This window comes from Thioclava sp. 'Guangxiensis' (genome assembly GCF_045348365.1).
Taxonomy (GTDB): domain Bacteria; phylum Pseudomonadota; class Alphaproteobacteria; order Rhodobacterales; family Rhodobacteraceae; genus Thioclava; species Thioclava kandeliae.
On the sequence record NZ_CP155822.1, the window covers coordinates 1,011,696 to 1,126,253 of the forward strand.

The following is a 114,558-nucleotide window of genomic DNA, read 5'->3' on the forward strand; positions in this document are numbered from 1 at the left end:
ACCAAGGCGAGAGCCTGCTGCACTCGACCCGCAAATCGCTCGAGGATCACGGCGACAAGGTCGATGGTTCGACCGTCGAGGTGATCGAATTGGCGGCCAACGCGCTGGAAGAAGCTCTCAAGTCGGATGATGGTGCCAAGATCAAGGGCGCGATCGCCAACCTGCAGGACGCTGCGATGAAACTCGGTGAGGCCATCTACAAGGCCGAGCAGGAGAAGGCTTCGGCGGAAGAGGACGCGGAAGAAGCAGACGACAATCGCTCGCCGAGCGATGACGACATCGTCGACGCTGATTTCGAGGATCTCGGCGAAGATCGTAAGCGCAACTGATCGGCTTGGAACAATGTGGACGGGCCCGCTGCTAGGGCGGGCCCGTTTTCATGTTCTCCGAAGGGAGCTATAGAATGGCAAAAAAGGATTTCTACGAGGTTCTGGGCATCCAGAAAGGTGCCTCGGCCGAAGAGATCAAGAAGGCCTATCGCACGAAAGCGAAAGAGCTTCACCCCGACCGGAATTCGGATAATCCGAACGCCGAAGCCATGTTCAAGGAAGTGAACGAGGCGCATGACGTTCTGAAAGACCCCGAGAAGAAAGCGGCCTATGACCGTTATGGCCATGCGGCCTTCGATGGTGGCATGGGTGGCGGTCGTCCCGGTGCGGGCTACGGCCAGCAGGGCGATTTCGCCTCCGCTTTCTCGGATGTGTTCGAGGATCTCTTTGGCGATTTCATGGGTGGCGGCGGTGGTCGTGCCGGTGGTGGCGGGCGTTCGCGCGCAACCCGCGGCTCGGATCTGCGCTATAACCTGCGTGTGACGCTGGAAGAGGCGTTCAAGGGCGCCCAGAAACAGATCAATGTTCCGGGTTCCGAGAGCTGCGACAGCTGCCATGGCACGGGTGCCGAGGGCGGCGCCGAGCCGCAAACTTGCCCCACCTGCGGTGGCATGGGTAAGGTCCGGGCACAAAACGGTTTCTTCACCGTGGAACGCACCTGCCCCACCTGTGGCGGCCAAGGTCAGGTGGTGAAAAACCCCTGCCGCAAATGCCATGGCGCGGGCCGGATCGAGAAAGACCGCACGCTTTCGGTCAATATCCCTGCGGGGGTCGAGACCGGCACACGGATCCGTCTGGCCGGTGAGGGCGAGGCAGGTCTACGCGGCGGGCCGTCCGGAGATCTTTATATCTTCATCGAGGTCAAGGAACACGAGCTGTTCCAGCGCGACGGATCGACACTCTTCTGTCAGATCCCCGTTTCCATGGCCAGCGCGGCTTTGGGCGGCGAAGTCGAAGTGCCGACAATCGACGGCGGTCGCTCGCGGGTGAAAATTCCCGCAGGCAGCCAATCGGGTCGGCAAATGCGGCTGCGCGCCAAGGGGATGCCCGCACTGCGCGGTGGCGCGGTCGGTGATATGCTGATCGAACTGGCGGTTGAAACGCCGGTCAACCTGACCACGCGCCAGAAGGAAATTCTGCGTGAGTTCGAGAAGATCGAGGCAGAGAATAACCCGCAAGGGGCGTCCTTCTTCCGGAAGGTGAAAAGCTTCTGGGACGGGATGACCGGATAAGAAAAGCCGCCCCTCGGGGCGGCTTTTTCAATAGCTGCGGGAATAGCTTCCTGACAAGCCGGACGAGAGCGCGAAGGCAGAGACGGTCTGGTAATGCTCTTTGGTGTAGACCATCGAGGTCTGGTTCTTGCTCTCGACCTTCTCGACACCCACCGCCTCATGCGACCAAGCGGTTTCGGTTGTCACCGATACATTCAGCTCGCCATTGGCGATCTGGTCCTTCATGTCGGCCACAAGCGCGGCTTTCTGACCCGCCCGCGCCATTTCCTTGCCCTTCTCGAGGAAGGCCATAGCGGCTTCGGTATCCTGCCCCGTCATGGCGAACAGGCGTAGAAGCGCGCGCTGGCGCCCCCATTCGGCCTTGCTCTGGCTGGCATCGATCATCTGGTCCGCGCGGTCGCCCAAAGCCTGATCGATCAGGCTCTGTGTCTCGGCCTCGGTTTCGGCTTCCAGCATCGCGGTGCGGAAATCCTGCTGGCTCCCGAGAATGGTATCAGCCTGCTGCAGCGTCCCGACATAGGCGGACAGCGCTTCGGCTCCACCCTTGTCCCAGACTTTCTGTGCCTCCTTGGTCAGCACGGCCTCGCTATCGCCCTCCAGCATCGCCTGCGCCGAGGAGATCTCGGATTGCAGCTGGCTACGGATATTCGTCATCAGGTCCAGTTCCATCTCGGAGGCCGAAACAGGGCGAGCGAGCTTAGACTCCTCCACCGTTATCTCGGGCGTGCGCACCGACGATTCGGAGATCGTGACAACAGCCACGTCCTGCACACGGCCAGATTGTGTCTGATAGCCGCGAATATGGGTTCCTAACCCCGAATAGAGACCGATCATCACACCGCTCCTTACACCCCGCTGCCATGATCGCGTTTTGTGGTGAAGAATGTGTAAGGAATGGCAAGCTGAGTTCGAAGATGGTGAACGGGTTAAGGATTTATTCACCATACGCACGGCATTCTGGGGATATGAAACAGTCGCCCCGCCACTTCAACGAAGCTCCGATGCCGCTTTTCGGCCATCCAGACGAGGCCATCGCCCCGCATCCCGTGGGGCGGGCTCCGGACGGGCGCCAATCGGTGCGCCTGCCCTCCTATATCAAGGATCACCGCAAACGGCTGCGCACACGTTTCATGGACGGCGGGGCGCAGGCCCTGCCCGATTACGAAATGCTGGAACTGGTGCTATTCCGCGCGATCCTGCGGCAGGATGTGAAACCTCTGGCGCATCGGCTGATGCAGGCGTTCGGCGATTTCGGGCGGGTGCTGGCAGCCCCACCCTCGCGGCTTGCAGAGATCGAGGGCGTTGGCGAGGCGGTCATTATCGAACTGAAGGTGGTCGAGGCCGCAGCCCACCGGCTGGCCCGCGCCAAGGTGATGCACCAGCCGGTGCTCTCCTCATGGGATGCGCTGCTGGATTACTGCCACACCGCGATGGCCCATCGCGAGACCGAACAGTTCCGCGTGCTCTATCTGGACCGCAAGAATACGCTGGTCGCCGATGAGGAGCAGTCGCGCGGAACGGTCGATCATGTCCCCGTCTACCCGCGCGAGGTCGTGAAGCGCGCGCTGGAGCTGAACGCCTCGGCGCTCATTCTGGTGCATAACCACCCTTCGGGCGACCCGACGCCCTCGGAGGCCGATATCTCGATGACCGAGCAGATCAATCGTGCGGCAGGCGTTCTGGGGATCGTGCTGCATGACCATCTGATCATCGGCAAAAGCCGCGAACTGAGCTTCCGCGCCGAGGGTTTCCTGTAAGCGGAATGCCCCTTGCCGACCTATCTTATTGGCCGGCCTTGCTCAGATCCGGAAGATCCATGACCACCGAACCGCCCTGCTGGTCGCATTCGGGCATCATGAGATTGACGGCTGTGACCGGATGTAGCTTGCTCCGGTCCGCCCATGCGATACCGCCTTCGAGTGTCTGGCCGCAGCTCTCGCCGGTGACCGGCGCATCCACACTCAGGCGGGTCTCGCCAAGCGCAAGACGGGTCGAATAGACCTCCGCCTGCTGGCCATCCCCGACCGCGGAAAACCGCGTGACATACCCATCCGGAGTGCCCTCCGTATCGCCCTTCCTGGCAGAAAGATGCATGGCAACGGGACGCGCCCATGACAGGACCACACGGTTCCAGTCATCCGCCTCGGGCTGTACGATCCCCGCCGAGGCCACGCCCCCCGCGCTGGCCACCGTCAGACGGGCCTGGGCCAGCATGGCAGGCACGAGCCCGCTCCACTGGCCCTGCGCGTCCAGTTTTACGTCGAATTGCAGGCCTGGCTGGGTCAGGCTGGCCACGACACCCCCATTGCAGGCGTCGGTATACTCCACCGAAATCATACCGTTTTCCGAGGGCTCGAGCTTGAGAACAGGCGCCGCGCAGCTGGTTGCCTGCGCAAGCTGCAGACGCGCTTGGGCGGGTTGGTCAAGACCGCCCTCCCCCGAGAAACTGGCCGAGTAGATCCGATCCTCCGGCATCTCCGGCAGAGGGAGATCGGAGACCGGCGTCCGCGTCGGTGCCATCGTCAGAACGGGCCGCGTGCCCAGAGCGCTGGCCAGATGCCCGTCACTGACGGGACGCGCGATATGGGGCACGGCTGCATCGGCGGTGGAAACGCCCAGCTGGGCAAAGATCTGGTCGGCATGCTGCATGAACTGGCTGCAAGCCACGGCTGTTATACCGGTGCCCAGAATCAACGAAATTTCGCGCATCTTCTGTTTCATCTCGCTCTGCCTGCTCGCTCTTTGGCCATCCGCTCTTTGGCGCTTAATGCTTACTTAACAAGATATAACCAAAACGCGTTCTCTGAAAGGCACGGATATGGCGGGAGCATGGCGCAAATGAAAAGAGGGCGGCAAAATTGCCACCCTCTCTCCGCTTGTATCCACTGAATTCAGAGCTTGCCGTGGCAATGCTTGAATTTCAGACCCGACCCGCAGGGGCACGGATCGTTGCGGCCCGGCTCGCCCCAGGTCGAGGGATCGTTCTCGTCGAAGCCTTCTTTCGCGATGCCACCGATCTCGACCCGCGGAAGCTCTTCGGACACCGTTTGCGGCTCGGGCTCTTCGGGCTCGTCATTGCGGGCGTTATACATCTGGGCCTGAAGCGCCTCGCGCTCCTCTTCCGTCAGCGGACGGATCTGGCTCAGACGCTGGGTCACATCGAGGCGCAGACCTTCGAGAAGGGCCTCGAACAGCTGGAAGCTCTCGGTCTTGTATTCCGACAGCGGATCGCGCTGCGCATAGCCACGGAAACCGATCACCGAACGCAGATGCTCGAGTTTCACCAGATGCTCGCGCCATTTGGCATCAACGGTCTGCAGCAGGACCTGCTTCTCGATGGTGCGCATGACGTCGGGGCCGAAGGCGGCTTCCTTTTCGGCCATATAGGCGTCCGAGGCTTCCTCGATCCGCTCCAGCATAACTTCCTGATCCACGCCCTCTTCCTGCGCCCAGTCTGCCAGCGGCAGGGTCAGGTTGAGATGCTCGAGGATCGCGGCCGAGAAGCCCTCGATATCCCACTGATCAGCATAGGATTTCGGCGGCAGATATTGGTCGACCAGGTCATCGAGGACCTGATGGCGCATATCGGCCGCGATCTCTCCCACCTCGTCGCTATCCATGATCTCGCGGCGCTGATTGAAGATCGCCTTCCGCTGATCGTTCATCACATCGTCGAACTTCAAAAGCTGTTTGCGGATGTCGAAGTTGCGGCCCTCGACCTTCGCCTGCGCACGCTCGAGCGATTTGTTCACCCACGGGTGGATGATCGCCTCGCCCTCTTTCATGCCGAGCTTGGACAGAACGTTCTCCAGCTTGTCCGAGCCGAAGATGCGCATCAGGTCATCTTCCAGCGACAGGAAGAACAGAGAGCGGCCCGGATCACCCTGACGGCCCGAACGGCCACGCAACTGGTTGTCGATCCGGCGCGACTCGTGGCGTTCAGTGGCCAGAACGAAGAGACCACCGGCCTCGAGCACTTTCTGTTTCTCCTCCGCGGTCGCGGCCTCGATACGGGCGCGGACCTCTTCGGGATCGGCCTCGGGATCCTGGCTCAGCGCCTCCTGCACGCGCATTTCGACGTTGCCGCCGAGCTGGATATCGGTCCCGCGACCGGCCATGTTGGTGGCGATGGTCACTGCACCCAGACGGCCAGCGTCACCCACGATCTGGGCTTCCTGCTCGTGCTGGCGAGCGTTGAGAACGTTGTGCTGGATGCCGGCCTGCGTCAGCAGCTGCGAGAGCATCTCGGATTTCTCGATGGAGGTGGTGCCCACGAGGATCGGCTGGCCCTTGGCATTTGCCTCGCGGATCGCCTCGATCACCGCCTGATATTTCTCGATAGCAGTGCGGTAGACACGGTCATGCTCGTCGATCCGCTGCACGGGACGGTTGGTCGGAACCTCGACCACGCCCAGCTTGTAGATCTCGGCGAATTCCTCGGCCTCGGTGGAGGCCGTACCGGTCATACCACCCAGTTTCTCGTAAAGACGGAAGTAGTTCTGGAACGTCACCGAAGCCAGCGTCACGTTCTCGGGCTGGACCGTCACGCCCTCTTTCGCCTCGATCGCCTGATGCAGACCGTCCGACAGGCGGCGGCCCTTCATGGCGCGGCCGGTATGTTCGTCGATCAACACGATCTCGCCATTGGCCACTACGTAATTATCGTCTTTGTTGAACAGCTTATGCGCGCGCATCGCCTGCGTGGCATGGTGAACGATAGTGGTCGACTCGGGGTCGTAGAGCGACTGGCCCTCGGGCAGGATACCGTCTTCCTGCAGACGACGCTCGAGGAATTCGTTCCCCTCCTCGGTGAAGGTCGCGTTGCGAGCCTTCTCGTCAATCGAGTAATGCTCTTCGGTCAGCTCGGGGATATAGGCGTTGAGCTTGATATAGAGGTCCGAACGGTCTTCGGAAGGACCCGAAATGATCAGCGGCGTGCGGGCCTCGTCGATCAGGATCGAGTCGACCTCGTCCACGATGGCGAAGAAATGACCGCGCTGCGCCATTTCCTCGACCGAGTTCTTCATGTTGTCACGAAGATAGTCGAAGCCCAGCTCGTTATTGGTCGCATAGGTGATATCGGCCTGATAGGCGGCCTTTTTCTCGGCATCGGGCTGGAAAGGCACGACGACGCCGGTGGTCAGACCCAGCGCGCCATAGACCTTCGACATCCACTCCGCGTCACGACGCGCGAGATAATCGTTCACCGTCACCACATGCACGCCCTTACCGGCCAGCGCATTGAGATAGACGGGGAAAGTCGCCATGAGCGTCTTGCCCTCACCGGTCTTCATTTCGGCGATCTGGCCCTGATGCAGGAAGATCCCCGCCATCAGCTGGACATCGAAAGCACGCAGGCCGAGTGCACGGCGCGCACCCTCGCGGCAGTTGGCAAAAGCTTCGGGCAGCAGGTCGTCAAGGCTCTCGCCCTGCTCCTGCACCCGCTTCTGGAATTCGCGCGTCTTCCCGATGAGACCCTCATCGGTCAGAGCCGCGAACTCTTCCTCGAGCGCGTTGATTTTCGCCACAAGCGGACGAACGGATTTTACCTTGCGGTCATTCGGCGTGCCGAAAACCTTTTTCGCGAGTGTTCCGAGCCCGAGCATGACTTCTCCGCAATTGGACTGACCAAATCGTGTGTGGAGCTACCCTTGCCGCGCTTTCTGGCGCCCCCTAAGAAGCATGTGAGAAAGGGCTCGGATAGCCTTTTTGACCCTTGGCGATGTAAGGGTCGACTGTCAGAGTGTCAACGCCGCGGACAAACGCGGCAATGAAGGAGTGGCCAAGATGCCGAAACTGACGAAACTTTTGGGAACCGCTGCAGTGGTCGCGATGATGGCTGCCGGTGCGTATGCGCAAGACAGCACGCCCTCAGCGCCGGCGGCCGATACAGCAGCCTCCACGCCTGCCAAGAAAGATTACCGCAAGGATGTGAACGCCGATACGGTGGTCGCCACCGTGAATGGCAAGGACATTACCGTGGGCCAGATGCAGATCGTCCGCGACAGCCTGCCCGCGCAATATCTGCAGATGGATGATGCGACGCTGTTCAAGGGGATCCTTGATCAACTGGTGCAGCAGACCGCGCTTTCCGAGCTGGGCGAAGGCCGCAAGACCAAGCGTGATGATGTGGCACTGGAAGTGCAGCGCCGCGCCTATCTGGCGGGTTCCATGCTGGAATATAGTGCAAATCGTGCCGTTTCCGACGATGCCGTGCAAAAGGCCTATGATGCCAAATACAAGGCCGCCGATCCGGTGACGGAATATCACGCGGCCCATATCATCGTGCCGACCAAGGAAAAGGCCGAAGAGCTGAAGAAGCAGCTCGATGACGGTGCCGACTTCGCCGAACTCGCCAAAGCCAATAGCCAAGATGGTGCGGCGGCCAATGGCGGCGATCTGGGATGGTTCTCTCTCGACCAGATGGTCGAACCCTTCGGCGCGGCCGTGGCCGATATGAAGGATGGACAGATCTCCGATCCCGTCCAGACGCAATATGGCTGGCACATCATCAAACGTGAGGGATCGCGTATCGCCGATGCGCCGAAACTTGCAGATGTCCGCGACGAACTTGAAGGCGATCTGCGCCAGAAAGCTGTCGAGAGCCGCGTGAAAGACACGGTTGATGCCGCAGATGTGAAGCGGATGGACGACGATATTGATCCTGCTATCCTGAAGAACGATAAGTTGTTCGGTCAATAAGGCCGAAACCTGGAAGGGGATGGCATATGCCTGGTAAGAAAAAGACGATCAAGCGCTACGCAAAGCGCGTGGACAAGCTTGAAAGCAAGGTCACGAAGCTCAAGAAGAAGCTGAAGGCCAGCGCGGTCGAGGCCGAAATCGCTCCGGCGAAGGTCTCGCTGATTTCGCCCTTTGCACCGGCATCCTTCCCCGACCTGCCCGAAATCGAGGGCGTCCGCTTCGCATCTGCCGCAGCGGGCGTCAAATATGCAGGCCGCACCGATGTGATGCTGGCCGAGATTTGCCCGGGTTCCGCGATTGCGGGTGTGTTCACCAAATCCTCGACCCGTGCGGCCTGTGTGCTGGACAATCAGGCCAAGCTTGCGGGCACTCCGGCTTCCGATCAGGGTGCGGCCATTCTGGTGAACTCGGGCAATGCCAACGCCTTTACCGGCGCCAATGGTCAGGCCTCGGTCGATGCGATCTCGGGCAAAGTGGCCGAGACGCTGGATCTTCCCGCCTCGCGCGTGTTCACCTCCTCGACGGGTGTGATCGGCGAGCCGCTGCCGCATGACCGGATCACCAATGTTCTGGGCGAGCTGAAGGCCAAACTCAGCCCCGCCTCGATCTCCGACGCGGCCCGCGCCATCATGACCACCGACACCTTCCCCAAAGGCGCATGCGCGACCATCGCGGGCGAAGGCGGCGAGATCAAGATCGCCGGTATCGCCAAGGGCTCGGGGATGATCGCGCCGAATATGGCGACGATGCTGGTCTATATCTTCACCGATGCGACCATCGCCCCCGCGCTGCTGCAAAAACTGCTGTCGTGGCAGGTGGATGATACGTTCAACGCGATCACTGTCGATAGCGACACCTCGACCTCGGATGCGCTGATCCTTGCCGCGACCGGCAAATCGCCTGCAGCCGAACTGATCGAGGGCACCGACGCCTCGATCGCCTTCGAGAAAGCTCTGCGCGCCGTGATGACCGATCTGGCCAAACAGGTTGTGATGGATGGCGAGGGCGCCACCAAATTCGTCGAAGTGCAGGTAACCGGCGCACAGACCCCCGCCGATGCCCATACCATCGCCATGTCCATCGCCAACTCGCCGCTGGTGAAAACCGCGATTGCGGGCGAGGATGCCAACTGGGGCCGGATCGTGGCGGCTGTCGGTAAATCCGGCGCCTATGCCGAGCGCGACCTGCTGACCATCCGCTTCGGCGATATCGTGGTGGCCGAAAAGGGCTGGCGCAATCCCGAATATTCCGAAGAGGAAACATCGGCCTATATGAAACAGTCAGAGCTGGTGATCGGCGTAGATCTGGGTCTGGGCGAGGCGTCGAAGACCGTCTGGACCTGTGATCTGACCCACCGTTATATCGACATCAACGCGGATTACCGTTCGTGACGAAGAAGATCATCCTCGTCTCGGCCGTCGCCCTGATCGATGCCGACGGGCGCGTGCTTCTGGCACAGCGCCCCGAAGGCAAGTCGATGGCGGGTCTGTGGGAGTTTCCGGGGGGCAAGGTCGAGCCGGGCGAGACGCCCGAAGCCTGCCTGATCCGCGAGCTGAAGGAAGAGCTTGGCATCGATACGTGGGCGAGCTGCCTTGCACCACTGACATTCGCCAGCCACAGCTATGACGACTTCCATCTGCTGATGCCGCTCTTTGCCTGCCGCAAATGGGAGGGCATCCCCTCCCCGCGCGAGGGACAGACGCTGGAATGGGCACAGGCCAAGGATCTGACCACCTATCCGATGCCGCCCGCCGACATTCCGCTGATCCCGATGCTGCGGGACTGGCTGTAGGAAAAACTTCTTGATTCGTGTTTTGGGCGCCCTAATTGGGCGCCTTTCACATTCAATGGCGGCAATATAGGCAGTTTCGCCGCGCGATTGTCGACAAAGTTTCAAAACTGCCCACGATTAAGAAATAATTCACCCATCCGCGCCTTTTTTCTTTGCAATTTTATGACAATCCTGTTTTATAAAGATATCGGATTAATCAGGATCCGTAGCACCTTGTAAGGGAGGTCCCTATGCTTCGCACTATCACCGTTGGCAGCTCGGTTTCGATCCAGGGCATCTACCACAGCAAACTTGCAGACGGCAAAATCACCGTCCGCGTTGGTGAGGAACTCTATACCGGACGTCCGGTTACCCGCTGATCGCCAGAGGCGTCCCACGGCGCGCAGGGGAGGGCGTGCCGGTCCGGTCGATGCCTTGAAAGGTCAGAAGGTAAGAAAAAGAGGCCCCACGGGGCCTCTTTTTTTATGCGTAAGGGACGGGAGGCTCACTCCCCTTCGGTGAATTGCAGACGCGCGAGCTCGGCATAGAGCCCGCCTTCGGCCACGAGGCTCTCATGGGTGCCCTGTGCCACGATCCGGCCCTGATCGAAGACCACAATCCGGTCGGCCTTCTTCACCGTCGCCAGGCGGTGCGCGATAATAATGGTGGTGCGGTCCTGCGAGAGCTTCTCGACCGCGGACTGCACCGCACACTCGGAGGAAGCATCAAGCGCCGAGGTCGCCTCGTCGAGCAGCAGGATCGGCGCATCACGCAACATGGCACGCGCAATGGCCACCCGCTGTTTCTGTCCGCCCGACAGCATCACACCGCGTTCGCCCACATAGGTATCGAGCCCCTCGGGCAAAGCCTGCAGGAAATCGAGCGCGTGGGCCGCCTCGGCGGCGGCCTCCACCTCAGCATCGGAGGCATCAGGGCGACCGAAGCGGATATTCTCGCGGGCAGAGGCGGCAAAGATCACCGGATCCTGAGGGACCAGCGCAATCGCCTGACGGAAATCGGGCCGGGCCATCTGGCGCAGATCGATCCCGTCGATGCTGACGCGCCCCGTCTCCGGGTCCCAGAATCGCTGGATCAGCTGGATGATCGTGGTCTTGCCTGCGCCCGAAGGCCCGACAAGCGCCACGGTTTCACCGGCGGCGATATCGAGTGTCACATGATCCAATGCCGAAGTGTCGGGGCGCGAGGGGTAATGGAAGCTGACATCGGTGAAGCTGATCGCCCCCTTCGCCGGACGCGGCAGAGCCATCGGCTGGGCCGGATCCTCGAGCGTGTCCTTGGTCTGCAACAGCTCGATCAGACGCTCGGTCGCCCCTGCCGCACGCTGCAGCTCGCTCCAGATCTCCGACAGAGCGCCGACAGAGCCCGCGACCATCACCGCATAGATAACGAACTGCACCAGCTCGCCCACCGACATCAGCTCATTGCGCACATCCCGCGCGCCGATCCACAGCACACCCACCACACCAGAAAAGATCAGGAAGATGACAATCATCGTCATCAGCGAGCGCGTGCGGATCCGGCGATTGGCGGCGCTGTAGCTCTTTTCCGTCACATCGCGGAAGCGCAGGCGGGTGCGGACCTCATGGGTAAAGGCCTGGATGGTCTGCGCCGACAGGAGCGCCTCGGAGGCCGAACCGGAGGAACTGGCGATCCAGTCCTGATTCTCGCGCGAGAGGCCGCGCAGACGGCGCCCCAGAACCACGATCGGCACGATCACCGCCGGCACGATCAGCAGCACCAGCCCCGTGAGCTTGGCCGAGGTCACCAGCAGCATCACCATCCCGCCTGCAAAGATCATGAAATTGCGCAGTGCCACCGAGACGGAGGATCCGATCACCGACAGGATCAGCGTGGTATCGGTCGTGATACGCGAGATGATCTCGCCAGTGAGGATTCGCTCGTAGAAGGCGGGCGACATGGAAATCACACGATCGAACACCGCCATGCGGATATCGGCCACGACCCGTTCACCGAAGCGCGTTACAAGATAATAGCGCGCGCCCGTCCCTATCGCGAGAAGCGCCGTGATTACCAGCGCCGCACCGAAATACTGGTCAAGAAGCGCCGCACCGCTATTGAACCCGTCCACCACGCGGCGGACCGCAATCGGCAGGATCAGCGAAACGGAGGCGGTCAGCACCAGCGCGAGGAGCGCACACAGCGCAAGGCCGCGATAGGGTCGCAGGAATGGCCAGAGGCCTTTCAGCGCACCGATCTTCTTGGTGGTCGGGCGATCTTCGGTACTCGTCTTGGATCTTCGCACTAAAAGGCCTCCTGCGGTTTACCCGCGGTTTAGGCAGGGAACCCCTTGCAGACAAGGCTCGAATAACAATTCGGGGGGAAGGTTGCGGGACTGTGAAGCCGAAGGGGAACGTTCGGGCGGCCCAAAAGTCAAAAGCCGCAGATCTTGCGATCCGCGGCTTTTTGAAATTGGTGCCCAGAAGAGGACTCGAACCTCCACGCCTTGCGGCACACGGACCTGAACCGTGCGCGTCTACCAATTCCGCCATCTGGGCGTTCCGACCTTGCTGCGAGGCAGCTCAGCTGGTGTGAGGGCCTTCTACGGGGAGCGCCCGAAACCGTCAATAGGAAATTTTCATTTTTGTCGTAGAAAATTTGCATTGCCGCTGGCCTCTTGTCCGGAGGGGTGTAAATCGGTAATCAGGAAGGGAAAATCTGCAAGGGGGAGGCCCAGCCGATGTCGAAACTTGTCACGATCTATGGTGGTTCCGGTTTTGTGGGGCGTTATATCGCCCGCCGGCTTGCGAAGGATGGCTGGCGCATCCGGATCGCCGTTCGCCGCCCGAACGAGGCGCTTTTCACCAAACCCTATGGCGCGGTCGGTCAGGTCGAGCCCGTGTTCTGCAATATCCGTGATGACGCCTCTGTGCGCATGGCCATGATGGGGGCGGATGCGGTTGTGAACTGCGTGGGTATCCTGAATGTCGCCGGCAAGAACGGTTTCGACGCCGTGCAGGCCGATGGCGCGGAGCGAATCGCCCGCATCGCCGCCGAGCTGGGCGTGAAGACCATGGTCCATCTATCGGCCATCGGTGCCGATGCCAATTCGGCCAGCGCCTATGCGCGCTCCAAGGCCAAGGGTGAGGCGGGAGTACTGCAGCACTTCCCCGATGCGATGATCCTGCGCCCCTCGGTCCTGTTTGGCACCGAAGACGGGTTCTTCAACAAATTTGCCGCGATGAGCCGCTTCACTCCGGTCCTGCCGATCACCGGTGGGGGCTCGAAATTCCAGCCGGTCTGGGTGGATGATGTGGCCGCCGCCGCTGTCATGGGCGTCGAGGGCAAGGCCAAGGGCACGTTCGAGCTGGGCGGCCCCGATCAGGCAAGCCTCACCGAGCTGATGAAAACCATGCTGGGCGTCATCAACCGTAAGCGCGCGATCTTCAATATGCCCTTCGGTCTAGCCTCGCTGATGGCCAGCGTCTTCGATGGGTTGCAGGGCGCGACCGGCGGGCTCTTCAACAACACGCTCCTGACCCGAGATCAGGTGAAAAACCTCAAGAAAGACAACATCGTTTCGGCAGATGCGCGGGGCTTTGCTCAACTCGGCATCACACCTATGGCAATGGGAGCGATCATGCCGGGTTACCTCTGGCGCTTCCGCCCGCATGGGCAGTATGAAGATATCCAAGCTTCTGCCAAAAATCTAAAACGGTCCTGATCTGATGAATGATACCCTCTCCGCCGCGATACTTGGATTTGTAGAGGGTCTCACAGAGTTCCTTCCCGTCTCGTCCACCGGCCATGTGCTGATCGTGGGCGAGATGCTCGGCTTCCACTCCACCGGCCATGCCTTTGAAGTGGTGATCCAGCTGGGCGCAATCCTCGCGATTCTGGGCGTCTATGCCAAGAAGCTCTACGAGGTGTTCTCCTCCGCCCCGCATGATCCGCAGGCAAGACGGTTTATCTTCTCGGTGCTGCTGGCCTTCCTGCCCGCTGTATTTATCGGGATCGCGGCACATGATTTCATCAAGCGCGTGCTCTTCGATTCGCCGCTTATCATCGCCACCACACTCGTTCTGGGCGGGATTATCCTGATCGTTATCGACAAGATGGATCTGCATCCCAAACATGATGACGCCATGAAGATCCCGCTGGGTAAGGCCCTTGCGATTGGTTTCATCCAGTGTCTGGCAATGATCCCGGGCACATCGCGGTCGGGTTCGACCATCGTCGGCGCCATGTTGATGGGTGTCTCGAAACGCGCGGCGGCCGAATTCAGCTTTTTCCTGTCCATGCCCACCATGGCAGGTGCCTTCGCCTATGACCTTTACAAGAACTACGATGTGCTGAACGCTGACGACATGATGCTGATCGTGATCGGCTTCGTTATGGCCTTTATCTCGGCAGTGATCGTCGTGCGCCACCTGCTCGACTTCATTTCCCGTCACGGCTACGCGGTTTTCGGCTATTGGCGCATCCTTGTCGGCCTTGCGATCTTTGGCTATTTCGGGCTTCTCCGCTAGGTAGGTATTAATAGCTGACCTATTTTGGAGCAATTTTTCTCACGAAACTGCGTAAATCCGAAAAAAAGCTATATTTAGGTCAGCACCTCTTACTTTTAATGCCTTTCCCGAGCGTGTAGCAAAGTCCCAAAGAAACGCTAGGGAGGCGCTAGCCATGGCCAAGCAACGCATGCTGAAGTTCGTCTCGACGGCAAAGGAAATGCCGGCGAAGCGCGATGCAAAGCAACGCGCCCAGGACTTCAACGAAATCTACGCGGAATATGCCGAACAGAAAGCTGCCGAGCAGGCAGGGCGCTGTTCGCAATGTGGTGTGCCTTATTGCCATACACATTGCCCGCTGCATAACAACATTCCCGACTGGCTGCGCCTGACGGCGGAGGGCCGTCTGGAGGAAGCCTACCAGATTTCTCAGGCGACCAATACCTTCCCCGAAATCTGCGGCCGCATTTGCCCGCAGGACCGTCTGTGCGAAGGCAATTGCGTCATCGAGCAATCGGGCCACGGCACCGTGACCATCGGCTCGGTCGAGAAATACATCACCGATACCGCCTTCGAAAACGGTTGGGTCCCCTCGATCAAACCGAAGAAAGAGCGCGAAGAGAGCATTGGCATCATCGGCGCGGGCCCCGGTGGCCTGGCGGCGGCGGATGTGCTGCGCCGTGCGGGCTGCAAGGTCACTGTCTATGACCGTCACGACCGCGCAGGCGGGCTGCTGACCTACGGTATCCCCGGCTTCAAGCTGGAGAAGGATATCGTCATGCGCCGCGTGACCCAGCTCGAGGAAGCGGGCGTCGAGTTCGTGCTGAACTGCAACGTCGGCACCGACATCACCTTTGACGCGATCCGCGGCAAGCATGATGCGGTCCTGATCGCAACCGGCGTCTACAAGACCCGCGATCTGCGTGATCCGGGTTCGGATGCCTCCGGTATCGTGCGCGCCATCGACTATCTGACCTGCTCGAACAAGCTCTCCTTCGGCGATGAGGTTGCCGAGTTCGAGGATGGCACGCTGAACGCTGCCGGTAAGAATGTCGTGGTCATCGGTGGTGGCGACACCGCGATGGACTGCGTGCGCACCGCCATCCGTCAGGGCGCGACCTCGGTCAAATGTCTCTACCGCCGCGACCGCGCGAATATGCCCGGCTCGCAGCGCGAGGTGCAGAACGCCGAGGAAGAAGGCGCGGAATTCGTCTGGCTGGCCGCCCCCAAGGGCTTCAGCGGTAATCCGGTTTCCTCGATCACCATCCAGAAGATGAAGCTGGGCCAGCCCGATGCGTCGGGCCGTCAGTCGCCCGAGCCGATCGAGGGCGGGATCTACGAGGAGAAAGCCGATCTGGTCATCAAGGCCCTCGGTTTCGAGCCGGAAGATCTGCAGGACCAATGGGACACCAAAGAGCTGGAAGTCACCCGTTGGGGGACCGTCAAGGCCGAGTTCGGCACCCATGCGACCAATATCCCCGGCGTTTACGCAGTAGGCGATATCGTGCGCGGGGCCTCGCTGGTGGTCTGGGCGATCCGTGACGGCCGCGAGGCTGGTGCCGAGATCATCCGCTACCTCGATGGCGTGACGGCCGTCGCCGCCGAGTAACCCTATCCACGCAGGCCGGTTCCTTAAAGCAAACCAGAGGGACCGGCGCGAAGAGACGGAAAGGACCGGACCCATGAAATGGGTGGCAGTTTTTGCACTTCTGATGAGCGGCGCCAGCGCTCAGGCCCAATCGGCGGACGATACGTTCGCCGTGCCTGAGAACTGCACGCTGGATCTGACGGTTCAGATGCATAGCTGTCAGGTCGCCAATCTCTATCACTGCGCGGGGGACGCCGAGGGCGATCGCTGGATCTCCTATGCCGATGGCGAGGGCGAATATTTCCTGTCGCTGATCGATCACGAGACCCGCTGGCTCCGCTCGATCAGCCTCGAAAGCGGGGAAATCGCCGAGCTGGATGAAGCTGCATCGAAAGACAACGCTTCTTTCAGCGCGCTTCTGGAAACGGGCGAGGATGATTACGACTTCGTCACGCGGAACAATTTCGGCGAGACCCGCCGCCAGATCGGCCGCGACTGGCTGACCGGCGAGACGGTGACGATCGACGGCAAGAGTATGGAACGCGCCGATTTCACGCTGGAGACGCAGGACGGCGAGGGCAATGTGATCGCCCGCCGCTCCGGCATCCAGTATATCGACCGCGATCTGCGCGTCTTCTTCTCGGGGCGCGAGAGCTTCCAGAACCCGCAAGGCGACAACATAGAGACCAATGATGCGCCGGTCACCTTTTCCCGCAAGGGCGATGAGGACTTCGGCGCGGCTAAGCCGCTCTTTGACTGCGACATGATGATGACGGCGCTGCGCCCCGAAGATTTGTACTGACCGGCGCAGCCCCAAACGAACCCCGTGGCGCAAGCCATCCCTGAATTCGCCGCGCTTTACCGCCGGTGCACTACGTTCTCCCAAGGAGGCAGACATGACCAAATATGATGAAGCCTGGGTCGCCCACGAGGAAGCCAAGCGTAAATGGATGTCGGAAAACTCGCTCTACAAGGCGGATGACGAGAAATCGTCCTGCGGTGTGGGGCTTGTTGTCTCGATCGACGGGAAAGCCTCGCGTCGCGTCGTGGAAAACGGCATCGACGCGCTAAAAGCCATCTGGCACCGCGGTGCCGTGGATGCGGACGGCAAGACCGGTGACGGCGCGGGTATCCATGTGCAGATCCCTGCCCCCTTCTTCCACGACCAGATCCGCCGCACCGGCCACGAGCCGGATATGGACAAGCGTATCGCCGTTGGTCAGGTCTTCCTGCCGCGCACCGACTTTGGCGCACAGGAACACTGCCGGACCATCGTCGAATCCGAAGTTCTGCGCATGGGCCATTATATCTATGGCTGGCGCCACGTTCCGGTGGACACTTCCTGCCTGGGCGACAAGGCCAACGCCACCCGCCCCGAGATCGAGCAGATCCTGATCCGCAACGAGAAGGATATCGACGAGGAGCAGTTCGAGCGCGAGCTGTACATCATCCGCCGCCGGATCGAGAAAGCGGCCATCGCGGCCCAGCTGAAGGGCCTCTATATCTGCTCGCTCTCGACGCGTTCGATCATCTACAAGGGCATGATGCTGGCCGAGCAGGTTGCGGAATTCTATCCCGACCTCAAGGATGACCGCTTTGAGTCGTCCTTTGCGATTTACCACCAGCGCTATTCCACCAACACCTTCCCCGAATGGTGGCTGGCACAGCCCTTCCGTATGCTGGCGCATAACGGCGAGATCAACACGATCAAGGGCAACATCAACTGGATGAAATCGCACGAGATCCGCATGGCCTCGGCGACCTTTGGCGATATGGCCGAAGACATCAAGCCGGTGATCCCCGCCGCGTCGTCCGACTCGGGTGCGCTGGATTCGGTGTTCGAGCTGATGGTTCGTTCGGGCCGTATCGCGCCCATGGTGAAAACCATGCTGGTGCCCGAAGCCTGGTCGAAAGCGACCGACGAGATGCCCAAGGCATGGCAGGACATGTATGGCTATTGCAACGCCGTGATGGAGCCGTGGGACGGCCCTGCCGCGCTGGCGATGACCGATGGCCGCTGGGTCTGCGGTGGTCTGGACCGGAACGGACTGCGCCCGCTGCGCTATGTGGTGACCGGCGATGGCATGCTGATTGCCGGTTCGGAAGTCGGCATGGTGCCGACCGACGAGGCCACTGTTGTGGAAAAAGGCGCACTTGGTCCGGGGCAGATGATTGCCGTCGATATGACCGAGGGCAAGCTTTACCACGATACCGACCTGAAAGACAAACTGGCCGCCTCGCGCCCCTTCGGTGACTGGATCCAGAAGGTCACCGACCTGTCCGAGCTGATGCGCGACCTGCCCGAGGCTGCAAAATATACCGGCGCCGAGCTGCGTAAGCGCCAGATGGCGGCAGGCTACACGGTCGAAGATATCGAGCAGGTCCTGAGCCCGATGGCCGAGGATGGCAAAGAAGCCATCGCCTCGATGGGCGATGACACGCCGCCTGCCGTTCTGTCCAAGAAATACCGCCCCCTGAGCCATTTCTTCCGCCAGAACTTCAGCCAGGTGACCAACCCGCCGATCGACTCGCTGCGCGAGAACCGCGTGATGTCGCTCAAGACGCGATTCGGTAACCTCAAGAACGTGCTGGACGAAGATAGCGCCCAGACCGAGATCCTCATTCTTGATACGCCCTTCATCGCGAATGAAGAGTTCAACAAGATGGCGGAGATCTTCGGCGAGCATATCTCGATCATCGACTGCACCTTCCCTGCCGGTGCGGATCAGGAAGCGCTGCGTGACGGTCTGGCCCGTATCCGCAACGAGGCGGAAGATGCCGTGCGCTCGGGTGCCGGCCACATCGTTCTGACCGACGAGAACCAGTCCGAAGACAAGATCGCGATGCCGATGATCCTCGCGACTTCGGCCGTGCATAGCTGGCTGACCCGCAAGGGCCTGCGCACGTTCTGCTCGATCAATGTCCGTTCGGCAGAATGCATGGACCCGCATTACTTCGCGGTTCTGGTGGGCTCGGGGGCAACCACGGTCAACGCCTATCTGGCCGAGGATACGCTGGCCGACCGTATTGACCGTGGCCTGATCGAAGGCACCCTGCTCGACGCCGTGCGCAAGTTCCGCGATGCGGTGGATGCGGGCCTGCTGAAGATCATGGCGAAGATGGGGATTTCGGTGATTTCCTCCTATCGCGGTGGTCTGAACTTCGAGGCCGTGGGTCTGTCGCGCGCCATGGTGGCCGAGTATTTCCCCGGCATGCATTCGCGCATCTCGGGCATCGGTCTGCACGGCATCCAGCACAAGCTGGAAGAGGTCCACAAGTTGGGCTGGCTGGGTGGTCAGGACGTTCTGCCGATCGGCGGCTTCTACAAATCGCGCCGTTCGGGCGAGACCCACGCATGGGGTGCGCAGGGTATGCATATGCTGCAAGCCGCCTGTGACCGCGCCAGCTATGACCTGTGGAAGCAGTATAGCACCATGATGCGGGCCAACCCGCCGATCCATATCCGCGACCTTCTGGACGTGAAGCCGCTGGGCAAGCCCGTCCCGATCGAGGAAGTGGAATCGATCACCTCGATTCGTAAGCGGTTCGTGACGCCGGGCATGTCGCTGGGGGCGCTCTCGCCCGAGGCGCACAAACTCCTGAACGTCGCGATGAACCGTATCGGTGCGAAATCCGATAGCGGTGAGGGCGGCGAGGATCCGGCCCACTTCGTGCCGGAGCCGAATGGCGACAATCCGTCCGCCAAGATCAAGCAGGTGGCCTCGGGCCGTTTCGGTGTGACCGCCGAATATCTCAACCACTGCGAAGAGCTGGAGATCAAGGTCGCCCAAGGTGCGAAACCGGGTGAAGGTGGCCAGCTTCCGGGCATGAAGGTCACCGACCTGATCGCGCGTCTGCGTCACTCGACCAAGGGTGTCACGCTGATATCGCCGCCGCCGCACCACGATATCTACTCGATCGAGGATCTGGCGCAGCTGATCTACGATCTCAAGCAGATCAACCCGCGCTGCAAGGTGACGGTGAAGCTGGTGGCGTCTTCGGGCGTTGGCACGATTGCCGCTGGCGTGGCCAAGGCCAAGGCCGATGTTATCCTCGTGTCCGGTCATAATGGCGGCACCGGCGCGTCTCCGGCGACCTCGATCAAATTCGCGGGTCTGCCGTGGGAGATGGGTCTGACCGAAGCGCATCAGGTTCTGGCGATGAACAACCTGCGTGGCCGCGTCACGCTGCGGACCGATGGCGGTCTGCGCACGGGGCGTGACATCGTCATGGCCGCCATGATGGGCGCCGAGGAATACGGTATCGGCACCGCCGCCCTGATCGCGATGGGCTGTATCATGGTGCGTCAGTGCCAGTCGAACACCTGCCCTGTCGGCGTCTGCACCCAAGACCCCGAGATGCGCAAGAAGTTCACCGGCACGGCGGATAAGGTCGTCAACCTGATCACCTTCTACGCACAGGAAGTCCGCGAGATCCTCGCCTCCATCGGCGCACGGTCGCTCGATGAGGTGATCGGTCGTGCCGACCTTCTGACGCAGGTCTCGCGTGGGTCGGCGCATCTGGATGATCTCGATCTCAACCCGCTTCTGCTGACCGTGGATGGCTGGGAAAAGATCGTCTATGACCGCTCGAAGCCGCGCAACTATGTGCCCGATACGCTGGATGCCGAAATCATCCGCGACGGTGCGCGCTTCTTCGACGAAGGCGAGAAGATGCAGCTCTCCTATGCGGTGCGCAACACGCACCGCACCATCGGGACGCGCGCCTCGAGCCACATCGTGCAGAACTTCGGGATGCGCAACGCGCTCCAGCCCGACCATCTGACGGTGAAGCTCACGGGGTCTGCCGGCCAGTCGCTGGGCGCCTTCGCGGCTCCGGGCCTCAAGATCGAGGTGTCGGGCGACGCGAACGACTATGTCGGCAAGGGTCTGTCGGGCGGTATCATCGTGGTGCGTCCGCCGATGATCTCGCCGCTGAAAGCCTCCGAGAACACCATCATCGGCAATACCGTGCTTTACGGTGCAACCGATGGCTACCTGTTCGCGGCAGGCCGTGCGGGCGAGCGTTTCGCCGTGCGTAACTCCGGTGCGCGGGTCGTGATCGAGGGCTGTGGCACCAATGGTTGTGAATACATGACTGGCGGTGTTGCGGTGATCCTTGGCTCGATCGGTGCGAACTTCGGCGCGGGGATGACGGGCGGTATGGCCTATCTCTACGATCCGGATGGTCTGGCCGAAAACCTGATCAATCCGGAATCGCTTGTGACCTGCGGTATCGGCCATAGCCATTGGGAAGCCCAGCTGAAGGGCCTTATCGAGCGTCATTACGAGGAGACCCGCTCGGTCAAGGCCGCGGACATCCTGCAGAACTGGGAGACCGAGCGTCTCAACTTCCTGCAGGTCTGCCCGAAAGAGATGCTGCAGACCCTGCCCTATCCGCTCTCGGATGAACCCGAGGCGGTTCCGGCAGAGTAATATAATGGAACGGGGCCCCAGCGGCCCCGTTTTTCCATGAAAATTTCATGTGGGTAACTGCGGCCTTGGGGCTGCATCTGGCCGCGTTTCGTGGCAGAAGGCTTGACCTGTCCGCAGGCTCAGGGACTTATGGCGACATGGCGAAACCGAAAAGCTCCAAACCCAAGACCGCCAAAGCGGTGAAGAAGAAACCGGCCCCGAAGAAGGCATCGGTGCCGCTCTCGCGCGCGACCGCCGTGGCATGGCTGCGCGCCCATGTCCTGCGCGGCGTCCTGATCCTGCTGGCCGCCGTGCTGGCGGTGGTGGTGCTTTACAAGTTTATCAACCCGCCGACGACCATCACCATGCTCAGCGAAGCGCGTCGTCTGGGTGGCATCGATCATGAATGGGCCGCGATGGACGATATCGCGCCGGTCATGGCCCGCTCTGCCGTAGCGGCCGAAGATGCGAATTTCTGCCGTCACTGGGGGTTCGACATGCGCGCGATCCGCAAGGTGATCGATGAGGGCTCCTCGCGCGGCGCCTCCACAATCAGTCAGCAAACCGCCAAGAACGTCTTCCTCTGGCAAGGGCGTTCGTGGCTGCGAAAGGCGATGGAGGCGGCCCTGACCCCTGCTATCGAGTTCATCTGGAACAAGCGCCGCATCCTCGAGGTCTATCTGAACGTGGCCGAGTTCGATGAAGGCGTCTTCGGGATCGATGCCGCGGCTTTCCGCTATTTCCGCACCACGCCCGACAAGCTGACAGCCCGTCAGGCGGCGTTGCTGGCGGCTGTGCTGCCAAACCCCAAGGAGCGCGATGCAGCCCATCCTTCGGCCTTCCTGTCGCGTCGTGCGAATGCGATCATGGACGGGGCCGCCACGATCGAGCGTGACGGCCGCGCGGAGTGTTTCGAGCGTTAGACGCGCACCATCTGCACCTGCACCACATCGCATTGCTGGGTGCGGAAGGCTGCGGCGCAGGCCTCGAGGTAATAATGCCAGCCGCGCAGGAATTCCTGCCCGTAACCCAACTCAGTGGCCTTGGCCGCACGCTCCCGCAGCCGCTCGGACCACATCCGGCAGGTCTGGGCGTAATCCTCACCGAAAGCAAAGACCTCCTGCACCCTCATGCCTGCCTTGGCCGCCTGTTCGCGGATCTTGCCATCCGACAAAAGCATGCCGCCCGGAAACGCGTATTGGCGGATATAGTCGGAGCTGGCCTGATATTTCGGGAAATAGGCATCCGACACGGTGATCGCCTGAATCATCGCGCGGCCCCCTTCGTTCAGCCGGTCGCGGATCGTGCCGAAATAGGTCGGCCAGTATTTTTCGCCCACAGCCTCGATCATCTCGATGGAAACGATATTATCGAAACGTCCCTCGGTCTTGCGGTAATCCTGCAGCTTGATATCGGCGCGGCCATCCAGACGCGCATCGGCATAGCCCTTCTGCGACGGCGAGATGGTGATGCCGGTCACATGGCGCCCGCTTTCGGCAGCACGCTCGGCAAAATGGCCCCAGCCACAGCCGATCTCCAGCACCCGCTCGCCATTACCCAAACCACCGAGGATTCGGTCCAGCTTGCGGTTTTGCGCACGGGCCAGATCATTATCCTCGGGCGTGAATAACGCCGAGGAATAACTCATGCCCTCGTCGAGCCAGAGCTGGTAGAACTCGTTGCCCACATCGTAATGCGCCCGGATATTGCGCGCGGCCCCCTTCACCGAATTGGCCCGCACGATCCGGTCGATCAGGCGGAATTTCAGGTTCTGCCACGGGCTGGCAAAGGCGTAATTCTCGAGCGCCGAGAAATTCAGGAGCGCCACGGTGAGCAGGTTCTCGATGGAAGCCGTATCCCACAGCCCCGCCACATAGGTCTCGCCCAGACCGATATCACCGCGCGAGGCGATGGCCGCCACCACCGACCAGTCATGGAGCACCAGATCGGCCTCGGGCCCACCCTGACCGAAGCGATGGATGTCGCCCTCGGGCGTACGCAGAGTGAGGCTGCCTTGGGTAATGGCCTGACAGGTATCCAGAAACTCGCGACGCAGGCGGTTACTCAGGAAAGGCATCATCGGGTCAGTTCTTCCTTTGGTGGGGCGGGTCTATCGCGATAGCGCGCGCCTTTGAGTTTCAACCGGAGCGCCTCCCACAGGATCAGCGCCATAATCCGCACAGGTGCCCAAGGGCGACGCAGCACGGCGCCGACGATCCGGCGATTGGTCAGCTCGACCCTCGGCGCGCGATAGGTCGCAATGAGCCCCTCCTCGCCGTTACGGAAATCGATCCGGATCACCACATGGGTGGCCGTAATTGCATATTGGAAATGATAGCCCCCGCCGATGTCCTGAAAAGGGGAAACATGAAAGATCTTGCGCGCCTCCAACACATCGGCGGGCCGGATGGGCGAAAAACCGGCATTTGCACACAGATAGCTATGCCGGTCGCCGAAGGTGTTGTTGACCTCGGCAATCACGGCGATCAGGTCATCCCCACGGAAGGCCATCCAGAAACAGACGGGGTTGAAGACACGGCCCAGAATGCGCGGCTGGGCCAGTAGGCGCAGCCGGTAGGGGCCGCTCAGCCCCTCCTGCGCAAAGGCGTGTCGTGCCCACGCCGCTCCTTGGCCTGCGCCACGCTTCCCGCCATGATCGCGGTCATGGAAGGCAAAGAGGTTGAAGCGGTTATACGAGAAAAAACGCGGCCCAGCAGGGGCCTCGGGATCGAGAAACAGATACTCGACCGGATAGCGGAAACGGTGACCGATGGCGCCGCGACGCACATGCACCGTTTCACCTGGCAAATAGTCGGTCATGCAACTGCCCCGATTTCCGGTCGCCCCATCCCTGCGGGTAGGAGTGGAGATTGCTGCGCCAGCGGCAGAAGCCCGCGGGCCACCCTCATGGCAGAGGCGATCCCGTCCTCATGGAAGCCATGACGCAGCCATGCGCCTGCAAACCATGTATTGCGCAGACCCTGACGCGCGGCAATGCCCGCTTGCGCCGCCACCGCCTCGCGGTCGAACACCGGATGATAGAATGTCTTGCTATCGTAAATCTTGCGCTCGTCGATCGCGAATTGCGGATTGAGGCTGACAAAAAGCGGATCGCTCTCGGGGATCTGCTGCAACCGGTTCATCCAGTAGCTGACGCCGAGCTTTGCTTCCTCATGACGGTGATCGGCCTGATAGACCCAGGATGACCAACAGGCGCGCCGCTTGGGCATCGCCGCCTCGTCACAATGCAGGACCATATCATTGGGCCGGTATCGGATCGCCGAAAGGAGCCGCTGTTCGACAGGATCCATATCAGCCAGAAGCCGCATCGCCTGATCCGAATGGCAAGCCATGACCACCTGATCGAAATCTTCGGGAAGCATGCCCGCACTGCTGACCGTCACGCCCTCGCTATGCCGTTTGACGGACGTGACTGGCGTCTTGGGTCGCAGATCCACGCCCCGCAAATGCAGAGCCCGCAACAGGCGCTCTACATATTGTGTAGAACCACCCTTCACAGTCCACCACTGGTGCTGTCCCGTAGCCGAAAGCAGCGCGTGGTTTTCAAAGAACCGGACCAGAGAGCGGGCAGGAAAGGCACCGATCTCCTGCGAGGGGGTGGACCAGATCGCTCCGGAGATCGGCAGGAGATAATAGTCGCGGAACCATTGCCCGAGCCCCATCTGCCCGATGAGTTCGTCCACCGTCAGATCATCGCGGGCCGCGACTTCGGGCGCGCGTGCATTGAAGGCCAGAATATCGCGTACCATGCGCAGAAAGCCGGGACGCAGGAGGTTGCGCCGCTGGGCGGTAAGTCCGCGCAGATCCTTCAAGGCATATTCGATGCGCCCTTCGTCGATCGAGGCTCCGAAGCTCATATCCGACCGGATCACCGGCACATCAAGCGTATCGAAGAGCCGCGTCAGATGCGGGTAATTGGCATAATTGAACACGATAAAACCGGTATCAACGGGTTGCTGCCCCGATCGGCCCGCCATCACCGTGCGCGCATGGCCACCAAGCCGCGTCTCGGCCTCGAAGAGTGTTACGTCATAGCTCCCGCTCAGCGCCCAAGCGGCCGAAAGCCCCGAAATCCCGCCTCCGATAACGGCGACTCGCGGCCTCAGGAGAGGATTCGCAGATACATCTAGGGACATTGTTTCTCCGGTGATTTACGCCTCATGCTACAAGATACGTCATGCAATGGGCACAAGTTTCACGCAGATGGCATTTAATTACGGAAAACTTTGGAACGTAAGAACGCCCCGCTCCCAGTGCCTTGCAAAGTTTATCTATCCTAACTCAACCTAAGCTTGCCTCATAAGTATTTCATAAACCCATAACGCGCATCCTGACGCTACGGAATTTATTCAGGGAGTGAAGGATGGAAAGCACTGTTATTAGTCCGGGGATGACGGGGCATGCTGCTTCCGCATCGCCCAATCTGGGTGGCCTGATCGGCCTTTTCCAAGCAGAACTCGGCAATACGGCCCAAGCGGCCTTCAGCCTCGGCGCGTTCGTGTCGGTTCCGACAACTGTCAGTATCGACTATCCCGAGACGATTCAGGTCGAACAGCCGATCATCATCGATGATGTCGAAGAAGCGCCCATTACAACGGCTGAAATACTCATGATGATGGAAGCCGGAGACGATTTCTACACGGCAGATATCAGTGTCCTGCTCGACGATAACCATGCTTTTACAGCAGATCCCAGCACAACCGGCGCCACCGCACTCGCAGACGCTGCGGATTTTGACTGGATGCCGAGCGCCGGTGCTGGAGCAACTGCCGCCGAAGATTACGACTACAATCTGGTCGCAGAGGGTGCGCTTGACAACATGGCAGAACTGGATCCGCTCGATCAGTATGATGACGCGGCCCTCAGCTTCGAAAGCGCTGACAGCTTCATCTTCTTCGAGCAGGAGTCCTAAGGGGCTGGTTTACAGCCCCTTACGCAACCGGTCAAAGGCGGAAAGTTCACCGATAAGATCAGCCATCTGGGTAATCGGGATCATATTCGGTCCGTCGGAGGGGGCGTTGTCGGGATCCTGATGGGTCTCGATAAACAGTGCCGAAACGCCAACCGCACAGGCTGCGCGCGCCAGAACCGGCGCAAATTCCCGCTGGCCACCCGAAGTGGTGCCCTGCCCGCCCGGCTGCTGCACGGAATGGGTCGCATCGAAGACGACCGGATAGCCCGTGCGCGACATGATCGGCAGACCGCGGAAATCGGTCACCAGCGTGTTATATCCGAAGGACGTGCCGCGATCGCAAAGCATGATCCGCTCGTTGCCGGTCGACGCGATCTTCTTGGCGACGTTTTCCATATCCCAAGGCGCCAGAAACTGGCCCTTCTTCACGTTGATGGCCCGACCGGTCTCGCCTGCTGCGAGTAGAAGATCCGTCTGACGGCAGAGGAATGCGGGGATCTGCAACACGTCAACGGCCTCGCCCACGGGTGCACATTGGTGTGCGTCATGCACATCCGTAATCACCGGACAGCCAAATTCCTCACGGATCTTCGACAGGATCCCGAGACCCTCATCGATGCCAATCCCGCGCTGGGTGCTGATCGACGACCGGTTCGCCTTGTCGTAGCTGCCTTTGAAGATGAATTTCGTGCCGGTCGCAGCGCAGGCCTCGGCAATCTTTTCGGCCATCATACGGCTATGGTCGAGGCTCTCGAGCTGGCAAGGCCCCGCGATGAGGGCAAAGGGATTAGTCCCGCCGATTTCGATATCACCGATGGTGACGATTTTATCTACGCTCATCATTCGTCCCTTCCGACCAATGGCCTACATCACGCCGCCGCGCAGGAAATCATGCACATGCAGCAGACCTACCGGCTTTTCATTCTCGACGACCAGAAGCACCGAGATCTTTTTCTGATTTAGAATTGCCAGCCCCTCGGCTGCAAGAGTATCCGGCGCAATTGTGACCGGTGTCTTGTTTGCGACCTTCGCGGCATCGGCCTGCATCAGCCCGTCCATATTGCGCCGCAAATCCCCATCGGAGATCACACCGAAGAGCTTGCCGTCCTTCATGACGATGGCAACGCCGAAGCCCTTCGCACTCATTTCCAGAAGCACATCGGACATCGGCGCTGTGTAATCTACAAAGGGAAGCGCGGCATCGGCATGCATCATCTCGGAGACGCGACGCATCTGCGCCCCCAGTTTGCCACCCGGGTGGAAGACGCCAAAATCGGTATCTTTGAACCCGCGCAGCTCCATCAGCGCCACCGCCAGCGCGTCGCCCAGCGCCAGTGTCAGCGTGGTCGAGGTGGTCGGCGCCATGCCCATCGGACAGGCCTCGGGCAGTTTGGGCAGCGTCAGCCTGTAATCGGCCGCTTTCATCAGCGTGCTCTCGGGGTTCGACGAGATCGCGATCAGCGGGATCGAGAACCGCTGGGTATGGTAGATCATATCGCGCAGCTCGGAAGTCTCGCCCGAGTTGGAGATCAGCAAACAGATATCGGCCTCGGTCACCATGCCCAGATCACCATGGCTGGCCTCTGCCGCATGTACGAAGAACGAGGGGGTGCCGGTGGAGGCCAGCGTTGCCGCAATCTTGCGCCCGACATGGCCCGACTTACCGATCCCGCAGACGATGACACGCCCATTGATCTTCATGATCCTCTCGAGCGCCGGCACAAAATCGGCAGGCATTTCGGAAGCAAGATCGCGCAGGGCGTCAGCTTCGATGGTCAGAACCTCTCGCGCGACCCGCAGGCTCTCGGATGCGTTGATGGATTGGGCCATAAGGGCACTCCGCAGTCAAATTCGCGCAGGTGGTAACACGTTGCGCCTGCGATAGCCACAGAGCACAAGCGCAATGCCCAGCGCAACACCCTGCGCACGGAGGACTAAAGAACGGGTCACATTTTGCCACCTAAGCTTCGGATAACGCATTCCGGCATGTGAGGAACCCGATGTCCGATATTTCCGCAAACCTGTCCCTGCCCTTCATCCAGGCGTCCCAAGCCCAGAAACATGTCACCCATAACGAGGCGATCGATATTCTGGATGCGCTCGTCCAACTCTCTGTGACGAGCCGTAGCATAATAACCCCGCCCGCCACCCCCGAGACAGGCGCACGCTATATCCTCCCCGTTGGCGCGACCGGCGCATGGGCAGGCAATGAGGGGGCGGTGGCGCAATGGGGTGGTGAGGCCTGGCGCTTTTACCCGCCCCGCACGGGATGGCAGGCCTATATCGCGGATGAGGCGCAATCGCTGATCTGGACGGGCACGCAATGGACTGGGCTGTTTTCCGGCACGCTGGAGGTCGAGCGCCTTGGTATAAACACGGCAGCCGATGACACAAACCGGCTGGCGGTGGCGTCGGAGGCCACGCTGCTGACGCATGCCGGCACCAGCCACCAACTGAAGATCAACAAAGCGCTGGCGGAAAACACCGGCAGCTTGCTGTTCCAGACCGGATGGTCGGGTCGTGCCGAGATGGGCTGCGCGGGCAGCGATGATTTCGCCATCAAGGTCAGCGCGGATGGTTCAAGCTGGGCCACAGCGCTGTCACTCGAGGCCACAAGCGGACAGGCCCGCCTGCCACAAGGGGCCGTCATCGATACAGCCCTGAGCGGTTCGGCCATTCTTGGCACGGTCTCCCAGACGGCGGGCGCACTGTTCGAGCGCGGTGAGACCACGGATGGCAGCTATTACAAACTGGCGAGCAGATTGATGCTCTGCCTCTCGCCCGAGATCACGATCGGCGCAATCTCTACCGCTGCGGGCAGCCTCTTCCAGTCCGCCGCCCTGCCTTGGACCTATCCGGCAGCCTTCAGCACGGCCCCTGTCATCACTGGCAGTATCGCCACCTCCGGCACATGGATGGGGCATGGTCCCGCCGCGGTGACAGGCTGCAGCGTTACGGCCATGTCATACCAGTCCCTTACCGATGGAGGCATAATCAGGCTAACGGCCATAGGCCGGTGGTTTTAAGCACCTAATCCTTTGGCACTGCCGCTCCGGTCCTTTCGGGGCGGCTTTTTCTTGTGATGGACAGGGCCCCTGCGTCGCGCGAGCCCAAAATTTCAGCAGCCCCCCTGATGGTTGAACGGGTGAAGCGCGCTCTCTGCTGGACCTCTCCGGCCAGACTGCCCTAGGATCGGGAAAACAACGGTTTTTCCAGTCATTTCCCGGAGCAACACCCGCGTATGTCCAAGACCAACGGTTCCCTGAGCGCCCGCATTGCCGACCTTCTCGAAGATGTCTATCCCGATTTCGATCCCGATATTATGGCAAGTCAGGTCATTGACGCGTTCTGGCCCGAAGGCACGCACCGGCGCAAACGGCCCCGTGTTCCGGGCAACAACCTGTGGTCCCAATCGGATGCGGTGCTCATCACCTATGGCGACTCGATCACCGATGGTGCCCATAAACCGCTGGATCTCCTCAATGACTTCCTTCTGAGCTATATGAAGGGCGTGGTGAATGGCGTCCATATCCTGCCCTTCTTCCCCTATACCTCCGATGACGGCTTCGCGGTCACCGATTATCGCAAGGTGAATTCGGCTTTGGGAGACTGGCCTGATATCAGCCGGATCGGGTCCGAGTTCCACCTGATGTCCGATCTGGTGCTCAACCATGTGTCCAGTCAGGGTGTGTGGTTCAATGCCTACCGGCAAGGGCAGGCCCCGTTCGACAAGTTCTTCTACGAGGCGCGGCCTTCGGATGACCTGAGCCAGGTGACCCGCCCGCGCACCACGCCGCTGCTGCAGGCCGTGGATACGCCCAATGGCAAACGTCATGTCTGGTGCACCTTCAGCCATGATCAGGTCGATCTCGATTTCCGCAACCCCGAGGTGCTGCTCGAGATCCTGCGCATCATCCGCCTTCATGTGGATGCGGGCGTGCAGATCCTGCGGCTCGATGCGGTGGCCTTCCTGTGGAAGGAGGTTGGGACCAACTGTATCCACCTGCCCCAGACCCATGCGATCATCCAACTGATGCGCCTGCTATGCGACTATGCCGCCGAGAACGTCATCCTTCTGACCGAGACCAACGTCCCCAAGGCCGAGAACCTTAGCTATTTCGGGGATCGAGATGAGGCGCATGCGGTCTATAACTTCCCGCTGCCACCGCTAATCCTGCATGCCATGATGTCGGGCACCGCCCGTTATCTGCTCGAATGGCAGCGCACCATGCCTCCCGCACCTCTGGGCTGTGCCTATCTCAACTTCACCGCCAGCCATGACGGGATCGGAATGCGCCCCGCCGAAGGGGTTCTGCCCGAGGCCGAGAAGGAGAAGGTCATCGACACGATCCGCGAAATCGGCGGCCTGGTGTCGATGCGCTCGCTACCCGACGGGTCGGAAAGCCCCTACGAGCTGAACTGCGGTTTCTTCGAGGCGATGGGCCGCACTTTCAAGGGCGAAGACGAGTTCCATATCAAGCGTTTCCTGTGCTCGCAGACCATCGTGATGTCGCTCGAGGGTATTCCCGCCTTCTACATCCACTCGATGCTGGCCACCCCCAATGACCATGAAGCCGTGGAACGGCGCGGCATGAACCGCGCGATCAACCGTCACAAATGGTTCTATCCCGAACTCCGTGCCAAGCTGGCCGATTACGAGAGCAACCAGAGCCGCGTTCTTAGCGCCCTGTCCGAGCGTCTGCGCCTGCGCGCCCGCCAGCCCGCGCTCCACCCCAATGCCACGCAGTTTACCCTGCATCTCGATCCCCGTTTGTTCGGCATCTGGCGCCAGTCGCTGGATCGGGCACAGTCTATCTTCGCGATCCATAATGTCAGCGATGAAGAGGTGACGGTCAGAACCGGCGATCTCAATCTGATCGACGGACAGCGCTGGTTCGATATCCTGTCAGGCGAGTTGATCGATGGCGGACCGGAGACCACGCTCACCATGGCGCCCTATCAGTGTCGCTGGATCACCAACCGCGCATAAGCTGAAAGCCGGGCGCCAGAGCCCGGCATCCATTTCGGATCAGGCAGGGGCAAACTCGGCCTCGTCCTCCGCCACGGCCTTATGGAAATCGGCGATGAAGGTCGGATCGGCAGCATTCACGCGGTTCCATGTAGGGATGAAGGGGCGCTCCTCGGGATTTTCCAGAAACACCTGCCCCGCCTTCACGATATTCTCGGCAAACAGCTCGATATGCTGCTCCTCGCCATGGCGGTCCACGCGCAGCCCGTTCATCTTGGCATCATTGTAATAGGCCTCCAGCAGATCCAGCGCGCGGCGGTAATAGGTGGCCTTCAGCGTGCGGAACATCTCCGGCGTAAAGACCGTGCCATCGGCGGCCAGCTTGCGATAGAGCGCCTTGCAGATATCCGAGGACATGCGATTCAGACCGGCGCTCGCATCCTCGGGACTCGTCTCCTGATGCTTGTGGTCATAGGCGTCGGCGATCTCCACCTGACAGATCGCACCCCGTCCCAGATTGCGCCATGCTTCGGACAGCACACCAATCTCCAACCCCCAGTCCGACGGGATACGCAGATCGGGCAGCATCTGCGTGCGCATGGCAAACTCGCCCGACAGGATATAGCGGAAGGCCCGCAGGTAATCGAGGTAATCACGATCTCCCACCACCCGTTTCAGCGCGATCAGGATCGGGCTGACCAGAAGCCGCGTGACCCGCCCGTTCAGCTTGTCATTGCCGATCCGCGCATAATAGCCCTTGGACAGTTGATAGGGGAAAGACGGGTTGGCCACCGGATAGACAAGCCTATCAAGAAGCTCGCGGTTATAGGTGACGATATCGCAATCATGGATCGCCATCACCGCGCTATCGGCACAACCGATCAGATAGCCGATACAGCCCCAAACATTCTTGCCCTTGCCCGGCTCCTGTGGCGCCAAGCCCAGCACCTCCAGCCGCTCGAACAGCGCCTTCATCCGCGGGCTGTCATTCCAGATCACGGTAGTCTTCTGCGGCAGATCCGCAAAGAAGCTGCGCGCATGGCGGTATTGCGCCTCGTCTGCACGGTCGAGCCCAATGATGATCCGGTTGAGATAGGAAACCTTGGACAGTTCCTGAACGATATTGGCCAGTGCCGGCCCCTCCAGTTCGGAATAGAGGCTCGGCAGGATCAGCGAGATCTTCCGGCTCTGCGCATAGGTGCTGATCTCGTAGACCAGCTCCTCGTTCGAGCGGCTCCGCAGATTATGGAAATGGGTGATGTTCCCGTTTTGTTGGAAATCGGCCATGTCAGCCCTCCTCTTTCTCGTAATCGGCAAGAATCGCCAGTATCGCCTCGTTCCATCCGGCAGGGCCTTCGGCCTGTGTTCGCCTTATGGTCCTGTCTTTTTCTCCGGCAAGCGCGGGCAGACCTGTGCCATGGGTATTGTGGATCACCACCCCGATATCGGCCGTCTCGATCATCTCGCGGTCATTGGGCGCATCCCCCAGAGCAATCGTCAGATTTGGCCGGTAGCGGTCGATGACCGCCTGCATCTGCCCCGCTTTGGTGCCCCCAAAAGATAGCGTCAGATAGCGCCCGCCCCGCCGTGCCGAAATCCCGCTACGGGACAAAGCGGAAACAAACGCCTCTTCCTGCGCCTCGCTGCCCGTCCAGATCCCCGGTTCGGAAAAGGCCCGGGCCCTGGCTTTCGCGGCCTGCGCGAGCGGCAATCCGGTCGAGGCCGCAACTCCAGCCACATCCATATCGCCAAACCCCGTGAAACAACGGCGCAATTCCCCGGGCAGGCCGTCCAGCGCATGGCGCAGATCGCGATAGGCATCGCTCTGTGTGGTGATCTGGTCCCGCGTCATCAGCGCGGCACCGTTTTCCGCAATGATTGGCATATCGCCGAGCCCGAGCGCATCATGCAGGTCGGCAATCTCGGGCGCGGTCTTGGAGCTGGCAAGCACAATGATCGCACCGCGTTCCTTCAGGGCTCTGATCGCGGGAAGCGCGGGCGCAAAACTATAGGTTTCATGGTCCAGAAGCGTTCCGTCGAGATCCGTGAAAACCAATATCGTCATGCGCTACCCTTATGTTTCATGGAAGTGTATCGCGCGCAGGTGACAGTTCAATGCCGGATCGGAGATTAACGGCACCAGCCTCATGAAAGCGTTGAATAAACGGGCATTTTGACGAATAGAGAAGATCGCCTATGCTACGGGCGCTCCTCAGATGCGAAGACCTGTCCATGATGCCCCTCCTTCTGCCCACCCTCGGTCTCTATCTGCTTGCCGCCTTTGCCGAGATCGGCGGATGTTTCGCGGTCTGGGCATGGCTGCGTCTGGGCAAAAGCCCGCTCTGGCTGGTGGCAGGTGCGCTCTGTCTCGCGCTTTTCGCCTATCTGCTGACACGCTCGCAGGCGGAGTTCGCAGGCCGCGCCTATGCCGCCTATGGCGGCATCTATATCGGCGCATCGATCCTGTGGCTGTGGCTTATCGAGCGCCAGATCCCGACCCGCTGGGACCTGATCGGCGGCACGCTATGCGTGATCGGGATGGCGGTCATCCTGCTGGGACCGGCGCTCCAGAAATAACGCACAAAAGAAAAACCCGCCTGACCTGAGCCAGACGGGTTTTCTGAATAGCGTGGTGCCGCTGAAGGGACTCGAACCCCCGACCCCATCATTACGAATGACGTGCTCTACCAGCTGAGCTACAGCGGCACACTGTGGCGCGGCAATTAGCATGCCGCGTCGGGGATGTGTAGCCCCTAATTTATCCCAAAGCAGATTTCTTTTGAACTTCTTCGGTTTCAGTGACTTCGGGGGCTATGTCGCCCTCCGTTTCGGGTTTGGTCACGATGACGGTCTCCTCGGTAGCCCCCGTCACGATCTCCGCTTCCTCGACCTCGACACCGGCCTCTTCCGCCTTCCGTGCGGCTTCCGATTCCGGCATCACCGCAGGTGCGCCCACGATCAGCGGCAGCATCTCCGCGCCATGCGGCAGGGGCTGGTCCGATTTCGGCGGCTCGCGCCAGCTGAGCGTATCGAAACCACCGCAATTGTCACAGACCGGCGTCCAGTCACTCTGGATATTCTGGCAGGCGTCACAGCACCATTGCGGGCCACGCGGCGCAGTCAGCGCCCGAGCCAGCCAGCCGCGCACCACCGCATCATCCGAGCCCTCGCCCCGCTCGACCGCCGCCATGATGGCCAGCACGCGCGAGGTGGGATGGGTATCGGCCAGATGCCCCAGCGCACGGCGCGCCTCGGGGAAGTTCTCGGCGGCAATGTTCAGCTCGGCGCGCAGAAGACGGGTTTCTTCGTGATCGGGACGCAGGACCAGAAGCTTCTGGAAGCGCTTGAGGCGGGCCTGCGGCGTCTCCTCGGGCGCGATGGCGGCATAGGCGGCCGCCAGATCGGGATGCGGCTGGGCTTCCCATGCCTTGCGGATCACCCGCTCTGCATTTTTGGGTTTGCCTTTCCCGATATAGGAGCGCGCGGCCATCGCGGCTGCAGGAATCAGATCGGGCGAGGATTTGTTGGCGGCAATCGCGGCTTCCTGTGCCTCGATGCTCGCCCCCTCATCCAGAATGCCCTTGGCTTCCTGCAGCGCCAGAACAGCGTCGCGGCGTTTGGCGACATCCTTCGGGAGCAGACCGCTATGACGTTTGTAGCTGATGACCTTGCGGGCGTCGCCCCATGCGCCTTTTTCCGTGGACAGCTTCAGAAGCGTATCCTGCGTGTCCTGATGCGAGGGCTTCAGTGCATAGGCTTTCTGCGCCAGTGCCAGCGCGGTGTCTGTATCGCCCTCGGCCAGCTTCTGGCGCATCAGCCCACGCACACCGATGAAACGGGTGCGCTGGTCGGACAGCAGGAGCTTATAGGCCTCGGTCGCTTTCTTGGTGTCACCCTTGGTCTCGGCGGCCTGTGCCACCAGAAGATTGGTCAGCTCGGGGCGGCCAAGCAATTTCTGCGCCTTCTTGGCCTGATTATACGCCAGACGGCCTTCTCCCGAGGCGACCGAGATCATACCATCCGCCAACGCCTTGTAACCGCGGCGCTCGCGCGAGCGGTCGAAATAGCGGGTCAGCGCGGTCTCGTCGCCCACGAGGAACCGCAGGAGCGCCACCACAAAGCCCACAACCTTCAGGAAGACGAAGACCGCGACGATCAGCACGAGAACGGCAATGATCGCCTGCACCGGACCAAGATTATACTCGACCCCCGCCAGCACGACCTGCACCCCATCAGCAGAACTTGCCAGCGTCATCGCGCCATAGGTGACAGCAGTGACCGCGATCAGAAAGACAGCGATTTTGATGAATGACCAAAGCATGGCCGTCCCTCCTTATTGGACCTGCGAGGCAAGCGACGAGACTGCCTCCTCAGCGGCGACACGGGTCTGTGCCTGATCGACCCAGCCCGACAGCGCGTCTTGCGACACCTGCGGCAGGGCGGAAATCTCGGTGATGGCGGTTTTGAAATCGGCCTTGTCGACGGCGGCCTGCGCGCGCGACAGGATGGCATCGGGGGTGTTCCCCTCTTTGGGCGCAACCGACCGTGCGCCTGTCTGTGTCAGCAGGAACGTCTCGAGCTTGGCACCCAGACTGTCACCGGCATCGGCACGCCGCGCCGCATCAAGCGCTTGGCGCGCCGGTGCGGGAAAGGCCTCCTGCAGCGCCTTGACGCTTTCGGGTTCCGTGCCCAGCGCCGCGGGGACATCAAGCTGGGCGTCCCGCGCCATAGCCACCGGATCGGCAATCGGGGTGCCGTTGGTGAGCGCCGCCTGTAGTTCGGCGATCGCGGCACGGGCACGGGCCTGACGCTCGGCCTCCTTGGCGGCGTCGGCATCGGGGCCGGTCAGACCATCGAGCTTGGATTGCAGCGCGTCGAGCTGGCTTTGCAGACCCGAGGTATCGCCCGCCTGACCAAGCGAGGCGATATTGTCCTGCAAGGCCGAGACGCTTTGCGTGATCGCGCTCAGCTGTGAGGATAGATCCGCCACTTGGTTTTCCATCGCCGAATTATCGGGAGCCGCAGGGGCCGGGAAGAACCTGGCCTGAATATTCTCGGGCAGCTGCGGCAGAACCCAGAGCGCCGCCGCCGCGCCGATCACGGCCGCAATCACTCCACCCGCCAGAACAGGGCCGAAACCGCCACGCTTCTCGATCACAGGGCCAGCGGTAGGAGCCGGTGCTGCAACCGAGGCCACGGGTTCGGGCTTCTTCTCCTCGGCGATAGGCGTTTCAGGCTTTGCGTCGGAAGACCCGTCCTTTTGATCCATGTCTTTCTGCTCGGCATCCACCACATCATCGGTGCCGAAAGCCGTCTCCGAGGCGAGACTCTCCTTATGGCCCTCAAGCGGGTCGGTCTCGTCAGATGCGTCTACGGTATCCGCCCCGGTGCCGGTCACAGTTGGTGCCTCTTCGGGCGTCTCCGGCGCGGATATGTCTGCCTCGGGCGCATCAGTCACGGGAGTGTCAACCGGCGCGGTATCGTCCTTGTCGGCAGGAAGGGCCTGATCAACCGCCTCATCCGCCTTGGGCGCACCCGTTGCAGGTGTCTCCGTGTTCGGTGCCGTTCCGGATGCGGGCGTTATGCTTTCATCCTTAGCTGCATCAGTCTTCGCCGATTTCTTCTTCCCGGGTGCAGCCACGGCAACTCCTCCTACGCAATTCCTAAAGTGGGCCGAGGCCACTCTAGCCCCCGCATCCACAGATCTTCAAGACGCAACACTGCGGGATGCCAAAGCCTTGACCAGCGCGACCATAGCGGCCGCATGTGTTTCCCGTGAAACCCCGATATAGGCGCCTGACACCGCAGTGAGCTGCCGTGATACAGTAGTGCTGATTGCGCCAAGGTATAGGGGGGCGTGCGGTTTCGGCAAATATTTCGTGAAGATCGCCGCGCTACGCGGTGAAAAAAGTGGCACCAAAACAGGGGCTTCTCCTGAAAGAACCGCCATCGCCTCGGGGGTCGGAGCCTGTTCCAGCTGCCTGTAGATCTGCAGCGCCTTTGCTGCACGCCCGCGCGCGCGCAGACCTGCGACCAGATCATAGGCCAGTTGGTCCCCACAGATATGGGTAAAGGGACCCTGCCCGCCCTCGGCCAGTATCCGCGCCTCCAGCGCGCGGGCCGTGCCTTCGGCGCAGGTCACCGTAAAGCCCGCCGCCTGTGCCACTGCTGCCGTCCGCGCGCCCACACACCACGCATGTCCCCGGGCCCCGAAGGCCGCAACGAACGGCGCCACCGCCTGTTGCGAGGTAAAGACCAGATCGCCATCGGGCGCATCTTCGGGGACAACCGGCTCGATCCGCAGGAGCGCAGAGCAGATAGCGCGCATCTCCACCCCCGCCTGCCGCAGCTCGCCCAGAAAGCGGAGATTCGCCTCTGCGGGACGGGTCAGCAGCAATACGGGCGGTGCAGGCATCGGCATCCTCTATGCAGAGTGCGGATAGGGCGGCTATGGATTGTCTCACGCCGCCCGCAGTGATACCTGAGCCATAACCCATTCGCAATCGAGGCACCATGGCCCGTACACTTACCTTCCTTGGGATCGAATCCAGCTGTGACGATACGGCTGCCGCCATTGTGCGCCAGAGTGGGACGGGCACCAACGAAACCAGAACCGAGATTCTGGCGAGCGTCGTGTCGGGCCAGACCGATCTGCATGCAGCCTTCGGCGGCGTGGTCCCCGAGATCGCGGCCCGTGCCCATGCCGAAAAGCTTGATTTCTGTGTCGAGCAGGCGCTGGAACAGTCCGGCGTGGATCTGGGCGATCTGGACGGGATCGCAGTGACCGCAGGACCGGGGCTGATTGGCGGCGTGATGTCGGGGGTGATGTGTGCCAAGGGGATCGCCGCAGGCACCGGCCTACCGCTTGTGGGGGTCAACCATCTGGCCGGTCACGCGCTGACCCCGCGCCTGACCGATGATATGGCCTATCCCTATCTGATGCTGCTGGTCTCGGGGGGGCATTGCCAATTCCTGATCGCGCATGGCTCCGAGGAATTCACCCGCTTAGGTGGCACGATCGACGATGCACCGGGTGAGGCGTTCGACAAGACCGCCAAGCTGCTGGCCCTGCCGCAACCCGGCGGCCCGAATGTGGAAGCCGAGGCAGAGGGCGGGGATTCGAAAGCCTTCGCCTTCCCGCGGCCGCTGCTGGACCGGCCCAATTGCGATATGTCCTTCTCGGGACTGAAGACGGCCCTTCTGCGCACCCGTGACGAGGTCGTGGCCCGGCATGGCGGCCTGCCCCGCGCGATCCGCCGTGATATCTGCGCCAGTTTTCAGGCCGCGGTCACGGATGTGCTGGTCAAGAAATCCCGCCGTGCTCTGGCCGAATATATGGCGCTCGCCCCCGAGACCCCCGGTTTTGCGGTGGCCGGTGGCGTGGCCGCGAACCGCGCCATCCGCGCGGGGCTCGAATCTGTGGCTGCCGAATCCGGCGCCCGTTTCGTGGCGCCGCCTCTGCGGCTATGCACCGATAATGCCGCAATGATCGCTTGGGCGGGGATAGAACGTTTCCGCCTCGGACATACCGACCAGATGGATCTGGTCGCGCGTCCGCGCTGGCCCCTGGACCGCAAGGCCGCACCGCTTCTGGGCTCCGGCAAAAAAGGGGCCAAAGCATGATTTCCGTTCTGGGATCGGGCGCATTCGGCACCGCGCTGGCCATCAGCCTGTCGCAAAATGGGCCCGTCACGCTCTGGTCACGCGACGCGGAGCAGGCGCAACTGCTGCAGACAACGCGCGAGAATTCCAAACGGCTGAAGGGCCTGACCCTGCCCGAGGCAATTACCGTGACCGCGGATCTCGAGACCGCCTGTGCGGCTCAGACCATTCTGCTGGCGCTGCCGATGCAGCAGACGGGCGCGTTTCTGGCCCTTCATGCCCAGCGCCTGAAAGGCAAGACACTGGTCAGCTGCTCGAAGGGGATCGACCTGAGCACCGGCCTCGGCCCGACCGCGCTGATCCGCTCCACCGTGCCGGAGGCGCGCGCGGCGATCCTGACCGGCCCCAGCTTTGCCGCCGATATCGGGCGCGGCCTACCCACGGCCCTGACACTGGCCTGCGAGGACGGGGCCGAGGCGCTACAGGAACAACTCTCGACGCCCACCCTGCGGCTCTACCGCAGCTCCGACACCACGGGGGCCGAGCTTGGCGGCGCCTTGAAAAACGTCATCGCGATTGGCGCAGGCGTCGTCATGGGCGCAGGTATGGGCGATTCCACCCGCGCTGCGCTGATGACCCGCGGTTTTGCCGAGATGACCCGCTTGGCCGTGACCCGTGGCGCGCGCGCCGAGACGCTTTCGGGGCTTGCGGGCTTCGGTGACCTGGTGCTCACCTGCACCTCCAGCCAGTCGCGCAATTTCCGCCATGGCTTCGCGCTGGGTGCGGGCGAGACCATCGACCCCAATGTGACGGTCGAAGGTGTGGCCACCGCCCATGCCGTCGCGCGGATGGCCGAAAAAGGCGGCATCGAAATGCCCATTGCGGTGATGATCGCCGCGCTCTGCGATAACCGGATGACCGTGGCCCAGGCCACTCTGGCGCTTCTGTCGCGCCCTTTGAAGGAGGAATGAATGTTCTACGCCGTGATCTGCCGCGACAAAGCGGGCCATCTGCAAACCCGTCTCGATAACCGCGAGGCCCATCTGGCCTATATGAAAGAGACGGGCATCGTGGCCCAGGCCGGCCCCTTCATCGAGAATGGCGATATGTGCGGGTCTCTGGTGATCCTCGATACCGACAGTATGGATGCCGCACAGGCCTGGGTCGATAACGAGCCCTATGGCAAGGCAGGGCTGTTCGACAGCGTGTCGATCACCGAATGGAAGAAGGTCATCTGATGCGCTACTGGCTGTTCAAATCCGAGCCCAACAAGTTCTCATGGGACCAGCTCGTTGAAAAAGGCGAGGCGGGCGAGGAATGGGACGGGATCCGTAACTATCTGGCGCGTAATAATATGCGCGAGATGAAGATCGGCGATCGCGGGCTGTTCTACCATTCCAATATCGGTAAGGAAGTCGTGGGTATCTGCGAGGTCAGCGCCGAAAGCGCGCCCGATAGCACCACCGATGATCCGCGCTGGGACTGCGTGCATTTGCGTGCCGTGCGTCCGGTGAAAAAGCCGGTGACACTGGCCGATGTGAAGGCCGAGCCGCGCCTGTCGAACATGTCTCTGGTGACCTCGATGCGGCTCTCGGTGCAGCCGGTGACCGAGGAGGAATGGCGTATCGTCTGCGCGATGGCAGAGACCGATCCCGACTGACCACAAACCCAAGGTCTGACATAAAAATGAGGGTTCCGGCACCCCTACCAGAACCCTCACCACCCCACGTGCACCCCTACGCACCACACGTGAAACTCTATCTGGTCCTGGCCTTCCTGGCCGGTCTCTATGTGTATATGTCAGAACGTCACCTGACGCAAAAGAATAGCCCTTAAAAATAGAGTATTTAGAGGGAGTTAAAGCGTATAAACTCTGAGCAGGCACATGGTCTTGACCATTTCGCCCGAGGATTGCCGCCGCCGCCCGAGGCGCTATCATAGCCCCCATGAAAACAGTCATCATCGTTGCACACGGGTCGCCTTCGGACCCCGATACCAAACAGGCAGCCCTTGAGGCGCTGGCCGAAAAGATCCGTCCGCTCTGCCCGGAGATCCGCGTTCTGGCGGCGACGCTGGCCAAGGACGGTGCCCTCGCAAAGGCGGTCAATGACTGCGAGGCCCCTGTAATCTATCCATTTTTTATGGCCGAAGGGTGGTTTACTAAACGCGAGATCCCGCGCAGGCTGAAGGAGCTGGGCTGCAAGGCACAGCATATGGACCCGTTCGGCATCGATCCCGCCTTGGAAAAGCTGATTCTCGATGAGTGCCTCGCTGCGGCGGCACAGGCGGGGCTCGATAGCAGGGCAACCGACCTCATCCTTTGTGCCCACGGGTCCAAGATCGCGCGCAAATCGAAAGACAGCGCCTATGCAATGGCCGAGAAGCTGCGCCGCTCGGGCGCATTCTGGCGCGTGCGGGTCGGGCTGATCGAGGAGCCGCCCTTCCTTGAGGACGTCGCCAGGACCTCCAATCAGGGCGTCTGCCTGCCGTTTTTCGCGCTGCGGGCAGGTCATGTCGATGGCGATATCCCCGAGGCGCTCGACAATGCGAGATTCTCCGGCCCGCGCCTGCCGCCCATTGGTGAGCATCCCGAAATCCCCGCGCTGATCGCGCGCGCCCTCAAGCAGTATTGCGAAAATTAACTTTTTCGCAGGGTTTTCTCCGAGAATGACGCTTTGTCATATATGTGTTACACAATGTTCGCATAAGCGTCACGACAGACCTCTAGCACAAGCGACGAGCCCGTAGCGGCCATTCAGACCTTCTGGGAGAGAACCATGAACACTGTTAAGCTGACGGCATCTGCCCTTGCCATCACCGTTGCCTCCACCGCAGGCGCTTTCGCCCGCGACAACATCCAAGTTGCCGGCTCCTCGACCGTGCTGCCCTATGCCTCGATCGTGGCAGAGGCATTCGGCGAGAACTTCGACTACCCGACGCCGGTCGTGGAATCGGGCGGCTCGTCCTCGGGGCTGAAGCGCTTCTGCGAAGGCGTGGGCGAGAACACCATCGACATCGCGAACGCCTCGCGCGCCATCAAGGACTCGGAAATCGAGACCTGCCACGCAAACGGCGTGAATGACATTATCCAGGTCCGCATCGGCTATGACGGGATCGTCTTTGCCAGCCAGAAAACCGGCCCCGAATTCACCGCCTTCCAACCGGCAGACCTCTATAACGCCCTCGGCGCCAAGGTCGTGAAAGACGGCGCGCTGGTCGACAACACCTATGCCAAGTGGTCGGATTTCAACGCCGATCTGCCGGATGTCGAGATCGCAGCCTATATTCCGGGCACCAAGCACGGCACCCGCGAGGTCTTCGAAGAGAAAGTCCTCGTTCAGGGCTGCAAGGACACCGGCGCGCTTGATGCGATGGTGTCGGGCGGCATGACCGAGAAAGACGCCGAGAAAGCCTGTATGAATGTCCGCACCGATGGCAAATCGGTCGATATCGACGGCGATTACACCGAGACCCTCGCCCGTATCGCCTCGAACCCCGATGGCGTCGGCGTCTTCGGTCTGGCCTTCTACGAGAACAACACCGACAAGCTGAAAGTGGCAACGATGGGCGGCGTCGAGCCGTCGACCGAAACCATCGCCTCGGGTGACTATCCGGTCTCGCGTCCGCTCTACTTCTACATCAAGAAGGCGCATATCGGTGTGATCCCCGGCCTGAAAGAATATGCAGAGTTCTTCGTCTCCGACGAGATCGCAGGTTCGGACGGCCCGCTGGCGCAATACGGTCTGGTTTCCGATCCGGAACTGGCAGCGACCCAAGAGCTGGTTGCTGACGAAAAGACCATGGGCTCGGGCATGTAATCTGCCCTACCCGGCCAATACGGGGGGCGGCAGATCCAATGCCGCCCCCTTCTTTGTTTCGACGCCTCCATAATGGCACCCATTACAAAACGGAGCTGACATGCCTGCAATCTGGCTTCTGGTTATCGTGCTCGTGCTCGCAGCCTTGGGCTTCGTTCTCGGCCGGTCCCGCGCCCTGTCTTCCGCAGGGGGCGACAGCCGCATCCTCCATTCGCTGACCAGTTATTATGGCAGCAATGTCGCGATGATGACCCTCGTGCCGTCCCTTCTGGTTCTGGCCGTCTGGCTGATCGTGCAGCCTTTCATCATCGATATGCAGGTCACCGGCGCCATTCCGCAGGCCACGGTCGAAGAGCATGGCAATCTCAGCCTGATGATGTCGGATGTGACGCGCCTCGCCCAAGGGCTCGATGACGCGGTCGCAAAAGGCACCCTGACCGCCTCCGAGGCCAGCGGCCTGCAGGCGGGCGACGGGCTGCGTGCCCAGATGGCGGACTATGGCGTGGCGCTCGGCTCCGAGGTGGATACCCCCACGCTCGACGCGGCACAGCATTACCGCAGCCTGAACGCCACCGGAAACACCTTCCGTATGGCGGTGGTTCTGGGCGTGGCCATCGTCTTCTTCCTGCTGACGTTGAAATCCACCCATAAGGATCTTCGCGCCCGCAATATCGTCGAGCGCGGCATCAAGGCGCTGCTGATCCTCGCCGCCTCCATCGCTATCCTGACCACCATCGGGATCGTACTGTCGCTGATCTTCAACACGGTGCATTTCTTCCGCCTCTATCCGGCGACGGATTTCTTCTTTGGCACCAACTGGACGCCGTCCTTTGGTGGCGGCTCGCAGCTGGGCATTCTGCCGCTTCTGTGGGGCACGCTCTATATCAGCTTCATCGCGCTGGCCGTGGCCGTGCCGATCGGGCTCTTTGCCGCGATCTACCTCTCGGAATATGCAACCAAACCCGTCCGCGCCATCGCCAAACCCGCGCTGGAAATCCTCGCCGGTATCCCGACCATCGTCTACGGTCTGTTTGCACTGCTGACCGTGGGCCCTGCCCTGCAAACGGTGTTCGGCCGCGACGGGCTCGACTGGATGGGGGCGGCAAGCTCGGTCATGACCGCGGGCCTCGTGATGGGCATCATGCTGATCCCCTTCGTGTCCTCACTGTCCGATGACATCATCAACGCCGTGCCGCAATCGCTGCGCGACGGCTCCTACGGCCTTGGTGCCACCAAATCCGAGACCATCAAACAGGTGGTTTTCCCCGCCGCCCTTCCGGGCATCATCGGCGCGATCCTGCTGGCCGCCTCGCGCGCCATCGGCGAGACGATGATCGTGGTTCTGGGCGCCGGTGCCGCCGCCCGCCTCAGCCTCAACCCCTTCGAGGCGATGACCACCGTCACCGCCAAGATCGTCAGCCAGCTGACCGGTGACGCCGATTTCGCCTCACCCGAGGCGCTGGTGGCCTTCTCTCTGGGCATGACGCTCTTCGTCATGACCCTCGCGCTGAACATTGTCGCACTCTACATCGTGCGCAAGTATCGGGAGCAATACGAATGACCGACGCCGCAGCAAACACCCCCGGCACCCGTTCGATCCACCAACCCGATGCCCGCACCCGCAAACGCAATGCGCAGGAAAAACGCTTCCGCGCCATGGGGATCGCGGCGATCGGGCTGGGCATGGTCTTTCTGGTGATCCTGCTGAGCACAATCCTCAGCAATGGCGTCTCGGCCTTCCAGCAGAGCTTCATCAATGTGCCGGTCTATCTGGACCCCGCCAAGCTCGACAAGAAGGGCAATCGCGACCCCGCCGATATCGCCAAGGTCTCGACCTTCGGCTACGGCCCGCTGATCGAGAACGCGCTTCTGGAAACCGTCCAGAAAGCAGGGATCGAGACCGAGCTGACCAAAGCCAAGGATATGAAGAACCTGATCTCGGCTTCTGCCGCCAATGTGGTGCGTCAGGACGTGATCAGTGACCCCGCGCTGATCGGCCAGACCGTGACGTTCAAGATCCTCGCCTCCTCGCGCGTAGACGGCTATCTCAAGGGCCGCGTCCACCGTGACGAGATCGCACTCGACAAGAATATCACCGTGGCGCAGCTGGACCTGACCGACGGGCTTGTCGAGGCCGGCATCGTGAAGAAGCAGTTCAACTGGGACTTCATCACCGGTTCGGATGCCTCCGAGAGCCGTGCGGAACAGGCGGGCCTTGGCACCTCGATGATCGGGTCGCTCTTCATGATGCTGGTGGTGCTATTCCTGTCGCTACCGATCGGTGTGGCGGCCTCGATCTATCTCGAGGAATTCGCGCCGCAGAACAAATGGACCGACCTGATCGAGGTGAATATCTCGAACCTCGCCGCTGTCCCGTCCATCGTCTTCGGTATCTTGGGTCTCGCGGTCTTCATCCAGTTCATGCATCTGCCGCAATCGGCGCCGCTGGTCGGTGGTCTGGTGCTGACGCTGATGACCCTGCCCACGATCATCATCTCGACCCGTGCCTCGCTCAAGGCCGTGCCGCCCTCGATCCGCGATGCAGCGCTGGGGATCGGCGCTTCCAAGATGCAATCGGTCTTCCATCATGTGCTGCCGCTGGCCATGCCCGGTATCCTGACCGGCACGATCATCGGCTTAGCACAGGCCTTGGGCGAGACCGCGCCGCTCCTGCTGATCGGGATGATCGGCTATATCGCCTCCAACCCGCCCGATGGCATTATCGCGGGCTTCCTCTCGCCCAACTCCGCGATGCCCGCACAGATCTATGAATGGGCAAAACGCGCCGACCCCGCCTATTATGAACGGGCTTGGGGGGGCATCATCATCCTCCTGGTGTTCCTGCTGACGATGAACATCATTGCAATCATCCTGCGCCGCAGATTCGAGCGCCGCTGGTAAGGGACCCAAAATCATGAACGACATGAGATTGACGGAGAGAAAAGTGGACACCAAGGAAATGAAAATCCAGGCCCGCAAGGTGCAGGTCTATTACGGTGACACCCATGCCATCAAGGACGTCGATGTCGATATCCTCGACAAGACCGTCACCGCCTTTATCGGCCCCTCGGGCTGCGGGAAATCGACCTTCCTGCGCACGCTCAACCGGATGAATGACACGATCGACATCTGCAAGGTGAAGGGCGAGATCCTGCTCGATGGCGAGGATATCTACGATCGCCGCGTGGACCCCGTGCAGCTGCGCGCCAAGGTAGGAATGGTGTTCCAGAAGCCCAACCCCTTCCCCAAGTCGATCTATGACAACGTGGCTTACGGCCCGCGCATCCATGGCCTTGCCAAGAACAAGGCCGATCTGGACGAGATCGTGGAACGCGCCCTGCGCGGTGCGGCGATCTGGAACGAGGTGAAAGACCGCCTCCAGGCACCGGGCACCGGCCTTTCGGGCGGTCAGCAGCAACGCCTGTGCATCGCCCGCGCCGTGGCAACCTCGCCGGAAGTGCTCCTGATGGACGAGCCCTGCTCGGCGCTCGACCCCATTGCCACCGGTCAGGTCGAAGAGCTGATCGATGAACTCCGCACGCAGTTCTCGGTGGTGATCGTGACCCACTCGATGCAGCAGGCCGCGCGCGTGTCGCAGCGCACCGCCTTCTTCCACCTCGGCAATCTGGTGGAATATGGCGAGACGGGTGACATCTTCACCAATCCCAAGGACCCACGCACCGAGGCCTATATCACCGGCCGGATCGGCTGAGGAAGGACATAGCATGAGCCAACAACATATCTCCTCCGCCTTCGACCGCGATCTGGAAGCCGTGCAGGCGCTTGTCGTCAAGATGGGCGGCATGGTCGAACAGCAGATCCTCGATGCCGCCGAAGCCCTTGAAAGCCGTGACGAGGAACTGGCCCAGCGTGTGCGCAAGCAGGATAAGGCCATCGACGCGCTCGAGGAGCAGATCAACGAGGAAGCCGCCCGCATCATCGCGCTGCGTGCCCCCGTCTCGCGCGATCTGCGGCTGACGCTCTCGGTCATCAAGATCGCCGCCAGCCTCGAACGCGCGGGCGATTACGCAAAGAACATCGCCAAGCGCACCCAGATCCTGATGGATGCCCCCGCCGTCGAAGGCTCGCCCAAGGCGATCCGCCGGATGGCGCAAGCGGTCGAGGGGATGCTCAAGGACGTGCTTGATGCCTATATCCAGCGCGATCCGCAGCTCGCCCGCGATGTGCGCGACCGCGATGTGGAAGTCGACCAGATGTATAACGCGCTCTTCCGCGAGTTCCTGACCTATATGATGGAAGACCCGCGCAACATCACCCCCTGCATGCACCTGCATTTCATCGCCAAGAATATCGAGCGTATGGGCGACCATGCTACCTCGATCGCCGAGCAGGTGATCTATCTCGTCACCGGCGAGACCCCCGACGAAGAGCGCCCGAAACAGTCGAGCGTGATCTCGATGGACAGCACGGAGAAGTAAGATGTCCCCGGCACAACAGCCCTGTGTCCTGGTGGTCGAGGATGAATCGGCCCAGCGTGAAGTTCTCCAGTATAACCTCGAAGCCGAAGGCTTTCGCGTTGTGATGGCGGTCAATGGCGAGGAAGCGCTGTTGATGGTCAAGGAAGAGAAACCCGACCTGATGGTGCTGGACTGGATGCTGCCCAATGTGTCAGGGATCGAGATCTGCCGCCGCGTGAAAGCCTCGGGCGACACCCGCCATATCCCGATCATCATGCTCTCGGCGCGCTCCGAAGAGACGGATCGCGTGCGCGGGCTCGAGACGGGCGCGGATGATTATGTCGTCAAACCCTATTCGGTGGTCGAACTGATGGCGCGGCTGCGCACCCAGCTGCGCCGCACCCGCCCTGCCACCATGGGCGAGCGGCTGAATTACGAGGATATCGTCCTCGACAGCGCCGAGCACCGCGTGTTCCGCGATGGGCAGGCGCTGAAACTGGGTCCGACCGAATTCCGTCTGCTGTCGACGCTGATGGAGAAGCCTGGCCGGGTCTGGACCCGTGACCAGCTTCTGGACCGTGTCTGGGGGCGGGACATCTACGTCGACACCCGCACCATCGACGTGCATGTGGGCCGGTTGCGCAAGGCGCTGATGGCGCATGGCGGTGATGATCCGGTGCGCACGGTGCGCGGCACCGGTTACAGCTTGGGCTGATTTTCCAGAAAATCCTCGACTTCCTGACGGGCGGGAATGGCATCGGCTGTTCCGGCCCGCGTCACTTTCAGGGCAGCCGCCGCGGCGGCCAGACGCATCGCCCGCTCGCGCGAGGCGCCTTCGGCCAGACCGGCCGCCAGATAGCCCGCAAATGTATCGCCCGCCCCCGTTGTATCGACCGGTTTCACAGGAAAGGCCGGCATCACAATCAGCCCGCCGGTTTCCAGATTGTGCCAGGTCGCACCCTGCGCGCCTTTGGTCACCACGATCTGTTTCACGGGCAGTTCGGGCAGTGCCACACCGAAGCTTTCGCATAGGGCCTTAGCCTCGCCCTCATTGACGATCAGAAGCGAGACATAGGGGAGCACGGCGCGCACCGCCGCCTCGTCGAAGGGAGCCGCCGAATAGATCACGAACACCCCGCGCTCGGCGGCCAGTTGCGCGGCCTCGACCTGCAGGCAGGTTTCGTTCTGCAAGATCAGCAGGTCGCCTTCTTCCGCCTGATCGAGCGCATCGTCCAGAACCGTATCGGGGATCGCCCGATTGGCACCGGGATGGATGACGATCGTATTCTCGGCTGCCTGATCGACATAGATGATCGCATGGCCCGAGGCCTCGCGCACGATGACCACCTGCGTGCAATCGACGCCCGCATCCTCCATCCGCTCGACCATCCAGCGCCCTTCGGACCCGATCGCCCCCAGATGCCGGATCTCGGCCCCCGCGCGGGCGCAGGCAACGGACTGGTTGGCCCCTTTTCCGCCAAGCCCACGGTCATAGCCTATCGAGGCCAGCGTTTCGCCCGCCTGCGGCAGATGGGGCAGCCGGTAGAAGTAATCCGCATTGATCGAGCCGAGATTGAAAATTTTCATGAAGACCTCGAATGGCACCAGTTGTGCGCAGGCTAGCCTTGGACAGGCGGATATAACAAGGTCTGGCGCAAGTTTCCTTACGCCAGACCTTTCCGTGATGTGTCGCGATTACTTCGCGTTACAGGCCGCCAGCGCCGCCATATTGACGATATCGGACACGGTCGCCGTGGTCGAGCAGACCTGGATCGGATGCTCGACACCGGTCAGGATCGGGCCGATCACAGTCGCGCCGCCCATTTCCTGCAAGAGCTTGATCGAGATCGAGGCCGAGTGACGCGCGGGCATCACCAGAATATTGGCCGGACCCGACAGACGGCAGAAGTCGTATTTCTTCATGACCGACGCATTGAGCGCCACATCAACGGCCATCTCGCCATCATATTCGAAATCGACGCCACGCTTGTCGAGCACCTTCGGCGCGACATGCATCTTCTGCGCGCGCTCCGACACCGGATAGCCGAAGGTCGAGAAGGAGCAGAAGGCCACGCGCGGGTCGAGACCCAGCGAACGTGCCACCTCGGCCCCTGCGGTGGCGATATCGGCCAGATCGTTCTCGTCGGGCCATTCATGCACCAGCGTATCGCCCAAGAGCACGATCTTGCCCTTGTTCAGCACGGCGGTAATGCCGACGGCCCCGCTTTCGGCAGTGGCATCGACGACCTTGTTGATCCGCTCCAGCACATGGGCCGATTTGCGGGTGACACCCGTCACCAGTGCATCACCATGGCCATGCACCAGCATGAGGGCGGCAAAGACATGGCGGTCGCGGGCGGCCATCTTATAGGCATCCTCGCGGTCCACACCCTTGCGCTGCAGGCGCTTGTAGAGGAAATCGCGATAGGTCTCGAGATGCTTGGTATTGGCCGCGTTGACCACGGTCAGCTCGCGGAACGCATCGCCAAGGCCGGCACTTTCGAGCTTCTCTCGCACGTCGTTCTCGCGGCCCACCACGATAGAAGTGCCGGTGCCCGAACGCTGGTATTGCACCGCCGCGCGCAGCACACGCAGGTCATCGCCCTCGGCAAAGATCATGCGGGCCTGCGCCTTGCGGGCACGGGCATGGATCGACTGCAGGATCGTCGCGGTCGGGTCCATGCGCGCCTTGAGGCTGTGGACATAGGCATCCATATCGATGATCGGGCGCCGCGCCACGCCCGTATCCATACCGGCCTTGGCCACCGCCGGCGGGATCACATGGATCAGGCGCGGATCGAAAGGTGTCGGGATGATATAATCGCGCCCGAAAGACAGCTTGCGGCCATAGGCCATCGCCACCTCATCCGGCACATCCTCACGGGCGAGTTTCGCCAGCGCCTCGGCACAGGCAATCTTCATCTCGTCATTGATCGCGCGGGCATGAATATCGAGCGCGCCACGGAACAGATAGGGGAAACCAAGCACGTTATTGACCTGGTTCGGATAATCCGACCGGCCCGTTGCCACGATCGCATCCTCGCGGACCTCATGGGCCTCTTCGGGGGTGATTTCGGGGTCGGGGTTGGCCATAGCGAAGATGACCGGATTATCGGCCATCGACTTTACCATCTCCTGCGTGACCGCGCCCTTGGCCGACACGCCAAGGAACACATCCGCGCCCTTCATCGCATCCTCGAGCGACCGCGCCGTGGTCTCGACCGCATGGGCCGATTTCCACTGGTTCATCCCCTCGGTGCGGCCCTGATAGATCACACCCTTGGTGTCGCACATGATGCAGTTCTCGTTGCGTGCGCCCATCGCCTTGATCAGCTCGAGACAGGCGATACCGGCGGCGCCGGCACCATTGAGCACGATCTTGCAATCCTCGATCTTCTTGCCCGAGATCTCGAGTGCGTTCAGAAGACCTGCCGCACAGATCACCGCCGTGCCGTGCTGATCATCATGGAACACCGGAATATCCATCTGTTCCTTCAGCGCCTGCTCGATGATAAAGCATTCGGGCGCCTTGATATCTTCGAGGTTGATGCCGCCGAAGGTCGGCTCCATCAGCTTGACGGCCTTGATGATCTCGTCGGCATCCATCGTATCGAGCTCGATATCGACAGCATTCACGTCGGCGAATTTCTTGAACAGAACCGCCTTGCCTTCCATCACGGGCTTGGAGGCCAGCGCACCAAGATTGCCCAGCCCCAGAATGGCCGAGCCGTTCGAGATCACGGCAACCATATTGCCTTTGACGGTGTAGTCATAAGCGGTTTCGGGGTTCTCGGCGATCGCCTCGACCGGAACAGCCACACCCGGGCTATAGGCCAGCGACAGATCGCGCTGGGTGGTCATGGGCGTTGTGGGCGTAATCTCGTATTTTCCCGGAATGGGCTCGAGATGGTAATTCAACGCTTCTTCGCGGGTAATCTTGTTCTTTCCGGACATGTGGGCCGATATCCTTCTTTTTGGTCTCAGACTTCTTAACGGCTTGTCGCGGCTGCCTCAATAGACACGGGCGCGGTAGTTCGCCGCTCCCCTCGGGACCACCCGACACCCCGTTCAACAACCCGCCCAACAGATTGCGGGCGGCGGGCTGTTTTTGTAGGGTCCGCTCGAGCAAACAGGGGGCATCCATGGCAAAGCCGACCGTCACACCGATGATGGAACAATATCTGGGTATCAAGGACGCCAATCCGGGTGCGCTTTTGTTCTACCGCATGGGCGATTTCTACGAGATGTTCTTTCAGGATGCGGTCGAGGCGGCAGCGGCGCTCGATATCGCGCTGACCAAGCGCGGCAGCCATGAGGGCGAGGATATCCCGATGTGCGGCGTGCCGGTCCATGCCGCCGAGGGCTACCTGCTGACGCTGATCCGCAAGGGCTTCCGCGTGGCAATTGCCGAACAGCTCGAAGATCCCGCCGAGGCCAAGAAGCGCGGCTATAAGGCCGTGGTCAAACGCGATGTCGTGCGGCTGGTGACACCGGGCACGCTGACCGAGGAGAGCCTGCTGGAGGCGCGGCGGCATAACTTCCTTGCGGCCTATTCCGCCCTGCGCGACGAGGGCGCGCTGGCCTGGGTCGATATCTCGACCGGCGAGTTCCGCGTGATGCCCTGCGCCCCCACGCGTCTGGGGCCGGAACTGGCCCGCCTGACACCGCGTGAGGTGCTGGTCTCGGATACCAACGAGGACGCATTCCGCGAGGTGATCGAGGATGTGAAAGCGGCGGTGACCCCTTTGGCACGGGCCGTCTTCGACAGTGCCTCGGGCGAGCAGAAACTGCGAGATCTCTATCAGGTGGGCTCGCTGGAAGCCTTCGGCAGCTTCAGCCGCGCCGAGCTTTCGGCAATGGGCGCGATTGTCGATTATCTCGACCTGACCCAGCGCGGCAAACTGCCCCTCCTGCGCCGCCCCCTGCGCGAGGAAGCGGGCACGATCGTGCAGATCGACGCCTCCACACGCCGTAATCTGGAACTGACGCAAGCGCTTTCGGGCGGGCGTGAGGGGTCGCTGCTGAATGTGATCGACCGGACCGTGACGGCGGGCGGTGCACGTCTGCTGGAACGTCGGGTCTCCGCGCCCTCGCGCGATCTGGCCCAGATCCATGCGCGTCATGATACGGTGGCGTTTCTCGTGGAACAGAGCCGTTTTACCGAGGATCTGCGCGCCGATCTGAAGCGCTGCCCCGATATGGACCGCGCCCTGTCGCGGCTGGCGCTGGATCGTGGCGGCCCGCGTGACATGGCCGCGATCCGCAATGCGCTGGGTCAGGCAGGCGGACTGTATGATGTGATCACGGGGTCCGAGACACCGCGCCTGTTACAGGACGCCGCACAGGCGCTGCAAGGCCATGACGAATTGGTAGCCCTGCTGGACGCGGCCCTGATTGCCGAACCGCCGCTTCTTGCCCGTGATGGCGGATTTATCGCGCAGGGCTATGACGAGGAGTTGGACGAGACCCGCCGCCTGCGCGACGAGGGGCGTGGCGTGATTGCGGGAATGCAGGCCGGATTTATTGAGGAAACCGGTATTTCGAGCCTGAAAATCAAGCATAACAACGTGCTGGGCTATTTCATCGAATGCACCTCGACCCATGCCGAGAAGATGCTCTCGGCGCCTTTGTCCGAGAAATTCATCCATCGCCAGACCACGGCCAATCAGGTGCGCTTCACCACCGTCGATCTCTCGGAGTTGGAAACGCGCATCCATAATGCCGGTGCGCGGGCGCTCGAGATCGAAAAACGGCTCTATGACAGGCTGAAGGCGGGCATCATGGATCAGGCAGGCCCGATTGGCGAGGCGTCACGGGCGCTGGCCGAAATCGATCTGGCCTGTGCCTTCGCCGATCTGGCACGAGCGGGCGACTGGGTGCGCCCCGAGATCGACAATTCCCGCGCATTTGAAATCACGGCAGGGCGGCATCCGGTCGTGGAACATGCGCTCAAACGCTCGGGCACGCCGTTCATCGCCAATGATTGCGGGCTGACCAAGGAGAGCACGCCAGCGATCTGGCTGCTGACAGGCCCCAATATGGCGGGTAAATCGACCTTCCTGCGGCAGAATGCGATCATCGCGCTCCTGGCGCAAGCGGGGAGCTTCGTGCCGGCCACCCGCGCCCATATCGGGCTGGTGAGCCAGCTGTTCTCGCGCGTGGGCGCGGCAGATGATCTGGCCCGAGGCCGGTCGACCTTCATGGTCGAAATGGTCGAAACCGCCGCAATCCTCAATCAGGCCGATGACCGCGCACTGGTGATCCTCGACGAGATCGGGCGCGGGACCGCTACCTATGACGGGCTGTCGATTGCATGGGCGGTGATGGAGCATCTACATGCCACCAACCGCTGCCGTGCACTCTTTGCCACCCATTACCACGAGATGACCGCGCTTTCGGCCAAGCTCGACGGGGTGGAGAATGCCACCGTCAGCGTGAAGGAACATGCGGGCGATGTGATCTTCCTGCATGAGGTAAAAAAGGGCGCGGCCGACCGCTCCTACGGGGTGCAGGTCGCGCGTCTGGCGGGGCTGCCCGATAGCGTGGTGGCGCGGGCGAAGTCCGTGCTGGATATGCTGGAGAAAGGCGACCGTGACAGCGGCGCCAAGAAACAGATGCTGATCGATGATCTGCCGCTCTTTGCCTCTGCGCCGCCGCCCCAGCCCGTGGCGCCGCTGGGCCCGAGCCCGCTGGAGGAACGTCTGGGCGCGATCAACCCCGATGACCTGTCCCCGCGTGAGGCACTTCAAGCGCTTTATGACCTGCGCGAGATGCTGAAATGACAAAGGGGGCCAAGCGGCCCCCTTTTCAATGCTTCCCGTGAAACATCACTTCGGCGTCGAGCTCACGCCCACCTTGGCCGGACGCAGCAGACGGTCATGGATCATGAAGCCCACATCCATCACTTGGATGATGTCGCCCGCAACCGTGTTCGGCACAGGGGCTTCGAACATCGCCTCGTGATGGGTCGGATCGAACTTGTCGCCCACCTGCGGCGCGATCTGGCTGATGCCGTGCTTCTCGAACACGTTCACCAGTTCGCGCTGCGTCAGCTCGACGCCCTCGATAAGGGCTTCGGCCTTCTCGCGCAGCTCTTCCGAGATGGCGTTCAGCGCGCGCTGCATATTGTCATAGACCGGCAGCATGTCGCGGGCCAGACGCGAGCCACCGTAATTCTCGGCGTCGCGGCGCTCTTTATCGGCGCGCTTGCGCGAATTCTCGGCATCGGCCAGCGCGCGCATCCAGCGGTCGCGCATTTCGTCGCGTTCGGCACGCAGGGCTTCCAGCTCGTCTGCGCCCTCGTCCATGATGTCTTCGAACGTCTCGTCGAGATGAACCTGATCTTCGCTCATTTCGTCTTTCTTGTCGCTCATGCGTTTCATCCTTTGCCCCGGCCCGACAGCATCCGTCCGACCAGTTGCGCTGTATAGTCCACGATCGGCACGATCCGCCCGTAATTGAGCCGTGTTGGCCCGATGACGCCGATCGCACCGATTATCTTACGATCAGCGTTCATATAGGGACTTACGACCAGAGAGGAACCCGAAAGTGAAAAAAGCTTGTTCTCGGAACCAATAAAAATGCGCACACCGTCGCCATCCTGCGCCAGATCGAGGAATTCGGCGATGTCGCGCTTGCGTTCGAGATCATCGAAAAGCGTGCGGATGCGGTCGAGATCGGAGATCTGCTCGAGCAGATTCGATTGCCCGCGCACGATCAGCCGCTCGTAGGAAGTGCCCTTGTCTTCCCACTCGGCCAGCCCCTGCTCCACCAGATCGGCGGCCAGCGTATCCAGTTCAGCGCGACGATGCCTGATCTCCTCGGCCATAACACTGCGCAGCTCGGTCAACGTGCGGCCCTCGGCCAGCGAATTGATGAAATTCGCGGCCTCCCGCAGCGAGGACGGCGTCTGTCCGGGGGGCGGCGTGAACACACGGTTCTCCACCTGACCATCGGCCAGCACCAGCACCACCAGAGCACGGTCGGGCGCGAGCCCCACGAATTCGATATGCTTGATCGGCGCTTCCTGCTTGGGCGAGAGCACAAGGCTCGCGCCATGGGTCATGCCAGAGAGGGCCGAGCCCACACGGTCCATCAGCGTGCCCAGATCGGGATCATTCCCGCCCACCGTGGCATCAAGGGCTGCGCGGTCATCGGCCCCCAGCTGCCCCACCTCCATAAAGCCGTCCACGAACATCCTGAGCCCCATCTGCGTGGGCACGCGCCCTGCCGAGACATGCGGGCTGTCGAGCAGCCCTAGATATTCGAGATCGTTCATCACATTACGGATGGTGGCCGCTGAGAGCTTCTCGCTCATCATGCGGGTCAGGCTGCGCGAGCCCACCGGATCACCGGTCTCCAGATAGCCCTCGACCACGCGGCGAAAGACCTCGCGCGAGCGATCATTCAGCTCTGTCAGGCTCTGTTTTGGCTCAATCATGGTCTCGAAACTCCTGTTTCACAGTAAACGGGTTGCGAGAGGGATCGTCAATCGGTCCTGAGCTCTTGCATCGGCTGCGTCACACGCGCAAATGGGGCGATACAGTTTGCGAATAGGAGCGGATATGCGGCCCTCAGGACGGAACCTCAATGAAATGCGCAAGATCTCGATCGAGACGGGCGTCACCAAACATGCCGAAGGCTCCTGCCTGATCAAAGTGGGCGACACGCATGTGCTGTGCACAGCCACGATTGAAGATCGCGCGCCCTCCTTCCTGAAAAACACGGGCCTCGGCTGGGTCACCGCCGAATACGGTATGCTGCCCCGCGCCACCCATTCACGCGCCCGTCGCGAGGCAGCCACGGGCAAACAAGGCGGCCGCACCGTCGAGATCCAACGTCTGATCGGTCGTGCCCTGCGGGCGGGCCTGGACCGCAGCGCTTTGGGCGAACGTCAGATCGTCGTGGATTGCGATGTCATTCAGGCCGATGGTGGCACCCGCTGTGCGGCAATCACCGGTGGCTGGGTCGCGCTGCGTCTGGCGGTGAACAAGCTGATGGCCAAAGGGATCATCACCTCCGATCCGCTGATCGACCATGTGGCGGCTGTGTCCTGCGGGATCTATGCCGGCCAGAATGTCTGCGACCTCGATTATGCCGAGGATAGCGAAGCCGGCGTCGACGGCAATTTCATCATGACCGGCAAAGGTAAGCTCATCGAGATACAAATGTCGGCAGAAGGCTCTACCTATACGCGCGAACAGATGAACCAGCTGATGGATCTTGCCGAAAACGGGATCGCAGAGCTGGTAAACGCACAGAAGGAGGCTGTTAAGTGAGAAAGTTTACCGAGAAGAAGCTGCTGGTTGCTACCCATAATGCAGGCAAACTGGAAGAGATTTCCGAGCTGCTGAAGCCTTATGGCATCGAATGTGTGGGGGCCAAGGAGCTGGATCTGGCGGTTCCCGCGGAGACCGAGACCACCTTCGTGGGCAACGCCCGCATCAAGGCGCATGCCGCCGCTAAGGCCACCGGCCTGCCCGCCCTGTCCGATGATAGCGGCATCGAGGTGGATTGTCTTGGCGGGGCTCCGGGTGTCTACACCGCCGATTGGGCCGAAACCCCCAATGGCCGCGATTTCAAGATGGCGATGGAGAAGACGTGGAACGAATGCGAGAAGGTCGGCGCCGACCGTCCGCGCACCGCTCGCTTCTGCTCGACGCTGGTTCTGGCATGGCCGGACGGGCATGAGGAGGTTTTCGAGGGCGAATGCCAGGGCTTCCTCGTTTGGCCGATGCGCGGCGAGGAAGGTCACGGATACGATCCGATGTTCCAGCCCAAAGGGTCGAACAAGACCTTCGCCGAGATGACCCATGAGCGTAAGAACCAATTGTCGCATCGCGCGGATGCGTTCAGGAAACTGACCGCAGCGTTCGAGCCTGCCTGACCCCATCGTGCCACGGCCTCCCGTGGCACCAGCCTCCGGAGCTCCGATGACCCATCACGATGAAGACTGGCGCGCCGGAGGCTTCGGGCTCTATATCCATTGGCCCTTCTGCGCCGCCAAATGCCCCTATTGCGATTTCAACTCGCATGTCAGCACAAAGATTGACCAACACGTCTGGGCAGAGGCCTATCTTTCAGAAATCGACCGTGTTTCGCGTGAAACAGAAGGCCGTGTGCTCAACACAGTGTTTTTTGGCGGTGGCACCCCCTCGCTAATGGACCCTGACGTAGTCGATGCCATCCTGACAAAAGTGCGCTCCAGCTGGCGGCTGTCCAATGACTTGGAGATCACCCTTGAGGCGAACCCGACCAGTATCGAGGCTGGACGCTTTCGTGCCTATTCCGAGGCCGGTGTGAACCGTGTGTCAATGGGGATGCAGGCCTTCAATGATGCCGATCTACGCAAGCTGGGCCGAATGCATTCTGCCGCGGAAGGGCGCAAAGCCTTTGATATCGCGCGCTCCGTCTTTGACCGTGTGAGCTTCGACCTTATCTACGCGCGACAGGACCAGACGCTCGATCATTGGCGACAAGAGCTGAATGAAGCCCTCTCGATGGCGATTGATCACCTGTCTCTTTATCAACTTACCGTTGAAGACGGGACCGTGTTCGGCGCACGGGCAGAGCGCGGCTTGCTGAAAGGCGTACCCGACGATGACAGTGCGGCCGATATGTATCTGCTTACACAAGATCTAGCAGAAGCAGCCGGGTTTCCGGCATATGAAGTGTCTAACCATGCCAAATTAGGCTCTGAAAGTCGCCATAACCTCATCTATTGGCGCTACGGCGATTATCTCGGCATTGGTCCAGGGGCGCATGGCCGCCTGACCCGCAACGGTATCCGTCATGCCACGGACACTCTGAAACAACCCGGTGCGTGGCTGAGCCAGGTGAAGAAAACGGGTTCCGGAGAGGCGTTTCGCGAAGCATTGCGTCGCGACGAGGAGGTAACGGAGTTCCTTCTATTCGGTATGCGTCTTGCCGAAGGGCTCGATCGACATCGCTACATTGCTCTGAGCCGCGATGATTTCAACGAAGAACGTCTCGCTCATCTTGCCAGCATTGGTATGATAGAGGCAGATGACAACAAAATACGCGCGACCCGTGAGGGACGCGCGGTATTGAACGCCGTGATCAGAGAGCTGTTGCCCGATTAGATCTTGGTTAGCGCCTGACAGATCGCATCAAGCTGTTCGAGGTCTTTATAGGTTAGAACAACTGTTCCACCTTCCTCGCCTTTATGGTTGATCTCGACTTTCATGCCAATAGTGGCCGAGAGATCTGCTTCCAGCGCCCGTGTATCTGCATCCTTCTCGGGGGCGATACGGGCCTTAGGCTTTTTCTCCCCCACAGGTGCTTTTGCTTTGCGCTCGACTTCCCGCACCGAAAGACCTTTTGCGACGGCCTCTTTGGCCAATGCCACCGGGTCATCTGCGGTAATCATCGCACGCGCATGACCTGCCGTCAGACGTCCATCGCGGAGATAATCCTGAACTTCATTCGGCAAGTTGAGCAGGCGAAGAAGGTTTGCGATATGACTACGGCTCTTCGAGAGCGCTTCTGCGACCTTTTCCTGAGTATGTCCGAACCGGTCCATCAACTGCCGATAGCTGAGAGCTTCTTCCAGCGGGTTAAGATCGGCGCGCTGGATATTCTCGATAATCGCGACTTCCAGAACTTCGGTATCGTTAAACTCGCGAATGATAACCGGAACTTCATGTAGCTGCGCGAGTTGCGACGCGCGCCAGCGGCGCTCCCCCGCAACAATCTCGTACATATCGGCCGTTTTGGGATGTGCCCGCACGATCAGAGGCTGAATGACCCCTTTCTCACGGATGGAATCCGCGAGTTCCTGAAGAGCCTGCTCGTCAAAATGACGGCGCGGCTGCTCGGGATTAGGCTCGATTTTCTCGATCGGAATGAAGCTTTCGGGACGACGCGGCACCGTATTATCCTGATTGGGTTCTAGATTTACATCAGCCATCAAGGCGCTTAATCCGCGCCCAAGTCCACGGCGTTCAGGCTTCTTGCTCATACGGCCCCCTGCGGCTTAACGCTTTCATGGCGTTCCAATAATTCTTTGGCAAGTGCGCGATAGGCCTTCGCCCCTCGCGAGCTACTATCGTAATGCAGTACGGATTGGGCATAGGATGGCGCTTCGGAGATCCGCACATTCCGCGGAATCATTGTCTTGAACACGATTTCTCCAAGCGTTGCGCGGGCGTCCGCCTCTACAAGCTGGGAGAGATTATTGCGAACGTCATACATCGTCAGCACAACCCCCTCAATACGAAGTGAAGGATTGGCGCCTTGCCGCACTTCTCGCACCGAAAGCATGAGCTGCGAGAGGCCTTCAAGAGCAAAGAACTCCGCTTGTAGCGGAACCAAAACGGAATCCGCCGCAACCATCGCATTAACGGTCAGAAGACTAAGAGATGGCGGGCAATCAATAAGAATATAGTCAAACTCGAAGTCGTTTATATGTTCCGAGCGTAGCGCTTTCTGAAGGAGGAAGCTCCGCTGATCCACATCATGGAGTTCCATGTCTGCGGAGGAAAGATCTGTGGTCGCGGGGCTCAACCATAGTCCATCCCACTCCGTTTTCCGGATTATATCGGCGGGTTCTGCATCCGCTGTGAGTAGGTCGTAGGTGCTGAAGTCCCGATCTTCTAGCTCGACACCAAGACCTGTCGATGCATTGCCCTGAGGATCGAGGTCAACCACCAAGACCCGGCACCCTTGTTCAATCAAAGCGCAAGCTAAATTAATCGCTGTGGTTGTTTTACCAACCCCACCCTTCTGGTTGGTAACGGCAATAATGCGTGGTGCCTTCATAAAGGACTGCTCAGACACGCTGTGCTCCTGCGATTTTCAGTATTGTTGCATCCGGATCTGTGACGCTTTTAAGTGCTTCATACTCGAAGGTCCATGTCTTTTGAGCTTCTGCCACTTCACTTTTCCAGTTTGTGCCCTTCGGAAACAGAAAAGTAGCCGTCTTATTTCCGTGATGACACCCGAACTCGAGAAGCATATCAAGCGACGCAAGCGCGCGAGCAGAGACAATATCTGCGGCCAAGGAGGGAATTTCGAGGATACGTTGACTATGAACCTTTATATTCAACCCCAATTCGCGCACGCATGTCAGAAGAAATGCACATTTTCTCTGATCACTCTCGATCAAGTGGATCTCGGCATCTGGTTTATTTTGAGCTGCGATAATGCCAACGACAATACCAGGCAATCCGCCACCGGACCCCATATCAACCCACCGCGTCCAGCTCATATCGTTTTGATATACCTGAATGGAGTCCTGGAGATGCCGATGCTTAAAATCCGAGACCGTAGATTTTGCAACCAGATTGATTACAGGATTCCACTTTGAGACGAGCGCTTCGTAGAGATCGAAGCGCTCAATTGTTTCACGTGAAACATCGGCAGGGAATTGGTGTATAGACATAGACGTCAAGCCGTTTTAATTTTACGCGATTGCCGAAGCTTCGCAAGAATGAGAGCAAGGGCTGCGGGCGTCACCCCGTCGACACGCCCCGCCTGCCCTAACGTGCTTGGCTGCGCTTTACTGAGCTTTAAACGAAGCTCGTTAGAAAGCCCCGAAAGCGAACCATATTCAAAATCGGAAGGAATCTTCCAAGCTTCATCTCTCTGCATCGCTGCAATATCGCGATCCTGTCGAACCAGATAATTGGCATATAGCGCATCTTTTGAAAGCTGATCCGCAATCGGGGATTCAATCTCGGACAATTCTGGGAAGACCACCTTGAGATCTTCGAATGTTATGTCAGGGAATGACAGGAACGAGAATGCAGAACGACGCTGCCCATCCTGATTTACTTTGAAGCCCGCTTCAATGGCCTCTTTCGGGGTAAGCGACAATGCGTCAAGCTTTTCACGCCCATGCACTAGCGCTTCCTGCTTAATAGAGAATTGCGTAATACGCTTATCAGATACGCAGCCAATCCGCATTGCCAAGGGCGTAAGGCGTTGATCCGCGTTATCGGCGCGAAGGGAAAGTCGGAACTCGGCCCGCGAGGTAAACATCCGATAGGGTTCGGTTACTCCGCGAGTAATGAGATCATCGACCATCACTCCGATATAACTCTGTGTGCGTGAAAACTCGACAGCCTCCTTCTCTGACGCCGAAGCTGCCGCATTAAGTCCGGCAACCAGACCCTGTGCAGCTGCCTCCTCATAGCCAGTGGTGCCATTAATCTGGCCAGCGAGATATAGCCCTGGCTGATTACGAACCTGAAGATACGCATCGAGGCTACGCGGATCGACGTAATCATATTCAATAGCGTAGCCCGGCTGTAGAATCTCGACTTGCTCCAAGCCACGAATAGACCGAACATAATCGGTCTGAACATCTTCAGGTAGCGAGGTGGAAATACCATTTGGGTAGACGGTATCGTCATCAAGCCCCTCGGGCTCGAGGAAAATCTGATGAGATGTCTTATCGGCAAACCGGACAATTTTGTCTTCGATCGACGGGCAGTAACGGGGCCCTACCCCCTCGATATGACCGCCATACATAGCCGAACGGGAGAGATTATCACGGATGATTTGATGGGTCGCTTCATTAGTATGCGTAATCCCGCAGGAAATCTGTCGCGCGAACGGCTTCGTATTCATAAAGCTGAAGACCACAGGATCATCGTCCCCGGGCTGGCTCTCGAGGATAGACCAATCAATAGTTTTCCCATTAAGCCTTGGCGGTGTGCCCGTCTTAAGACGTCCAAGCGGTAAGGCGAGCGAGTCGAGTCGATCCGCGAGCGGAACCGAAGGGCGATCCCCCATCCGTCCACCCGGATAGCTTTTATCACCGATATGGATCACGCCGCGCAAGAAGGTCCCTGTTGTCAAGATTACCGACCGGCAGCGGACCTCGGATCCGTCTGCGAGCGTTACCCCGCTGACGCGCCCGTCAAGGGTAAGCAAGTCGACGGCTTCCCCTTCAATGATTGAAAGGTTTTCCTGAAGTTCGGTAAGTTCGAGCATAGCCTCGCGATAGAGCTTTCGATCCGCCTGAGCACGCGGCCCCTGTACCGCAGGTCCTTTACGGCGGTTCAAAAGCCTGAATTGAATCCCGGTGCGGTCGGCAACAACCCCCATGACACCGTCCATGGCGTCGATCTCTCGAACGAGGTGTCCTTTGCCGAGCCCACCAATAGCAGGATTGCAAGACATAACCCCGATGGCATCGCGCCGAAGCGTTACCAAAGCAGTCTTTGCTCCCATGCGGGCGGATGCATGGGCCGCTTCCGTACCGGCGTGACCACCGCCAACGACAATAACGTCAAAATGTTTCACGTGAAACACTCCTATTTCCCGATGCAAAAACTCAAGAATATCTCATCCAAGAGATTCTCGACATCTACCCTGCCCAACAGGGATTCCAACGACCGCGCGGCCTCACGAAGATAGATAGCGGAAAGCTCGGGGCGATCTAGACCGCTCATTACCTCATATCGGGCCGAATCCAAAGCCCGGTTTGCGTTTATCAGCGCATCACGATGTCGTTCCCGCGTCATAACCCCGGCGCCTTGTGCCTGCCGTAATAATTTGGCGGTAATCTTCGCAACCAGCTCGTCAATGCCCGCGCCTGTTTTTCCCGAGACACGAAGCCCCTGCCCCTCGAAAATATCTGCCTTGCCATAGACGATGAGATCATCATCATCAGGTGTCAGGAGCGGTAGGTCTTCGCCATCAAGAAGGAATACCCGCAGATCTGCCTCATTGGCGCGTGAAATCGCTCGATTTACCCCGATAGCCTCGACAACATCGTCGGTTTCGCGAAGACCTGCCGTATCCAGCAACGTGACCGCCAATCCTGCGAGGTCCATGCGCACTTCGATCACGTCACGTGTCGTGCCCGCAATTTCCGACGTAATAGCCGCTTCACGCCCTGCTAAAGCATTAAGAAGCGTAGATTTTCCGGCATTAGGGCGACCAACGATAGCGACTTCGAACCCGTCACGGATGCGCTCCGCCGCACCAAAGCGCTTGATCTCGTCTCCAAGACTGATCTGAACAGCATCAATCTCGGCCATGACCTCTGGTGTTACATCAACAGGAACCTCTTCATCGGCGAAATCGATCGTGACTTCCAGCAGCGCGGCGGCACGCACCAGCCGCTCCCGCCAGCCTTCAACGACCTTGCCAACCGAACCAGAGAGAACCTTAAGTGCCTGTTTTCTCTGGGATTCTGTTTCCGCCTCAATGAGATCAGCCAGCCCTTCGACCTGAGAAAGATCCAGCCTTTCATTCTCCATTGCGCGGCGGGTAAATTCGCCTGCCTCAGCCATACGTAAATCCGGATCCTCACCCAAGGCCCGCAGAACAGCACTCACCGTCGCGATCGCACCATGGATATGGAATTCGACGACTTCTTCACCAGTAAAGCTATGCCCTTTAGCGAAAGGCAGCACCACCGCCTCGTCCAGCACCTCGCCGTCAAGACGCAGAACCCTCAAGGCCGTCTGTCGCGCAGCCGGTAGAGACCCGCAAAGACGCGAGGCAGCCTGCCAGGCTTTCGGCCCGGAAATACGAATAACGGCCACCCCCGCTTTTCCGCGGGCAGTGGCCAGTGCAAAGATCGTATCCATCATATCCCTCTCGGGAACGGCTTAGCCGTTCATAGAGTCGAAGAATTCCGAATTGGTTTTGGTCTGTTTGAGCTTCGAGTTCAGGAACTCGATCGCATCGGTTGTGCCCATCGGATTGAGGATACGGCGCAGCAGATAGGTCTTCTGCAGATCCTTCTGCTCGACGAGCAGATCCTCTTTCCGGGTGCCCGATTTGAGAATATCCATGGCCGGGAAGACGCGTTTATCCGCAACCTTGCGGTCGAGAACGATCTCGGAGTTCCCCGTCCCTTTGAATTCCTCGAAGATGACCTCGTCCATGCGCGAACCGGTATCGATCAGCGCGGTGGCAATGATGGTCAGCGACCCGCCCTCTTCAATATTTCGTGCCGCGCCGAAGAAACGCTTCGGACGTTGCAGCGCGTTGGCATCGACACCACCTGTCAAAACCTTGCCCGAGCTCGGCACAACGGTGTTGAACGCACGGCCCAGACGCGTGATCGAATCGAGCAGGATCACCACGTCACGCTTGTGTTCAACGAGGCGCTTGGCCTTTTCCATCACCATCTCGGAGACTGCGACGTGGCGCGTTGCCGGTTCGTCGAAGGTGGAGGACACAACCTCACCCTTCACGGAACGCTGCATATCGGTCACCTCTTCCGGACGTTCGTCGATCAGAAGAACGATCAGATAGCATTCGGGATGGTTTCTCGCGATCGAGGTCGCGATATTCTGCAGCAGGACGGTCTTACCGGTACGCGGCGGCGCCACGATAAGCGAACGCTGCCCCTTCCCGATCGGCGCCACCAGATCGATGATCCGTGCCGAGCGGTCCTTGATCGTCGGATCTTCGATCTCCATTTTCAGGCGCTCATCGGGATAGAGCGGCGTCAAGTTGTCGAAGGCAACCTTGTGGCGCGCCTTTTCGGGCGCTTCATAATTGATCTGCTCGACTTTGGTCAGCACGAAATACCGCTCGTTCTCGCCCGGAGAGCGGATAATGCCCTCAACGGTATCACCCGTGCGCAGCGCGTGCTGGCGGATCATGTCGGGCGAGACATAGATATCGTCCGGACCCGGCAGATAGTTTGCCTCGGTCGAGCGCAGGAAGCCGAAACCGTCCTGCAGAACTTCCAGAACCCCGTCCCCACCAATGGTGATATCATCTTCCGCATGCGCCTTCAGCAGCGCGAACATCATCTCGCCCTTACGCATCGTCGAAGCGTTCTCGATCTCCCACTCCTCGGCCATGGCCAGAAGCGCCTTCGGGCTTTTCGCCTTCAGATCGAACAGGTTCAAACGCTCGTCTTCGGGATGCGGACGTTCTTCGGTCATGAATTCCCCTCGTTTCCGGACCAGCCGGAAAGAAATCTCGATATAAACGGAGTGACTCCCGCTCAGGACGAGCGGGGTTTTGTCATCCGCTAGATCAAATTGCGCCTCGAGTCAACGATTGCCTAGAACTTCACGATCACAGCCAGCACGATCAGGACCATGAAGAGCGTCGGCAGCTCGTTCATCAATCGATAGGTCCGGCCGCTATGCCGGTTCTGCCCTTTCACGAAATCTATGCGGCGTCCGGACAGCCAGTGATGGAACCCCGTCATCCCGATCACGGATGCGGCTTTCACCCAAGACCATGCCATCGTCCAATCGACCACTCCGGGGATCATTACCAAGCAGAGCCCGAAAAACCACGATGCGATCATCGCCGGGGTCATGATCGCCTTCAGAAGAAGCCGTTCCTGATGCTGGAACAGCTGGTCCATATCAGACCCTCGGGTGACGCCCTGCTTTCTTAGCCCTTCGACGTGATAAACATAGAGCCGCGGCAGATAGAACAGACCGGCCATCCACGCCAGAACCGAGATCACGTGGAACGCTTTGATCCATGGATAATGGATTGCGAGAAAATCCTGCACGGCTGTCAGCATGGTCCGGTCTCCGGTGTTAGGCGCCGACCCCTCTCTAAATATAAAAGTAATATTAAGAAAGAATAGAAGATGATTATAGGCCCTGTGGATACTGTGGATCCACGGATATTCCCTGATTTATCCACAGTGGATAAGCTATTTACCCACATTGCGAATAAACCAAGCCCCAATTGCGAAATTATTTATATTTTCAAGACTTTGCAAAGTTTGCAAACCCCGATTCGGGTTGTGGATAATATGGTGGGAAAACTTTGCCCCAATGAGTCGCTCACAGCAAGGGGAAGACTCAATTCACAGGTGGAAGACTCACCCTGAGACTTGACAGAACCGGCCATAAATTGTGGAGAAAACCCGAGGTCGGGGTTATCCCCCGTTTTATACAGACGGTTACCGAGAGGCTTATCCACATGACTATCCCCATTCTCTTGGCATCCCAATCCGAAATCCGGGCTCAATTGCTGCGCAATGCGGGGCTGGAAATTGTGGCCAAACCCGCCCGTATCGATGAGGAGATGATCCGTGCCTCGATGGAGGCCGAAGGCGCACCGCCGCGCGATATCGCGGATTTTCTCGCCGAGATGAAAGCCAAGAAGCTCTCACGCAATCTGGCAGGGGTTATGGTTCTGGGCGCTGATCAGGTTCTTGATCTCGATGGCCGGATCTTTTCCAAGCCGGAGACGCCCGAAGAGGCGATGGCGCATCTGGCGGCGCTCTCGGGCAAAACGCATAAACTTCTCTCCGCCGCTGTCATCGTGCGCGACAACGAGCCCCTGTGGCGGCATATCGGTGTGGTGCGGCTGACGATGCACGAGCTGTCCGAGGCCTTCATTAAGGATTATGTCACTCGAAATTGGGACTCGATCCGCCATGCGGTGGGCTGCTACAAGCTCGAGGAGGAAGGCGTGCGCTTGTTTTCCAAGGTGGAAGGCGATTACTTCCATGTTCTGGGGCTGCCATTGATGGAGCTTCTGAACTGGCTGCGTGCGCGGGGGGAGCTGACGACATGAGCCATAAAAAGATCCCGCTTGCAGGGGTGATCGGTCATCCGATCTCGCATTCGCTGTCACCGGCCTTGCATGGCTACTGGCTGCGCCAATACGGGCTGGCAGGACATTATGTGCCGATGGATGTGGCACCGGAGGATCTCGAACCCGTGCTGCGCGGTCTGCACAAGGCGGGGTTTGTGGGCTGCAACATCACCATTCCGCATAAGGAGGCCGCGCTTGCGCTCGCCGATGAGGTCACCGAACGCGCGCGACTGATCGGGTCGGCCAATACGCTGGTTCTGGGCGCGGATGGCCGCATCCATGCCGATAACACCGACGGGTTCGGGTTCATTGCCAATCTGAAGCAATCCGCCCCCGAGTGGGAGCCCGGCGCGGGTCCGGCGGCTGTTCTCGGCGCGGGTGGGGCATCACGGGCGATCATTGTCTCGCTTCTGGAGGCGGGCGCGCCGGAAATCCGTCTCTGCAACCGCACAAGGGCGCGTGCCGAAGCGCTTGCCGAAGCCTTCGGTCCCAAGGTGAAGGTCTATGATTGGGCTGATGCCGCGTCGATTTTCGACAGAGTGGCTACAGCGATCAACACCACATCTCTAGGTATGGCAGGCCAGCCACCTTTTGATATCTCTCTTGATCTGCTGCCAGCAACTGCTCTGGCCGCCGATATCGTTTATGTGCCTCTGGTGACGGCCTTCCTGCAGAAGGCGCAGGCGCGGGGCTGCAAGATCGTTGATGGTCTGGGCATGTTGCTGCATCAGGGCCGTCCGGGGTTCGAGCGCTGGTTCGGCCAGACACCCGAGGTGACAGATGCCCTGCGCGCGGAAGTGCTGGGCAAATGAGCCGTCCCTTCATCTTGGGGGTAACCGGCTCCATCGGGATGGGAAAATCGACGACGTCATCCTTTTTTATGAATAACGGTGTGCCTGTTTGGGATGCGGATGCCACCGTGCATCAGCTCTATGGCAAGGACGGCGCCGCAGTGGCGCCTATTGCCGCTCTTTATCCGCAAGCAGTAGTAGACGGGATGGTGGATCGCGGTGCTCTCAGGGAAGTGCTGAAAGCCGATCCCGCTGCCCTTGCCCGTATCGAGGCTATCGTCCATCCGCTCACGGCGGCCTCGCGCATGGGGTTTGTCGCAGACCATGCCAATGCACCGATCCTGCTTCTTGATATTCCGCTCCTGTTCGAGACCGGCGCGGATCAGGTCTGTGACGCCGTTCTGGTGGTCACGGCCCCGCCCGAGATCCAGCGCGCGCGTGTTCTTTCACGTGGAACAATGTCACCCGAGCAATTCGAGATGATCCGTGCCAAACAGCTGCCGGATGCCGAAAAACGCGCCCGCGCCGATTATGTCATCGAGACACTGGACCTTGAAACCACGGCCCGAGATGTGCGACGCCTCATAGACCAGATCAGGGAGAAGCCGCATGCGTGAGATCGTTCTCGATACCGAAACCACGGGGTTCGAGCCGAATGAAGGCCACCGGATCGTCGAGATCGGCGCGGTGGAGCTTTTCAACCATATGCCGACGGGCAAGACCTATCATCAATATATCAATCCCGAGCGCGATATGCCGACCGAGGCGTTCCAGGTTCATGGGCTGGGTGAGGAATTCCTGTCCGACAAGCCCAAATTCATCGAGATTGCTCAGGATTTTCTGGATTTCATTGGACCGGATTCAAAGCTCGTGATCCATAATGCGAAGTTCGATATGCGTTTTCTCAATGCCGAACTGGGCTGGGTCAAAAAACCGTTGATCGCCGATGACCGCGCGGTCGATACGCTTGCCATGGCGCGACGCAAGTTCCCGGGCTCGCCTGCGACGCTCGATGCGCTCTGCCGCCGGTTTTCGATCGACAACTCCTCGCGGACGCTGCACGGCGCGCTTCTCGATAGTGAAATTCTGGCCGAGGTCTATCTCGAACTGATCGGTGGCCGCCAGCCAGGCTTCGGTCTGAACCTCGAACAGGGTGGCCAAACAAGCGGCCCCTCCGAGATCTGGCGACCCTCGCCGCGCCCTCATGTTCTGCCCTCGCGGCTGACCGATGAAGAGGCTGCGGCCCACGCCGCCTTCATCGCCAAACTGGGCGAGAATGCGATCTGGAAACGCTGACTATTTGGTAAAACATTGGCTGATCGTTATTTTTTCGTTCAATTCAGAGAGGAAATAGCGTAAAGCCCAGCCCGAGTGAGGGGTCTGGGAGGAAGCCATGCTTGATTTTACCGCGATGCGCGCGCAGCTTGCCGAGGTTTACGATCTGACACCCTCGGTCGAGCTGGCGCAATCCATGTCCGATATTCACGCGAAGATGGATCGGGTGATCCCGTTTCCGGATTTCGTGCGCTACGCGCCCTATATCGCCGCGATCAACAAGTTGAAAGCCGAGAAAAATGCGGTCATTCTGGCGCATAACTATATGACGCCGGAGATCTATCACGGAGTGGCAGATGTTGTGGGTGACAGCCTGCAACTGGCCATCGAGGCCACCAAGGTCGAGGCCGAGATCATTGTCCAGTGCGGCGTGCATTTCATGGCCGAGACCTCGAAGATCCTCAATCCGGCCAAGATCGTGCTGATCCCCGATGTCGAGGCGGGCTGTTCGCTGGCGGAAAGCATTACCGCCGACGGTATCGCGCAGATGCGCGCAAAATATCCGGGTGCGCCTGTCGTGTCCTATGTGAACACCACCGCCGAGGTGAAGGCCGCCTCCGATATCTGCTGCACTTCATCCAATGCCGCGCAGATCGTGGCAGCTCTTCCTGAAGACACGATCATCATGACGCCGGATCAGTATCTGGCGCAGAACGTGGCCAATATGGTGCCGCAGAAAAACATCGTCTGGTGGGAGGGCTCCTGCATCGTGCACGAGCAATATACACCGGAAGATATCAATGAATTCCGCGCTATGAATCCCGACACCACGATCATCGCGCATCCTGAATGCCCGCCTGACGTGGTCGATGCTTGCGATTATTCCGGTTCGACCAGCGGGATCATCGACTATGTCACCACCCATAAGCCGGCCAAGGCAATGCTGGTGACCGAATGCTCGATGGCATCTAATATATCGGATGCCCTGCCCGAGATCGAATTTACCGGCCCGTGCAATATGTGCCCCTATATGAAGAAGATCACGCTCGAGAAAATTCTCTGGGCTCTGCATACGGGCAGCGAGGCGGTCGAGGTCGATCCGCTGGTGGCCGGTAAGGCGCGCATCGCAGTCGAGCGGATGATCGAGCTGTCCAGGGCTGTCACGAAGTGACCATCCATCGGACGGACCGCGTCGTGATCGTCGGTGCGGGGCTTGGCGCGCTTTATGCGGCCTTGCGTTTGGCACCGCAGCCGGTGGTGTTGATTTCGCCCGAAAAATTGGGCGAGGGGGCATCTTCCGCTTGGGCACAAGGCGGAGTTGCGGCGGCGATGGATGCCTCCGACAGCCCTGAAGCTCATGCCCGCGATACTGAAATCGCTGGGGCAGGGACCGTCTTGCCCGAGATCGCGAACATGGTGACGGCAGAAGCCGCGCGTCATATCCTCCAGCTGACCGATATTGGCGCACCATTCGACCGCGACGCACAGGGCGGCTATGTCATGTCGCGCGAGGCGGCCCATTCGGCGGCACGTGTGGTGCGCGTGAAAGGCGATCAGGCAGGGCGCGAAATAATGCAGAGCCTGATTGCCAAGGTGCGCGCCACGCCGTCGATCCAGGTGCTTGAAGGCGTGATGGCAGTCGATCTTCTGACGACGGGGAAGCGGGTAACGGGGGTGCGCCTGACCCGCGCGGACCAGCCTTCGGGGAGCCTCGCTATCCATGCGCCTGCGATCCTGCTGGCAGGGGGAGGTTCCGGCGGTCTTTACGCGGTCACCACCAATCCGGCACGAATCCGAGGGCAGGTGATCGGCATGGCCGCGCGGGCAGGGGCGGTGATTGCCGATGCCGAATTCGTGCAGTTCCATCCTACCGCCATCGCGGTCGGGCTGGACCCTGCGCCGCTGGCAACCGAGGCCCTGCGCGGCGAAGGCGCGATCCTTGTGAATTCGCTCGGTCAGCGCTTCATGCTGGGTGAACATCCCGATGCCGAGCTTGCACCGCGCGATATCGTGGCGCGGGCCGTCTACCGTGAATATCAGGCAGGGCGCGTGCCCGTTCTGGACACGCGGCAGGTGCTGGGCGCCGAGATCCATGCGCGGTTTCCGGCTGTGGCGCAGGCCTGTATGGCGGCGGGGATCGATCCTGCAGTGCAGCCCATTCCGGTGGCACCGGCCGCCCATTACCATATGGGCGGGATTGCGGTCGATGCGCAGGGGCGCAGTAGCCTTGACGGGCTCTGGGTCTGCGGCGAGGCTTCTTCCACCGGTTTACATGGTGCCAACCGTCTGGCCTCGAACGGGCTTCTGGAGGCGCTCGTCTACGGCCGGATCTGTGCCGATGATATCGTAGAAGGGCTCTCTGCCCGCTCCGCGCCGGAGCTGGTGCTCGAGTTTCCGCAAGGCGGCAGCCAGCCCGATATGGCGAAAATCGCCCGATTGCGGCAGGCAATGACCGATGGGGTAGGGGTCGTGCGGAACCGCGATGGGCTAGAGGCGACAATCAGGACGCTTCAGATGCTCTCGCAGGGAGAAGAGAATACCGCTTTGCGCAATATGCTGGCCACGGCAACCCTGATCGCCTGTGCCGCTCACGGGCGCCGCGAGAGCCGTGGCGGGCATTTCCGCGCGGATTACCCGCAGCCCGATCCGGCGCAGGCCAATCGCAGTCTGATGACGCTTGCCCAAGCGGAGGCGCTGCGCGATGCAATCACCCTCGCGCAGCAACCCGCGTGATCATTTCACGAGATCTTTGAACTCGCCCAGCACGGCCTCATAGACCCCGCGTTTGAACGGCACGATCGAGGCGATCAGCTCGGCCGAGCTTTTCCAGCCCCATTCCGAGAATTCGGGATGTTCGGTTGCGATGTTGAAGGCGCTATCGTCGCCCAGATAGCGGAAGGCGAACCATTTCTGTTTCTGGCCGCGATATTTACCGCCCCATGCTTTGCCCAACAGTTCTTCGGGCAAGTCATAGGTCACCCAGTCTTCGGTCTTGGCCAGCTTCTCGACCAGATCCGCCGTTACGCCGGTCTCTTCCCAGAGCTCGCGCAGACCGGCTTCCTTGGGTTTCTCGCCATCGTCGATACCGCCTTGCGGCATCTGCCATGCGTCTGCCTTGCTATCGATGCGCTTGCCCGCCCAGATCAACCCGTCCTTATTGATCAGCACGATGCCGACACAGGGGCGATAGGGGAGAGTGCTATAATCCTGCATATCCGTCGTCCTTGAAAGAAAAGGGGCCCCGCAGGGCCCCGATTGGTCATTTTTTGGCATCGGCCTTTTCGGGTGTTGCGGCCGGCGCCTCGGTCGCATCTTCGGCGGCTTTGGTTGCCACTTCCGGTGCGATGGCGCTCAGGCCCTTGAGAATGTCGATGGCGTAGGCAAGCTGGTAGTCTTCCTTGCGCAGCTCCGCCGCATCCTCGGCCCGCTTCATCTCTTCCTCGGCCTGCTTCTTCTCGTCATCGGTCATCGAGTCATTGCTCAGCACGCCGCGCAGATCCGCTTCCGACCGCATCTGGTTGCTGTCGGTATTGGCCTCATCATCCGCATTCGCGACCGGCGTGGGCTGTGCCACGACGATATCGGGCGCGATGCCCAGCGACTGGATAGAGCGCCCCGATGGCGTGTAATAGCGCGCGGTGGTCAGACGCATCGCGCCTTCATTCTTGATCGGCATGACGGTCTGGACCGAGCCCTTGCCGAAGCTCTTCTCGCCCACCACGATGGCACGGCGGTGGTCCTGAAGCGCACCGGTCACAATCTCGGAAGCAGAGGCCGAGCCGCCATTGATCAGGATCACGATCGGCTTGCCATCAGCCAGATCGCCCGGCGTGGCGTTGAAGCGCTCGCTATCCTCGGGGTTACGTCCACGGGTCGAAACGATTTCGCCCTTGTCGATGAACGCGTCAGACACCTTGATCGCCTGCGTCAGCAGACCACCCGGGTTGTTGCGCAGATCCAGCACGAAGCCCGAGACCTTGTCCATACCGCCAGCTTCCTCGACCATCTTGTCGAGCTGGTCTTTGAGGTTCGGATAGGTCTGGTCGTTGAAGGTCGAGATCCGCAGAACCACGGTCGAGCCTTCCAGACGTCCTTTAACGGCCGCCATTTTGATGGTGTCGCGGGTCATCGTCACATCGAACGGGTCCTGCTCGCCCTTGCGCGCGATGGTCACGGTGATCTCGGAACCGACGGGGCCGCGCATCAGGTCAACCGCCTGATCGAGCGTCAGGCCAAGCAGGCTCTCGCCATTGACATGGGTGATGAAATCGCCGGTCTTCAGGCCCGCTTCGGCGGCAGGGGTGCCATCCATCGGCGAGACGACCTTCACGAAGCCATCTTCCTGCGTGACCTCGATCCCGAGACCGCCGAAGCTGCCGCGGGTCTGGACCTGCATATCCTGATAATCATCGGGCGGCATATAGCTCGAGTGCGGATCAAGCGAGCTGAGCATGCCGTTGATGGCCGCTTCGATCAGCTTCTTGGAGTCGACCTTCTCGACATAGTCCTTGCGGATACGGTCGAAAATATCGCCGAACAGGTCCAGTTGCTCGTAAGTGGCGGCCGAGTCATCCGCTTCCTGCGCCATCAGGGGCGCGGCAATCTGCGTGGAGAGCAGGACCCCTGCGACTGTTCCGCCCAGAGCCGCCATGACCAGTTTTCTCATCCTAACCTCAATCCCGTCCTGTCATTTCGAACCATGAACAAACCAATCAGCAGGATCAATCGGCTCATCGCCCTTGCGTAATTCCATATAAAGCGTTTCCGTTCGGTCGGCGCTACTGCCTTTGACGGCGCTGTCGACAAAATCGACACCGAATTCACGGGCGCTCGGCTCTTTGCCACCCATCATGCCCAATGCACCGCCTTGCGGCACAACGTCACCCGTTTCTCCATACACGGTTCCAAGGCCCGCCAGAACCAAAAGATATCCGTCGGATGGTTCGATCACCATCACATTTCCGTAGTCGAGAAGTGGGCCGAGGTAACGAATAGTTGCGGGCCAGGGCGCGGTAACCAGCGCCGATGGGGCGGTGGCGATCACCCAGCCGGGGCGACGGATGCCTGCGGCATCGGCCTCGTTATACTTGCGCAGGACCGACCCGATCACCGGTAGCGGCAGGGTGCCCATCGCCGACTGGAAATTGGTCATCGGCGCACCGATATCGCTATCCAGATCGAGAATGCCGCTGGCAAAGCTTTCCAGCGTATCGGCGCTCTGCACCAGCTGCTGCAGGTCCTCGGGCGTTTCCAGATAACGACCGGGCAGGGCCTCGCGCTTGGCAATCGCCTCGGCCAGCTGGGTGCGGGCGGTCTGGACCGACTCCATGCCCTTGGCCAGCACGTCGATCGCGCCCTGCTGGATATCGCGCATCTGCTTGATCTCGTTAAGCTTTACCGAGAGATCCTTGGCCTGTTCCTGCAAGGCCGGTGTCACCGCACCGAGGATCATCCCTGACCGCGCGGTGCCCACCGGCCCTGACGGGTGTAACAGAAGCATCGGACCGTCGGTCTGTTGCATCGTGGTCATCACGCCCAGTAGCCTGCCGATCTCATCGCGCTTTCCATCGAAGCTCTGCTTGATCTCGGCTTCACGGATGGCCAGCCGCCGCAGCCCGTCGCGCAGCGCGCTCAACCCGTGCTCATAGGCATTGATCGTGGCGGTCAGGCTCTCGATCCGCTCGGCTTTGGTCTTTGCCCCATCCATCGCCGCAATCGCGCCGCGCAGGTTTTCAGCCGCCTGCAACGCATTATCCATCGCCGGATTGGTCGCGGCACCGGCCCCCTGAGACAGGAGGCCGGACAGAAGAACCGTGGCAAGAAACCGGAAGCCGAACTTCATCAGAGGTCGATCAGGCTCTGGCCGGTCATCTCTTCCGGCACAGGCAGACCCATCAGGCCCAGCAGCGTTGGCGCCAGATCGGCCAGACGGCCTTCATGCAGCTTGGCACCTTCCGGCCCGCCCACCAGTGCCACCGGCACCAGATTGGTGGTGTGCGCGGTATGCGGACCGCCGGTTTCGGGGTCGATCATCGTCTCGCAATTGCCGTGATCGGCGGTGATGATCATCGCGCCACCCGCCTTTTCGAGCGCCTCGCGCACGCGCCCGATATCGCGGTCGATCTCCTCGCAGGCCGCCATCGCCGCCTCGAGCGAGCCGGTATGGCCCACCATATCGCCATTGGCATAATTCACCACGATCAGGTCATAGCCCTTCTCGATGGCTTCCACGAATTTGTCGGTCACCTCGGGGGCGGACATCTCGGGCTGCAGGTCATAGGTCGCCACTTTCGGCGATTTCGGCATGAAGCGGTCCTCACCCTCCCACGGCTCTTCCTTGCCGCCATTGAGGAAGAAGGTCACATGCGGATATTTCTCGGTCTCGGCCAGATGGAACTGCGTCTTGCCCTGTTTCGAGACCCATTCGCCCAGCGTATTGACGATCTTCGCCTTTGGATAGGCGGTGGTCATATAGGCGTTATGGCTATCCGAATACTCGACCATGCCCAGCAGGGCCGCCCATTCGGGACGTGCCGAGGTGTCGATGCCTTCTTCCGCAAACTCGGGTTCGGCCAGCGCCTTCAGGATCTCGCGTGCGCGGTCGGCGCGGAAGTTCAGGCAGAAGAACCCGTCGCCGGATTTTGTGCCCTTGTAATCGCCAATGACGGTCGGCGCGATGAATTCATCCATCTTGCCCCCGTCATAGCTCTGTTTGACTGCCGCCTGCGGCGTCTCGGCATGGGACACATCGCCCGAAGCTTTGGTGATCGCGTCATAGGCACGGCCCACGCGCTCCCAGCGGTTATCGCGGTCCATCGCCCAATAACGGCCGATCACGGTACCCACGGTGGCGCCTTCGGGAAGGCGGTCCATCAGGTCATCCATGAACCGTGCGGCACTATCGGGGGCCACATCGCGGCCATCGGTGATCGCATGGAGCACAACCGGCACGCCCGCCTCGGTCAATGCGCGGCAGCCTGCCAGCACATGCTCGATATGGCCATGCACACCGCCATCGGATACCACGCCGATCAGATGCGCGCTCCCGCCCGAGGCTTTCATCTTCTGGGTGAAATCCAGAAGCGCCTCATTCTTGAAGAAAGACCCGTCCTCGATCGCCAGATCGATCTGGCCCAGATCCATTGCCACCACACGACCCGCGCCGATATTGGTATGCCCCACTTCCGAATTACCCATTTGGCCGGTCGGTAGGCCGACATCGGGACCGAAGGTGATCAGCGTCGATTTCGGGCTCTCCGCCCAGATCCGGTCGATATTCGGGGTCTTGGCAAGGGCAGGAGCGTTACCGGTCGTCTCGGCGCGTTCGCCCCAACCGTCAAGAATGCAAAGAACAACGGGTTTGGGATGGGTCATGGCGGCCTCTTTCAAATCAGCAGGTTCTGCATAAGCGTTCTACTGCCATGCGGCAAGTTTATCGATGCGGATCATTCATATTGTCGCGTCAGGCAGGGGTAAAAAGCAGCCGCGCGGATTTTGGCTCGGAGCAGGGGATTTCGGTCAGCAGAGACATCTCGAACAGGGTCTCCAACGCTTTGTCGGGCGCATCTGCATAAGACCGGCGCAAGTCGAGAATGATCGCGCCGCCCTTCCGCAATGTATTTTGGAATAACTCAATATAAGGCGTAATAGGGTAGTGGAACCCACAAGATATAGTTGATATTACAAGATCAGCATGGAGGCCAGCAAGTTGCTCGGGCGTTTTGCGCGGGTTGATAGCGCGCACCAGCCGTGCACCGTTTTCCCGAAGAAGGCCGGAGGCTTCTGCAAGCGAGGCATAGCCCGCACCGCTTTCGGCCCAGAAGTGATACTGCTCACGGGTTTCCTCGATATCGACCAGAAGGAAAGCGGGATCGAATTCGATCAGGAAGAACAGATCCCCCAGCGCCTGCCCGCATCCGATATCGATGATGGATTTCGGGACGATCTCGGCCTTGGCAAGCGCTTCGGAAAGCGGATCGTAATCCGCTTTGATCTCGGCCAAGATCGCTTCGAAAATTTCGCGGCGATTGGCGGAGGTCTCTAGGATCAGGGGCGTAGGATTTCCTTCAGCCCAAGCCTTCTGTGCCTGTTTCGAGATATGCTTGGTGCGCTGATAGCCCAGAAGCGCCATGCCGCGCGGCGAGAGCGCCTTGTCCGAAATCGTCTGGAACTCGGGATCGCCCGCCATCTGTCTGATCAGACGCGATGATAGGGGGTGCCTGCCAGAATCTGGCCCGCACGATAGATCTGCTCGGTCAGCATGACGCGCACCAGCATATGGGGCCAGACCATCTGTCCGAAGCTGATCGAGAAGTCCGCGCGCTGCCGGAGCGATGGGTCGATCCCGTCGGCGCCACCGATGATGAAGCAGACATCGCGGGCCTGATCGCGCCAATTCCCGAGCTTATCGGCGAAGTCGGGAGAAGAGATGATCTGCCCACGTTCGTCCAACGTGACGATAGCCGCGCCATCGGGAATGGCCCGCTCCAGCAGTTTGGCTTCCTCGGCCATGCCCAGATTGCGCTTGTCTTCAACCTCAACAACAGAAGCGGACCCTAGCCCGAGGCTACGGCCCGCTTTGTTGAAACGGTCGAGATAGTCCGTAATCAGTGTCAGCTCGGGGCTTTTACGAAGCCGGCCCACTGCAAGAACAGTCAGTTTCATGATGTTACTGGATCAGCTGGCGTCGCTGGTCGGCACCCACATTTTTTCGAGCTGGTAGAACTCTCGCACCTCGGGACGGAAGACATGCACGATCACATCGCCCGCATCGACCAGAACCCAGTCGCCCGCATCCTTGCCTTCGATCTTGCAGAAAACGCCGAATTCTTCTTTCAGGCGCTCGCTCAGCTTTTCCGCAATAGCGCCGACCTGACGGCTGGAACGGCCCGAGCAAATCACCATATGGTCCGAAATCGACGAACGGCCTGCTAGGCTGATCGTGACGACTTCCTCAGCCTTGTCATCGTCGAGCGAGGTCAGGACGCATTGAAGGATTTGATCGCTTTTCAGGTTGGTATTGGCCACGGTATCAGCAGTCATAGGCACCACCATTGCACCGGTGTCGACCGCTGCGAGTTCAGGATGAGACAGGACATAGTCCTCCGAAAGTTGCACGCCGTCCAAGCCCCGACGCTAGGCATATTGTCAAAATAGCATCTGCGGATAGAAATCTCAACTTTGGTAGGCGCAAATTCCTTACTACAAGCAAAACAGGCTCAAATCTGCCGTAGGCGGCGATCCCGTGCCAGTGCGCGCTGCTCGGCGCGATCAAGCCGAATGAGAATATTCTGAAGCGTTTCTCCGCGTGCATGACTGCGTGACCAGATCTTGTGGCAGGATTTGGCAGACCACGGTAAAGCCGCTTGTGCAACCCATCGCCGCAAAGCGGCGGGTAGGGCGTCATAATTCTGCATCGCGTTGGATTTGTTCGGCCTTTTAAGCTTTGTCGATCCCAGGTTTCCTGCCATTTTCAAGCCCATTTTAGTAATGATATATCATATCTATAATCGGCTTGAAATCTGGTGTCGAGAGACCAGAATGAAGCCGCCCTGAGGGCGGCTTCGGTTAGTATCGGCCTTAGAAATCTTCCCAATCGTCATTTAAATCCGGTCCGTTCACCTGCTTCTTGGTCACGGGCGCCGGTTGGGGTTTGGGTGCCGGAGGTGCCATCGGCTTTTGGGCGCGCGGCGGGGCAGCGGGCTTGGACGCGGGTTTTGGCGCAGCCGGCGCGCTTTTCCAAGAACCACTGCGATCGGTGCTACTTGCAGTCGTGGATCGCAATTTGAATTGTGCCGTCGAGCTGCGCAGATCCACGGCTGCTGCGGTTAGCTCTTTGCTGGCCATCAGGGTATCCTGGAACAGGGCAGTATTCTGTTGGCTATTGGCATCAAGATGGGCCACAGAGTTATTGATCTCGGTCACTCCAGAGGATTGCTCGGTCGCGGAACGGGCAATATCGGAGACGTGATGCGAGATCCGCGACACAGAGGCGGCGATGCGCTGTAATGCACTCCCTGCTTCGTTCACCATGGTAGCACCCTTTGACACATGATCGCCACTTTCGGAAATCAGGGTGTTGATCTCACGCGCTGCCTCGGAGGATCGCTGGGCCAGTGCCCGCACTTCGGAGGCCACGACTGCGAAACCACGTCCCGCTTCGCCCGCGCGGGCAGCTTCGACACCGGCATTAAGTGCCAGAAGGTTGGTCTGGAAGGCGATATCGTCGATGACATCGATGATGCGGGAAATCCGGCTCGAGCTGTCCTGGATCTGTTGCATGGCATCTACGGCCTGTGAAACCACGTCCCCACTGCGTTCGGCCTCGCCGCGTGCTTCCTGCACGACCTTGTCCGCCTCATTGGCACCCTGAGCCGCCTGCTGCACCGAAGATGTCAGCTCCTGCAGGGCTGCAGCGGTTTCTTCCAGCGTTGCTGCCGTGGTTTCGGTTTTACGGGCAACATCTTCCGAGGAAACCGTGATATCATGGCCCTGGCGCTCTATCACTGCCGCTGTTGCACTAATCGTTCCAATCAGACCTTCCAGTTTCGTCACTGTCCGGTTGAAGTCGTTGCGGAGGGCCTCATATTCGGAGGGGAATACGGTGTCGATGCGTTGGGTCAGATCCCCTTCAGCCAACGCAGTAAGGGCGATTGCCAGTTCGGACACGACCTTGCGTTGCTTCTCGGCATGAGCTTCACGCTCGGCTTCGGTTTCGGCCCGCATGCGTTCGCGCTCGGCTTGATCAGCAGCTTTGCGCTCCATCTCGCGGCGTTCGGCTTCGATGGCTTCCTGTTCATGAGCACGGCGGTCGGCTTCGGCCTGAGCCTTCACCGCTTCCTGTTCGGCTTTCTGTCGGTTGGCCTCTTCCTCCATCTCCGCGCCACGGCGGATGGAAAGCTGGAAGGTTTCGACAGCCCGGGCCATCTCTCCGATTTCGTCTTTCTGATGGGTAAAGGGAATGGCATTATCGACGTCACCATCGGACAGGGCGCCCATACGCTCCTTGAGGCCACGGATCGGGGAAGTAATGGACCGCGCGATAAGCCAGCAGACCGCTCCGACAAAAAGGAAACCGGCAATGAAAATTGCGGCCGCGATGTTGCGGATCTGCGCAATCTGCGCCTGAATATCCGCGATGTAGGAGCCTGTCGCGACGACCCAACCCCAAGGCTCGAAAGCACGGGAATAGCTGATTTTCGGGATCTGTTCGTCCGCACCATCGCCGCCAGTCCGTTTGGAGCTGTAATGTAGCAGGCCACCACCCTCTGCGGCGAGCTTACCCAGATCGCGGTAGACAAACACGCCGTTCGGATCCTTGAACTGGCTCTGGTCCTCGCCTGCACGTTGCGGGTCGCGTCCATGCGCGACGAGTTTCAGGTCCTTGCTGAACGCGAACAGATAGTTGCCATCGTCGTAACGCGCTGCATTCAAGATACGCGCGCCCTCAGTCTTGGCCTCTTCAAGCGTCCGTTTTCCGGCGGTGACCTCGGTCTGCAATGCGGCAAGCTGGCTGACACTGCTATCCACGACATCGCGCAGATGGGCCTCACGCATGTCATAGGTATTGCTGACCATGAAGCTGAACATCGTCACGGCGATGGCCAGACTCGTCAGGACGGAGAACCCAATAATCGAATAAATCCGCGTCGAGATTCGCAGATTCGAAACAAACGTCATGACAACACTCCTGAAATCGTCGGGAGTAGTCTTAATGCTCAGATATGAATCCTTCCTTTCCGCTCTGGGGAATAAGTGATCAAACCTGTATTTTCTTTATATGTTCTGGCAGTTTTCAAGAGAAAAACCCGCCCTGAGAGAGGCGGGTTTCCAGAATACACTTAAAGAGCGAGACTCACGCGTTCCACGCTTTGTCCTCGCCACCGATACCGCCGATCTGCACGCGGGTCGGCAGACCGATCCGGTCGAGGATCGTGAAGAAGGGTTTGGGATCCAGCTCCTCGACGTTCTTCATCGTCTTGGCATCCCATTCACCCGAGGCGACCAGCATAGCGGCCGCCACTGGCGGCACACCCGCGGTATAGGAGATGCCCTGCGAGCCCACTTCCTCATAGGCTTCCTTGTGATCGGCGACGTTATAGACGAACAGCTCCACATCCTTGCCGTCTTTCGTGCCCTTTACCAGATCGCCGATGCAGGTCTTGCCGGTATAGTCGGGTGCCAGCGACGACGGATCGGGCAGCACCGCCTTCACCAGTTTCAGCGGCACGACGTCCTGACCTTCGGCGGTTTTCACCGGCTGTTCGGACAAGAGACCCAGCGAGTTCAGAACCGTGAAGACATTGATATAGTGGTCGCCGAAGCCCATCCAAAAGCGCACATCGGCCTGCGGATAGTTAGTCGCCAGCGAGTGCACCTCGTCATGACCCGACTGATAGGCCTTGGACGGACCGACCACCGGAAGATCCCAGGTCTTGCCGGAGGCAAACATCGAGGTTTCCTTCCATTTCTGGTCTTCCCAGTAATAGACGGTGCCGGTGAATTCGCGGAAATTGATCTCGGGGTCGAAATTGGTCGCGAAATATTTGCCATGCGAGCCCGCGTTGATATCGACGATATCGATCGATTTCACCTCGTCCATCTGGTCGATGGCAAACCGCGCAAAGGCATTCACAACACCCGGGTCAAAACCTGCGCCCAGAATAGCGGTGATGCCTTTTTCGGTGCAGGTGTCGCGGCGCTTCCACTCGTAATTGGCATACCACGGCGGGGTCTCGCAGATCTTCTCGGGTTCTTCATGGATGGCGGTGTCGATATAGGCGGCACCGGTCTCGATGCAGGCATCGAGCACATACATATTCACGAAGGCGGAGCCCACATTGATAACGATCTGCGCATCCACCTTGCGGATCAGCTCGGCCACGGCGGCGGTATCGCGCGCATTGACCTCATGGGTGCCGAACGTGCCGTCGAGCTTCATCGCGTTCTTCTCGCGAACGCTGGCAACGATCGCGTCGCATTTCGACTTGGTGCGCGATGCGATATGCAGATCTCCGAAAACATCGTTGTTCTGGGCGCATTTATGCGCCACGACCTGCGCCACGCCACCGGCACCGATGATGAGCACGTTCTTTTTCACTTCGGCTGTCTCCTTTTTCTCTTGGACAGGGGAAGGGGGCTTTTAACCCTCAGGACAACGAAGACCGGTAGTCTTCGTAGGTGAATTCACGGACCGGCGTGATGGAGCCGTCCTCTTCGCGGATGGCAATGGCGGGCATGGCCACACCGTTGAACCAGTTCTTCTTGACCATCGTATAGCCTGCCGCATCGGCAATGCTGATACGGTCGCCAATTTCCAGCGGCTTGTCAAAACGCGCATCGCCAAAGATATCGCCGGCCAGGCAGGTCTTGCCCGCGATTTGATAGTCATGCGTGCCGCCCTGCGGCAGTTTCGCCGTTTCGCGATAGATCAGCAGGTCCAGCATATGCGCCTCGATCGAGCTGTCGACAATGGCGACCTTCTTGCCGTTATCGACAATGTCCAGCACCGTCACTTCAAGGCTTGCGGTCTTGGTGATCGACGCCTCGCCCGGCTCGAGATAGACTTGCACGCTGAGGTTTTCGGAAAACGCCTTCAGACGCGCGGCCAGCTTTTCAAGCGGATAGCCCTCGCCGGTGAAATGGATGCCACCGCCAAGGCTGACCCAATCAAGCTTTTTCAGGAAGGAGCCGAATTCGGTCTCGATCCGCGTCAGCTGGCGGTCGAAAAGGTCGAAATCGCCGTTTTCGCAATTGTAATGGACCATCACGCCGGAAATTCGGTCAAGCGCGCTTTCCAGCCGCTCCAGGTCCCATTCGCCCAGGCGCGAGAACTGCCGTGCGGGGTCCGCAAGATCGAATCCCGAGGTCGAAAACCGCGGATTCAGCCGCAGACCGGACTGGATGCCCTTGGCCTGCGCCTTGGCGGCAAAGCGGTCGAGCTGGCTCAGTGAGTTGAAAATGATCTTGTCGGCATAGGAAATCGCCTCGTCGATCTCGTGATCGGCCCAAGCCACGGAATAGGCATGGGTTTCCTTGCCGAATTTCTCGTGCCCCAGATGCAGCTCGTAAAGCGAGGAGGACGTCGTGCCATCCATATGGTCGCGCATCGTGTCGAAGACCGACCAGGTGGCAAAGCACTTGAGCGCCAGAAGCGCCTTGGCGCCCGACAGCTCCCTCAGGCGGGCAACCTTTTCCATGTTCTGGACCAGCTTCGCGCGATCAAGCAGATAGAAAGGCGTTTGCATAGGGCATCTCCGGCTACGGGACAGTCGTTTGGCCATATAGGGCCGATGCGACCCGCCCGCAAGCGAAGCCTTTGTAACGAAGGCACCGAAGCAGCGCCCTAATCGACCCTCAGGCGGGCAGGCTCGACCGCCAGCGTATACCCCTTGCGGGCGATATTGCGCACCAATAGCTCGGCCACCAGCTGGTTGCCCAGACTGTCGCGCAGGCGCTTGATCCGCGTGGCGCCGGCGGATTCCTCGCAATCGGTTTCGGGCTTGCCGGTAATCATCGCCTCGATCTGGGTGCCTGTCAGGATGTCGTCATCCAGCCGCGCCTCGGCCAGCACGGCCAGCGTCTCGATCGCGGCGGGAGTGAGGGTGAATCCCATATCATTGAGCATCACCATGTTTTCCGCTCGCAGGATGCGTAGCGATTGCACCTCGATCCCCTGACGGCTGATCTCGGCCATGCGCTTGTTCTGGGCGATGATCATGATCAGAAAGACCAGCGCCACGACCAGAAGCGCTGTGGCAAAGACCAGAAGGATGAAAATGATCATTCGGTAGCTTTGCAGCACTTCGGAAAATGCGGTGCCCGATTGCGCCAGCACCTCCAGAAGCCGCAGCTGGGTGGGTTGGGTCAGTGCGTCATTGGCAACAAAAATCTGCTCGACCCGCGTGTTGAAGGCATCCGCATCCGGCAGCGCCAGAAACAGCAACGCCGCCGCCAGACCCAGAATCGCGGTGATCGCCACGACTCCCCAGACCAGCGCGCGCTGGCCCGCCCTGAGCCCTTCAGTAACGGAGGAAATAGCTTCCCGCACTTTGCTTCCTTTTTTCCAACCCCTCGTCCCCGAAGGTGGAGACGATATTCAAAAGCGTCCAGCCGCCACGCTTGAGGCGCGGAGCCAGCTCGGCCCGCGCCGCGTCACGGCTGCAGGCAGTGTCAGGGAGTTTCGCAACCCCGTAATGCAGCCGCAAGGGATCGTCCTGCTTGGCCTTGTAATCGGCATAACAGTCCGCCTGCGCCGGTGCTGCTATAGCGCATATGAGCGCGAGGATCAGAAAGAGATGTTTCATAGGCCGGATCTTGCGCAACTGTGCTTTGCCATTCAATAGCAAAGGCTTTTTGCGCGGATGTTATCCGATGACAGAGGCCCGATCCGTGCCATTCTGCCTATGTTATCCGATGACAGGGGGCTGATATTGCCTGTCTTGCAGCCAGAGGGGCATCTGGTCCCATCCGCTTCGGGGTCCTTCCGAAGCCTCTTTATCAGGAGTTCGATCATGTCCCTCGCGACCCGCATCATCGCCGCCACCACCGCGCTGGCCCTCAGCCTCACTGCCGTCTCGCCCGCGGCCGCCATGGATGCCGACCAGAAGAAGGCGCTCGGCATCCTTATCGGAATCGGCGCGGCCGCCGTGCTGATCGACAAGATGAACGACAAGGATGACAAGAAGAAAGACCATCAGCCGAAGCGCCCCGTCTATGGCTGGGAGAACAACCGCGATAACCATTTCAGTCGTGACCGTTATGATAACCGCCGCGATGATCGCCGCGATAGCCGTTTCGATCGTGGCCCGAGCTATTCGCAATCCTGCGTTTCGAAGGTGCGCACCCCGCGCGGCTGGAGCGAGGTTGTCGACAAGCGCTGTGCCGACCATACCGCCGACCGCCGCCTGCCGCAGAATTGCGTGATCGACATCCGTCAGGACGGGCGCCGCCAGCAGGTTTACGGCCAGAACTGCCTCGAGGATCGCGGCTTCCGCATGAGTCGTCGCTAAGGGATCGCCGCTAACGGATCATTGTCGGGAGGCGGCCTTTTATGCCAAGACAGGATATGAGCACAAAAACCACTCCCGATTATTCTTTCGAAGCCGCGGCACACGCCCGCGGCTTTCACTCCGTGGCCGGTGTTGACGAGGTTGGACGCGGGCCGCTGTGTGGCCCTGTAACGGCAGCGGCGGTCATTCTTGATCCGGCGTATATCCCGCAGGGGTTGAACGATTCCAAAAAGCTTAGCGCGAAACGGCGGGCCGGGCTCGTCGAGGCGATCAAGGAACACTCTATATGGTGTGTCGCCCATGCCAGCGTCGAAGAGATCGATGCGCTCAATATCTACCACGCCTCGCATCTGGCGATGGTGCGGGCGGTGGCGGGCCTCTCGCGTCAGGCGGACTATGCACTGGTGGACGGGAATCGCGTGCCCAAGGATCTGCAGATCGCTTCCGAGCCTGTGGTGAAAGGCGATGGCCGCTCTGTCTCCATTGCCGCCGCCTCGATCCTCGCCAAGGAAGAACGTGATGCGCTGATGGTGTCGCTGGCGCAACAGTATCCGCAGTATGGCTGGGAGCAGAATGCCGGTTACCCTACGGTACAACATCTTGCAGCACTTGCGGAATTTGGTGTGACCCCAGTCCATCGCAAAAGCTTCAAGCCCGTCCACAATATCTTGTGCCAAGTCAAAATATAGGCCTCGGAAGCAATTAAAGAAATTGACGCTCTCGGCCGGTTCCGCCATGTTTGGTCCCACAAGATCGGCAAAAATGCCGGCATGGTAAGAGCAGTAAAATCAGTCAAATCAGACCGATAAAATTCGGCGGTAACCTGTCTTTCACGGGACAGGATAGGCATGAGGCAAGTATGACAAAAGCAGGTACGCGGGCGGCTAAGGCCGATCTCCCGCTCAATCAGATCTTGGCAGGTGATTGCATCGCACAGATGAACGCCCTTCCGGAAAACAGCGTTGATCTGATCTTTGCAGACCCGCCTTACAATCTCCAGCTCAAGGGCGAGCTTCACCGCCCCGACAATTCCAAGGTCGATGCCGTCGATGACGCATGGGACCAGTTCGACAGCTTCGCCGCTTATGATGCGTTCACCCGCGACTGGCTGGCCGCTGCACGCCGCATCCTCAAGCCCAACGGGGCGATCTGGGTGATCGGATCCTATCACAACGTCTTCCGCATGGGCGCCGAGCTCCAGAACCAGGGCTTCTGGATCATGAACGATGTGGTCTGGCGCAAGTCGAACCCGATGCCGAATTTCCGCGGCAAGCGTTTCACCAATGCGCATGAGACCCTGATCTGGGCCTCGAAATCCGAGAAAGCCAAGCCGACCTTCAATTACGAGGCGCTCAAGGCGCTCAATGAAGGCGTGCAGATGCGCTCCGACTGGGTGATCCCGATCTGCACCGGCGGCGAGCGTCTGAAAGACGACATGGGCAACAAGGCCCACCCGACCCAGAAACCCGAGGCGCTTCTGCATCGCGTGATCATCGCCACCACCAATCCGGGCGATGTGATCCTCGATCCGTTCTTCGGCACAGGCACCACCGGCGCCGTGGCCAAGATGCTGGGCCGCAACTATATCGGGATCGAGCGCGAGGAGAGCTATCGCGAGGCGGCGACCAAGCGTCTGGCCCGCACCCGCAAGCTCGATGCCGAGGCGCTGGAGGTCACCACCTCCAAACGCGCAGAACCGCGTGTGCCTTTCGGCCAGCTCGTGGAGCGTGGCATGCTGCGTCCGGGCGAGGAACTGGTGAGCCAAGGCAACCGCTACACTGCCAAGGTGCGCGCCGATGGGACGCTGATCGGCAAGGATATCAAAGGCTCGATCCATCAGGTCGGCGCACAGCTCGAGGGTGCGCCCTCCTGCAATGGCTGGACCTACTGGCATTACAAGCGCGATGGCAAACTGGTGCCGATCGACACGCTGCGCCAGCAGATCCGCGCGGAGATGGGCGATCGTCCCAACTGATCTGGGCATTATGACGGAATGAGACCCTGCGGCTTTCGGGCGGCAGGGCGTTAACCGCCAGCGCCCATGTATACTGCCATTTGGGCGCTACCTTGCCCCGCCGACTGCCGGCGGGGTCTTTTTGATTCCGGGTATCGGATTATCTGCCGCTCTGGCCCACGGCTTCCAGTTTGGCGCGCAGCTCGCGCATCACCGGCAGGGCCTGACGGACTTTCTCGGGGCCGATATCGCGCACGATATCGGTGATCACCGGCATCAGTGCCGCAAAGGCGGCATCGCGGGCGGATTTCCCCGCAGGGCTGATCGACACGAATTTGCGCCGCGCATCATCCCAGTCGGGACGGATATGGACATGCCCTGCCCAAACCAGTTTGGACAGGGTGTTGGTCATCGCGCCGCGCGTCACATGGAAGGTGGCGGCAAGCTGGGCCGGTGTGCGCTCTTCGGCCAGATAGGCCAGATGGTTGAGCACCGAGAAATGAGACAGTTCCATGCCCTTGGGCAGCACTCGGCTGACCACGTTGCGCGCCAGCTGGTCGGCCATGAAGACCTCGGAAAACAGGGCCGCTGCAAGGGGGTCGAATTGCTCGCTCACCGGCATTTACCTTCAGTCGGCCAGCATCGGGTCGAGATGGCCCTTCGCCTCCAGCGCATGGAGGTCGTCACAGCCGCCCACATGGATATCGCCGATGAAGATCTGGGGCACCGAGCGTTTGCCACCCGCACGCGCGGTCATCGCCTGACGCAGGCCCGGATCGGCACCCACATCGGTTTCCTCGTAAGAGACGCCCTTCTTGTCCAGAAGGCGTTTGGCCGCCACACAGAAGGGGCAGGTGCGGGTCGTGTAAATCTCGACGCGTTTCATAGCGGTTCCTTTCGGTTACAGGCGATTTACCGCGATCTAGGTATCTTTTGCAACGCGGGCAAGGCACAGGACATATATCTTGCGTGCATCTAATGGTCGCAGGGCTTCATGGGCGGCCCTTAGCGTCGCGCCCGAGGTCATCACATCATCCACCAGAACAATCGTCCGCCCCTGCACGAAGCCTGCGCGTTTTGGATGGGGGGCGAAGACCCCCGCGACATTTTCGGCACGGCCCGCGCGGTCGAGTCCCTCCTGCGGCGGCGTGAACCGGATCCGCTTGAGCAGATCGACACAGAGATCGACGCCTGTTTCGCGTGAAACGGCCCGTGCCAGAAGGGCGGCCTGATTATATTTGCGCTTCAGGAGCCGGAACGGATGCAAGGGCACCGGAACCAGCACACAATCTTTTCCCAGAATATCGCGCCCCGCCTGTGCCATCCAGCGCCCGAAAGGGCGGGCAAGCTCGGTGCGGTCGCCATGTTTGAACCCGAGGATCATTGCCCGCGCATTGTCGTCATAGCGCAGGGCAGCGCGGGCCTTAGGCCAGGGCGGCGGATCGCGCAGGCAGGTGTCGCAACGTGCTGCGCGATCGGACTGGCCGGGCAGAGGTGCGCCGCAGGTCTCACAGGAGAGCCCGCGAATGAAAGGGGTTCTGGGCCAGCAGGCGCTGCACAGGGCGCCCTCTTCTACCACGGGGGTCTGGCAGGCAAGGCAGAGCGGCGGGTAGATCATGCGTAGAAGCGCCCGTGCATGACGGCCGGCATGACGGCGCGCGTGGAAGTGGAGCCCTGTAATCGCCTCTGGCCTTCGCGGATCTTCGGATCTATCTTCTGGCCCTATCATGACGACACCTCCGCTTCTCACCGACCGCCAAGCCCTCGACCGCCAACGCCTGCGCGCACGGGCGCGCGGGCTTGACCTGTTCCTGCAGGAGGAAGCGGTGGGCGATCTTCAGGAGAGGCTGATCGAGGTTAATAGAACCTTTACATCACCCGCTCTCATCGCGCCTTTCCCCGAAATCTTCGCGCCCGTGCTGCCGGATGCCAAGATTGTGGCCGATACCGATGTGCTGGGTCTGGAAGAGGGAGCGCATGATCTGGTGGTGCATGCTTTCGCGCTGCATTGGGCCAATGATCCGGTGGGCCAGATCGTGCAGGCCGCCCGCGCCCTGAAGGCGGATGGGCTATTCATCGGCATTCTTTTTGGCGGGCAGACGCTGCACGAGCTGCGCGCCTCTCTGGCCGAGGCCGAGGTGGCTGTTACAGGTGGCCTGAGCCCGCGTGTGGTGCCGATGGGCGAGATGCGTGATCTGGGGGCGCTGTTACAGCGGGTCGGGCTGGCGCTGCCGGTTGCCGATAGCGTGACCCGTGATGTGGCCTATGCCAATCCGATGCGCCTGTTCGAGGATCTGCGCGCGATGGGCGAGACCAATGCGCAAGCCGCCCGCCCGCGCCATTTCACGCGCCGTGCGGTGCTGATGCGCGCGCTGGAGACCTATCTGGCCAATTATGCCGATGACGAGGGGCGCCTCCATGCAACCTTCGAGACCATCTGGCTGACCGGATGGAAGCCGCATGCAAGCCAGCAGCAACCGCTCCGTCCGGGCTCGGCCCGCGCAAGGCTGGCCGAGGCTCTGGGCACGTTCGAGCTGCCTACGGGTGACAGGCCGGTTTAGCCCAGAGCGGTCAGGAACCCTTTCGACCACCACGCAACATCCTTGCTCAGCAGCACGTCCATCAGGGCTTCATGGCGGCGTCTGCGGTCCTGGAGTGGCATGGCGAGCGCGGTCATGATGGCGGTGGCCATCTGCTCGATATCGTGCGGATTGACGATCAGCGCATCTTCCATCTGCTCGGCGGCCCCTGCGAATTGCGACAGGATCAGCACCCCAGGATCCTCGGGGTTCTGGGCTGCCACAAATTCCTTGGCCACAAGGTTCATCCCGTCCATCAGGGGTGTCACCAGTGCGATCTGCGCCGCGCGGTAGAGCCCCGCCAGTGTCTCGCGCGGCACGGGGCGGTTGATGAACCGGATGGGCGCCCATTGGATATCGGCATATTGCCCGTTCACCCAGCCCGAAAGATGTTCGGTCTCCTCGCGGATATTGTCATAGGCTTCAACCCCTTCGCGGGTGGGCGGACTGATCTGGATATAGGAGACGTGGCGGTGCCAGTTGTCATGGCGCGCCAGAAATTCGCCAAACGCCTTGAACCTCTGCGGCACGCCTTTGGTATAATCCAGACGGTCCACCCCGATGATCAGTTGCCGCTCGGGCTTGATGACGCCAGATGGAAGACGGTCGACCTGTGCCTCGGCCAGAGACCGGAATTCCTGCGCATCGATGGCGATCGGGAAGGCGGCGATCCGGCATTGCCGCGCGCCCAGCTGCACGAAACCACCCGCCATTTCCCTTCCTTCGGCCACCTCGGTAAGGCAGGCAATCGCGGCGCGGGCATCGCGTTCGGATTGCATGCCGACAACCTCGTAATTGGCCAGCCACTCGCAGACATCCCCGGCATTGGGCAACGCTTCGAGCGTAATCGGATTGGGGAAGGGGGTATGTAGGAAAAATCCCATCCGGTTCGAGGCACCCAGCTGGCGCAGATAGAGCGCCAAAGGGATCAGGTGGTAATCATGCACCCAGATCCGGTCATCGGGCCTGATCACTTCCATCAGCATCTTGGCGAAGCGGCGGTTCACCTCCTTGTAGCCATCCAGATATTCGGCGTGGATTTCAAGAAGATCGGTGCGCCCGTGGAAGAGCGGCCACAGCACCTGATTGGAAAAGCCGAAATAGTAATTCTGCTGTTCGGCCTCGCTAAGATCGAAGGCCATGCGCCGGAAAGGACCGTCATTGATCTCGCGCAGGCGGTTCTCGGGATTTTCCACGATCTCGCCCGAGGTGCCGATCCAGATGCCTCCTGTTTCCTTGATCGTGTCATGCAGGGCCACGACCAACCCGCCCGAGGGGTTCGGCCCCGAAGGAATGCGGTTCGAGATACAGATCAGACGTCCCATCTTAATGCTCCAGCCCCGCCCTCAGCCAGTCCAGAACAGCGGCTGGGTCTGGCAGATGCTGACTTGCGCGGGTCTTGCCATCGCCCACCTTGATGCCGAAACCGCCATGCGTTTCCGCCCAGGCCAGTGCGGGCTCGTCGGTTGTGTCATCACCGATATAGATCGGCGAGCGGTTCCTGAAATCGGGCTGGTCGGACAGGATCTGCAAGGCGCCATCCTTGGAAAATCCGGCCGGACGCAGCTCGAACGCCATCTTGGCGGGCTGCACCTCGAAACGCGGATTGGTGATGGCAAGGCGTTCGATGAAAGCCTCGACCTCGGGGCCCGCATCGGGAAGAGCGCGGAAATGGATCGCCCCACCCATGGATTTATGCTCGTAAAGGAGCCCGCGCGAGGTGGCATAGTCGCGCATTTCGGTCTGCGCGCTTTCCAGACCTTCGGGCAGTCTGTCCAGAGGTGGCGTCATCCCGCGCGCCTCGGAGCCATGCGAGCCGACCATGATCCCGTCAAAGCCGCGCAGGAAGCTTTCCAGCTCGTTCAGGGAACGGCCCGAGACAATGGCCAGCGCCCCGCCGAGTGCGGTGTTCAGCCGCGCCAGGAGCGACCCGAGATCCGCGGGAATGATCACGGCATCGGGGGTTGGCGCAATATCGACCAATGTCCCGTCGAAATCCAGAAACAGGGCTTTGGTCCTGCAATCGAGCGGGGGCACCTCGGTGCGTGGTTCGGTCATATCCATACCTGAGAGTAAGTCCAGAATGCTTTATGTGTCAAAGAAACGGGTGGCGCGTTCTGCCGGAGCCGGAACGCGGTTGTGCCAATTTGCGCTTTGACACTTCCACGGAACGCGTTATCTGCGGGTTGGTTCCGAAAACGCGACAGGATCTTTCGATGACAATGCCCGCCAATTCCCGCCTCGCACATGCGCCTGCAGACCACCCGAAGGTGCCTCAGGCCAAGATCGGGGTTCTGGTGGCCAATCTCGGTACGCCGGATGGAACGGATTACTGGTCGATGCGGCGCTATCTGGGGGAGTTCCTGTCCGACAAGCGCGTGATCGATATCCCGAACTGGAAATGGCAACCGCTTCTGCAGCTGATTATCCTGTCCAAACGTCCCTTTACCTCGGGTGCCAATTACAAGACCATCTGGAATAACGAGGCTGATGAAAGCCCGTTGATGACCATTACCAAACAGCAGGTGGCCAAGCTGAAACAGTCTATGGCGGCCCTGTTCGGCGAGGCGGTCGAGATCGATTTCTGCATGCGTTATGGCAATCCTTCGACACAATCCGTGGTGGACCGGATGGTGAAGAACGGCTGCGAGAAGATCCTGTTCTTCCCGCTCTATCCGCATTACGCAGGCGCGACCTCGGCCACGGCCAATGACGCGTTCTTCAAGGCGCTGATGAAACAGAAACGCCAGCCCGCCGCTCGTGTCGCCCCCGAATATTTCGACCGTCCGAACTATATCGAGGCCCTGGCGCAATCGGTCCTCAAGGCCTATCCCGACGGCGCGCAACCCGATGTTCTGGTCTGCTCCTATCACGGGATGCCCAAACGCTATCTGATGGAAGGCGACCCCTACCACTGCCAGTGCCAGAAGACGACGCGTCTTCTGCGCGAGCGTCTTGGCTGGGAGAAAGACCGCGTCCATACGACCTTCCAGTCCGTTTTCGGTCGCGAGGAATGGCTCAAGCCCTACACGGTCGAGCATGTGGCCGAACTGGCGAAAGAGGGCAAGAAACGCATCGCCGTTATCTCGCCCGCTTTCTCGGCCGATTGCATCGAGACGCTCGAGGAGATCAAGGGCGAGATCTGCGAGGCCTTCGAGCATGCGGGGGGCGAGAGCTTCACCTATATTCCCTGTCTCAACGATGACGATGCCCATATCGCGCTGTTGAGCGAGGTGATCGAGGAGAACCTGCAAGGCTGGATCAACCGTATCTGAGCCGGAATCATGGCCTTCTTGCCGCAGGGGCGGATCATTCGGTATTATCACGGAACTGTGGGTTTGAAGGCCCGTATGCCTGCGTGTATCGCTGGCGATCAACGAATTCGACGGTGGATGGTATGAAAGCACTCCCTCTCTTTGCGCTGCTCATGGCACTCGGGGCCTGCGCGACCACATCAAACGACGTCCAGCTGGCACCTGATGGCAAGCCGATGCCGCAGGTCTACCGGATCACCAAAAGCGATGCGGAGGTCATCCCGACCCGCGCGCTGGAAGCGGTGAACAGCCTGCGCGCCGCGCGTGGCACCGGCCCGATGCAGCTCAACACCCAGTTGGCGATTGCCGCGACCGTGCATAGCAAGGATATGGCGAAACAGAACCGTCCGTGGCATTGGGGCTCGGATGGCTCCTCGCCGCTCGATCGCGCCAAACGTGCGGGGTTCTATGGCGAGGTCGTGGGCGAAAATATCTCGGAGACCTACGAAACCGAGACCGAGACGCTTTCGGCATGGATGTCCGATCCGGAAACGCGCGACGTGATCCTCAACCCGGCGGCGACGCAGATGGGCTTTGCATGGTATCAGGAACCTTCGGGCAAGATCTGGTGGACCATGCTGACGGGTCGCTGACCTGCCATAAGAAGCCAAAAGAAAAGGCCCCGCGGAGGGGCCTTTTTCATATCCATCCGGTGCCTGTCTGGCGCTCAGGGATAGATGAAAATCGGGGTGCCGTTGAGCACCATGGAATAGATCTCTTCGATCTGTGCGTCGGTCACGGCGATACAACCGGCGGTCCAGTCCTTCTTGCCGCGCTTATCCGTGTTATTCTCGCCATGGATGAAGATATCCCCGCCCGGGTTCCGGCCTTTGCTCTCGGCAAAAGCGACCTGCTGCGGATTCGGATAGGACACGCGGATCGACAGGTGATAGGCCGAATTCGGATTGCGCCCGTCGATATAGTAGACGCCTTCCGGCGTCCTGCCATCGCCTTCGAACTGCTTGGGACCGACCGGCTGGCCGCCCAGAGCGATATCATAGGTCTTCACCACCTGATCGCCTGAGAACAGATACATCTTGCGGTCTTTCTTGAAGACCTGGATCTGCGTAACGGGAGCCCCGTTATAATTCTTGAATTTCGTGCTATCCCCGCCACAAGCGGAAAGAAGGGCCAGCGCGCTGAGGCCCGTCAGTAGCATTCTGCGTTGCATTTGTTTTTTGCCTGTTTGGTAGGTCTGCTCGATAGGCCTTGTAGCCTTTATCTGCCTTTAAATCGAGTCTGCTTTATTCGTGGTTAACAACGAGTAAACAGCGCTGCGATTTCGATATGGGCTGACCAACGGAACTGATCGACGGCAATCAGCTTTTCCATAACGAAACCTGCTTCCAGCAAGGTCTTGGCATCACGGGAGAAAGTAATGGGGCTGCAGGAAACATGCACGATGCGCTTGGCCTTCGAGCTGCAAATTTCGGCAATCTGGGACTCCGCACCGGCCCGTGGCGGGTCGATCACGATTACGTCAAAACGGTCCAGCTCGTCGGGAAGAAGCGGGCGACGGAAAAGATCGCGGACCTCATGGGTCACGCGGTGAAGTCCTTGGGCCTTGCGCCAGCCCTGATCGAGCGCCTCGAGCATGGGCGCTTCGGCTTCGACCGCATGCACATCGGCATGGCTCGCCAGCGGCAGCGTAAAGGTGCCCGATCCCGAGAAGAGATCGACCACTTTCGCCGCCTTGCCGAGATTTTCGAGCACAAATTCGGTCAGAGCGGCCTCGCCCTCCTTCGTGGCTTGCAGGAAGGCGCCGGGGGGCGGGGCGACCTGCGCGCGGCCCATGGCCTGCCATGCGGGGCGGATCGCGGCGATCATCTCGCCATTCCACGAAATCCGCGCCAAACCGTTATTATGGGCGATCTCGGAGAGCGTGGTGAATAGGTCGGCAGAGATCTCTTTGCCGCCCGAGCAGGCAATCTCGACGCCTGCTTCCGAGAGGGTGAGGGTCATCGACAGCTCGCCTTTGCGGCTGGCGCCCGCCATGGTGAGGGCCTCGGCGGTAGGGAGATGGGCCAGAAGTTCGGGGCGCAGAAGCGTGCAGCCGGAGATCTCGGTGATCGTGCCGGAGGCGCGCCCGTGGAAGCCTACCTGCGCGCCCTTCTTGGTGCGCCGCCCCGACAGCGTGGCGCGGCGGCGCGAGTTTGCGGGCGAGGTCATGACCTCGGTCACCTTGGCCTGGATATCGCGAGCGCTAAGGGCGGTCTCGACCACGCTGGCCTTCCAGTTGGCGACGAACTCGTCCGCGCCGTGTTGCAGGCTGCAGCCCCCGCAGCTGCGGTAATGCGGACAGGGAGGCCGGACCCGGCTGGCCGAGGGCGTGACGATCTTCGGTTGTGCGATCCGGCCAGCAGCGACCTCGCCGGTAATCTCCTCGCCGGGCAGCGTGAGGGGCGCGTAGATCGTGCCATCCTCGGTGCGGATAACGCCATCCGCCTGAATGGAGAGGCGGTCGATGATATGGGTCTGATCGGTCATGATGGCTATCCGGCTGGCTTTGGCTGAGGGGGCTTTAGCAGCCCTTGGCCGTAACGCAAAGCCTATTGCGCCGCATCGAGCGCGTCCTCTGCGCCGATGAAGCCGCCCGACTGGCGGTTCCAGTATCGCGCATAGAGCCCGTTCCGGCCAAGAAGTTCGTCATGGGTGCCATCCTCGGCGATCCGGCCTTTATCCATGACCACGATCCGGTCCATCTCGGCGATGGTCGACAGGCGGTGGGCGATGGCCAGCACGGTCTTGTCTGACATGACATTGGTCAGCGCTTCCTGCACTTGTGCCTCCACCTCGGAATCGAGTGCGGATGTGGCCTCGTCCAGCACCAGTATGGGTGCGTTCTTGAGGAAGGCGCGTGCGAGAGCAATCCGCTGGCGCTGTCCGCCCGACAGTTTCACGCCGCGCTCGCCCAGCATCGCGTCATAGCCGCGATTGCCCTTGTGGTCCTCGAGATCGAGGATGAACTCATGGGCTTCTGCCGCTTTTGCGGCTGCGATAATCTCGTCCTCGCTGGCATCAGGGCGGCCATAGAGAATGTTCTCCCGCGCGGAGCGGTTGAACATGGCCGTCTCCTGCGTGACCATCGCGATCTGGCGGCGCAGGCTCTCCTGGGTGAGGGTGCGGATATCGGTATCATCCAGCCGGACAGCCCCTTTTTCGGTGTCATATAGCCGCAGAAGGAGGGCCACGAGCGTGGATTTTCCTGCACCCGACGCCCCTACGATGCCGACGCGCTGGCCTTTGGGGATATCGAGATAGACATCCTGCAGCCCGCCCTCGCCACGACCATAGGTGAAGCTGACATGATCGAAGCGGAGCGCCCCTTGTGCACGCTCGATATCCGCAGCGTCAGGGCTGTCGGTCAGCCCATGGGTGGCGGCGAGCGTGTTCATCCCGTCCTCGGCCTCGCCGATCGAGCCATAGATCTGCATGAGCGACATCGAGACCCAGCCCGACATCTGCGCGATACGCATGGCGATGGCACCGGCCGCAGCGACATCCCCCGCACTTGCTCCGCCCTGCCGCCATAACAGCACCGTGCCCCCCACCAGAATGACCGGCAGGAGCCCCGATAGGGCCATCTGGGCGGTGCGGTAGCTGGTCGAGACGCGCCCGAAGGAAATGGCCCGCATGCGGAAGCTCTCCATCGCCTCCAGGGCTTCGCGGTCCTCATGCTGGGTATTGGCGAACAGTTTGACGGTCTTGATATTGGTGATCGTATCTACCACCTGACCCGAAACCATCGCGCGGGCCGAGGCGCGATCTTTCGAGCGCACGCGCACACGGGGCAGGAAGGCGCGGATTACCAGAACCATCGCGATCATCCATAACAGCAGCGCCAGCGCTGACCAGCCGTCGATTGCGGCCAACATTGCAGCCGAGCCCAGGATAGAGGAGAGCGCGAACATGCCGGTCTCGATACTGCCCTGCGCGACATCCGTGACCGCGCGCGCCGTTTGCATCTGCTTTTGCGCGATGCGGCCCGCGAAGTCGTTATCGAAGAAGGTAACGGACTGGCCCATCGTATGGCGGTGCAGGCGCGAGAGCACCTGAGGGAAGATATTAGGTTGTAACAGCAGGTGGTTGGCCGCAGAGGACAGGCCGAAGACCAGCGGCCGGATCACCAGATAGAACAGCACGAAGCCGCCTAGGATGACCGCGTGATCGGACCAGAGACTGCCAGCCGTCGTAGAGATCAGGCTGTCGATCACGCGGCCCAGAAGCCATGCGGAGACAACCTCCATCGCGCCTGCCGCAGCCGAAAGCACCGCCGAGAGCGTAATCACGCCCCATGCACCACGCAGGCACCAGACGAGAAAGCGGCCCAGACGGGTGGGGGGCGCGGAACTGGCATGGCGGAAGGGGTTTATCATAAGCAGGCTCCTTTGGCGCTAGGCTAGACTGCGCATCCCATATGGCAAGAGGCTGCGTGTGCGATCAGTCCAGCAGTTGCGCACGATCAAGTGTGAACTCGCTGCCGATCCAGCGGGTTTCGAGCTCGGCCAGTTTTTCTCCCAGCGCCTTGCCCTGCACCTGCGGCAGCAGGTCTTTGGCGCTGACGGGAAAGACCTGTGCGGCCCCATGGGTGATTTGCGCGGCCCAGTCCGGTGCAACCGGCATTTCCAGCAGAGCCGAGCGGATGAGCCATGCGTCACGCCCGTCGCCGGCGCCGAGCCGGTAGCCCATCTCGGTGGCCGAGCCGATCTCCTGAGCGGCCTCGCGCAAGCGCGCCAGCCGTTTGGCCTCGGCGCGGGACAGTCGTAAAGATGCGGTTGCAGGGCCCGGAGTGAGGCAGGCCAACCGCCGTAGCGGATCGGGGGGAAGGCCGTCCTCGAGATAGATCAGGATCGGAAGGGCCTTGGGATCCGCCTCGGGCAGGATGCGGGTCAGGATGCCGCTCCGGGCCATTGTTGCAAGAACAGGCGCAGGGTCGGGGGCTGCCAGTAGTTTGCGCATCTCCGCCCCGATCCGTTCGCGGGCCAGCCCGTCGATACCCTCGGCCAAGGTGGCGCAGGCGGCCAGACCCTCGGCATCGGGGCCGTTCTCGGGCGCGCCATACCACGCGGTGAAGCGGAAAAACCGCAGAATGCGCAGGTAATCCTCGCGGATACGGTCCTCGGGGACGCCCACAAACCGCAGATGACGGGCCTGCAGATCCGCCAGACCGCTGCCCAGAGGATCGAGGATCTCGCCATCCGAACGGGCATAAAGTGCGTTCATGGTGAAATCGCGCCGCGCGGCATCTTCGGCAATATCGTCCGAGAAGGCCACGACGGCATGGCGCCCATCGGTTTCCTCGTCGCGGCGGAAGGTGGTGATCTCGTGCGGGATGTGATCCGAGATCACCGTCACCGTGCCATGATCGATCCCTGTGGGAATGGGCTTCAGCCCCGCTTGTTCGGCCAGTTGAATGACCCGTTCGGGCGGAGCGTCGGTGGCGATATCGAGATCACTGACCTCCGCACCGAGGGCCGCGTTGCGCACACATCCCCCGACGAACAGCGCCTGATGCCCAGCCTCTTCCAGCATGCGCATGACGGCCCGTGTGGCGGGGGCCTTCAGCCAATCATCGCTCAGCCTCATACCTGCGCCAGCCTGTCTGCCAGAGACCGCAGGATCCGCCCCGTCGCGCCCCATATATAATAGGGTCCATAAGGCGCGGCATAATAACTGCGCCATGTGCCGCGCCAGCGCCGGCCCTCGATACGGAAATTGGCGGGGGTGATATGCGCGAACGGCACGGTAAAGACCTCCTCTACCTCGCCCGGCTCGGGGTTCGGGATGAAGGGTGTGGTGACGCGGGCCAGAACCGGCACCATCGAGAAGCTGGTCACCGTCTCATGCGGGTCGAGCTGGCCCAGAATCTCGACATTCTCGGAGGGCAGGCCGATTTCCTCGCGCGCCTCGCGCAGAGCGGTCGCCACGACATCGGCATCACCGGCATCGACCTTGCCGCCCGGAAAGGCGATCTGGCCGGGATGGTGCTTGAGATGCGAGGAGCGCTTGGTCAGATAAAGCTGCGGTCCCCGAGCCGTGTCCTCGAAAGCCACCAGCACGGCCGCAGGGCGCAGGACGCGCCCCGCAGGCAAAGTCATCGCCTCGTTCAGATCATAATCCGAAGAGGGCCGCCCCGGTCGGGCCAAGGCGGCCTGTAACCGGGACGAGAGGTCACTCATCCTTGGCCTCGACGGGCGATCCATCGGGGTTGATCGTGGCCTCGAAGCCGAGCGATTTCGGGTCGAACTCGTAATGCGCACCGCAGAACTGGCAATCGGCGGTGACAATGCCGGCTTCGGTGGTCATCGTGCCGATATCGCGGGCCGAGTAGATCGACAGGCTGTTGCGGACCTTGTCGGCCGAGCAGGTGCAGCCAAATTCCACGCGCTGCGGATCGAAGACGCGCGGTTGTTCCTCGTGAAACAATCGCACCAGAAGATCGGTCGCATGGATGCGCGGCCCGATCAGCTCGATCTCGTCGACCGTGTCCAGAAGGATATTCGCGCGGTTCCAGTTCTCGCCTTCCTCGCCATCAAGGATGTCCTCGGCGGTCAGCAGGCCCTCGCTCTCGGTGCCGCCCTCTTCGGGCGCGCGCAGGGGCGAGGCGGGCGGCATATGCTGCAGCATCACACCACCGGCGCGCCATGCTTCGGACTGGCCTGGCAGGGTGGCGCGGCCGAAGGCCAGCTGGAAGCGGGTCGGCAGCTGTTCGGATTGCGCGAAATAGGCCTGCGCGCAGGCGGTCAGCGAGCCACCAGCCAGAGGCGTGATGCCCTGATAGGGGGTCGTGCCTTCGCCCTGATCCATCAGAACCGCAAAATAGCCCTTGCCGATCTGCTCAAAACCGGAAGCGGCCTCATCGAGGCGCTCCTTGTCGAAGCTGGCCCACGCGCGGATACGGGCAGGCTCGCCATCGGCGGTGGGGGCATAGTAATCGGTCGCGATAATGCGGATCGGACCGTCACCACGCACCTGCAGCGACAGTTTCCAGCGCAGCTTGATGGTCTGGCCGATCATTGCGGTCAGCAGGGCGACCTCTGCCACGAGCGCCTCGACGACGGCAGGGTAGTCATGCTGCATCAGGACGTTCTCCAGAACCCCGTCCAGCCGTGCAACACGTCCACGGATGTCGGAACGGTCGAGCTGGAATGGCAGAACTGTATCGTCCCAGGCGATTTGGGATAGCGTACTCATATAGATCCTCGAGGGGTTTGCCTTTGGCTTGGCGGCGGGATTACCCTGCCCATATGGGCGCGACAACCCGTGATCCCAAGGGGGGCAGGGGTTTGGCGCTATTTTGTCGGGATATGGAGAAGGATTCCAGAGATGATTCCACGTTTGGGGGAGGCGGCGCGCCGCGGGCAGAAATACCGGATGCGACCGGGAGCCTATGCGCTTCTATGTCGTGGTGATCAGGTCCTGCTGACCCATCAGGCTGCTCCGGTGCCGGAATTCCAGTTGCCCGGCGGGGGCATAGATCCGGGCGAAAGCGCGATCGCCGCACTGCATCGCGAGGTCCGCGAGGAGACCGGATGGGGCATCGCGGAGATCCGCCGTATCGGCACCTATCGGCGGTTCGTCTATATGCCTGATTATGATATGTGGGCTGAGAAAATCTGCCATATTCACACCGCCAGACCAACGATTTGCTATGGGCAGCCGAGCGAGGCCGGACATCAGGCTGTCTGGCAACCTATTGGTAATACGATGAAAATTCTTTCATCCAAAGCGGATAAGGTATTTCTGGAGCGATTTTTTGGCACGTTTAAAGCCTAAAATTCCGGCGCTGAATTTTGGCGTATTTTTGTCACATGCGTGTCGCCTGTGTCATAAGTATGGCTATTAATTGACGTTAAGAAACTTTTAGCTAGGCGTATCAGCAAAATTCCGCTACCGATGACCTCGAGCAAGAATAATAGCGGTCAAAAGAGCCGCATATCCTTTGAGGCGGAGCAGACATCATGGCGAAGTCAGTCGACTTTGCTGTCCGTGATATTGCGGGCGGCGTTTCTCGTGGTACGGTAGCCGGCGACGGCGCCGGTGATTTCATTCAGGTGGGCGATGGCGACGCGATCTCGCTCAACCTGCGCAAAACCAACATTCTCAAATACGAACGCGCGGGCAGCGACCTGCATGTTGTCTTGACCGATGGGCGTGTCGTCGAGCTGACGGGCTATTTCGATGTGCCCTCCAACAAGCTTTATATCTCTGCCGATGGCGAGATTACGCAGGTCAATCTGGAAGACAGTGGCGAAGGTGTCCTGTTTGCCAATTATTCCGAGCCGGAAATTATCGGCAAATGGAGCCCGAATGACGAACTCGCCTTCCTTGATGGCGATGACATTCTGGCACCTGTAGAGGAAGATACGGCCGGTATGGCCGGATTCGCGCCCCTGATGGGGGTCGGACCGTTGCTCGCGGGCGGTGCAGCCTTGGCTGGCGCTGCGGCTCTTGGCGGCGGGAGCGGTGATGACGATGACACCACCGATGAAGACGATGATGGCACCACGGATGACGGCAATGACGAGCCGGATGACGAGGACACCACCGACGAAGACGATGATGACACCACGGATGACGGCAATGACGAGCCGGATGACGAGGACACCACCGACGAAGACGATGATGACACCACGGATGACGGCAATGAAGAGCCGGACGACGAGGACACCACCGACGAAGACGATGATGACACCACGGATGACGGCGATGACGAGCCGGATGACGAGGACACCACCGACGAAGACGATGATGACACCACGGATGACGGCGATGACGAGCCGGACGACGAGGACACCACCGACGAAGACGATGATGACACCACGGATGACGGCGATGACGAGCCGGACGACGAGGACACCACCGACGAAGACGATGATGACACCACGGATGACGGCGATGACGAGCCGGATGACGAGGACACCACCGACGAAGACGACGAGGATCCTGATGATGAAGATCCGGATGATGACACAGATCTCGGCGCGGATCCTGTCATTACGCCGACCGTCAACGATCCCGATGCGGATTATACTCTGACCACCAATACCGAAGACCCCAAAGCCGAGGTGAGCGGGACGGGTGAGACGGGTTCGACCGTCGAGGTGATACTGGGCGATCAGATAATCGAGACGACCGTTGACGAGAACGGCGACTGGTCTGTCGTGTTTGAGGACGAGACCTTCCCGTCCGACGGAGATCTGACATCGACGGTTGTTGTCACGGCGCCGGGCGGCACCGAGTACACGCTCGACGGCCCCGATTTCCTCATCGACATGACCCCGCCCGAGGTGACGATAACCTACGGCGCGGAATCGACCTCGGATGTCGAGAATCTTGCGGAATATGCCGATGGTATCTCGGTGGGCGGCACTGGCGAGATCGGCGCGAGCATCACCGTGACCATCAATGGCGAGGAACAGAGCACTGCCGTCGATCCGGATGGCAACTGGAGCGTGACCTTCACACAGGACCAGCTCGCCGGTGGTGAATATTCGGTGGATATGGTTGTGACCGCGACTGATGTGAATGGCAACGTCACCGTTCTCAACGATGTGCTCGTGGTTGATACCGAGTTGAATGTGACCTTCGACGCCGATGCCGTCACCTCGGATAACATCGTGAACGAGGCGGAAGTATCCTCGGGCTTCACGTTAAGCGGGACGACCGATACGGACGCCACCTCGGTGAGCGTCACGCTGAATGGTGCGAGCTATGAGGCGGTCATCGCCGAGGATGGCAGCTGGAGCGCGGTCATCGACGACGCGAGCCTTGTGACGGGCGATTACACGGTCAGCATCACGGCGACGGATGCGGCGGGCAACGTCTCGACAATCACCGATACGGTGAGCGTCGATACCGATATGGATGTGGCCTTCTCTTCGGCCAGCGTCACCTCGGACAATATCGTGAATGCTGCCGAAGCCTCTGCGGGCTTCACGCTAAGCGGCACGACCGATACCGATGCGGCCTCGGTCACCGTCACGCTGAATGGCAAGAGCTATGACGCGGTTGTGGCCGAAGATGGCAGCTGGACGGCGACTGTCACCGATAGCGCGCTTGCGGATGGCACCTATACGGCGACCGTTACAGCAACCGATTTCGCGGGTAACGTGGCCACCGATACCAAGGCCGTGACGGTCGACAGCTCGATCTCGGTTGGAATCGATAGCACGCAAATGGCCGATAATGTGATCAGCGGCTCGGAAACCACGGGCGTGATCCTGACGGGAACGGCGGAAGCGCTGTCGACCGTGACGATCAGCTTCGGCTCCGGCACCCGCACGGTCGTGGCGGGCGAAGATGGCACATGGAGCGCGAATTTCGCCGCCAGCGAAGTGCCTGCCGATAGCGATATGGCCGAGATTTCTGCAACGGCAACTGACAGCTATGGCAATACCGCGACCACCAGCCAGACCATCAAGGTCGATACGGTGCTTGATACTCTGACAGTGGCAACCGGCACGCCGGACAGCGTGCTTGCGGATGGGGTGGTCAATGCGAGCGAAGCTTCGGGCGGTTTGCTGCTGACCGGCACGGTCGAAGTCGGGGCGCAATCGGTGACGGTTGCGCTGGCGGACGGGACCACGGTGATTGCAACGGTCGATGCCGAAGCCGGCACCTGGACCGCAACCATCGATGCGGCGGATCTGCCCGATAGCGGTGATGCCACCGAAACCCTGACCGTCACTGCCGTGGATGCCTATGGCAATAGCGGCTCGACCACACTGGATGTTGTGTTCGACACGGTTGTCGAGAATTTCTCGGTCGCATCCGTGACCGCCGATAATACGGTGAACGGCGCGGAGGCGACTGAAGGCTTCGCGATCTCCGGCACGGTGGAAGCAGGATCGACCATCACCGTGACCATCGACCAGACGGGCGCGACCCAGACGATCGTGGTGGGCGAGGATGGCACATGGTCTGCTGCCTTCGACGTGGATGATCTGCCCGAGGGCACCGGCACGGCGACCTATTCGATCAGCGCGACGGATGTGCATGGCAACGTGCTTGACGGCACCAATGCCAGCGCGGCCAATGGCAGCTTTATCTATGATCTTGAAGCGCCGGACGCGCCCGATGTGACTTGGGCCACCATCCAGTCGGGCAAGGTCCGCGCGATCTATACCGATAGTGACGGCGAAGCCGACAGCTATACCGTGTCCGGTATCAGCAGCGATGGCACTGTGACCGAGCTGGATAACTCCGCGACCGCTACGGATGACGGTTCGGGCGAGGATATCTACTCCTTCGACTCGCAAGCGATGAGCACCTATTTCGCGGTGACCGATGTCGATGCGGCAGGCAATGAAAGCTCGACCCTCACAGTAACGAGCGAGTCGGAAATCACGTTGAACCTCGATCGTGACGGGCTGGACCAGTTCGACTTCTCCAAGATCGATCTCGACCTTGCGGATGTGAACCTGACCATCTCGGCAGACCAGATCATGGCCATGACCGGTCATGAGAATACGCTGGTGATCGAAGGGGATAGCGATGATAGCGTGAATGTGTCCGGTATGACTGTTGCGACCGATGACGCACAGGATATGGACGGCTATACGCTCTATACGCTCGATGACGGAGACGCCAAGCTCTATGTCGACGATAGTATTTCAACCACCGTCATCTAAGGCATTGGCCAATGGATAAAATGTGCAATTCCCGGACAGTCCTCGTCCGGGCGGCACTTCTGAGTGTCGTGATGACCTCGCTTTCCGGTTGTCTGGGCGGGGGGACGCCGTTTCCCTCCGGTCGGGCCGCCTATGCGCCCGCGGGTAACGGCTTTGCCGAAACCCAGCTGGGCACCACGGCGCAAAGCTCCGCCATCATCGGCGATCTGGCGGCGCGGCGGTCGATCCTGCCGCAGGGCGGGGCCTATGATCAGGTCGCCAAGGCTGTCCTAGCCTATCAGAAAAGTGCGGCCCAGTCCGAGCTTCTGGTGAAGCAGCTGACCGCCAAGGCCAAATCCAAGAACTGGCTGCCGTCGCTGAAACCCGGGGTCAGCCTGACCTCGCTGGGTGATCTGGCGACCTCCATCGTTCTGGATCAGGTCCTGTTCGACAATGGCGCCAAGCGGGCCGAGCGCGAATATGCCGCAGCCGATGTCGAGCTGGCTGCTGTGAACCTTTCGGCCGATTACAACGACAAGGTCTATACGGCGCTGTCGCATTACATCAAGGCCCGTCAGGCCGAAGCCGAGGGCGTGGCTGCAACGCAGGCCGCCAACAAACTGGCCGAATATGATGACATCATGCGTCAACGCGTGGAGGGCGGTCTGTCGGACATGTCTGAACGCCGAGTTCTGGCGCAGAAGCTGATCGATATGGAAGCGACCGAGGCGACCCTGCGCGATACCGTGCGCTCGGAGACCGCGCAGCTCGACAGCCTCACAGGCGGCGTGTCGGTGCGCGGACAGGGGATCGAGCCGCTGAAGGTTCCTGAGCCATTGCCCGAGGCGCTCGCCATCAAGACCGCACAGGGGACCCGCAACCTGACCGTGGCCCAGGCCAAGATCAATCGCGCCGGTCTGCTGCCGGGCCTCTCGGCCAGCGCCTCTGTCGGGACCGGCAAGCCCGATGTCGGGGTCGATCTCGGCACGAGCGCAGGCTTCGGTTTTGGCACCGGCGACCAGCTGAAGGCCTATGATGCCGCACGTCAGGCGGCGCAGCAGCAGGTCGACCAGACCCGTCAGGAAGCCTTCCAGGACTATGTGACGCTGAAATCCAAGCTCGATATGGCCGAAGCCAAGCAGAGCCGCGATGCAGGCGTGGTGGCCGAGATGGAAAAGAGCCTCTCGCTTTATACCGAACAATACCGTCTTGGGGGCCGCACCCTGATGGAGCTTGTTAATCAGTTTGAAAATTATGCCCAGATGCGGCAAGACCTTGCTGGACAGAAATACGATATAGCGTTGATAAGGCTGGAAATCGCCCGCCGACACGGACTTCTCGTCGACGGGAGCGTCATCTAACAAGGTAAAGAGATTTGGCAGAGCGCATCATCCCCTTTGATATCAACGCGTCCCATGTGAATGGGGCGAAGGGAGAGGTGCGCGCGACGCGGAGCGAGGCCGAGACGGCCCAAGCCGCCCCTGCGCAATCCGCGACCGGTCGGGCGCGGGCGCGCGCCGAACTGGCGGCCATCTATGCGGGGCTTCTGGGGGCCGACATTCCGGCTCTCGATATCCTCGAACAGATGTTGCGCGCGGTGGGCGAGGCGACGGCGGCGCTGACCGGCGATGCCAAGGAGGCCGCCGAGATCAAGCCCGAGCATATCGCTGCCGTTCTGCGCGTGGCGGGGCTCGTGTCCTCGGTCGAGAAGATCCCCTCGATCACCCCCGATCAATGGCCTGCACTGGCACAGATGACCAATGGCCAGATGGTGCTGGTGATCGGACAGGAGGGACAGACCCTCTTCGTCTATGACAAGACCTGCAAGGATCAGCGCGCCGAGGTGCCGGTCAGCGATTTCCTCAGCTTCTTCTCGGGGACGGTGATCCGCGCGCGGACCTCGCTGAAACAGCTCGAGGAGCGCCACAAGGTTACTCCCGAGCGTGAACACTGGTTCTGGGGCGCTTTCCACAAACAGCGCCGCGCCTTTATCGAGGTGGCCGTGGGATCGCTCTTTGCCAACCTGCTCGCGGTGGCTGTGGCGCTCTTCAGCCTGCAGGTCTATGACCGCGTGATCCCGCACCAGTCCACGGCGACCCTCTGGGTGCTGGCGATCGGGGCATTTCTGGCCTTGGGCCTTGAGATGGCGCTCAAGGTGGCGCGCTCAGGGCTGATGGATATGGCGGGACGCAAGATCGAGCTTTCGGTCCAGCAGCTTCTGATGGAGCGCCTGCTGGGGATGAAGGTCGCGCCGGGTAAACGATCGCCCAGCCAGCTGTTCTCGGCGATGCGCGAATTCTCCTCGGTGCGCGAGTTCTTTACCGCCTCCACAATCGGAACACTCGCCGATGTGCCCTTCATCTTTGTGTTCCTGTTCCTTGTGGCCTCCATCGGGGGCTCGCTCTTCTGGGTGCTTCTTGCAGGGGCCGTGCTCATGGTGCTGCCGGGGTTCTTTTTCCAGCGCAGGATGATCCGGCTGACCGAGGCGACCCAAGGCGCCTCGGTGCGGGCCTCGCGCCTCTTGCACGAGGCGATCTACGAGCACGAGACCGTGGCCACCTCGCGTGGGGCGGACCGGTTCAAGCGTGTATGGGAGGAGCTGATCACCCTGTCGGCGGTCAAATCCTCCGAGCAGCGCAAACTGGCCGCAGCCCTGACCTATTGGGCCCAGATGGTCCAGCAGGGCACCTATATCGCCGCCGTGGTAATCGGGGCCTATAAGGTCTTTGCGGGCGAATTTACTGTGGGCTCGATCATTGCCATCGGCATTTTGACCTCGCGCACGCTCTCGCCGCTGACGCAGCTTGCGGGCACGCTGTCGCGCTGGTCGAACGTGAAACATGCGTTGAACGGACTGGATGCGATCATCGAATCCGATCAGGCGCAGGCCGATGACCGGTCCTATCTGCGGACCTCGCAGGTGCGCGGCGAATACGAGATGCGCCATGTGAACTTCCAGTATGATCAGGACAGTTCGCTGACTCTGGATATCCCCAACCTGAAGATCCCGCCGGGCCAGAAAATTGCCGTCCTGGGGACCAACGGATCGGGTAAATCCACGCTTCTGAAGCTGATGGCGGGGCTGTATGATCCGCAATCGGGCCGCATTCTGCTGGATGGCATCGAGATCAGCCAGCTACATCCGCGCGATCTGCGCCGCTCGCTGGGCTATCTCAGTCAGGATGTGCGGCTGTTTGCGGGCACGCTGCGCGAGAACCTGAACCTGACCCAACTCGAACGCGATGACAGTCGCCTCTACGAGGCGCTCGACTTCGCAGGGCTCGGCCCGTTCGTGCGCAGCCATCCCAAGGGGCTGGATCTGCTGTTGCGCGATGGCGGGGAGGGGCTGTCGGTCGGCCAACGCCAGTCGATCGGCTGGGCGCGGCTCTGGCTGCAGGATCCATCGGTCGTGATCCTCGACGAGCCGACCTCCGCACTGGATACGACGCTTGAAAACACGCTGGTCAGCCGGTTGCAGACGTGGCTGGAAGGTCGCACTGCGATTATCGCGACGCACCGCGTCCCGATCCTGACTTTGACCTCGCGCACCCTTATCCTGCAGAATGGGAAACTGGCAGTGGACGGCCCGCGTGACGCCGTTCTTGCCCATCTCACCAAAGCAAAAACCGGAAGCTGATAAATGGCCACGATCGATCCCAGCGTGATTGTCACCCGCACCAAGCGGATGAGTCTGACGGTCTGGCTGGTCGGTATCGCGCTTGCGGTGTTTCTGGTCTGGGCCTCGATGGCCTGGGTCGATCAGATCGTGCGCGGTCCGGGTGAGATCGTCTCCTCTTCGCGTCCGCAGATCATCCAGAACCTCGAGGGCGGTATCCTCGCCGAACTGGATGTGGCCGAGGGCGATCATGTCGATGCAGGGCAGGTTCTGGCCAAGCTTTTTGCCACGCAATACCAGACCCAGACCGATGATCTGCGCGACCAGATCGCGGCGCTCGAGGTGCGGCAATTGCGGTTGGAAGCGGAGATGAACGACACGCTCGTCTTCAATCCGACCAAGGAGCAGATCAAGTTAGTGCCGGATATGATTGCGTCTGAATCGGGGCTGCTGGAGGCTCGGCTCGAGGATTACCATGCCCGCGTTTCGGGTGCGAAAGCGGTCATCAAGCAGGCCAAGGCCGAGCGGGATCTTGTCGAGCGGATGTATGACAAACAGGTCGCGCCGCTGATCGAGGTGACGAAATCGCGCAAGGCTTTCGAGGATGCGCAGAACCAGCTCAACGAGATCCTGACCAAGACCGATCTGGACCGCGCTTCGGATTACTCCGATACGCTCTCGAAGCTGGGGACGCTGCGCCAGCAGCTGAAACTGTCCGAAGACCAGTTGGGACGGACGACGCTGGTGGCGCCGATGCGCGGCATCGTCAACCAGCTGTCGGTGACCACTATCGGCGGTGTCGTCCAGCCCGGCCAGCAGATTATGCAGATCATTCCCGAGGGCGAAGAACTTTATATCGATGCAGAGATCGCGCCCAAGGATATCGCCAATGTCCGTGCCGGTCAGGACGCGACCATCAAGCTATCGGCTTATGACTATACGATTTATGGCAGTCTTCAGGGGCAGGTGGTCGTGGTGTCGGCCGATACGTTCAAGGATGACAAGGATCCGAATGCCCAGCCGCATTACAAGGTGACGCTGAGCGTGGATCTGGATGATCTGACCGAGCGCCAGCGCAATCTGGAAATCCGGCCCGGTATGCAGGCCACGGTCGAGCTGCATACGGGCGAGAAGACGATCCTGCAATATCTTCTGAAGCCGCTCTATAAGTCGCGCGAAGCGCTGCGGGAGCCGTAAGGCTCAGTCCGCGTTACGCTTCGCGCCATTGAATTCGAAGAACACCGCCGAGACGTCATCGGTCAGGCTGCCATCGGCATAGTTCTCGACCTCCCAATAGAGCGCGTCGAGAAACGCATTGCCATTGAGGCCCGAGAGCTTTTGGAGCATCCCGTCGAGCCCGTTCTCCATCAGGAGCTGACCGTCAGGTGCGGTGGCTTCGGTGATACCATCCGACATCAGGATGAGCCGCTCGCCCGGCGCGAGGATGGTGGAGAAGGTCTCGTATTGCGCCTCCTCGATCAGGCCGACGGGCAGGCCGCCTTGCCCGAGATGTTCGACCGTGCCATCCACCCTCTGTTTCACGGGATGGGGGTGCCCGCCCTGCACCATCTGGACTTCGCCCGAGACCAGGTCGACATCCGCATAGACCAGCGTGAAATAGCTCTCGGTCTGCATCTCGTCGAGCACGAGTTTGTTGAGATAACCTGCCAACTCGCCCGGATCCATACCTTCGTAGATCCCGAAATCCGACAGCACGAGCGCGATATTCTGGTCGGGCGAGGAGCCCGAGAGATAGCCCGCAAGACGAGCCGTCATCAGCGCCGAGGTGATCCCGTGGCCCGAGACATCGATCCCGTAGAGACCGACGCGACGGGCGTTGATCGGGAAAAAGCCCACCAGATCGCCGCCGACCTGTCCGCAGGGGCGTAGCATCAGGGTCACCTCGGAACTCCCGAAGCTCCGGTAGCGCTCCTTGACGAGGCTCTGTTGCAACTGGCGTGCCTCGGACAGATCGCGCCTGATTCCGTCATGGACGGATTTCAGCTCATCCAGCGTCGAACTCAGTAGCTGGTTCTTGCGGGTCAGTTCCCGTTCCATGCGCAAGATACGGTCGCCCGCTTGCAGACGGGCGCGCAGTTCATTCCCGTTTACGGGCTTGGACAGGAAATCATCCGCCCCGCTTTGCAGACCTAAAGCGACCTCGGCTTTTTCGGATTTCGAGGTCAGGAGGATGAAATACCCATAGCTGCTCCGCTGCATCTCGCGGAATTTGCGGCAGAAGTCGACGCCGGACATTCCTGTCATCATCCAGTCGGAGATGACGATATCGGGTTCGAACTGGTTACATATTTCAAGGGCTTCTTCGGCAGAGGCCGCTTCTGTCACGTCATATCCAGACCGCGATAGCTGCGCCGAGAGAATGCGGCGCTGCATCTTGCTGTCATCGACAACAAGCACACTGCGACGCGCAGTCTCGTCCGGCTTGGGTGTTGCCGTCGAAAGCTTATACAGAGGATCCTGCAAGCCGATTCCGCTCCTCGTAACACTACTGTTGGCCATCTTTGGCGCAGGCAGTCTTAATTTGGGGTAAACCCGAGTAAGTTTCCGAGCTTAAGTTTTTGGCAAGCTTTATTGCCTAGCCTCAAGCAAGGTGGTGATGCCCTTTGGTGGAGGTTGAGATGATTGATTGGGATCGGGTTGCCGAGTTGCAATCCGAAATCGGTTCTGATGGCTTCGGCGAAGTCGTCGAGCTGTTTATGGATGAAGTCGAAGGCGTTGTTATGAAATTGGGAACGCGTCCGGACAGGCTCGAGGAGGATCTGCATTTCCTCAAGGGCTCTGCATGGAATCTGGGGTTCCGCGCGTTCGGCGTCATGTGTCAGGAAGGCGAGCGTCTGGCGGCAATGGGCCGCTCCGGCGATGTCGATATCCAGGCCGTTCTCGATGTCTATTCCGCATCGAAGAAGGATTTCATGGCGCGGGTAAACGAGTTCCTGAGCGCGGCCTGAACCGCTGGACATAAAACATCGGCCCCGAAAGCGGCCGATGTTTCGATGCCGAAGTCCCCGAGCGGGATTAGATCAGAAACTCCGCGAGGATCGCGTCTTCGGTAATGTCGCGATAGAAAAAGCCTGCCTCGTCCAACTGTTGCGTCAGGCGGCCAAAGCTGGTCGGATCACGGGTTTCAATCCCGATCAGCACAGATCCGAAATTCCGCGCGGATTTCTTCAGATATTCGAAACGCGCGATGTCGTCCTGCGGTCCGAGCATTTGCAGGAAGTCTTTCAGCGCGCCGGGGCGTTGGGGCATACGCAGGATGAAATATTTCTTAAGCCCCGAGTAGCGTTGCGCCCGCTCCTTCACATCAGGAAGCCGCTCGAAATCGAAATTCCCGCCCGAGACGATACAGACCACCGTCTTGCCTGCGATCTCCTCACGCATGTCTTGCAACATATCGATCGACATCGCCCCGGCGGGCTCGAGCACGATGCCCTCGACATTGAGCAATTCCAGCATGGTCCGGCAGATCCGGTCTTCCGGTGCGCCGAGGACGTGATCGGCAGGAATGGCACGCAATGTTTCGAAAGGCGTCTGGCCGATCCGCGCCACGGCAGCGCCATCGACGAAACTATCGACATGCGGCAGTGTCACAAGCTTGCCCGCCTCTAGGGCGGCATGCAGGCTGCGCCCGCCCATCGGCTCGACATAGCGGAATTGGGTGCTAGGGCTCGCCGCGCCCAGATAACGCGTCACACCTGCCGAAAGGCCGCCACCGCCCACAGGGATCGTCACGAAATCGGGCGCATGGCCGAGCTGATCGAGCATTTCCACGGCCACGGTGGCCTGACCTTCGATCACGTCACCATTGTCGAAAGGCGCCAGAAAATGCGCGCCCGCCTCGGTGCAGAAGGTCTGGCTCGCGGCCAGTGTGTCGTCGAAATAATCGCCCGTCAGGACAATCTCGACATTCTCGCCGCCAAAGCTGCGGGTTTTGTCGATCTTCTGCTGTGGCGTGGTCACCGGCATGAAGATCGTGCCCTTCACTCCGAAATGGCGGCAGGCATAGGCCAGACCCTGCGCGTGATTGCCCGCGCTCGCGCAGACGAAATGATCCGCGGTAGGATCTGCGGCCCGCAGCTTGCGCATGGCGGTGAAGGCGCCGCGCAGCTTGTAGCTGCGCACGGGCGTCAGATCCTCGCGCTTGAGCCAGATCTCCGCCCCGTAGCGCTCCGACAGAAAGTCGTTGCGCAAAAGCGGCGTAGGTTCAAACAGATCGCGCAGCGCGCGGGCGGAGGCTTGGGCATTGAGGGCAAAATCGGTCATGGCGTATCGGATCGCTTGTTTGGTCAGGGGGCAAGCCAAATCGGTGATAGGAGTGCGCCTATGGCTATATGGTCCCCGTGATCCTAAGCCTGCGGCAGATTGTCAATCGGCTTGGCACGGGATCTGCGCAATCGGGTGCCGCTTTTCAGGCCATTCCGGCAAACATCGGCGCCAGAGAGCGCATTTGATGGGGGGAAACCCGCCCCGCCCCTTGTCGCACAGAAAAAAACGCTCTATCCCCACGTCAAAATCTGTTCCTCGGGAGATGTCAATGTCCGCGCCCAAGAAAGTCGTGCTCGCCTATTCCGGCGGCCTCGATACCTCGATCATCCTCAAATGGCTGCAAACCGAATATGGCTGTGAGGTCGTGACCTTCACCGCCGATCTGGGGCAGGGCGAAGAGCTGGACCCCGCGCGTAAGAAGGCCGAGCTGCTGGGCATCAAGCCCGAGAATATCTTCATCGAAGACGTGCGCGAAGAGTTCGTGCGCGATTTCGTCTTCCCGATGTTCCGCGCCAATGCCGTGTATGAGGGTCTGTACCTTTTGGGCACCTCGATTGCGCGTCCGCTGATCTCCAAGCGTCTGGTGGAAATCGCCGAGGCGACCGGCGCCGATGCCGTGGCGCATGGCGCAACCGGCAAGGGCAATGATCAGGTGCGTTTCGAGCTTTCGGCCTATGCGCTTAACCCCAAGATCAAGGTTATCGCCCCTTGGCGTGAATGGGATCTGCATTCGCGCACGGCGCTTCTGGACTTTGCCGAGAAAAACCAGATCCCGATTGCGAAAGACAAGCGCGGCGAGGCACCCTTCTCGGTCGATGCGAACCTTCTGCACACCTCCTCCGAGGGTAAGGTTTTGGAAAATCCGGGTGATATGGCGCCCGATTACGTCTATCAGCGCACCAATGATCCGGTTCTCGACGCTCCCAACGAGCCCGAATATATCGAGATCGGGTTCGAGAAGGGCGATGCTGTCTCGATCAATGGCGAGGCGATGAGCCCCGCAACGATCCTGACCAAGCTCAACGAGCTGGGCAAGAAACACGGCATCGGCCGTCTGGACTTCGTGGAAAACCGCTTTGTCGGTATGAAATCGCGCGGCGTCTACGAGACCCCCGGCGGCACCATCCTGCTGGAAGCGCACCGTGGCATCGAGCAGATCACGCTCGATTCCGGCGCAGGCCACCTGAAGGATTCGATCATGCCGCGCTATGCCGAGCTGATCTATAACGGCTTCTGGTTCTCGCCCGAGCGCGAGGCGCTGCAGGCGCTGATCGACAAGACGCAGGAATATGTCACCGGCACTGTGAAGCTGATGCTGTTCAAGGGCGCGTCGCGCACCGTGGCGCGCTGGTCGGACTATTCGCTGTATTCCGAGAAGCATGTGACCTTCGAGGAAGATGCAGGCGCCTATGACCAGAAAGACGCGGCGGGCTTCATCAACCTGAACGCCCTGCGTCTGAAGCTGATCGCCACCCGCAACGCTCGCGTGGCAAAATGAGCAAATCGCAGCCCCATGCCGCCATCGTCACCGTCTCCGACCGCGCTTTTGCGGGAGAATACGAAGACAAGGGCGGTCCGGGCTGCGAGGACTGGCTTGGCGGCGTGATCACCTCGCCGCTGAGCATTACGCGTCATATCATCCCCGATGGGCGTGAGAGCGTGGCAGAAAAGCTGCGCGAATTGGTGGCTCAAGAAGCCTGCCTGATCCTTGTGACCGGCGGCACCGGCCCTGCGCCGCGCGACGAAACGCCCGAAGGCGTGGCCGACGTGCTGGAGAAAGAGCTTCTGGGTTTTGGCGAGGAAATGCGCCGCGCCTCGCTCGAAGAGGTCCCGACCGCGATCCTCTCGCGTCAGACCGCTGGCATTGCCGGAAAATCCCTGATCATCGCGCTGCCGGGTAAGCCTTCGGCCATTGCGACCTGCCTCAACCGTGTTTTTGCCGCTGTGCCCTATTGCCTTGATCTGATAGGGGCGGGATATATCGAGACAGACCCCGCCAAGATCAAAGCCTTCCGCCCGAAGGCGAAATAATCAGCGCGCTTTTTCGACCGCTGCTTTCCAGAAATCCGGATCGTCATAGACGGTGGGATCGGTGACGCCCGCCAGATCGAAAGCCTCGCGCCGTTCGACGCATGTGCCGCAACGCCCGCAATGATGCGCGCCGCCTTTGTAGCAGGACCATGTCTGCGCAAAATCCGTGCCCAACCGCGCGCCTTCCTCGACGATTGCCGATTTCGGCACCCGCACGAAGGGCGTGTAAAGTGACACATCGGCATAGCCATCCAGTGCCTGTTTCTGCATGGCCTCGAATGCCTCGGTGAAGGCGGGGCGGCAGTCGGGATAGATGAAAT

104 protein-coding genes and 2 tRNA genes (2 of these 106 running past the window's edge) are annotated in these 114,558 nt (G+C 60.5%); 52 read left to right on the forward strand and 54 right to left on the reverse strand.

The genetic code is table 11. The annotated features are described in order from the left end of the window. A protein-coding gene (dnaK, locus tag ABEB22_RS05060; protein ID WP_350936666.1) for a molecular chaperone DnaK crosses the window boundary here: on the forward strand, window positions 1–329 show its end. It extends 1,597 nt beyond the left edge of the window; the window shows 329 of its 1,926 coding nt (coding positions 1,598–1,926); its start codon lies beyond the left edge, outside the window; its stop codon occupies window positions 327–329. Window positions 330–403: 74 nt separating this feature from the next. After that, window positions 404–1,561, forward strand: a complete 1,158-nt coding sequence (dnaJ, locus tag ABEB22_RS05065; protein ID WP_339113956.1) for a molecular chaperone DnaJ — start codon at window positions 404–406, stop codon at window positions 1,559–1,561. A 27-nt stretch (window positions 1,562–1,588) separates the two neighbouring features. Here dnaJ and ABEB22_RS05070 read toward each other — a convergent pair whose 3' ends face one another. Continuing rightward, entirely contained in the window at window positions 1,589–2,395 is an 807-nt protein-coding gene (locus tag ABEB22_RS05070) for a hypothetical protein (protein WP_406870972.1), read from the reverse strand. A 131-nt stretch (window positions 2,396–2,526) separates the two neighbouring features. Between ABEB22_RS05070 and radC the strand changes: the two genes are divergently transcribed. Further along, window positions 2,527–3,318, forward strand: coding sequence for a DNA repair protein RadC (gene radC / locus ABEB22_RS05075; RefSeq protein WP_406870973.1), 792 nt, complete (start codon window positions 2,527–2,529; stop codon window positions 3,316–3,318). A 25-nt stretch (window positions 3,319–3,343) separates the two neighbouring features. Here the strand turns inward: radC and ABEB22_RS05080 are convergent, their stop codons facing one another. Further along, window positions 3,344–4,282 carry a hypothetical protein gene (locus ABEB22_RS05080; protein WP_406870974.1) on the reverse strand — a complete coding sequence of 313 codons (939 nt, stop codon included), beginning with the start codon at window positions 4,280–4,282 and terminating at the stop codon, window positions 3,344–3,346. A gap of 170 nt (window positions 4,283–4,452) precedes the next feature. Continuing rightward, complete coding sequence (secA, locus tag ABEB22_RS05085) at window positions 4,453–7,167, reverse strand: preprotein translocase subunit SecA (protein WP_339113952.1); 2,715 nt, start codon at window positions 7,165–7,167, stop codon at window positions 4,453–4,455. A gap of 181 nt (window positions 7,168–7,348) precedes the next feature. Here secA and ABEB22_RS05090 point away from each other — a divergent pair, with 181 nt between their 5' ends. The 4 genes from ABEB22_RS05090 to ABEB22_RS05105 all read left to right on the forward strand — a co-directional run bounded on the left by ABEB22_RS05090 (window position 7,349) and on the right by ABEB22_RS05105 (window position 10,414). Then, complete coding sequence (locus tag ABEB22_RS05090) at window positions 7,349–8,263, forward strand: peptidylprolyl isomerase (RefSeq protein ID WP_350936679.1); 915 nt, start codon at window positions 7,349–7,351, stop codon at window positions 8,261–8,263. A gap of 26 nt (window positions 8,264–8,289) precedes the next feature. Next, entirely contained in the window at window positions 8,290–9,654 is a 1,365-nt protein-coding gene (gene argJ, locus ABEB22_RS05095; protein ID WP_406870975.1) for a bifunctional glutamate N-acetyltransferase/amino-acid acetyltransferase ArgJ, read from the forward strand. Next, window positions 9,651–10,055, forward strand: a complete 405-nt coding sequence (gene mutT, locus ABEB22_RS05100; RefSeq protein WP_339113949.1) for an 8-oxo-dGTP diphosphatase MutT — start codon at window positions 9,651–9,653, stop codon at window positions 10,053–10,055. Before argJ ends, mutT begins: the two co-directional genes overlap by 4 nt. 230 nt (window positions 10,056–10,285) lie before the next feature. Continuing rightward, a complete protein-coding gene (locus ABEB22_RS05105; protein WP_339113948.1) occupies window positions 10,286–10,414 on the forward strand; it encodes a hypothetical protein in 129 nt (42 codons plus the stop codon). Window positions 10,415–10,539: 125 nt separating this feature from the next. Here the strand turns inward: ABEB22_RS05105 and ABEB22_RS05110 are convergent, their stop codons facing one another. Both ABEB22_RS05110 and ABEB22_RS05115 read right to left on the reverse strand, forming a co-directional pair. Next, window positions 10,540–12,318, reverse strand: coding sequence for an ABC transporter transmembrane domain-containing protein (locus ABEB22_RS05110; protein WP_406870976.1), 1,779 nt, complete (start codon window positions 12,316–12,318; stop codon window positions 10,540–10,542). 168 nt (window positions 12,319–12,486) lie between these two features. Then, a tRNA-Leu gene (locus ABEB22_RS05115) sits at window positions 12,487–12,571 on the reverse strand. A gap of 182 nt (window positions 12,572–12,753) precedes the next feature. On the opposite strand from ABEB22_RS05115, the gene ABEB22_RS05120 reads away from it, so the two are divergent. From ABEB22_RS05120 to mtgA, 6 genes are all read left to right on the forward strand, one after another. After that, on the forward strand, window positions 12,754–13,737 hold the full coding sequence (locus ABEB22_RS05120; RefSeq protein ID WP_350936684.1) for a complex I NDUFA9 subunit family protein: 984 nt from the start codon (window positions 12,754–12,756) through the stop codon (window positions 13,735–13,737). Window positions 13,738–13,741: 4 nt separating this feature from the next. Further along, window positions 13,742–14,542: an undecaprenyl-diphosphate phosphatase gene (locus tag ABEB22_RS05125; protein WP_339113946.1), complete on the forward strand. Its 801-nt coding sequence runs from the start codon at window positions 13,742–13,744 to the stop codon at window positions 14,540–14,542. A gap of 154 nt (window positions 14,543–14,696) precedes the next feature. After that, the gene (locus tag ABEB22_RS05130; RefSeq protein WP_339113945.1) at window positions 14,697–16,130 is read left to right on the forward strand and encodes an NAD(P)-dependent oxidoreductase; all 1,434 of its coding nucleotides are present in this window, start codon (window positions 14,697–14,699) and stop codon (window positions 16,128–16,130) included. Window positions 16,131–16,203: 73 nt separating this feature from the next. Then, window positions 16,204–16,911 (forward strand): hypothetical protein, encoded by a 708-nt coding sequence (locus ABEB22_RS05135; RefSeq protein ID WP_406870977.1) that lies wholly within the window; start codon window positions 16,204–16,206, stop codon window positions 16,909–16,911. A gap of 94 nt (window positions 16,912–17,005) precedes the next feature. Beyond that, window positions 17,006–21,544: a glutamate synthase large subunit gene (gltB, locus tag ABEB22_RS05140; protein ID WP_350936688.1), complete on the forward strand. Its 4,539-nt coding sequence runs from the start codon at window positions 17,006–17,008 to the stop codon at window positions 21,542–21,544. A gap of 137 nt (window positions 21,545–21,681) precedes the next feature. After that, entirely contained in the window at window positions 21,682–22,446 is a 765-nt protein-coding gene (mtgA, locus tag ABEB22_RS05145) for a monofunctional biosynthetic peptidoglycan transglycosylase (protein WP_406870978.1), read from the forward strand. Here mtgA and ABEB22_RS05150 read toward each other — a convergent pair. Genes ABEB22_RS05150 through ABEB22_RS05160 form a run of 3 tightly spaced genes read right to left on the reverse strand, consistent with a single transcriptional unit; the run spans window position 22,443 to window position 25,680 of the window. Further along, window positions 22,443–23,600 (reverse strand): cyclopropane-fatty-acyl-phospholipid synthase family protein, encoded by a 1,158-nt coding sequence (locus ABEB22_RS05150; protein WP_339114447.1) that lies wholly within the window; start codon window positions 23,598–23,600, stop codon window positions 22,443–22,445. The two genes, mtgA and ABEB22_RS05150, sit on opposite strands and share 4 nt — an antisense overlap. After that, window positions 23,600–24,343, reverse strand: coding sequence for a DUF1365 domain-containing protein (locus tag ABEB22_RS05155; protein ID WP_406870979.1), 744 nt, complete (start codon window positions 24,341–24,343; stop codon window positions 23,600–23,602). The genes ABEB22_RS05150 and ABEB22_RS05155 overlap by 1 nt, the downstream gene beginning before the upstream one ends. Continuing rightward, a complete protein-coding gene (locus tag ABEB22_RS05160; protein WP_406870980.1) occupies window positions 24,340–25,680 on the reverse strand; it encodes an NAD(P)/FAD-dependent oxidoreductase in 1,341 nt (446 codons plus the stop codon). Before ABEB22_RS05160 ends, ABEB22_RS05155 begins: the two co-directional genes overlap by 4 nt. A gap of 227 nt (window positions 25,681–25,907) precedes the next feature. Here ABEB22_RS05160 and ABEB22_RS05165 point away from each other — a divergent pair, with 227 nt between their 5' ends. After that, window positions 25,908–26,456: a hypothetical protein gene (locus ABEB22_RS05165; protein ID WP_406870981.1), complete on the forward strand. Its 549-nt coding sequence runs from the start codon at window positions 25,908–25,910 to the stop codon at window positions 26,454–26,456. Window positions 26,457–26,465: 9 nt separating this feature from the next. On the opposite strand, the gene kdsA is transcribed toward ABEB22_RS05165, so the two are convergent. Both kdsA and ABEB22_RS05175 read right to left on the reverse strand, forming a co-directional pair. Continuing rightward, window positions 26,466–27,296, reverse strand: coding sequence for a 3-deoxy-8-phosphooctulonate synthase (kdsA, locus tag ABEB22_RS05170; protein WP_406871124.1), 831 nt, complete (start codon window positions 27,294–27,296; stop codon window positions 26,466–26,468). Between the two features lie 24 nt (window positions 27,297–27,320). Continuing rightward, the gene (locus ABEB22_RS05175) at window positions 27,321–28,286 is read right to left on the reverse strand and encodes a KpsF/GutQ family sugar-phosphate isomerase (protein ID WP_339113938.1); all 966 of its coding nucleotides are present in this window, start codon (window positions 28,284–28,286) and stop codon (window positions 27,321–27,323) included. Between the two features lie 170 nt (window positions 28,287–28,456). Here ABEB22_RS05175 and ABEB22_RS05180 point away from each other — a divergent pair, with 170 nt between their 5' ends. Together ABEB22_RS05180 and ABEB22_RS05185 are read left to right on the forward strand one after the other, a co-directional pair. Next, on the forward strand, window positions 28,457–29,482 hold the full coding sequence (locus ABEB22_RS05180; RefSeq protein ID WP_406870982.1) for a DUF2793 domain-containing protein: 1,026 nt from the start codon (window positions 28,457–28,459) through the stop codon (window positions 29,480–29,482). A 215-nt stretch (window positions 29,483–29,697) separates the two neighbouring features. Next, entirely contained in the window at window positions 29,698–31,446 is a 1,749-nt protein-coding gene (locus ABEB22_RS05185) for a sugar phosphorylase (RefSeq protein WP_339113936.1), read from the forward strand. 39 nt (window positions 31,447–31,485) lie between these two features. On the opposite strand, the gene ABEB22_RS05190 is transcribed toward ABEB22_RS05185, so the two are convergent. Together ABEB22_RS05190 and ABEB22_RS05195 are read right to left on the reverse strand one after the other, a co-directional pair. Beyond that, window positions 31,486–32,712 (reverse strand): glycosyl transferase, encoded by a 1,227-nt coding sequence (locus tag ABEB22_RS05190; protein WP_339113935.1) that lies wholly within the window; start codon window positions 32,710–32,712, stop codon window positions 31,486–31,488. Between the two features lies 1 nt (window position 32,713). Continuing rightward, entirely contained in the window at window positions 32,714–33,490 is a 777-nt protein-coding gene (locus tag ABEB22_RS05195; RefSeq protein WP_406870983.1) for an HAD-IIB family hydrolase, read from the reverse strand. 170 nt (window positions 33,491–33,660) lie between these two features. On the opposite strand from ABEB22_RS05195, the gene ABEB22_RS05200 reads away from it, so the two are divergent. Continuing rightward, window positions 33,661–34,002 carry a YnfA family protein gene (locus ABEB22_RS05200; protein ID WP_339114445.1) on the forward strand — a complete coding sequence of 114 codons (342 nt, stop codon included), beginning with the start codon at window positions 33,661–33,663 and terminating at the stop codon, window positions 34,000–34,002. A 53-nt stretch (window positions 34,003–34,055) separates the two neighbouring features. Here the strand turns inward: ABEB22_RS05200 and ABEB22_RS05205 are convergent. The 4 genes from ABEB22_RS05205 to ABEB22_RS05220 form a co-directional block, all read right to left on the reverse strand. Further along, window positions 34,056–34,131, reverse strand: a tRNA-Thr gene (locus ABEB22_RS05205). A gap of 52 nt (window positions 34,132–34,183) precedes the next feature. Next, window positions 34,184–35,746: a heme biosynthesis HemY N-terminal domain-containing protein gene (locus tag ABEB22_RS05210; protein ID WP_339113933.1), complete on the reverse strand. Its 1,563-nt coding sequence runs from the start codon at window positions 35,744–35,746 to the stop codon at window positions 34,184–34,186. Window positions 35,747–35,758: 12 nt separating this feature from the next. Beyond that, on the reverse strand, window positions 35,759–37,066 hold the full coding sequence (locus tag ABEB22_RS05215; protein WP_406870984.1) for a hypothetical protein: 1,308 nt from the start codon (window positions 37,064–37,066) through the stop codon (window positions 35,759–35,761). Between the two features lie 66 nt (window positions 37,067–37,132). Next, window positions 37,133–37,840, reverse strand: a complete 708-nt coding sequence (locus ABEB22_RS05220) for a uroporphyrinogen-III synthase (RefSeq protein ID WP_339113931.1) — start codon at window positions 37,838–37,840, stop codon at window positions 37,133–37,135. Between the two features lie 98 nt (window positions 37,841–37,938). Between ABEB22_RS05220 and tsaD the strand changes: the two genes are divergently transcribed. From tsaD to phoB, 11 genes are all read left to right on the forward strand, one after another. Then, a complete protein-coding gene (gene tsaD / locus ABEB22_RS05225; protein WP_406870985.1) occupies window positions 37,939–39,048 on the forward strand; it encodes a tRNA (adenosine(37)-N6)-threonylcarbamoyltransferase complex transferase subunit TsaD in 1,110 nt (369 codons plus the stop codon). After that, on the forward strand, window positions 39,045–39,998 hold the full coding sequence (locus ABEB22_RS05230) for an NAD(P)H-dependent glycerol-3-phosphate dehydrogenase (RefSeq protein WP_406870986.1): 954 nt from the start codon (window positions 39,045–39,047) through the stop codon (window positions 39,996–39,998). The genes tsaD and ABEB22_RS05230 overlap by 4 nt, the downstream gene beginning before the upstream one ends. Further along, on the forward strand, window positions 39,999–40,265 hold the full coding sequence (locus tag ABEB22_RS05235; RefSeq protein WP_406870987.1) for a YciI family protein: 267 nt from the start codon (window positions 39,999–40,001) through the stop codon (window positions 40,263–40,265). Next, window positions 40,265–40,687 carry an EVE domain-containing protein gene (locus ABEB22_RS05240; protein WP_339113927.1) on the forward strand — a complete coding sequence of 141 codons (423 nt, stop codon included), beginning with the start codon at window positions 40,265–40,267 and terminating at the stop codon, window positions 40,685–40,687. The genes ABEB22_RS05235 and ABEB22_RS05240 overlap by 1 nt, the downstream gene beginning before the upstream one ends. A 286-nt stretch (window positions 40,688–40,973) precedes the next feature. Continuing rightward, on the forward strand, window positions 40,974–41,669 hold the full coding sequence (locus tag ABEB22_RS05245; RefSeq protein WP_406870988.1) for a CbiX/SirB N-terminal domain-containing protein: 696 nt from the start codon (window positions 40,974–40,976) through the stop codon (window positions 41,667–41,669). A gap of 135 nt (window positions 41,670–41,804) precedes the next feature. Further along, on the forward strand, window positions 41,805–42,845 hold the full coding sequence (locus ABEB22_RS05250; protein ID WP_406870989.1) for a substrate-binding domain-containing protein: 1,041 nt from the start codon (window positions 41,805–41,807) through the stop codon (window positions 42,843–42,845). Between the two features lie 100 nt (window positions 42,846–42,945). Then, window positions 42,946–44,406: a phosphate ABC transporter permease subunit PstC gene (pstC, locus tag ABEB22_RS05255; RefSeq protein ID WP_339113924.1), complete on the forward strand. Its 1,461-nt coding sequence runs from the start codon at window positions 42,946–42,948 to the stop codon at window positions 44,404–44,406. Continuing rightward, entirely contained in the window at window positions 44,403–45,746 is a 1,344-nt protein-coding gene (gene pstA / locus ABEB22_RS05260; RefSeq protein ID WP_339113923.1) for a phosphate ABC transporter permease PstA, read from the forward strand. The genes pstC and pstA overlap by 4 nt, the downstream gene beginning before the upstream one ends. Window positions 45,747–45,759: 13 nt before the next feature. After that, window positions 45,760–46,557 (forward strand): phosphate ABC transporter ATP-binding protein PstB, encoded by a 798-nt coding sequence (pstB, locus tag ABEB22_RS05265; RefSeq protein WP_339113922.1) that lies wholly within the window; start codon window positions 45,760–45,762, stop codon window positions 46,555–46,557. 13 nt (window positions 46,558–46,570) lie between these two features. Next, on the forward strand, window positions 46,571–47,284 hold the full coding sequence (phoU, locus tag ABEB22_RS05270; protein ID WP_339113921.1) for a phosphate signaling complex protein PhoU: 714 nt from the start codon (window positions 46,571–46,573) through the stop codon (window positions 47,282–47,284). A gap of 1 nt (window position 47,285) precedes the next feature. Next, window positions 47,286–47,978 (forward strand): phosphate regulon transcriptional regulator PhoB, encoded by a 693-nt coding sequence (gene phoB / locus ABEB22_RS05275; protein ID WP_339113920.1) that lies wholly within the window; start codon window positions 47,286–47,288, stop codon window positions 47,976–47,978. On the opposite strand, the gene ABEB22_RS05280 is transcribed toward phoB, so the two are convergent. Together ABEB22_RS05280 and ABEB22_RS05285 are read right to left on the reverse strand one after the other, a co-directional pair. After that, complete coding sequence (locus ABEB22_RS05280; RefSeq protein ID WP_406870990.1) at window positions 47,963–48,850, reverse strand: ribokinase; 888 nt, start codon at window positions 48,848–48,850, stop codon at window positions 47,963–47,965. The two genes, phoB and ABEB22_RS05280, sit on opposite strands and share 16 nt — an antisense overlap. Before the next feature lie 108 nt (window positions 48,851–48,958). Next, window positions 48,959–51,217, reverse strand: coding sequence for an NADP-dependent malic enzyme (locus ABEB22_RS05285; RefSeq protein ID WP_406870991.1), 2,259 nt, complete (start codon window positions 51,215–51,217; stop codon window positions 48,959–48,961). 188 nt (window positions 51,218–51,405) lie between these two features. Here ABEB22_RS05285 and mutS point away from each other — a divergent pair, with 188 nt between their 5' ends. Then, a complete protein-coding gene (mutS, locus tag ABEB22_RS05290; RefSeq protein WP_406870992.1) occupies window positions 51,406–54,045 on the forward strand; it encodes a DNA mismatch repair protein MutS in 2,640 nt (879 codons plus the stop codon). A gap of 45 nt (window positions 54,046–54,090) precedes the next feature. On the opposite strand, the gene ABEB22_RS05295 is transcribed toward mutS, so the two are convergent. Then, the gene (locus ABEB22_RS05295) at window positions 54,091–54,636 is read right to left on the reverse strand and encodes a nucleotide exchange factor GrpE (RefSeq protein ID WP_339113916.1); all 546 of its coding nucleotides are present in this window, start codon (window positions 54,634–54,636) and stop codon (window positions 54,091–54,093) included. A gap of 5 nt (window positions 54,637–54,641) precedes the next feature. After that, window positions 54,642–55,703: a heat-inducible transcriptional repressor HrcA gene (gene hrcA / locus ABEB22_RS05300; protein ID WP_339113915.1), complete on the reverse strand. Its 1,062-nt coding sequence runs from the start codon at window positions 55,701–55,703 to the stop codon at window positions 54,642–54,644. Between the two features lie 124 nt (window positions 55,704–55,827). Between hrcA and rph the strand changes: the two genes are divergently transcribed. The 3 genes from rph to hemW are packed head-to-tail and all read left to right on the forward strand — an operon-like array spanning window position 55,828 to window position 58,365. Beyond that, complete coding sequence (gene rph, locus ABEB22_RS05305) at window positions 55,828–56,541, forward strand: ribonuclease PH (RefSeq protein WP_406870993.1); 714 nt, start codon at window positions 55,828–55,830, stop codon at window positions 56,539–56,541. Continuing rightward, window positions 56,538–57,149: an RdgB/HAM1 family non-canonical purine NTP pyrophosphatase gene (gene rdgB, locus ABEB22_RS05310; protein ID WP_339113913.1), complete on the forward strand. Its 612-nt coding sequence runs from the start codon at window positions 56,538–56,540 to the stop codon at window positions 57,147–57,149. The genes rph and rdgB overlap by 4 nt, the downstream gene beginning before the upstream one ends. Window positions 57,150–57,195: 46 nt before the next feature. Continuing rightward, on the forward strand, window positions 57,196–58,365 hold the full coding sequence (hemW, locus tag ABEB22_RS05315; protein WP_406870994.1) for a radical SAM family heme chaperone HemW: 1,170 nt from the start codon (window positions 57,196–57,198) through the stop codon (window positions 58,363–58,365). Here the strand turns inward: hemW and ABEB22_RS05320 are convergent. From ABEB22_RS05320 to ABEB22_RS05350, 7 genes are all read right to left on the reverse strand, one after another. Next, window positions 58,362–59,243: a ParB/RepB/Spo0J family partition protein gene (locus ABEB22_RS05320; protein ID WP_339113911.1), complete on the reverse strand. Its 882-nt coding sequence runs from the start codon at window positions 59,241–59,243 to the stop codon at window positions 58,362–58,364. The genes hemW and ABEB22_RS05320 overlap by 4 nt on opposite strands. Beyond that, on the reverse strand, window positions 59,240–60,043 hold the full coding sequence (locus ABEB22_RS05325) for an AAA family ATPase (protein ID WP_339114444.1): 804 nt from the start codon (window positions 60,041–60,043) through the stop codon (window positions 59,240–59,242). The genes ABEB22_RS05320 and ABEB22_RS05325 overlap by 4 nt, the downstream gene beginning before the upstream one ends. Before the next feature lie 10 nt (window positions 60,044–60,053). Then, window positions 60,054–60,665 carry a 16S rRNA (guanine(527)-N(7))-methyltransferase RsmG gene (gene rsmG / locus ABEB22_RS05330; protein WP_406870995.1) on the reverse strand — a complete coding sequence of 204 codons (612 nt, stop codon included), beginning with the start codon at window positions 60,663–60,665 and terminating at the stop codon, window positions 60,054–60,056. Window positions 60,666–60,670: 5 nt separating this feature from the next. Then, complete coding sequence (gene mnmG, locus ABEB22_RS05335) at window positions 60,671–62,533, reverse strand: tRNA uridine-5-carboxymethylaminomethyl(34) synthesis enzyme MnmG (RefSeq protein ID WP_406870996.1); 1,863 nt, start codon at window positions 62,531–62,533, stop codon at window positions 60,671–60,673. An 11-nt stretch (window positions 62,534–62,544) separates the two neighbouring features. Next, window positions 62,545–63,828 (reverse strand): tRNA uridine-5-carboxymethylaminomethyl(34) synthesis GTPase MnmE, encoded by a 1,284-nt coding sequence (mnmE, locus tag ABEB22_RS05340; protein ID WP_406871125.1) that lies wholly within the window; start codon window positions 63,826–63,828, stop codon window positions 62,545–62,547. 21 nt (window positions 63,829–63,849) lie between these two features. After that, the gene (gene rho / locus ABEB22_RS05345) at window positions 63,850–65,142 is read right to left on the reverse strand and encodes a transcription termination factor Rho (RefSeq protein ID WP_339113908.1); all 1,293 of its coding nucleotides are present in this window, start codon (window positions 65,140–65,142) and stop codon (window positions 63,850–63,852) included. A gap of 122 nt (window positions 65,143–65,264) precedes the next feature. Further along, on the reverse strand, window positions 65,265–65,741 hold the full coding sequence (locus ABEB22_RS05350) for a CopD family protein (RefSeq protein ID WP_339113907.1): 477 nt from the start codon (window positions 65,739–65,741) through the stop codon (window positions 65,265–65,267). A 407-nt stretch (window positions 65,742–66,148) separates the two neighbouring features. Between ABEB22_RS05350 and ABEB22_RS05355 the strand changes: the two genes are divergently transcribed. From ABEB22_RS05355 to ABEB22_RS05380, 6 genes are all read left to right on the forward strand, one after another. Then, window positions 66,149–66,748 (forward strand): Maf family nucleotide pyrophosphatase, encoded by a 600-nt coding sequence (locus ABEB22_RS05355; RefSeq protein WP_406870997.1) that lies wholly within the window; start codon window positions 66,149–66,151, stop codon window positions 66,746–66,748. Further along, window positions 66,745–67,581: a shikimate dehydrogenase gene (locus ABEB22_RS05360; RefSeq protein ID WP_406870998.1), complete on the forward strand. Its 837-nt coding sequence runs from the start codon at window positions 66,745–66,747 to the stop codon at window positions 67,579–67,581. Before ABEB22_RS05355 ends, ABEB22_RS05360 begins: the two co-directional genes overlap by 4 nt. Beyond that, window positions 67,578–68,177 (forward strand): dephospho-CoA kinase, encoded by a 600-nt coding sequence (gene coaE, locus ABEB22_RS05365; protein WP_406870999.1) that lies wholly within the window; start codon window positions 67,578–67,580, stop codon window positions 68,175–68,177. The genes ABEB22_RS05360 and coaE overlap by 4 nt, the downstream gene beginning before the upstream one ends. Beyond that, window positions 68,170–68,856, forward strand: coding sequence for a DNA polymerase III subunit epsilon (gene dnaQ / locus ABEB22_RS05370; protein ID WP_339113903.1), 687 nt, complete (start codon window positions 68,170–68,172; stop codon window positions 68,854–68,856). The genes coaE and dnaQ overlap by 8 nt, the downstream gene beginning before the upstream one ends. Window positions 68,857–68,953: 97 nt before the next feature. Next, on the forward strand, window positions 68,954–70,006 hold the full coding sequence (gene nadA, locus ABEB22_RS05375; protein ID WP_406871000.1) for a quinolinate synthase NadA: 1,053 nt from the start codon (window positions 68,954–68,956) through the stop codon (window positions 70,004–70,006). Between the two features lie 2 nt (window positions 70,007–70,008). After that, window positions 70,009–71,568, forward strand: coding sequence for an L-aspartate oxidase (locus tag ABEB22_RS05380; RefSeq protein ID WP_406871126.1), 1,560 nt, complete (start codon window positions 70,009–70,011; stop codon window positions 71,566–71,568). Here ABEB22_RS05380 and ABEB22_RS05385 read toward each other — a convergent pair whose 3' ends face one another. From ABEB22_RS05385 to ABEB22_RS05445, 13 genes are all read right to left on the reverse strand, one after another. Continuing rightward, window positions 71,569–72,048, reverse strand: a complete 480-nt coding sequence (locus ABEB22_RS05385) for an RNA pyrophosphohydrolase (protein WP_350936752.1) — start codon at window positions 72,046–72,048, stop codon at window positions 71,569–71,571. 46 nt (window positions 72,049–72,094) lie between these two features. Then, complete coding sequence (locus tag ABEB22_RS05390) at window positions 72,095–73,501, reverse strand: S41 family peptidase (protein ID WP_339113900.1); 1,407 nt, start codon at window positions 73,499–73,501, stop codon at window positions 72,095–72,097. Between the two features lie 21 nt (window positions 73,502–73,522). Beyond that, window positions 73,523–74,677: a murein hydrolase activator EnvC family protein gene (locus ABEB22_RS05395; RefSeq protein WP_406871001.1), complete on the reverse strand. Its 1,155-nt coding sequence runs from the start codon at window positions 74,675–74,677 to the stop codon at window positions 73,523–73,525. Then, window positions 74,677–76,209: a 2,3-bisphosphoglycerate-independent phosphoglycerate mutase gene (gpmI, locus tag ABEB22_RS05400; protein WP_350936758.1), complete on the reverse strand. Its 1,533-nt coding sequence runs from the start codon at window positions 76,207–76,209 to the stop codon at window positions 74,677–74,679. Before gpmI ends, ABEB22_RS05395 begins: the two co-directional genes overlap by 1 nt. 88 nt (window positions 76,210–76,297) lie before the next feature. Next, window positions 76,298–77,023, reverse strand: a complete 726-nt coding sequence (locus tag ABEB22_RS05405) for a hypothetical protein (RefSeq protein ID WP_406871002.1) — start codon at window positions 77,021–77,023, stop codon at window positions 76,298–76,300. A gap of 8 nt (window positions 77,024–77,031) precedes the next feature. Next, on the reverse strand, window positions 77,032–77,499 hold the full coding sequence (gene rlmH, locus ABEB22_RS05410; protein WP_350936760.1) for a 23S rRNA (pseudouridine(1915)-N(3))-methyltransferase RlmH: 468 nt from the start codon (window positions 77,497–77,499) through the stop codon (window positions 77,032–77,034). A gap of 12 nt (window positions 77,500–77,511) precedes the next feature. Further along, entirely contained in the window at window positions 77,512–77,877 is a 366-nt protein-coding gene (gene rsfS, locus ABEB22_RS05415; protein ID WP_339113894.1) for a ribosome silencing factor, read from the reverse strand. A gap of 176 nt (window positions 77,878–78,053) precedes the next feature. Beyond that, a complete protein-coding gene (locus ABEB22_RS05420) occupies window positions 78,054–78,317 on the reverse strand; it encodes a DUF6525 family protein (protein ID WP_350936763.1) in 264 nt (87 codons plus the stop codon). A 97-nt stretch (window positions 78,318–78,414) separates the two neighbouring features. Further along, on the reverse strand, window positions 78,415–80,514 hold the full coding sequence (locus ABEB22_RS05425) for a methyl-accepting chemotaxis protein (RefSeq protein ID WP_406871003.1): 2,100 nt from the start codon (window positions 80,512–80,514) through the stop codon (window positions 78,415–78,417). 175 nt (window positions 80,515–80,689) lie between these two features. Further along, on the reverse strand, window positions 80,690–81,934 hold the full coding sequence (locus ABEB22_RS05430) for a saccharopine dehydrogenase family protein (RefSeq protein ID WP_406871004.1): 1,245 nt from the start codon (window positions 81,932–81,934) through the stop codon (window positions 80,690–80,692). 49 nt (window positions 81,935–81,983) lie between these two features. Beyond that, entirely contained in the window at window positions 81,984–83,081 is a 1,098-nt protein-coding gene (gene nspC / locus ABEB22_RS05435; protein WP_406871005.1) for a carboxynorspermidine decarboxylase, read from the reverse strand. A gap of 98 nt (window positions 83,082–83,179) precedes the next feature. After that, complete coding sequence (locus tag ABEB22_RS05440) at window positions 83,180–83,884, reverse strand: hypothetical protein (RefSeq protein WP_339113890.1); 705 nt, start codon at window positions 83,882–83,884, stop codon at window positions 83,180–83,182. After that, window positions 83,856–84,140 (reverse strand): hypothetical protein, encoded by a 285-nt coding sequence (locus ABEB22_RS05445; RefSeq protein WP_339113889.1) that lies wholly within the window; start codon window positions 84,138–84,140, stop codon window positions 83,856–83,858. The genes ABEB22_RS05440 and ABEB22_RS05445 overlap by 29 nt, the downstream gene beginning before the upstream one ends. A gap of 207 nt (window positions 84,141–84,347) precedes the next feature. On the opposite strand from ABEB22_RS05445, the gene ABEB22_RS05450 reads away from it, so the two are divergent. The 3 genes from ABEB22_RS05450 (at window position 84,348) to ABEB22_RS05460 (ending at window position 86,820) form a co-directional block, all read left to right on the forward strand. Next, a complete protein-coding gene (locus ABEB22_RS05450; protein WP_339113888.1) occupies window positions 84,348–84,845 on the forward strand; it encodes a hypothetical protein in 498 nt (165 codons plus the stop codon). 56 nt (window positions 84,846–84,901) lie between these two features. Further along, on the forward strand, window positions 84,902–85,534 hold the full coding sequence (gene rnhB / locus ABEB22_RS05455) for a ribonuclease HII (RefSeq protein ID WP_406871006.1): 633 nt from the start codon (window positions 84,902–84,904) through the stop codon (window positions 85,532–85,534). Between the two features lie 170 nt (window positions 85,535–85,704). Further along, a complete protein-coding gene (locus tag ABEB22_RS05460; protein ID WP_339113886.1) occupies window positions 85,705–86,820 on the forward strand; it encodes a site-specific DNA-methyltransferase in 1,116 nt (371 codons plus the stop codon). Between the two features lie 139 nt (window positions 86,821–86,959). On the opposite strand, the gene ABEB22_RS05465 is transcribed toward ABEB22_RS05460, so the two are convergent. From ABEB22_RS05465 to ABEB22_RS05475, 3 genes are all read right to left on the reverse strand, one after another. Then, window positions 86,960–87,364: a MarR family winged helix-turn-helix transcriptional regulator gene (locus ABEB22_RS05465; protein ID WP_406871127.1), complete on the reverse strand. Its 405-nt coding sequence runs from the start codon at window positions 87,362–87,364 to the stop codon at window positions 86,960–86,962. 63 nt (window positions 87,365–87,427) lie between these two features. Beyond that, complete coding sequence (gene grxC, locus ABEB22_RS05470) at window positions 87,428–87,685, reverse strand: glutaredoxin 3 (RefSeq protein WP_339113884.1); 258 nt, start codon at window positions 87,683–87,685, stop codon at window positions 87,428–87,430. Between the two features lie 36 nt (window positions 87,686–87,721). Further along, window positions 87,722–88,528, reverse strand: coding sequence for a double zinc ribbon domain-containing protein (locus ABEB22_RS05475; RefSeq protein WP_406871007.1), 807 nt, complete (start codon window positions 88,526–88,528; stop codon window positions 87,722–87,724). Here ABEB22_RS05475 and ABEB22_RS05480 point away from each other — a divergent pair. Beyond that, window positions 88,527–89,360 (forward strand): methyltransferase domain-containing protein, encoded by an 834-nt coding sequence (locus ABEB22_RS05480; protein ID WP_339113882.1) that lies wholly within the window; start codon window positions 88,527–88,529, stop codon window positions 89,358–89,360. The two genes, ABEB22_RS05475 and ABEB22_RS05480, sit on opposite strands and share 2 nt — an antisense overlap. On the opposite strand, the gene ABEB22_RS05485 is transcribed toward ABEB22_RS05480, so the two are convergent. Further along, window positions 89,357–90,703 (reverse strand): trehalose-6-phosphate synthase, encoded by a 1,347-nt coding sequence (locus ABEB22_RS05485; RefSeq protein WP_339113881.1) that lies wholly within the window; start codon window positions 90,701–90,703, stop codon window positions 89,357–89,359. The two genes, ABEB22_RS05480 and ABEB22_RS05485, sit on opposite strands and share 4 nt — an antisense overlap. A 1-nt stretch (window position 90,704) precedes the next feature. Further along, window positions 90,705–91,436 (reverse strand): trehalose-phosphatase, encoded by a 732-nt coding sequence (gene otsB, locus ABEB22_RS05490; RefSeq protein ID WP_350936780.1) that lies wholly within the window; start codon window positions 91,434–91,436, stop codon window positions 90,705–90,707. A 158-nt stretch (window positions 91,437–91,594) separates the two neighbouring features. Between otsB and hemH the strand changes: the two genes are divergently transcribed. Continuing rightward, on the forward strand, window positions 91,595–92,653 hold the full coding sequence (gene hemH / locus ABEB22_RS05495; protein ID WP_339113879.1) for a ferrochelatase: 1,059 nt from the start codon (window positions 91,595–91,597) through the stop codon (window positions 92,651–92,653). A gap of 122 nt (window positions 92,654–92,775) precedes the next feature. After that, on the forward strand, window positions 92,776–93,285 hold the full coding sequence (locus tag ABEB22_RS05500) for a CAP domain-containing protein (protein ID WP_339113878.1): 510 nt from the start codon (window positions 92,776–92,778) through the stop codon (window positions 93,283–93,285). A 74-nt stretch (window positions 93,286–93,359) separates the two neighbouring features. On the opposite strand, the gene ABEB22_RS05505 is transcribed toward ABEB22_RS05500, so the two are convergent. From ABEB22_RS05505 to ABEB22_RS05530, 6 genes are all read right to left on the reverse strand, one after another. After that, window positions 93,360–93,863 carry a L,D-transpeptidase family protein gene (locus tag ABEB22_RS05505; RefSeq protein ID WP_339113877.1) on the reverse strand — a complete coding sequence of 168 codons (504 nt, stop codon included), beginning with the start codon at window positions 93,861–93,863 and terminating at the stop codon, window positions 93,360–93,362. An 83-nt stretch (window positions 93,864–93,946) separates the two neighbouring features. Beyond that, entirely contained in the window at window positions 93,947–95,179 is a 1,233-nt protein-coding gene (locus ABEB22_RS05510) for a class I SAM-dependent RNA methyltransferase (RefSeq protein ID WP_406871008.1), read from the reverse strand. Between the two features lie 62 nt (window positions 95,180–95,241). Then, window positions 95,242–97,068 carry an ABC transporter ATP-binding protein gene (locus ABEB22_RS05515; RefSeq protein ID WP_339113875.1) on the reverse strand — a complete coding sequence of 609 codons (1,827 nt, stop codon included), beginning with the start codon at window positions 97,066–97,068 and terminating at the stop codon, window positions 95,242–95,244. Between the two features lie 64 nt (window positions 97,069–97,132). Beyond that, complete coding sequence (locus tag ABEB22_RS05520; protein WP_406871009.1) at window positions 97,133–98,278, reverse strand: CCA tRNA nucleotidyltransferase; 1,146 nt, start codon at window positions 98,276–98,278, stop codon at window positions 97,133–97,135. After that, complete coding sequence (locus ABEB22_RS05525; RefSeq protein WP_339113873.1) at window positions 98,275–98,871, reverse strand: CoA pyrophosphatase; 597 nt, start codon at window positions 98,869–98,871, stop codon at window positions 98,275–98,277. Before ABEB22_RS05525 ends, ABEB22_RS05520 begins: the two co-directional genes overlap by 4 nt. Next, complete coding sequence (locus ABEB22_RS05530; RefSeq protein WP_350936791.1) at window positions 98,864–99,886, reverse strand: Hsp33 family molecular chaperone HslO; 1,023 nt, start codon at window positions 99,884–99,886, stop codon at window positions 98,864–98,866. Before ABEB22_RS05530 ends, ABEB22_RS05525 begins: the two co-directional genes overlap by 8 nt. Window positions 99,887–100,018: 132 nt before the next feature. Between ABEB22_RS05530 and ABEB22_RS05535 the strand changes: the two genes are divergently transcribed. The 5 genes from ABEB22_RS05535 (at window position 100,019) to ABEB22_RS05555 (ending at window position 109,117) form a co-directional block, all read left to right on the forward strand. Beyond that, window positions 100,019–100,468, forward strand: a complete 450-nt coding sequence (locus ABEB22_RS05535) for an NUDIX domain-containing protein (RefSeq protein WP_406871010.1) — start codon at window positions 100,019–100,021, stop codon at window positions 100,466–100,468. Between the two features lie 185 nt (window positions 100,469–100,653). Next, window positions 100,654–104,325 carry an Ig-like domain-containing protein gene (locus tag ABEB22_RS05540; RefSeq protein WP_406871011.1) on the forward strand — a complete coding sequence of 1,224 codons (3,672 nt, stop codon included), beginning with the start codon at window positions 100,654–100,656 and terminating at the stop codon, window positions 104,323–104,325. 71 nt (window positions 104,326–104,396) lie between these two features. Further along, the gene (locus tag ABEB22_RS05545; RefSeq protein WP_406871012.1) at window positions 104,397–105,665 is read left to right on the forward strand and encodes a TolC family protein; all 1,269 of its coding nucleotides are present in this window, start codon (window positions 104,397–104,399) and stop codon (window positions 105,663–105,665) included. 14 nt (window positions 105,666–105,679) lie between these two features. Beyond that, complete coding sequence (locus tag ABEB22_RS05550) at window positions 105,680–107,941, forward strand: type I secretion system permease/ATPase (RefSeq protein WP_339113868.1); 2,262 nt, start codon at window positions 105,680–105,682, stop codon at window positions 107,939–107,941. A 3-nt stretch (window positions 107,942–107,944) separates the two neighbouring features. After that, window positions 107,945–109,117 carry an HlyD family type I secretion periplasmic adaptor subunit gene (locus ABEB22_RS05555; RefSeq protein WP_350936799.1) on the forward strand — a complete coding sequence of 391 codons (1,173 nt, stop codon included), beginning with the start codon at window positions 107,945–107,947 and terminating at the stop codon, window positions 109,115–109,117. Between the two features lie 3 nt (window positions 109,118–109,120). Here ABEB22_RS05555 and ABEB22_RS05560 read toward each other — a convergent pair whose 3' ends face one another. Continuing rightward, a complete protein-coding gene (locus ABEB22_RS05560) occupies window positions 109,121–110,404 on the reverse strand; it encodes a SpoIIE family protein phosphatase (RefSeq protein ID WP_339113866.1) in 1,284 nt (427 codons plus the stop codon). Between the two features lie 155 nt (window positions 110,405–110,559). Here ABEB22_RS05560 and ABEB22_RS05565 point away from each other — a divergent pair, with 155 nt between their 5' ends. Then, window positions 110,560–110,889, forward strand: a complete 330-nt coding sequence (locus ABEB22_RS05565; RefSeq protein WP_339113865.1) for an Hpt domain-containing protein — start codon at window positions 110,560–110,562, stop codon at window positions 110,887–110,889. Window positions 110,890–110,956: 67 nt separating this feature from the next. Here ABEB22_RS05565 and ilvA read toward each other — a convergent pair whose 3' ends face one another. Next, on the reverse strand, window positions 110,957–112,204 hold the full coding sequence (ilvA, locus tag ABEB22_RS05570; protein WP_339113864.1) for a threonine ammonia-lyase IlvA: 1,248 nt from the start codon (window positions 112,202–112,204) through the stop codon (window positions 110,957–110,959). Window positions 112,205–112,475: 271 nt separating this feature from the next. On the opposite strand from ilvA, the gene ABEB22_RS05575 reads away from it, so the two are divergent. Then, window positions 112,476–113,705 carry an argininosuccinate synthase gene (locus tag ABEB22_RS05575; RefSeq protein WP_339113863.1) on the forward strand — a complete coding sequence of 410 codons (1,230 nt, stop codon included), beginning with the start codon at window positions 112,476–112,478 and terminating at the stop codon, window positions 113,703–113,705. Further along, window positions 113,702–114,238, forward strand: a complete 537-nt coding sequence (gene mog, locus ABEB22_RS05580; protein ID WP_406871013.1) for a molybdopterin adenylyltransferase — start codon at window positions 113,702–113,704, stop codon at window positions 114,236–114,238. The genes ABEB22_RS05575 and mog overlap by 4 nt, the downstream gene beginning before the upstream one ends. On the opposite strand, the gene queC is transcribed toward mog, so the two are convergent. After that, window positions 114,239–114,558 carry the final stretch of a 7-cyano-7-deazaguanine synthase QueC gene (queC, locus tag ABEB22_RS05585; RefSeq protein WP_339113861.1) on the reverse strand. It continues 376 nt past the right edge of the window, so only the last 320 of its 696 coding nucleotides appear in the window; its start codon lies off the right edge, out of view; it ends in the stop codon at window positions 114,239–114,241. It abuts the gene before it with no gap.

What these genes read in the sequence shown, in the direction of transcription:
- dnaJ (WP_339113956.1), top strand. Translation starts at nt 404, where the DNA reads ATGGCAAAAAAGGATTTCTACGAGGTTCTGGGCATCCAGAAAGGTGCC.
- ABEB22_RS05070 (WP_406870972.1), bottom strand. Translation starts at nt 2,395, where the DNA reads ATGATCGGTCTCTATTCGGGGTTAGGAACCCATATTCGCGGCTATCAG.
- radC (WP_406870973.1), top strand. Translation starts at nt 2,527, where the DNA reads ATGAAACAGTCGCCCCGCCACTTCAACGAAGCTCCGATGCCGCTTTTC.
- ABEB22_RS05080 (WP_406870974.1), bottom strand. Translation starts at nt 4,282, where the DNA reads ATGAAACAGAAGATGCGCGAAATTTCGTTGATTCTGGGCACCGGTATA.
- secA (WP_339113952.1), bottom strand. Translation starts at nt 7,167, where the DNA reads ATGCTCGGGCTCGGAACACTCGCGAAAAAGGTTTTCGGCACGCCGAAT.
- ABEB22_RS05090 (WP_350936679.1), top strand. Translation starts at nt 7,349, where the DNA reads ATGCCGAAACTGACGAAACTTTTGGGAACCGCTGCAGTGGTCGCGATG.
- argJ (WP_406870975.1), top strand. Translation starts at nt 8,290, where the DNA reads ATGCCTGGTAAGAAAAAGACGATCAAGCGCTACGCAAAGCGCGTGGAC.
- ABEB22_RS05105 (WP_339113948.1), top strand. Translation starts at nt 10,286, where the DNA reads ATGCTTCGCACTATCACCGTTGGCAGCTCGGTTTCGATCCAGGGCATC.
- ABEB22_RS05120 (WP_350936684.1), top strand. Translation starts at nt 12,754, where the DNA reads ATGTCGAAACTTGTCACGATCTATGGTGGTTCCGGTTTTGTGGGGCGT.
- ABEB22_RS05125 (WP_339113946.1), top strand. Translation starts at nt 13,742, where the DNA reads ATGAATGATACCCTCTCCGCCGCGATACTTGGATTTGTAGAGGGTCTC.
- ABEB22_RS05130 (WP_339113945.1), top strand. Translation starts at nt 14,697, where the DNA reads ATGGCCAAGCAACGCATGCTGAAGTTCGTCTCGACGGCAAAGGAAATG.
- ABEB22_RS05135 (WP_406870977.1), top strand. Translation starts at nt 16,204, where the DNA reads ATGAAATGGGTGGCAGTTTTTGCACTTCTGATGAGCGGCGCCAGCGCT.
- gltB (WP_350936688.1), top strand. Translation starts at nt 17,006, where the DNA reads ATGACCAAATATGATGAAGCCTGGGTCGCCCACGAGGAAGCCAAGCGT.
- mtgA (WP_406870978.1), top strand. Translation starts at nt 21,682, where the DNA reads ATGGCGAAACCGAAAAGCTCCAAACCCAAGACCGCCAAAGCGGTGAAG.
- ABEB22_RS05150 (WP_339114447.1), bottom strand. Translation starts at nt 23,600, where the DNA reads ATGCCTTTCCTGAGTAACCGCCTGCGTCGCGAGTTTCTGGATACCTGT.
- ABEB22_RS05155 (WP_406870979.1), bottom strand. Translation starts at nt 24,343, where the DNA reads ATGACCGACTATTTGCCAGGTGAAACGGTGCATGTGCGTCGCGGCGCC.
- ABEB22_RS05160 (WP_406870980.1), bottom strand. Translation starts at nt 25,680, where the DNA reads ATGTCCCTAGATGTATCTGCGAATCCTCTCCTGAGGCCGCGAGTCGCC.
- ABEB22_RS05165 (WP_406870981.1), top strand. Translation starts at nt 25,908, where the DNA reads ATGGAAAGCACTGTTATTAGTCCGGGGATGACGGGGCATGCTGCTTCC.
- kdsA (WP_406871124.1), bottom strand. Translation starts at nt 27,296, where the DNA reads ATGAGCGTAGATAAAATCGTCACCATCGGTGATATCGAAATCGGCGGG.
- ABEB22_RS05175 (WP_339113938.1), bottom strand. Translation starts at nt 28,286, where the DNA reads ATGGCCCAATCCATCAACGCATCCGAGAGCCTGCGGGTCGCGCGAGAG.
- ABEB22_RS05180 (WP_406870982.1), top strand. Translation starts at nt 28,457, where the DNA reads ATGTCCGATATTTCCGCAAACCTGTCCCTGCCCTTCATCCAGGCGTCC.
- ABEB22_RS05185 (WP_339113936.1), top strand. Translation starts at nt 29,698, where the DNA reads ATGTCCAAGACCAACGGTTCCCTGAGCGCCCGCATTGCCGACCTTCTC.
- ABEB22_RS05190 (WP_339113935.1), bottom strand. Translation starts at nt 32,712, where the DNA reads ATGGCCGATTTCCAACAAAACGGGAACATCACCCATTTCCATAATCTG.
- ABEB22_RS05195 (WP_406870983.1), bottom strand. Translation starts at nt 33,490, where the DNA reads ATGACGATATTGGTTTTCACGGATCTCGACGGAACGCTTCTGGACCAT.
- ABEB22_RS05200 (WP_339114445.1), top strand. Translation starts at nt 33,661, where the DNA reads ATGCCCCTCCTTCTGCCCACCCTCGGTCTCTATCTGCTTGCCGCCTTT.
- ABEB22_RS05210 (WP_339113933.1), bottom strand. Translation starts at nt 35,746, where the DNA reads ATGCTTTGGTCATTCATCAAAATCGCTGTCTTTCTGATCGCGGTCACT.
- ABEB22_RS05220 (WP_339113931.1), bottom strand. Translation starts at nt 37,840, where the DNA reads ATGCCTGCACCGCCCGTATTGCTGCTGACCCGTCCCGCAGAGGCGAAT.
- tsaD (WP_406870985.1), top strand. Translation starts at nt 37,939, where the DNA reads ATGGCCCGTACACTTACCTTCCTTGGGATCGAATCCAGCTGTGACGAT.
- ABEB22_RS05230 (WP_406870986.1), top strand. Translation starts at nt 39,045, where the DNA reads ATGATTTCCGTTCTGGGATCGGGCGCATTCGGCACCGCGCTGGCCATC.
- ABEB22_RS05235 (WP_406870987.1), top strand. Translation starts at nt 39,999, where the DNA reads ATGTTCTACGCCGTGATCTGCCGCGACAAAGCGGGCCATCTGCAAACC.
- ABEB22_RS05240 (WP_339113927.1), top strand. Translation starts at nt 40,265, where the DNA reads ATGCGCTACTGGCTGTTCAAATCCGAGCCCAACAAGTTCTCATGGGAC.
- ABEB22_RS05245 (WP_406870988.1), top strand. Translation starts at nt 40,974, where the DNA reads ATGAAAACAGTCATCATCGTTGCACACGGGTCGCCTTCGGACCCCGAT.
- ABEB22_RS05250 (WP_406870989.1), top strand. Translation starts at nt 41,805, where the DNA reads ATGAACACTGTTAAGCTGACGGCATCTGCCCTTGCCATCACCGTTGCC.
- pstC (WP_339113924.1), top strand. Translation starts at nt 42,946, where the DNA reads ATGCCTGCAATCTGGCTTCTGGTTATCGTGCTCGTGCTCGCAGCCTTG.
- pstA (WP_339113923.1), top strand. Translation starts at nt 44,403, where the DNA reads ATGACCGACGCCGCAGCAAACACCCCCGGCACCCGTTCGATCCACCAA.
- pstB (WP_339113922.1), top strand. Translation starts at nt 45,760, where the DNA reads ATGAACGACATGAGATTGACGGAGAGAAAAGTGGACACCAAGGAAATG.
- phoU (WP_339113921.1), top strand. Translation starts at nt 46,571, where the DNA reads ATGAGCCAACAACATATCTCCTCCGCCTTCGACCGCGATCTGGAAGCC.
- phoB (WP_339113920.1), top strand. Translation starts at nt 47,286, where the DNA reads ATGTCCCCGGCACAACAGCCCTGTGTCCTGGTGGTCGAGGATGAATCG.
- ABEB22_RS05280 (WP_406870990.1), bottom strand. Translation starts at nt 48,850, where the DNA reads ATGAAAATTTTCAATCTCGGCTCGATCAATGCGGATTACTTCTACCGG.
- ABEB22_RS05285 (WP_406870991.1), bottom strand. Translation starts at nt 51,217, where the DNA reads ATGTCCGGAAAGAACAAGATTACCCGCGAAGAAGCGTTGAATTACCAT.
- mutS (WP_406870992.1), top strand. Translation starts at nt 51,406, where the DNA reads ATGGCAAAGCCGACCGTCACACCGATGATGGAACAATATCTGGGTATC.
- ABEB22_RS05295 (WP_339113916.1), bottom strand. Translation starts at nt 54,636, where the DNA reads ATGAGCGACAAGAAAGACGAAATGAGCGAAGATCAGGTTCATCTCGAC.
- hrcA (WP_339113915.1), bottom strand. Translation starts at nt 55,703, where the DNA reads ATGATTGAGCCAAAACAGAGCCTGACAGAGCTGAATGATCGCTCGCGC.
- rph (WP_406870993.1), top strand. Translation starts at nt 55,828, where the DNA reads ATGCGGCCCTCAGGACGGAACCTCAATGAAATGCGCAAGATCTCGATC.
- hemW (WP_406870994.1), top strand. Translation starts at nt 57,196, where the DNA reads ATGACCCATCACGATGAAGACTGGCGCGCCGGAGGCTTCGGGCTCTAT.
- ABEB22_RS05320 (WP_339113911.1), bottom strand. Translation starts at nt 59,243, where the DNA reads ATGAGCAAGAAGCCTGAACGCCGTGGACTTGGGCGCGGATTAAGCGCC.
- ABEB22_RS05325 (WP_339114444.1), bottom strand. Translation starts at nt 60,043, where the DNA reads ATGAAGGCACCACGCATTATTGCCGTTACCAACCAGAAGGGTGGGGTT.
- rsmG (WP_406870995.1), bottom strand. Translation starts at nt 60,665, where the DNA reads ATGTCTATACACCAATTCCCTGCCGATGTTTCACGTGAAACAATTGAG.
- mnmE (WP_406871125.1), bottom strand. Translation starts at nt 63,828, where the DNA reads ATGGATACGATCTTTGCACTGGCCACTGCCCGCGGAAAAGCGGGGGTG.
- rho (WP_339113908.1), bottom strand. Translation starts at nt 65,142, where the DNA reads ATGACCGAAGAACGTCCGCATCCCGAAGACGAGCGTTTGAACCTGTTC.
- ABEB22_RS05350 (WP_339113907.1), bottom strand. Translation starts at nt 65,741, where the DNA reads ATGCTGACAGCCGTGCAGGATTTTCTCGCAATCCATTATCCATGGATC.
- ABEB22_RS05355 (WP_406870997.1), top strand. Translation starts at nt 66,149, where the DNA reads ATGACTATCCCCATTCTCTTGGCATCCCAATCCGAAATCCGGGCTCAA.
- ABEB22_RS05360 (WP_406870998.1), top strand. Translation starts at nt 66,745, where the DNA reads ATGAGCCATAAAAAGATCCCGCTTGCAGGGGTGATCGGTCATCCGATC.
- coaE (WP_406870999.1), top strand. Translation starts at nt 67,578, where the DNA reads ATGAGCCGTCCCTTCATCTTGGGGGTAACCGGCTCCATCGGGATGGGA.
- dnaQ (WP_339113903.1), top strand. Translation starts at nt 68,170, where the DNA reads ATGCGTGAGATCGTTCTCGATACCGAAACCACGGGGTTCGAGCCGAAT.
- nadA (WP_406871000.1), top strand. Translation starts at nt 68,954, where the DNA reads ATGCTTGATTTTACCGCGATGCGCGCGCAGCTTGCCGAGGTTTACGAT.
- ABEB22_RS05385 (WP_350936752.1), bottom strand. Translation starts at nt 72,048, where the DNA reads ATGCAGGATTATAGCACTCTCCCCTATCGCCCCTGTGTCGGCATCGTG.
- ABEB22_RS05390 (WP_339113900.1), bottom strand. Translation starts at nt 73,501, where the DNA reads ATGAGAAAACTGGTCATGGCGGCTCTGGGCGGAACAGTCGCAGGGGTC.
- ABEB22_RS05395 (WP_406871001.1), bottom strand. Translation starts at nt 74,677, where the DNA reads ATGAAGTTCGGCTTCCGGTTTCTTGCCACGGTTCTTCTGTCCGGCCTC.
- gpmI (WP_350936758.1), bottom strand. Translation starts at nt 76,209, where the DNA reads ATGACCCATCCCAAACCCGTTGTTCTTTGCATTCTTGACGGTTGGGGC.
- ABEB22_RS05405 (WP_406871002.1), bottom strand. Translation starts at nt 77,023, where the DNA reads ATGGCGGGCGATCCCGAGTTCCAGACGATTTCGGACAAGGCGCTCTCG.
- rlmH (WP_350936760.1), bottom strand. Translation starts at nt 77,499, where the DNA reads ATGAAACTGACTGTTCTTGCAGTGGGCCGGCTTCGTAAAAGCCCCGAG.
- rsfS (WP_339113894.1), bottom strand. Translation starts at nt 77,877, where the DNA reads ATGACTGCTGATACCGTGGCCAATACCAACCTGAAAAGCGATCAAATC.
- ABEB22_RS05420 (WP_350936763.1), bottom strand. Translation starts at nt 78,317, where the DNA reads ATGGGCTTGAAAATGGCAGGAAACCTGGGATCGACAAAGCTTAAAAGG.
- ABEB22_RS05425 (WP_406871003.1), bottom strand. Translation starts at nt 80,514, where the DNA reads ATGACGTTTGTTTCGAATCTGCGAATCTCGACGCGGATTTATTCGATT.
- nspC (WP_406871005.1), bottom strand. Translation starts at nt 83,081, where the DNA reads ATGCAAACGCCTTTCTATCTGCTTGATCGCGCGAAGCTGGTCCAGAAC.
- ABEB22_RS05445 (WP_339113889.1), bottom strand. Translation starts at nt 84,140, where the DNA reads ATGAAACATCTCTTTCTGATCCTCGCGCTCATATGCGCTATAGCAGCA.
- ABEB22_RS05450 (WP_339113888.1), top strand. Translation starts at nt 84,348, where the DNA reads ATGTCCCTCGCGACCCGCATCATCGCCGCCACCACCGCGCTGGCCCTC.
- rnhB (WP_406871006.1), top strand. Translation starts at nt 84,902, where the DNA reads ATGAGCACAAAAACCACTCCCGATTATTCTTTCGAAGCCGCGGCACAC.
- ABEB22_RS05460 (WP_339113886.1), top strand. Translation starts at nt 85,705, where the DNA reads ATGACAAAAGCAGGTACGCGGGCGGCTAAGGCCGATCTCCCGCTCAAT.
- ABEB22_RS05465 (WP_406871127.1), bottom strand. Translation starts at nt 87,364, where the DNA reads ATGGCCGACCAGCTGGCGCGCAACGTGGTCAGCCGAGTGCTGCCCAAG.
- grxC (WP_339113884.1), bottom strand. Translation starts at nt 87,685, where the DNA reads ATGAAACGCGTCGAGATTTACACGACCCGCACCTGCCCCTTCTGTGTG.
- ABEB22_RS05480 (WP_339113882.1), top strand. Translation starts at nt 88,527, where the DNA reads ATGACGACACCTCCGCTTCTCACCGACCGCCAAGCCCTCGACCGCCAA.
- ABEB22_RS05475 (WP_406871007.1), bottom strand. Translation starts at nt 88,528, where the DNA reads ATGATAGGGCCAGAAGATAGATCCGAAGATCCGCGAAGGCCAGAGGCG.
- ABEB22_RS05485 (WP_339113881.1), bottom strand. Translation starts at nt 90,703, where the DNA reads ATGGGACGTCTGATCTGTATCTCGAACCGCATTCCTTCGGGGCCGAAC.
- otsB (WP_350936780.1), bottom strand. Translation starts at nt 91,436, where the DNA reads ATGACCGAACCACGCACCGAGGTGCCCCCGCTCGATTGCAGGACCAAA.
- hemH (WP_339113879.1), top strand. Translation starts at nt 91,595, where the DNA reads ATGACAATGCCCGCCAATTCCCGCCTCGCACATGCGCCTGCAGACCAC.
- ABEB22_RS05500 (WP_339113878.1), top strand. Translation starts at nt 92,776, where the DNA reads ATGAAAGCACTCCCTCTCTTTGCGCTGCTCATGGCACTCGGGGCCTGC.
- ABEB22_RS05505 (WP_339113877.1), bottom strand. Translation starts at nt 93,863, where the DNA reads ATGCAACGCAGAATGCTACTGACGGGCCTCAGCGCGCTGGCCCTTCTT.
- ABEB22_RS05510 (WP_406871008.1), bottom strand. Translation starts at nt 95,179, where the DNA reads ATGACCGATCAGACCCATATCATCGACCGCCTCTCCATTCAGGCGGAT.
- ABEB22_RS05515 (WP_339113875.1), bottom strand. Translation starts at nt 97,068, where the DNA reads ATGATAAACCCCTTCCGCCATGCCAGTTCCGCGCCCCCCACCCGTCTG.
- ABEB22_RS05520 (WP_406871009.1), bottom strand. Translation starts at nt 98,278, where the DNA reads ATGAGGCTGAGCGATGATTGGCTGAAGGCCCCCGCCACACGGGCCGTC.
- ABEB22_RS05525 (WP_339113873.1), bottom strand. Translation starts at nt 98,871, where the DNA reads ATGAGTGACCTCTCGTCCCGGTTACAGGCCGCCTTGGCCCGACCGGGG.
- ABEB22_RS05530 (WP_350936791.1), bottom strand. Translation starts at nt 99,886, where the DNA reads ATGAGTACGCTATCCCAAATCGCCTGGGACGATACAGTTCTGCCATTC.
- ABEB22_RS05535 (WP_406871010.1), top strand. Translation starts at nt 100,019, where the DNA reads ATGATTCCACGTTTGGGGGAGGCGGCGCGCCGCGGGCAGAAATACCGG.
- ABEB22_RS05540 (WP_406871011.1), top strand. Translation starts at nt 100,654, where the DNA reads ATGGCGAAGTCAGTCGACTTTGCTGTCCGTGATATTGCGGGCGGCGTT.
- ABEB22_RS05545 (WP_406871012.1), top strand. Translation starts at nt 104,397, where the DNA reads ATGACCTCGCTTTCCGGTTGTCTGGGCGGGGGGACGCCGTTTCCCTCC.
- ABEB22_RS05555 (WP_350936799.1), top strand. Translation starts at nt 107,945, where the DNA reads ATGGCCACGATCGATCCCAGCGTGATTGTCACCCGCACCAAGCGGATG.
- ABEB22_RS05565 (WP_339113865.1), top strand. Translation starts at nt 110,560, where the DNA reads ATGATTGATTGGGATCGGGTTGCCGAGTTGCAATCCGAAATCGGTTCT.
- ilvA (WP_339113864.1), bottom strand. Translation starts at nt 112,204, where the DNA reads ATGACCGATTTTGCCCTCAATGCCCAAGCCTCCGCCCGCGCGCTGCGC.
- ABEB22_RS05575 (WP_339113863.1), top strand. Translation starts at nt 112,476, where the DNA reads ATGTCCGCGCCCAAGAAAGTCGTGCTCGCCTATTCCGGCGGCCTCGAT.
- mog (WP_406871013.1), top strand. Translation starts at nt 113,702, where the DNA reads ATGAGCAAATCGCAGCCCCATGCCGCCATCGTCACCGTCTCCGACCGC.